The sequence below is a fragment of the Polaromonas sp. Polasp52 genome (genome assembly GCF_059491565.1).
Window position 1 is genome coordinate 1,840,001 of record NZ_CP168513.1, and the last position, 114,003, is coordinate 1,954,003.

Consider the following 114,003-nt stretch of genomic DNA (forward strand, 5'->3'; position numbering starts at 1 on the left):
CAAAGCCGCCGCCCAGCAAAGTCACGGTGATATGGACATCCTCAGGCGCGACGCGCGCCACACGGGCGGCAACGGCCACCGCCATTTGCGGCACCTGGGTGGGGGCCCATAACCAGACCTTGCCGTCCTTGAGCTGCGCGGTGCAGTTCATGGGCTCCAGCGTCGCATGGGCCAGGTAGGGCGCGCTGTACACGGCCTCGACTTTGCGGCTTGCGGCCGCTTCGGCCTTGTCGATTTCGCCCTTTTCATAAAAGGTGGAACCCGCTTCGTGATCCAGCGCGGCCTGCAGCGCCTTGCCGATCTCGCCGCTGTCCAGCCCGCCGGCCGGGCGCTGCTGCCAATCGACCGGCACCGCCAGGGCCGCTTGCTGCGCCTGCCACCAGGTTTTGCCCACCACGGCGAAACCGGCGGTGGAGCCCGCATAGGCAGGCAGGCGCACAAGGCGTTCGACGCCGGGCGCGGCCAGCGCGACCTCTGTATGAATGGCGCCGGCCGAGCCGCCCAGCATGGGGCACAGCCGGATGGCGGCGTACAGCATGCCCGGCAGCCGCACGTCCAGGCCGAAGACCGCTGTGCCGTTGACCTTGGCGGGCAGATCCGGGCGCGGGGCCTTGCGCCCTATTAGATTCCAGTCCCTGCGGCTTTTGAGCATCACTTCGCCCGGCGGCGTCGCCGCGGCAAACTTCGCCAGTTCCCCGTAGTGGGCCGAGGGCCCGGAGGGATGGGAAATGATGCCCTTGCTGACGCTGAGCTCATCCACCGGCAGCTTCCAATCCAACGACGCCGCCCCCAGCAGCGAGGCGCGGGCGGTGGCCGCGGCCGTGCGCAGTACCTCCCAGGCGTCGGCCACGCTGGACGACGCGCCCGTGGCGTTGATGCCGAGTTCGCGCGCCAGCTTGCCCACCATCCATTCGCCGAGCCGGACCTTGGTCGGGCGCACCCGGGGCGCGCCTTGCGCCGCATAGTCGTCCACCTCCAGCGGATGGAAGGGCAGGCTGCCGACCAGCATGGCGACGTTGCCGTAAATCGCGTCGGAGCCGGCCTGCTCCAGGCTGACCCGCGCCAGCGGCACATCCAGCTCCTCGGCCACCAGCATGGCCAGCGCGGTGTGCACGCCCTGCCCCATTTCGCTGCGCGGCATGGCCAGCACCACGCCGCCGTCGGCCCGTATCTTGATCCAGCCGTTGAAGACCACGCCCGTGAGGTCAGGTTCCGCGCCGGCCGGCCAGGGGTGGGCCGCGCTGCCCAGGCGCGAGCGCGCCGGCAGCACGCCCCAGCCGACCAGCAGTGCGCCGGCCGCGCCCGCCGCGCTGAACAGCCAGGCCCGCCGCTTCATGCCTTGGCCTTCTTCGCGGCGCCGCCGGGCGCCATGGCGGCCGCCCGCTTGATGGCCACGCGTATGCGCTGGTAGGTGCCGCAGCGGCAGATATTGGTCATGGCCGCGTCGATGTCGGCTTCCGTCGGCCTGGGGTTGGCCTCGAGCAGCGCGGCGGCGGCCATCAGCATGCCCGACTGGCAGTAGCCGCACTGCGGCACCTGCTCGGCGATCCAGGCCAGTTGCAGGGCGTGGGGTTTGTCCGGCGTGCCCAGCGCTTCAATGGTCTGGATGCGCTTGCCCAGCACGGCGGACACCGGCACCGAGCAGGAGCGCGCGGCCTGGCCGTCGATACGCACGGTGCAGGCCCCGCAGGCCGCCACGCCGCAGCCGAACTTGGTGCCGGTCATGTTCAACACGTCGCGCAGCAGCCATAACAGGGGCATGCCGGGATCGGCGTCGGCCTGGACGAGCCGGCCGTTGATTTGCAGTTCCACGAAATCTCCCTCAGTGATGCGTCGCCCAAGCCGATGACTATATCGGCGAGCCCCGGCAGGCGATAGGGCGGCCGCGCCACACCGGCCAGGCCGCCAATCGTAAAGACTTGTATTCACCAGCCCGGGGGCGCCATGAACGCCGCGTGGACGCCGGCCTGCGCTCGGGGACGGATAATCCCCCTTCTATATGGCACTTATTACCCTTCTGGACGCCCAACTCGCTTTTGGGCACGTCGCACTGCTGGACCACGCAGATTTTTCCCTTGAGAGCAACCAGCGTATAGGCCTGATAGGCCGCAACGGCACCGGCAAGTCGTCCCTGCTCAAAATCCTCGCCGGCCTCGAAAAACCCGATGACGGCACGCTGCAGCTGCAGCAGAACCTGCGCATCGCCTACGTGCCGCAGGAGCCCAGCCTGGATCCGCATGCCACCGTGTTCATCGCGGCCAGCGCGGGCCTGGCGCGCACCCGCCACGTGGTCGAGCAATACCTGGCGGCCGACGAAAACACCGACCTGGACGCCCTGCAGTCGGAAATCGAGGCGCTGGACGGCTGGACCTGGGAGCAGCGTGTAGAAGAAACCCTGCACCGCCTGCACCTGGACAAGGACGCCATCGTCGGCTCGCTCTCGGGCGGCACCAAGAAGCGCGTGGCACTGGCCCAGGCGCTGGTCGCCAAGCCCGACGTGCTGCTGCTCGACGAGCCGACCAACCACCTGGACCTGGACTCCATCGCCTGGCTGGAGGAACTGCTGGTCAATTTCAACGGCAGCATCATCACCATCACCCACGACCGCGCCTTCCTGGACCAGGTCGCCACCGTCATCGTCGAGCTGGACCGCGGCAAACTCAACAGCTACCCCGGCAACTTTGCCCAGTACCTGGTGCAAAAGGAAGAGCAGATGGCCCAGGAGGCCGTCATCAACGCCAAGGCCGACAAGCTGCTGGCGCAGGAAGAAATCTGGATACGCAAAGGCGTGGAAGCGCGCCGCACCCGCAGCGTGGCCCGAATCGGCCGCCTCGAAGCCCTGCGCGCCAACCGCGCGGCCCGGCGCGACGCTGTCGGCCGCGTCAACCTTGATGTCTCCAGCGGCGAGCGCAGCGGCAAGATCGTCGCCGAGCTCAGCAACGTGAGCAAAAGCTTCGGCCACCCGGGCAGCGAAAAGCTCATCGTCAACAAATTCACCGGCACCTTGCTGCGCGGCGACAAGATCGGCCTGCTGGGCCCCAACGGCGCCGGCAAGACCACGCTGCTCAAGCTCATTTTGGGCGAGCTGCAGCCCGACGTAACCACACCGCCCGGCAAGATCCGCCAGGGCGCCAACCTGCAGGTGGCCTACTTCGACCAGATGCGCGACAGCCTGGACCTGGACGCCACACTGGAAGACTTCATCAGCCCCGGCAGCGAATGGGTGGAGATCAACGGCGCCAAAAAGCACGTCAAGAGCTACCTGACCGACTTTCTGTTCTCGCCGGCCCGCGCCAATTCACCGGTGCGCACCCTCTCGGGCGGTGAGCGCAACCGCCTGCTGCTGGCGCGCCTCTTTGCGCGCCCGGCCAACGTGCTGGTGCTCGACGAGCCGACCAACGACCTGGACATCGACACGCTAGAGTTGCTGGAAGACCTGCTGCAAAACTACGAAGGCACGGTGTTCCTGGTCAGCCACGACAGGCGCTTCCTGGACAACGTGGTCACCAGCACCATCGCCTATGAAGGCACGCCCGAGAACCCCGGCTTCTGGCGCGAGTACGAAGGCGGCGTGACCGACTGGATCACCCAGTCCAAGCGTGCCGCGCAGATCACCGGCGGCGCCCGGCCCGGCCCCGGCGCTTCCAGCCCCAAGCCCGCCGGCAAAACCAGCAGCGAGCCCAGGAAGGACGCCGGCGAAGCGCCCACCGCCAAAAAGAAGCTCAGCTACAAGGAACAGCGCGAACTCGACGGCCTGCCGGCGCTGATCCAGCAGCTCGAGTCGCAGCAAAAGGCGATTGAGCAGGAGCTTTACGACGGCACGCTCTACACGACCAATGCCAAACGGGCGGCCGAGCTCAATGCGCGCAACAGCAAGATCGAGGAAGAACTGATGGAAGCACTGCAGCGCTGGGAAACGTTGTCATCGTAAAGCTGCCGTCGTAAGCGCCCACTCTCTTTGGTAGGTCCCTCCGGGCACGGCTTGCGCGGTCAAGCCGGGCTCCTACACAAAGAGTCGGCGCCTGCGCAGGCGGCCCCGCCATCCGGCGCATCTGCTTAGGCTACAGTGGTCCGCACCATGCCGACCACCCCCAGCGCCCGCAGCGCGATTTCCCGCAAGCTTGTCCTCCCGGCGCTCCGGCAGCTGCTGCCGGCGCTGGCGCTGGCCGTCACCGCCTTGTGGCTGGCCGGCTGTGCCTCCCTGCCCAGCGAGGTGGCCAGGCCGGTGTCCACCGCCCTGGCCAAGCCCGAGGAAACCCGGCTGGGCGCGCTGGTGGCGGCCCGCGCCGCCAAGGCCGGCACGCGCAACGATTCCGGCTTTGCGCTGGTGGGCGACGCCGAACTCGCCTTCACCAGCCGCATGACCCTGATCAAGGCCGCGCAGAAAACCCTGGACATCCAGTACTACGCCATCTTTGCCGACGACACCACCGAGCGCATGTTCGAGGCCCTGCGCGAGGCCGCCGGCCGTGGCGTGCGCATACGCATACTGCTGGACGACTTCAACACCTCGGGCAAGAACGCCCAGGTGCTCAAGCTCGCCTTCGAGAAAAACTTCGAGCTGCGGCTGTTCAACCCCCTGCCCGGCGGGCGCGGCTCCATGGTGATGCGCATTCTGAGCAACCTCAAGGACGCCGCGCGCATGCAGCGGCGCATGCACAACAAGATGTTTGTGGCCGACAACGCGGTCGCCATCACGGGCGGCCGCAACCTGGGGGAAACCTACTTCGGCCAGAGCAAGGGCACGAATTTTGTGGACATCGACATCATCGCGGCCGGCCGCATCGCGCGCGACCTGTCCGCCAGCTTCGACCAGTACTGGAACAACCCGCTGGCCTACCCGGTGCAGTCGCTGATGACCGCCAAGGAGATCGAGGCCCTCAAGCCACCGCCCGCCGGCGCCCAGGCCGCCAAGCTCAACCGGGAAGATCCGGCGACGCTGGCCAGCGCCACACAAGCCGCCATCGCCGAATCGAATGCCTCCGCGGCTTCCGCCGCATCGGCCGCCGCGCTGCCCGACTCCACCGATCTGCGCCTGCTGACCTGGACCTGGGCGCCCTCCGTCCTGCTGGTCGACAAACCGTCCAAGATCGCCGCCGATGCCGACACCACCGGCGAATCCCAGGACACCACGGTGGACGGCCTGCTGCAGCTGATGTCGCAGGCCAAGGGCAACCTGCTCATCGTCTCGCCCTACTTCGTGCCAGGCGAACGCATGATGGCGCAGTTCGCCGAACTGCGCCGGCGCGGCGTGCGCGTGCGCGTGCTGACCAATTCGCTGGCCTCCAACGACGCGCCCGCAGCCCATGTCGGCTACGCGCGCTACCGCAAGGCCCTGCTCGACATGGGCATAGAGCTCTATGAAATGCGCGCCGAGCAGCAAGGCTCTTTCTCGAGCTTCGGCTCATCGGCGCTGGGCGGCGGCTCCACGGGCGGCTCCACCAGCGGCTCGCGCGCCAGCCTGCATTCCAAGGTGGTGGTGATGGACGACCGCCTGCTGGTGGTCGGCTCCATGAACCTGGACCTGCGTTCCCAGCTGCAAAACAGCGAAGTCGCCATCGTCATCCGCAACCGCGCCATCTCGGCCGAGGCCACGCGCCTGATCGAACCCACGCTGGCCGCCGGCGCCTACCGCGTGGAACTGGACGAGCAGGGGCAGATGGTCTGGCGCGCACCCCAGGGCTCGCAGCTCAAGGACTCCCGGGTGGAGCCCGACGCAAGCCTGGGCCTGAAGCTGATGCTCAAGCTGATAGGGCCGCTCGCGCCGGACGAGATGCTTTAGCCGGGTCTTGCGCCGGCTACTGATCCACCTTGACCCGGTAAGTGACGATCAGTTGCCCGCCCGAGGCCAGCGAGCCGGTGAAGGTCCACTTCAGCGCCCCCTGCGCATTGACCGCCGGCTGCGTCGTCACCGTGCACGCCGTGATGCCCGTGGGCAGTGTGCCCGGGCAGGCGGCCGACACAAAGCCGGTGAAGGCCGCGGTGGAGTCGCTCACAAACAGCGTGGACAGCGGCTGCGTGCCGTTGTTGGTGGCCGTCAGCGTGTACTGCAGCGTGTCGCCGGGATTGGCGTTCACGCTGGTGGCCGCGGGCAGCGCCTGGGTCACATTGCTCACCAGCTTGGCCAGCGACAGGTCGCCGGCCTGGCCCACCGTGGTGATGTCGGTGGCCAGCAGGGTGCTCACGGCCAGGGCCGGTGCGGAGTTGGTGTAGGTGAAGGCGGCGCTCAGCGTGACGCTGTTCTGCGCACCCTGGCCGGCGCCGGCGGGCACGAACTGCTTGATGACCAGGCAGATGGTCTGCCCGGCGGTGACAGTAATGGTCGCGGCAGGCTGCGTCTCGCTGGCCTCCACCGCAGCGTTGCAGTTGCTGTCTTGGTACAGCACCTGGTTCCAGGCGGGGCTGGCCGGCGTGGCGGTGTTGGCCATCGAGAAGGCCACTGACCCGCCAGTGGCCGCCTTGTAGGTATGGGCGTAGAACACCACGGTGCCGGGCTGGGCGGTCTGCGCGCCGTTGGGGCTTAAGGTGTTGGGCGCCACCATGCCGAAGCTGATGCCGGTGCGGGCCAGGCCCGAGCCGGCGGTGTAGCTCACGCTGGGGCGGGTGTAGCTGCCGCCGGTGGTGCCGGCCGAGCCGCCGGTGGCGGTGTAGCCGGCCGGCAGCACGGGTGTGAGGACCACGGTGCCGCTGGTGGCCCCGGGAATCCACAGGGTAAAGCTGCCGTCGCTGGCCGTGGGCTCGCTGTCCAGCGTGGTCGCGCCCTGCATGGCGTTGACGGTGATGCCGGCCAGGCCGGGCTCGGTGCCGGCCTTCACGCCGTTGTTGGCCGTGCCGCCGCCCGCGCCGTTGTCGGCGAACACAGTGCCGCTCAAGGTGCTGCCGCTGTACAAGCCGAAGTTCTGCGGGGCCGGTGGAGCGCCGCCCACCACCAGCTGGATCACGCCGCTGGGATTCTGCGAGCCCACATAGCCGGTCGGGTAGCTCGCGGTGATGTCGCTCAGCGTGGCATTGCCGTCGAGTATCAGGCAGTAACTGCCTTGGACCACATTGGCCAGGCTGTAGGCCCCCGTCGTCAGGTTGACCGACGCGGCCGCCGTGGCGGGGCCGGTGCACGTACCGCCCGAAAACGGCGCCAGCTTGACCCACAGGGCGGTGGCCCCGCCTATGCCGGCCTCGCCCGCGTCCAGGTTGCTGTTGTGGTTGGGGTCCGCATACACCGTGCCCGCCACAGTCTTGGGCGTGGGCGTCAGTGTCAGCGTGCAGGTGATGCGGTCGCCGGTCTGGGGCGTCAGCGTGAAGCTGGTGCCAGCGCCGCTGGGCAGCACGGTGTTCGTTCCCCCAAAAGCGGAGGCGCCCGGCCCGCTGTTGCTGCAGGCCATGCTGCCGGTGTAGGCGGACAGCACCGAGGCGCTGCCCGCGGCCATGGCCGCGCTCAGCGTGATGTTGTTGGTGCCTATGACCGAGGCCGCGCCGGTGGTGGCCGTGGTGTTGGTGCCGGTGGAGGTGACGCTGGTCACCGCGGCCGCGGGTGTGGTGTAGCCCACCGCGGCGGTGAACTGGTCGGCCGGGTACTGGCGCCCCGCGATGCTGAGGTTGAAGGTGACCGGCGGCAGCGAGATGGCAAACAGGGCCGCCTGCGAACCCGTGAGGGCGGCGGACACCTGGGTCGGGTTTTGCGTGCCCAGCACCACGGAGCCGTTAAAACTGGTGGAGCCCGAGGTGGGCGCCGTCAGGTTGACGACGGTCGACCCGACGCCGGACAACACGACGGGCGCGCCGGTATAGCTGGTATAGCCGATCACGTTGTCGATCAGGCTCCAGTTCGCCGTGCTTGTATAAACAATTTTTTCGGCGGCCTGGTCGGTGTTTTCGCCGTCGGCCGCGAACATCGAGAAGGTGCGGTTGTTGCCCGACGCGTCCTTCATCACCAGCGACGACAGCGTGGCCGTGCCCACGCCCGTCTGGCTGAGCCAGTACATGGAAGGGGCGCCGGTGATGCCGTTATAGGCGCCGTGCCCGAAAGCACCGCCACCCGTCCAGGCAGGCGAGGCGGCGGCGGTCATGGTGGTGGTCCCGCTGCGTTTGACCGCCGTGGTCAGCGTGCCGGCGCCATTGGGCAGGGTAAAGGTAAAAGCCTGGCCGCCGGCCGTGCCCGCGACCGTGTTGTCATAGCCGGTGAAATCAAGCCACCACAGGCTTTGCGCGAAAGTGCCGGTGGTGGCATAAGAGCCTCCAGCGGCCGACGCCATCCCCGCCCAGGCGCCCAACACGGCGGCAGCCAGGGGGCGCAGGATTTTTGCGTAGCGCCGGCGCCGCGGCGGGACCGCTGGAAATGACGGGTTGTGCATCATCGCGGCGGCCTGCTGTGTGACCCGCTACTGGTCGACCTTGACGCGGTAAGTGACGATCAGTTGCCCGCCCGAGGCCAGCGAGCCGGTGAAGGTCCACTTCAGCGCCCCCTGCGCATTGACCGCCGGCTGCGTCGTCACCGTGCACGCCGTGATGCCCGTGGGCAGTGTGCCCGGGCAGGCGGCCGACACAAAGCCGGTGAAGGCCGCGGTGGAGTCGCTCACAAACAGCGTGGACAGCGGCTGCGTGCCGTTGTTGGTGGCCGTCAGCGTGTACTGCAGCGTGTCGCCGGGATTGGCGTTCACGCTGGTGGCCGCGGGCAGCGCCTGGGTCACATTGCTCACCAGCTTGGCCAGCGACAGGTCGCCGGCCTGGCCCACCGTGGTGATGTCGGTGGCCAGCAGGGTGCTCACGGCCAGGGCCGGGGCCGAGTTGGTGTAAGTGAAGGCGGCGCTCAGCGTGATGCTGTTCTGCGCACCCTGGCCGGCACCCGCGGGCACAAACTGCTTGATCACCAGGCACACGGTCTGCCCGGCGGTAACAGTGATGGCGGTCGTGACCTGGGTCTCGCTAGCTTCGAGCGCCGCGTTGCAGTTGCTGTCCTGGTACAGCACCTGGTTCCAGGCCGGGCTGGCCGGCGTGGCGGTGTTGGCCATCGAGAAGGTGACCGAGCCGCCGGTGGCGGCTTTGTAGGTATGGGTGTAGAACACCACCGTGCCGGGCTGGGCGGTCTGCGCGCCGTTGGGGCTTAAGGTGTTGGGCGCCACCATGCCGAAGCTGATGCCGGTGCGGGCCAGGCCCGAGCCGGCGGTGTAGCTCACGCTGGGGCGGGTGTAGCTGCCACCGGTGGTGCCGGCCGAGCCGCCGGTGGCGGTGTAGCCGGCCGGCAGCACGGGTGTGAGGACCACGGTGCCGCTGGTGGCCCCGGGAATCCACAGGGTAAAGCTGCCGTCGCTGGCCGTGGGCTCGCTGTCCAGCGTGGTCGCGCCCTGCATGGCGTTGACGGTGATGCCGGCCAGGCCGGGCTCGGTGCCGGCCTTCACGCCGTTGTTGGCCGTGCCGCCGCCCGCGCCGTTGTCGGCGAACACAGTGCCGCTCAGGGTGCTGCCGCTGTACAAGCCGAAGTTCTGCGGGACGGGCGGTGCGCCCACGATGCTGAACTGGATGATGCCGGTCGGGTTTTGCGTGCCGATAAAGCCGGCCGGATAGGCCGCCGTGATGTCGCTCAGGGTGGCGTTGCCGTCCACGACCAGGCAGTAGTTGCCCTGCTGTATGTTGGTGAAGCTGTAGGCGCCGGTCGTGAGGTTGACCGAGGCCGCCACCGTGGCCGGGCCGTTGCAGGTGCTGCCCGAGCGAGGCACCAGCTTGACCCACAGCGCGCTGGAGCCGCCTATGCCGGCTTCGCCCGCGTCCAGGTTGCCGTTGTGGTTGGGGTCGCTGTACACGTTGCCGCCGAAACCCAGGGCCACCGCGCTGACCACGGGCGCGGCGCAACCGGCGCTGGGTGTGTTGGCGGCCGTGCAAGTGGTCGGGGTCGGCGGGCTGGTGCCGCCGGCCGGGTCCACGGCGGTGTAGTTGGTGACCGTGATGTTGCTGGTGGGCCTGGCCGTGATCTGCAGCACCGAAGTGCCGCCGCTCGCAGCGATGGTGCCGGTGAAATTGCAGGTCACCAGCGTGCCGCCGGCGTTGGCCGCGGTCGAGCAGGTCCAGCCGGTGCCGCTGCTGCTGACGTAGGTCATGTTGACGGGCAGCTGGTCGACCACGCGCGCCACAAAGGCCGGCGTGGTCGTGGTGGTCGCCACCGTGAGGCTGTAGACGCTGTTGATGCCCACTTGCAGCGCCGGGCTGGGCTGCGATTTGGTGACGGTCAACGTGGGGAAAATGGGCGTGATGATCACCGAGCCGTTGCCGCCGGGGTTGCCGCTGGCCGGTGCCGTGCCGGTCACCGAAGCCCCCCCCGCGCCACCCAGGGAGGCAGTGATGCTGAAGGCCGAAATTGCCGCCGTGTCACTGCAGGAGCCGCCGCCCGTGGCCTGCCGGGTGTTGTTGGTGCCGCTGCTGTCCACCAGTTCCGCGCCGCCCGCGCCGGCCGCGCAACCGCCGCCGCCGCCGCCGCCGCCGGAACCATCACCGGTGCGCGTCGTGCCGGCGGTGCCGGCACCACCCGGCATGGTGCCAACCGTGGTCGTCGCCGCCAGGCCCGCCCGGCCCGACACGTCGAGCGCGCCGCCCTGCCCGCCGCCGCCGCCGCCGGCAACAATCAGCCGGGCATTGGCGGCCGTGGCCACCACGCTGGCGGCACCGCCGCCGGCGCCGCCGCCGGACCAGCCGCTGCAGCCGGCCTGGCCGCCCGAGCCACCGGCCCAACCGGGCGCGCCGCCCGCCAGGCCGCCCGCGCCGGCCGCGTTGGCGCAGGTGAAAGCGCCCTGCGAGGTATTGCCGGCGCGCCCGCCCTGGCCGACGGCCACGTTGAGCACGGTGCCTGGAGCGATGTAATACGTGCCGGTGGCCCGCGCGCCCGCGCCGCCGGCGCCGCCCCAGCCGTTGGAGTCATTGCCGCCGCTGCCGCCACCCGCGCCGAAGGCCTGGATGATCACCCCGCCCGCACCCGCGGGCACGGTATAGGTCTGCAAGGCGCCGGTGTAGTTGAGGGTGGTCTGCGCCATCGCCCAGGGTGCGGCCAGCAGCAGCAAGGCGGCGCCCCATGCGGCCCGCGCCAGGCCGCGTGAAAACACCGGCTTGCGCGGCAAACGGAAAACGGGGCGCTGAAAAAGCATCATTGTTGGGGGGCCGCCGTGCGGGAAGGAGAAGCCGCGGCCGCGCCGGAAGGCTCGCCAAACACGTTCTCGTCAAACTTGAAGCGTACACGCAGATAGAGGCCGCGCTGGGTGTAGGCCTCGCCCGCCATGTCCGCGGCCTTGAAACCCTTGACGTTGTAGCCCACGGACACCCACATGTTTTTCCAGGCGAGGTAGCCGACCTCCACACCCACGGCGGTTTCGGCGGCGCCGTTGCCCCACATGCGGTAGGCCTGCAGGCTGAAGTCCCAGCGCTCGGTGAGGTCCCAGGTGGAGCGCCCGCCGATCAGCTGCGTGAAGGAGCGGCTGCTGATGCCGTTGGAGCGGTCGCTGCCCCACTTGGCGGCGTAACGCCCGCTCATGGTCCAGTGGCGGTTGGGCTGCACATTGAGGTGGGTGGACAGGATCAGGCCGGACTCGTCGCGGCTCAGTCCCGGGCCCAGGGTGCTGTCGGAATCTTTTTTGTACTCGATGCGGCCCAGGGCATTCCACTTGTCGGTGTCGACCGGGCGGTAGGCCACGCCGGACTGCGCCGTGATGAGCTCGCGCTTGCCGCCGCCGGCGCCGAGGTTGGACTGCTCGCTGTAGAGGCCGCGGTTGAGCAGCGTCCAGCTGTCGTCCAGCTTGTTGGCCAGCGCGCCGGTGAGCAGCCAGCTGCTCGAGTTGGTCGAGGTCTGCCACTGCAGCTGGCCCGAGGCCTTCCAGGTGGCGGCGGCCGTGTAGTCGGCGCCCAGCGTCACGGCGCTGGAGTCGTCGACCACCACGCCGGAGATCGGCTTGATGCGCTGCACGCTGGCCGTCAGGCCCACGCCGTTGTCCAGGCGCCAGAGCCGGCGCAGGCCCAGGGCGGCTTCGCTGGTGCGGCCGTTGATGCTGTCGCCCATGCGGTATTCGTTGAACAGCTGCGTGCTGTCGGTCAGCTCGGTGTTGATGCCGGCGACGGTGGTGTACTGCGAGGTCGAGGCGTTGAGCGTGTAAATGCTCTTGAGGCTGTTGATGAAGTCGTGGCGTGCATAGAGGCGCGTCGTCGAATTGATGGCGTAGTTGCCGCCCACGCCGACTTCGCGGCCGCCGCTGCCGTCGATGGCGTACTCGGCCAGGCCGTAGACGTCGGCCTGCGGCACGTCGGGCACGGGCACCGTCACTTTGACGCGCGCGGTGGTGGTACCGACTTCTTCGGAGGAGCCCGCCGCCAGCGCCGTGACCGAGGGGACGATCGGCTGGGTGGAGCCAGGCAGGGCCGGGCCGGACAGGGCCGCGGCCGTGTTGGCGGCGCTGTAGCGCACGCCGACTTCCACCTTGACGTTGCCGGCCATGCTGTGTTCCAGCTTGAGCTCTGCGCCGGTCTGCGACGCGCCGGTCACGCTGTTGGCGGTGCGCAGCGCTTCGCCGACCACGCGGTTCCTGTCGTCCACCGCGTAACCGACCTTGGCACCGTATTCGGATTGGCCGGCCGACTGCACGCTGTTGGGGTTGTAGAAACCGGCGCTGGTCTTGGCACCCCAGACGCGCGCCTGCAGCGCCTGGTCTTCGTGGCGGATCTCCACGCGCTGGCCCGAGCCGCTGCCCTGCAGGTCGGTGCTGCTGCGCGCGATTTCGCCGGTGGCCACGGTTTTCTCGCCGAGCTTGGCCGTCACGTTGAGGCCGTCCAGGTTCTGGCGGTTGGCCGGGTCGGTGTCGCGCAGCGTCGAGGCGCCCAGCGTCACGGCCGGCGTGACCTGCACACGGGCCTCGGCGCCGGCGACCGTGTGCTTGGCGCCGCCGGAATCGACCGAGTAGCTCACGCGCACGAAGATGGGGTTGAGGTCGGGATCCACGCTGGGCACCGGCGCCTTGAGCAGCAGCCGGCCGCTCATGGGCTCGATCTCGTAGTCGGTGAACTGCGTGAGCGGCGTGTCGTTGACGATGACCGAGGCCTGGCTGCGGTTGCGCGTGAGGATGTTGACCTGCTGGCTGTTGACCACGCCGTTGATGTTCAGCAAGAAGGGGCCGGAGGTGCCGTTGGCGCGGAATTCCTGCACCAGCTGCGTGGTGGCGGTGCGGCTGGCAAAGCCTTCCACCGTGACCGCGCCGTCCTGGTAGCGGCCCTTCACGCCGTTCAGGGCCCGCGAATACTGCGTGAGCTGGCGCGCCTGGTTGTCGGTCTGGGTCGAGTAGTCGCCCAGCAGCGCGTAGTTGCTGCCGTTTTGCAGCATCACATAAAGCTTGCCGGTGGACTGCGCGTCAAAGCCGCGCGCCGACGAGTCGCCGTAGACCGGGTAGAACTGGCCGGGCTGGATGTCGCGGAACAGCGCCGTGTCCGAAGGCTTGTCCGAGTCGTAGGCCAGCGTCAGCAGCGAGGAGCCCAGGACCTTGCCCTTGAGGAACAGCGCGGTGCGCGCGGCGGCCTCGCCCTTGCCGCCGGAGAAGCTGCGCGAGGCGCTCTGGATCTGGCGCTCGAACACGTCGCCGCTTTGCGCGGGCTGCAGCGCGGAAGGATTGAGGCGGCGCAGGTTGATCGTGCCTTCCACGATGCCGGCGGCGATCATGGGCCGCAGGTTGGGCATGAACTCGATGGGCGAGACGGACTTGACGGTGCCGCTGGTGACGGTGAGCTCGGCCTTGCCGGGCTGGGCCGGCGGCAGCAGCAGGAAGCGGCCTTCGCCGCCTTCGACAAACACCTGGGTGCCGGGCTGGCGCGCATCGAGGTCGGGCGTCTGCCACTGGCCCTGGCTGGCCTGCAGGCTGACCTGGGTGCGCACCGCCACGGGCAGGCCTTGCGCGTCGCGCAGCGAAATTATCACGGGCACGGCGGTCGCGCCGTCGGCGACCAGTTGCGCGGGCGCGGCGACCTCGATCTTGGCCAGTGCGCCGGGCACGCGCACCGTGATCTGCGCCGTGCCGCGGGCATTGCCGAAACCGTCCAGGGCGCGCACGGCCAGGGTGTTTCGGCCGGGCTTGAGGTCCACGCCTATGTATTCCCAGGCCAGGACCTTGTTTTTCTCCAGGCTGCTCTTTTTGCCGACCTGGGTCGCGGGCACGGGCTGGCCGTTGACGGTGAGTTCGAAGCGCGCGCCCAGCGGCCCCTTCACGCGGACCCGGGTCTGCGCGACCGGCAGCAGCTGTTCGTCCACCAGGCCGACAAAACCGGTGGCGGCGTCCAGTTCCGGCAGCAGGTCTTCCAGCGGCTGCGGCACCTGCTCGGCCGCGGGCGCCTCGGCGCCGGCGGGCGCGGCGGGCTGGGCCGGCTCGACGCTGGCCGGCGTGTAGATGGGTTTGGGCAGGCGGGCTTTGGGCGCGGTGGGACCACCCGTGTCGCCGACGGCGCCCAGGGTGCCCGGCAGGGGCGCCGCCGCCATGGCATTGCTGCCGGCGTTGTTTTGCTGCGCGCCCGGCAGTCCCATGGCGCCGCTGGCCGGCAGCGTGCGGCTGTCGGCCGCGGCGGCAGCGCGGTTGGCCTGCAGCAGCGTGCCGGCGGCCTGGGTGATTTCCGACGCGTTGCCCAGCGCCTTGCGGCGCGCCGCGATCTGCTCGCGGATGCCGGGCGTGCATTCGGCAATCGCGAAGTCGGCCTTGTGCAACTCGCCGTTGGTGAGGTCCGCGAAGCGGCTGCCGGCGTCGAAGGCATTGCGGTTGTTCAGCACGGCCAGCGTGGCGCCCGCGGGCAATGTGGTGTTGTCGACCTTGGCCACATGGGTGCGCGGCTCCAGGCCGTAGAAGCTGTACTTGCCCTCTTCGTCGGTCACGGCGTAGGTGCCGTCCTCGAGGTAGATGCGCACGCCCGGAATGCCCGGCTCGCCGGCGTCCTGCACGCCGTCCCTGCTGCAGTCGGCAAACACCTTGCCGATGACATAAGCCTTGTTGGAAAACACGCCGCCCACCACCTGCACGCGCACGCTGGAGCTGTTGGAGCGCACCGCGCCGCTGGCGGCCTGGGCCGTGTTGATGCCGTTGCCGCTCTGGCTGCCCGCGCCCACGCGCACGCGGTAGGTCAGCACGGGCTGCGCGCCGGCGGCCAGCGTGCCCACGGCGAATTGCAGGCTGGGGCCGGCGCCGCCGGCGGGATCGGCCAGCGCCGCGCCATTGAGGCGCGCACTGCCGCGCACATAGGCGAAGCCGGCCGGCAGGCTGTCGCTGACCACGGTGGCCGGCAGCGGCACGGTCGAGACGTTGTTGAGCTTGACCGAATAATCGACAAAGTCGCCGATCTCGGCGGTTTTTTTGTTGGCGGTTTTCTGGATGAACAGGCCGCCGGTGGTGGCGCCGGGGTCCAGGGGCACGTCGAAATGCACCGGCGCCAGCGCCACCAGAAAATTGCCGCCATAAGACCCCGACGTGTCTATCACCCGGCCGGCCGGTTGCAAGGCCACAGGCACCCGCGAAGGAAAGGAAAAGCCGGCCGGCGGGGTAACCACCAGTCGATAGCGACTGTTGAGCACCAGCGGGAATTCAAAAAAACCGTCGGCCGCCGTCACGACGACGCTGGGCGCCGGCGTGATGCCGTCCATCAGGAACACCACGGCCGGGCCGCCGGGGTTGCCGCCGTTGCCCGCGCCGAGGACGTCAATCAGCTGCACCGTGGCGCCGGCGATGGGCTGGTTGGTGGCCGAGTTGTAAACGGTGCCCGAAGGGTCCACCAGCAGCGTGGTGGTGACCGACACCGTTATGCCGCCGCAGGTCGTGATGCTGGCGGTCACGGTGTCGTTGCGCAGCACCTCGAGGATGCCGTCGCCCGAGGCCACGATGTGTGAAGCCGCGTTCGCGGTGGGAACGCTGGGCAGGATGCGGAACACGCCGGTGTTGGGCCCGGTTTCCACGGCGGTGTAGGTTTCCGAATCACCGGTGAGCTGGCTCACGATGGTGATGGGCACCGTGCCTATCGTGCTTGGGTCGGCATTGCAGATGGACGCGTCAGCCTGCACAAACAGGGCGTTGCCGGGAATGCTCTGGGCGGCGTGCGCCGTATAGGTGTTGTTGGTATAGAACTGGAGGCTCGCCGTGTGCGCGGGCAGCGGCAGCACCACGGTGTTGCTGGTGGTGGTCAGTGGCGCGGCGGCGTCGGTCCAGTCGGCATAGGCGGCGCCGCTCACATTGCCGGAGGCGTTGGAGTTCACCATGACGCTGAACTGCCCCAGGAACAGACCGCCCTGCGGCAAGGTGGCGATGGCCCAGGCCACCGCGTCCACCACGCCGCCGGCCGGCACAGCGGTGACATAGCTGCCGGTGGCGGCGCCCTGCAAGTGGTACAGCGTCTGTGCGCCGGGATTGGTGGCGGGCTGGGCCGAGGTGAAGGTGGTGTTCACCGGCACCGGTGCGCGCAGGATGAACAGCGCGGCGGGCGCGCCGTTGACCGTCACGTTGGCGGGGCTGGCCGCCATGTTGCCGTTGTTGATGGCCCTGGCCGTGAAGTTGAGCGCCACGCTTTGGGTAGCGGTGGCCGCCCCGGCCGCGTAGCTGACCTGCACGGCCGCACCGTTGGTCAGGTTGATCGTGTCCGTGTTGGTGGCCGTGGCGCTTTGCAGCTGGCTGATCGCGCGCAAGCTGATCTGCGCGGTCTGGCCGGGCACCGCGCCGGGCGGAATCTGGCCGGTGATCAGCAGGCCCGCGGTGGCGCCGACGGCCACCGGCACCACGCCGCCGGCGGGCACCACGGGCTCACCGGCATCGACCAGGCCGTTGCCGTTGACGTCCAGCACCACCTGCAGGTTCAGCGGCGTGAAGACGCTGCCGGCGGCCACGCTGGCGGTGACCAGGTAGTTGGTGGTGGTGTTGCCGGTGTTGGCGAGGTTGTGGTTGATGGTGAAGGAGGAGCCGACGCCGATCAACAGGTTCTGGCTGGCGTTCAACGTCAGCGCTTCCAGCGCCGCCACCCTGGTGTTCACGGTATTGGAATTGATGCGCACCGGCAGGCCCGTCGCAGCGTCCGTGAAGGTCGCGCTCGCGGTATTGCTGATCACCGTCCCCACCGGGGTCGGCGCTGCCTGTGCGGCTGCCCAGAAGAGCAGCAACATGCAGGAAATCAGCAGTTTGCGCAGCGGGCGAAAGAGCATGTGGGCTGGGTGGGTGGTGGGTTGCGGCAGGGCGTCGCTTTCCAAAGGGCGCGTTGCCGTGCCCTTGGAAAAGCGGGGAAGCTTTCGCTTCCCGCGCTGGAGGTCAGTCCCGGGTTAGGGGTTGATGCGCACACCGAAAGTCACGACAGCCGACTGACCGGGGGTCAGGGTGCCGATCGTTGCGGTGACGGTGCCGGCCGCGCCCGCGGCGGGGCCGGTGACCGTGCCCACCGTGCTGGCGGCGGCGCTGCTCAGCGTGGTGTAGCTCGGCGTCGCGTCGGACACGACGACGGAGGTCGCATTCGCGGATCCCACATTGGTCACCGTGATCTGGTACAGCACGCACTGGTTGGGACGGGCGCTCAGGGTGGCCGCCGCGTAAACCGTGCCGCCGTTGGGACCGGCGCAGGCCGTGTCCAGGGATTGCGCCTTGGCCAGGGTCAGGTTGCCGGCGATGACGGTGGTGCTGTCAATGGCCGTGGCCACCGCGGGAACCGTCGTCACATAGCTGCCGTTGCTGGTCGTGACCGTGATGGTCGTGGCATCCACCGCGCCGGGGGTCGCGCCGCTGGGCGCGATCACCTTGTTGAACACGGTGATCGATGCGCCGGGAGCCAGGCCCGCGGGCAGGACACCCGCGGCATGCAGGGTGCTGCTGATCTGCGGGTCGGTCGCGTCGAGCACGCCGTTGGCGTTGGCGTCGTAGTACAGCGCGGAAGTCCAGCCGGCCTGGTTGTCGGCGCCGGCAAGGGTCACCGTGCTGACCGTGCCGTTGCCTTCCAGCACGTTGCCGGTGTTGGTCAGGGTGTGGCTGTAAACATAGGAGCCGCCGGGGTAGGTCTGGCCGGCGCCGTTGGGCGTCAGGGTGATGGAGCGCACGGCGTTCACGACCACCGCGTCATGCAGCGTATCCGAAGCGTTCGAGGTGGGCGACAGCGTGCGGAAGTACAGCTGCGTGGTGCCTGCCGCGAAGCCGGCCGGCACGCCGACCACCGCGCAGACCACGACGTTGCCGCCGGCGGCCACGGAGCCGGTGTTGGTGATGGTCGCGCCGGTGGTCGAGCAGTTGCCCGCGCCGCCGTCGGCGCGGAAGCTGACCGTCCAGCCGGCCGGCAGCGTCACGCTGGCGAAGGTGTTCACCGTGCTGGCGCCCAGGTTGTAGCTGTCCGGCGAGGGGCCGGTGTTGTTGGCCACGATGGTGAAGACCGTCGAGGCGCCGGGGTTCAGCGTGTTGGTGACCTGCGCCGCGCCTTCACCGTTGGCGAACACGCCCACGCCGGGAACACCCACCGCGGTCGGCAGGTTGTTGGTGGCGTCAACCGCTGCGTTGGCCACGGCGGTCAGTTGGTCGGGGGTGCTGGCCGTCTTGGTCGGGTCGAACACGGAGGTGGCCGTCTTGGTGATGATGAAAGGCGAGCCGGTGTTGGTCGCGTTCGGCGGCAGCGTGGCCTTCAGGATCACGTTGTAGGTGGCGCCGGCGGCCAGGGGGCCGGTGTCGACCGTGCCGTCGCTGTTGGTGTCGACCAGCGGCGTGACGCCGTCGCTCTTGAACAGCTGGAAGGTCGTGCCGGCCGGGAAGTTGCCCGCGCTCAGCGTGATGTTGAAGGTGTCGGAGCCGTTGCCGGTGTTGGTCACCGTGTTGGTGAAGCTCACCGTCGAGCCTGGCGCGGCCGGGCCGGGCACCGTGGTGCCGGTCAGCGTCACGGCGGCGGTCTGCAGCACCGTGAAGGGCACGGTGTTGGAGCCGCCCGTCACCGTGGTGGCGCCGTTGTTGTAGGACGTCGTCGCGGTGTTGTTGAGCACGCCGGGCGCCGTGCCCGGTGCCACGGTCACGCCGAAGCTGATGGTGCCCGACTGGCCGGCCGTCACCTGGTTGAGCGTGACCAGCAGGGTCTTGGTGCCCAGGGTGTAGCCCGAAGTCAGGGTGTTGGGCGCGGAGCCGCTGGAGCCGCCGCTGTCGCTCAGCGCGGTGGCGCCGGTCACGCTCCAGCGAGCGGAGCCCGCGGTGTAGGTCAGGCCTGCCGGCAGGACGTCGGTGATCGCCACGGCGGTGGCCGTGCTGTTACCGGTGTTCGTGTAGGTCAGGGTATAGGTGATGGCCGTGCCGGCCGCGCCGCTGGACACGCTGGCCGACTTGGTCAGCGTCACCACCGCATTCGTCGTGGCCGTGGTCACGTCGGTGTTGGACTGCGTCTTGGTGTTGTCGAACACGCTGGTGCCGGTCACCGTGATGGTGTTGGTCTGCGTCGCCGTGGCCGTGCCCGGGAGCGTGGCAACCACGATGTACTTGAACTGGCCGCCCGCGGCGAGTGCGCCGGTCGAGGTGATCGCGGGGCCCGTGGGGGTGCCGCTGCCGTTGTCGGCAAAGATCTGCACGCTCGCCATCGAGAAGGCACCGGTGTTGCTGGTGGTCAGGTTGAAGGTGTCCGTGCCGTTACCCGTGTTGGTCAGGGTATGCGGGTAGTACACCACGCTGCCCGGCGTCGCGTTCTGCGCGCCGTTGGCGGCCAGCGTCAGGCTGGCGATCTGCTGCACCGTGGTCTGCACCACGTTGGAGGTCACCGTGCGCGTGATGCCCGAGGCATCCGAGTAGGTGGCCGAGGCCTGGTTGCTGATCGACGTGCCGGCGGGCGGCGGTGCGGCGTGCGCAGCCGTTCCGGCCATCACCAGCGCGAAGGCAACGAGCAAGCCCACAATCCAGTGGGTGAAGAAGTGCGGCAGCCCTAGGGGCCGCGGACTCGGGGGGTTGGCATACATGGCGTATTTCTCCTGGCTACAAGACAACGGTGAATCGACAGACAACTAACAACAGAAACTGGGAAGGGCGCTGTGGACGGATCCGGCCGCCATCAGGGCTTGGCCGCCGAGGCGACCGCCGGCGCATCGATGCTCACGCGCAGGCTGACCACCGAGGTGGCGCCCGCTGGCAGGCTGCCGAGTTCCCAGCGCAGGGCGCGGTAGTCGGCCAGGGGCACGGGCTCTTTGCGCGTGCTGCCGTCAGCCTGCTTGACCATGCGGGTCAGCGGCATGGGCGCGAAACTGCTGCCGTCCGTGGAGGCCTGGGCCGGGGCGGGCTGCTCGCTCGCGGCGATGAAGGTGGTACCGGGCGGCACCGGCACGGTGGCCAGCAGCTTGCCCGCGGCGGCCGTGCCGTTGTTGCGGTAGGTGGCGCTGTATTGCAGGACGTCGCCCGGCTTGCCGTCGCCGGCAGGCTTGAGCACCGGCTTGCCGGCCACCATCTCCACGCGCTGCGCCAGCAGCTGGGAGGTCACCGGTGAGGCTTGCGCCAGAACCACCTGGCCCAGGGCCAGGCCGGCGGCAAAAATGCAAAATTTCAGAACAGTTTTCATGGTTCACATCCTTTTCGTTACAAGTCGACGGATAACAGCGCCAGTGGTGGGCGGCATGGCCTGTATGCGCTTACAGACCTTTGGACGTAACTTTATGTTACTGATTGCTGCTTTTTGGCTCGACTAAATCACGATTCGCCAAAAAACAAATAGAAAACCCAGATTTCCGTGAGAAAACACGCAAAACGAGATCGAATTAGGGTCGCATCTGTGACTTATTGTAATTTTTCATCTTGCCGTTTTACAAGTAGTCACAAGTACACAGAGCGGGTTTTCGTGACAAATTCACGTAAACCCTAGGGAGTAGGTTTTGCTTGCGGCGCGGGGGTTGTTACAAAAGGGAGTTGCGGTTCGCCTGCCGCCCGGGGCTCGGTTGTTCCAACGGGGTGCCCTCCTTTGAGACCTGCTGGCCGGGGTTGCCCGGCGGCAACTCACTTTTCGTTTGCTTCGCCAAAAGAAAAGTAAGCAAAAGAAAAGGCGACCCTGGTGTCTGCGTCCCCTGCGCTTCGCTCCGGGGCAACCTGCGGTGCTCGGTTCAGGCGGGGTCTCGCTAAACTCGCTACGCTGCGCTTCGCTCAAACAACGCGATCCCTTATCCGCCTGAACCTCCGCTCCTCGGCGCATACACAAGGGGTGGAGACAAAAATACCAATACCGAAATCAACAAGGACACGCCATGGCGTGTCCTTGTTTGTATTGGTCTTCTTTGTCTTTTGGTATTCGGTTCCCGTTCCCGATTGCCCCGTCCTGGCTGGGCCGAGGAGCGCAGACGTAGGCGGATCAGGGATCGCGCTTGTTTGAGCCGAAGGCGAGTTTGCGCGAGACCCCGCCGTAGTCGAGCACCGCAGGTTGCCCGTAGCGCAGCGAAGGGACCCAGACTGCGGGTCGCCTTTTCTTTGCTTACGTTCTTTTGGCGAAGCAAAAGAAAGTAAGTCGCCCGCCGGGGCGAGACCCGGCCAGCTGAACTAAAAAGAGGAAGGAGGAGGATGAGGAGGCAGGAGCGCGCAAGGCCCGAGCAAGACCCGGCTACTTCACAGCGTCTCGAAGTCTCGCGAACACCTTCCAAAACGCCGCCTCCTGCGTGGTCGCAAAATTGATCCGCATCAGCGTGCTGGGTGCCCGCACCGCGTGGAACAGCGCGCCCGGGGCGATCAAATAGCCCTCGTCGAGCATGCGCTGGGCCAGCGCATCGGTGTCGACGCCGGTATCCACCCAGCCGAACAGGCCGGCGGGCTCGGTTGCGAAGCTGCAGCCGTGGGCGATCGCCAGCTTGACGCTGCGGGCGCGCGCCGCATCGAGCCGCGTGCGTATGCGCTCGGCATGGCGGCGCAGCTGGCCCTGGTCTATGCACCAGGCCAGCGCTTTTTCGAGCAGGGCCGGCGTGGTCAGCGTGGCCAGCAGCTTGGTGTCCAGCAGGCGCTCGACCAGGTCGGGCGGCGCGGCCATGAAGCCGACGCGCCAGCCCGGCGCGAGGATTTTGGCGAAACCGCTGACGTAAATCGTGCGCTGCAGGCCGTCCAGCGAGCACAGCCGGGTCGCGTGTTCGGGCGCCAGGTGGCTATAGGTGTCGTCTTCAACAATGTGGAAGTTGTGCTGCATCGCCAGCTGCAGCACGCGGTGCGCGCTGCCCGGCGTGAGGCAGTAGCCGGTGGGGTTGTGGAACACGCTGACGCTGACAAACAGCTTGGGCTGGTGAATTTCGCAGTACTGCGCCATCACCTCCAGGTCGGGGCCGTCGGCGCGGCGCGGCACCGGCAGTATGCGCATGCCCAAAGCGTCCAGCCGAGCGAACTCCACGGCCCAGCCGGGCTCCTCCACCATCACGCAGTCGCCGGCGCGCAGCAGCGTGCGGCTCACGATGTCCAGCGCATGCGTGGCGCCCACGGTGGTGATGATCTGCTCGGGCACGGCATGCACATTGAGCGCGCTCAGTTTCTGCGACAGCGCGCGGCGCAGGCCGCTGTCGCCCATGGGCTCGCCGTACTGCAGCGAAAAATCCCTCAGCGCGCTGACGCTGGTGACCTTGCGCACGGCAGCGGGCATGAAGGTGGTTTCCAGCCAGTCGGGCGGGAACACGCCCATGCCGGGCTGCGGCTTGTTGCTGACCTTGTGAAACATGCCGCGTATCAGCGCGGTGGCGTCGACCGGCGCCTGGCGCGTGGCGATCCAGCTGGCGGTGCTCCAGGTGCCCAGCGGCGCCAGGTCGGCCGCTTGCACCGGCCCGAGTTTTCCGGGGTTCGCCGCCGGCGCTTTGGCGGCGGGCGCCGAAGCCGCGTTGAGCGAGGCATCGCGCACAAAAAAACCGCGGTTCTTGCGCGCCACCACCAGGCCTTGCGCCAGCAGCTGGTCATACGCGGCCACCACGGTGGAGACGCTCACGCCCTGCTGCTCGGCGCACAGCCGCACCGAAGGCAGGCGCGCGCCCGGCGCCAGCAGGCGGCTGCGTATGCGCTCGGCAAAACGCGCCGAGAGCTGTTCGGTCAGGGACTGTGAAGCGGCTTTCATCAACATGGCGTGGCCTTTTTCCTGTTCACCGCCCTCGGCAGGGCATGGTGTGCTGATTATTTGACCAATACAGTTTTGGAATTTGTACCGCTAACTGTATTGGTGGTGTATTGCTTTCAACTATAAAGTGGGAAACATGAACTGGCAAGAATTTACGGCTTTACTGGTGCTGGCCACGGCGATGAGCTTTTCGCCCGGGCCCAACACCACGCTGTCCACCGCGCTGGGCGCCAACCACGGTTTCCGCCGCGCGCTGCCGTTTGTCTGCGCTGTGCCCGTGGGCTGGGGCGCGCTGCTGCTGGTCTGCGCGCTGGGCCTGGGCGCGCTGGTGCTGGCGGTGCCGCTGCTGAGCTGGGCCGTCAAGATCGGCGGCGTGGCCTACCTGCTGTGGCTGGCCTTCAAGGTTTCCCAATCGCGCCAGCTCAGCCAGGCCGACGCCTCCCGGCTGAGCGTCACCTTCTGGCAGGGCGCGGCGCTGCAATTCGTCAACATCAAGGCCTGGATGCTGGCGCTGGCCATCGTCAGCGGCTGGATCGCCGGCCGCGAGGCGCCCGCCCTGCGCCTGGCCATCGTGCTGCCGGTGATGCTGGCGTATGCCTTTGTGAGCAACATGGTGTATGCGCTGGCCGGTTCATTGCTGCGCGACTGGCTGTCCGGCCCGGCCGGTAGCGGCCTGCGGCTGCGCTGGTTCAACTACGTCATGGCGGCCGTGCTGGTGGCCACCGCGATCTGGATGCTCTTTATATGAGCCCCCACGCGCAAATCAGCAAAGGCCTGTGGCTGGGTCTGCTGGGCACCGTGATCTTTTCCGTCACGCTGCCCATGACGCGGCTGGCCGTGGGCACGCCCGACGCGCCGCAGATGTCGGGCCTCTTCATCGCGCTGGGCCGCGCCGTGGTGGCGGCGGGCCTGTCGGCGGTGTTCCTGCTGGCCACGCGCGCGCCCCTTCCCAAGCGCGGGGACTGGTGGCCGCTGGCCGCCACGGCGGGCGGTGTGGTCTTCGGTTTTCCGCTGTTCACCTCGATTGCCATGCGTTATGTGGAGGCCGTGCATGCCGCCGTGATCATCGGCGCCCTGCCGCTGGCCACCGCCGCCGTGGGCGCCTTGCTGCACCGCCAGCGGCCGTCCGCCGGCTTCTGGCTGTGCGCCGCCCTGGGCAGCGCGCTGGTGGTGGCTTTTGCCCTGTTGCGATCGGGCAGCGGCGGCCTGTCCATCAGCCTTGCGGACTTGCTGCTGCTGGCCGCAGTGCTGTGCGCCGCCGTGGGTTACGGCTACGGCGCCAGGCTGTCGCAGCGCATGCGGGCTGAACATGTGATCTGCTGGGCGCTGCTGCTGTCCCTGCCGCTGACCTTGCCGCTGGCGGCCCTGAACTGGCCCGCAGCGTCCATCAAGGCGTCTGCCTGGTGGGGCTTTGGTTATGTCGCGGTGTTTTCGATGTGGCTGGGCTTTTTTGCCTGGTACCGCGGCCTGGCACTGGGCGGCACGGTGCGCGTGAGCCAGGTGCAGCTGCTGCAGCCGTTTTTGTCCATGCTGTTCGCGGTGCCGCTGCTGGGCGAAAGCCTGGACGCGGTGACCGTGGGCTTCGGCCTGGCGGTGATCGCCACCGTGTTCATCGGCAAAAAAATGCCGGTGCACCAGCCGGCCGCCATGCACCCTTCATTGCTGCACCCGAGGAAGACCTGATGTACTGCGCCTCTTTTATTTTTGAACCCGGCACCTATGACGAGCGCTTCCACGCACTGGACGCGCTGATCGAGGAAGCTGCCCACGCCACCCCGGGCTACCTGGGCGCGGAAACCTGGCGCTCGCCCGATGGCACGCGCAGCAACGCGACCTATTTCTGGGACAACCAGGAGGCGCTGCGCGCCTTCTCGGCCCACCCCAAGCACCTGGAAGCCAAACGCCAGTACACCCAGTGGTACAAAGGCTTTCACATCGTCGTCTCGCAGGTGCTGCGCTCTTACGGCGACGGCAAGATCGAACACATCACCCCCAACCAGCGCGACCGCGGCCAGGGAGTTGCCGCATGAACATCGCCAACATCCCTTTCGGCACGACCGACTGGTCCGCCGTGGACCGCACCGAGCATTCAGCCCTGGAAGGCAAGGCCTTCTGGCGCACGCAGAAATTCGGCGACGTGCGCGTGCGCATGGTCGAGTACACGCCGGGTTATGTGTCCGACCACTGGTGCAAAAAAGGCCACATCCTGCTGTGCCTGCAGGGCCAGTTGCATACCGAACTCGAAGACGGGCGCCGCTTCACGCTGGAGCCCGGCATGAGCTACCAGGTCGCCGACCAGGCCGAAGCGCACCGCTCGACCTCGCCGCTGGGCGCCACGCTGTTTGTGGTGGATTGAGCGGCCGTACCGTATGAACTGTCTCTTGCGCAAAAACGCCAGGCTGCGATCATGCGCCATGGCCCTATGCCATGGGACCCTGAATTTTTCAACCATTGTGTGAGCCGGGCCGCCCGAGGCGGCCCTCAAGGAGGAGAGTGAGATGAGCGACATGACATGGACCCAGGCGCAACGCGCCCACAAGATGAACCCCTCGGTGATCCGCGAGATCCTCAAGGTCACCGAGAAGCCCGGCATCATCAGCTTCGCCGGCGGCCTGCCCTCGCCCAAGACCTTCCCCGTCGCCGCCTTTCGCGAGGCCTGCGACAAGGTGCTGCGCGAGGACGGCCATGCGGCGCTGCAGTACGCGGCCAGCGAAGGCTATGCGCCGCTGCGCGAGATGGTGGCCGCCATGCTGCCCTGGGAGGTCGACCCGGCGCAGGTGCTGATCACCACCGGCTCGCAGCAGGGCCTGGACCTCATCGCCAAGATACTGATAGACGCCGGCAGCCGCGTGCTGGTGGAAACACCCACCTACCTGGGCGCGCTGCAGGCCTTCACGCCCATGGAGCCCGAGGTGGTGGGTGTGGCCAGCGACGAGGAAGGCGTGGACATCGCCGACCTGGCGAGCAAGGCCGCCGGCGCGCGTTTCTTTTATGTGCTGCCCAACTTCCAGAACCCGACCGGCCGCACCATGAGCGAGGCGCGCCGCGCCGCGCTGAGCGCCGAGGCCGCGCGCCTGGGCCTGCCCATCGTCGAGGACAACCCCTACGGCGACCTGTGGTTCGACACGCCGCCGCCGCTGCCGCTGACGGCACGCAACCCCGAGGGCTGCGTCTACATGGGCTCCTTCTCCAAGATCCTGGCACCCGGCCTGCGCCTGGGCTTCATGGTCGCGCCCAAGTCGCTCTACCCCAAGCTGCTGCAGGCCAAGCAGGCCGCCGACCTGCACACGCCGGGCTTTAACCAGCGCATGGTGGTCGAGACCATGAAGAACAACTTCCTGGAGCGCCACGTGCCGACCATACGCGCGCTCTACAAATCGCAGCGCGACGCCATGCTGGCCGCCATGCAGCGCGACATGCCCGAAGGCGTGAGCTGGAACACGCCGGCCGGCGGCATGTTTTTGTGGGTGCGCCTGCCCGAAGGCATGAACGCCATCGACCTGCTGCCCAAGGCCGTGGAGCGCAACGTGGCTTTTGTGCCCGGCTGGGCCTTTTACGCCGACCATGCCGACGCCCGCACGCTGCGCCTGTCCTTTGTGACCTCCAGCGTCGAGCAGATCAACATCGGCATCGCCGCGCTGGCCGCGGCCATCCGCGAGCAACTGCCCACGGGCCTGCCTGAACTGCGCGCGGCCGCATGATGGACACGGGCACGCTGTCGCTGTTCGTGCTGGCGGTGCTGGCACTGTTCATCTCGCCCGGTCCCAACATGGCGTTTGTGCTGTCGCACGGGCTGGCGCACGGCGTGCGCGGCGGTTTCGCGGCGGCCATCGGCATCTCGGCGGCCGACCTGGTGCACACACTCTGCGCCGCGACGGGCGTGACCGCGCTGGTCGCGGCCTGGCCGCCCTCCTTCGATGTGCTGCGATACGCCGGCGCGCTCTACCTGCTGTGGCTGGCCTGCCAGGCCTTGCGGCCGGCCGGCGCGCGCGGCGACAAGGCGCCGGCCCAGCCCGCCGGTTTCGCGCGCATTGTGCGCATGGCCTGGCTCAACAACCTGGTGAACCCGAAAGCGCTGCTGTTCTTCATGGTCTTCCTGCCGCAGTTCGTGAACCCGGCGCGCGGCCACGTGGCCTTGCAGCTGCTGGTGCTGGGCGTGCTGCTGTCGGCGCTGGCGCTGGTTTTCAACACCGTGCTGGGCGCCTTCAGCGGCCAGATAGGCCGTCGCCTGCAGGCGCGGCCCGGCGCCGCGGCATTCCAGCGCGGCCTGCTGGCTTTGACCATGGCCGGGCTCGCGCTCAGGCTGCTGCTCCTCGACCGACCCTCCAAAGGAATCTGACATGCTTCATCTCTGGGGGCGCCTCAGCTCCATCAATGTGCGCAAAGTCGTCTGGGCCGCGCAGGAACTGGGCCTGACCCTGCAGCGCACCGATGCCGGCGGGCAGTTCGGCATCGTCAAGGACGCCGACTACCGCCGCAAGAACCCGAATGCGCTGGTGCCGCTGATGGAAGACGGCGAGGTCCTCGTCTGGGAGTCCAACGTCATCGTGCGCTACCTCTGCGCCAAATATTCATCGGGCAACTTCTATCCCACGGCGCTGCCGCAGCGTTTTGCCGCCGAGCAGTGGATGGACTGGCAGCAGACCACCTTCAACCCGGCCGGCCGCGCGGCGTTTGTGCAGCAGATACGCACACCGGCCGAGCAGCGCAATGCGGGGCTGATCGCGCAATCGGTGGCCGCCACCGAGCCGCTGCTGGCTTTGCTCGATGCACACCTGGCCGAGCATGCCTATATAGGCGGCGAGCAGTTCGGCATGGCCGACATCCCGCTGGGCTGCGAAATGCACCGCTGGTTCGGCCTGCCGCAGCCGCGGCCCGCGCGGCCCCACCTGGACCGCTGGTACCAGAACCTGCTGGCGCGTCCCGCCTCGCGCGGCGTGCTGGACCTTCCCCTGTCATAAATCTTTAAACCCACCCGGAAAACCGAGAGCCCCCATGAAGCAGCGCGCATTCAAGCAAGTCGACGTATTCACCCCCAGCCCTTACTACGGCAATCCCCTGGCCGTGGTACTGGACGGCAGCGGCCTGGACGATGCCGCGATGCAGCGTTTTGCCAAATGGACCAACCTGTCCGAAACCACCTTTTTGCTGCCGCCCACGGACGCCGCGGCCGACTACCGCGTGCGCATCTTCACGCCGGGCGGCGAGCTGCCCTTTGCCGGCCACCCCACGCTGGGCAGCTGCCACAGCTGGCTGGAGGCCGGCGGGCAGCCGCGCTCCAAGGACTTCATCGTGCAGGAATGCAAGGTCGGCCTGGTCAAGATCCGCCGCGAACCCGGCAGCAAGCGCCTGGCCTTTGCCGCGCCGGCGCTCAAGCGCACGGCGCCCAGCCCCACGGTGCTGGCCCAGGTGGCCACGGCGCTGGGGCTCAAGGCCAGCCAGGTGCTGGCCGCGCAATGCCTGGACAACGGCCCGCTCTGGCTGGGCCTGCTGCTGGACAGCCCCGAGACCGTGCTGAGCCTGGCGCCCGACCACAAGGCGCTGGCCAAGCTGGGCACCAAGGTTGGGGTCGTCGCGCGCTATCCGCACGAAGGCGCCGCCCCGCTGATCGCACGCGCCAACCGCGAGGCCAGGGCTTTTGCGCCGTCCCAGCCCTCTTTTGCGCCCGACTTTGAGGTGCGGGCCTTTGCCTCGCCCATCGGCGTCGACGAAGACCCGGTCACCGGCAGCCTCAACGCCAGCCTGGCGCAATGGCTGATCGCCGAAGGCCATGCGCCCGAGCGCTACACCGCCTCGCAAGGCGTGTGCCTGGGCCGTGCGGGCCAGGTGCACCTGGAGCGCGACGCGGCCGGCCAGGTCTGGGTCGGCGGCGAGTCAGTGAGCTGCGTGGACGGAAGCGTCACGCTTTAAGGCCTGCCAACACCATGGAAACCGCCACAGCATCCCCTCCGCTGGCCTCGCAGGTCGACCACCTGGTGGTGGTGGCGGCCAGCCTGGAGCAGGGTGTGCAGTGGTGTGAGCGCGTGCTGGGCATCACGCCCGGGCCGGGCGGCGAGCATGCGCTGATGGGCACGCACAACCGCCTCTTCAGCATCGCGTCGCCGGCCTTTCCCACGGCTTATTTTGAAATCATCGCGATCCAGCCGGGCAAGCCCTGCACGCGCCCGGCCCCGGCCAGGCGCTGGTTTGACCTGGACGACCTGGAGCTGCAACTGCAGCTCAGCAAGGGCGGGCCGCAGCTCGCCCACTTCGCGGCCTCCACCGCCCGGGCGCAGGGCGGCGTGCGCGCGCTGGCGCGCCTGGGGCTGGACCGCGGCGAGCTGCTGGAGGCTTCGCGCATGACGCCGCAAGGCCTGCTGTCCTGGAAGATCACGGTGCGCGAGGACGGGCAGCGCCTGTTCTACGGCGCGCTGCCCACACTGATCCAGTGGGGCGAGGCCCATCCCAGCCAGAGCATGGCGCCCTCGGGCGTCACGCTGCAGTCGCTGCACGCCAGCCATCCGCGGCCCGACGCTTTGCGCGCCGGCTACGAGGCCATAGGCCTGGCCGGCGTGGGCCTGTCACAAGGCCCGCCCAACCTGATCGCCACGCTGCAGACGCCGCGCGGCCTCGTGACACTTCAATCACACGGAGTCTGAGATGCTTTTCAACACCACCGAACTCGCCTGGTTTGCCCTCGCCGCCTTTGTGCTGGTGATCACGCCCGGGCCCAACATGATTTATTGCATCTCGCGCACGCTGTGCCAGGGCCGCGGCGCCGGCCTGGTGTCGCTGAGCGGCGTGGCCCTGGGTTTTGTGGTGCACCTGCTGGCCGCGTCCTTCGGCCTCACGGCGCTGCTGCTGGCGGTGCCGGTGGCCTTTGACGCGATCAAGGTCGCGGGCGCGGCCTATCTGCTGTGGCTGGCGTGGCAAGCCGTCAAGCCCGGCGGCCTCGCACCCTTTGAGACCCGCGAGCTACCGCACGACCCACCGCGCACGCTGTTCCTCATGGGTTTTATGACCAACCTGCTCAATCCCAAGGTCGCGATGTTTTACCTCTCCTTCTTCCCGCAGTTCCTGCATCCCGAGCGCGGCGACCTGCTGCTGCAAAGCCTGACGCTGGGCTTGGTGCAGATCAGCGTCAGCACCAGCGTGAACACGGTACTGATCTGCTTTGCCGCGGCGATTGCCGGCTTCCTGAACCGCAACATCAGCTGGATGCGCGTGCAGCGTTATGTGATGGGCACGGTGCTGGGCCTGCTGGCGCTGCGCCTGCTGGCCGAAAAACGGGCGGCCGCATGAGCCGCCGGGCCGTTCCCAAGGCGAATACCGCAGCTCGCAGAGCGGAGGCTAGCCAATGAGCGCCGTCCTCGACCAGGCGCCGGCGCTGGAGAACAGCCTGCTGCCCTCGCTGCGCGAGATCGAAGACGCGGCCCGCGTGGTCTACCGCGAATTCCAGGCCACGCCGCAATACCGCTGGGGCCTGTCCAGCCAGCGCCTGGGCACCGACTGCTGGATCAAGCACGAGAACCACACGCCGGTCGGCGCCTTCAAGCTGCGCGGCGGGCTCACCTACTTCGAGGCGCTGCAGCGGCGCGGCGAGCTGCCCGCGCAGGTCGTCAGCGCCACGCGCGGCAACCACGGCCAGAGCATAGGCTGGGCGGCGCGCGCGCACGGCGTGGCCTGCACCATCGTGGTTCCGCACGGCAACTCGACCGAGAAAAATGCCGCCATGCGCGCGCTGGGCGTGACGCTGATCGAACACGGCGACGACTTCCAGGCCAGCCGCGAATTCGCCATCGCGCTGGCCGCCGAACGCGGCGCCCACATGGTGCCCAGCTTCCATGCCGACCTGCTGCGCGGCGTCAGCACCTACTGGTGGGAATTCATGCTGGCCGTGCCGCAGCTGGACGTGGTCTATGTGCCTATCGGCCAGGGATCCGGCGCGTGTTCGGCGATTGCCGCCAAGCTGGCGCTGGGCCGCAAGCTGCGCATCGTCGGCGTGGTGAGCACGCATGCCACCACCTATGCCGACTCGCTGGCCGCCGGCCGCGTGGTCGAGGCGCCCGTGACCACCCAGCTGGCCGACGGCATGGCCTGCCGCGTCGCCGATGCCGATGCACTGGCCATCCTGCTGCCGCAGCTGGACCACGTCGTGAAGGTGACGGACGAGGAAGTCGCCCAGGCCATGCGCGAGCTGTACGCCGACACCCACAATGTGGCCGAGGGCGCGGGCGCGGCGAGTTTTGCCGCCGCGATGCAGGAGCGTGATCAACTCAAAGGCCAGGCCGTGGGCATCGCGCTTACCGGCGGCAATGTGGACACCGCCACTGTCGCCAAGGTGCTAAGCCAGACCTGAGTTGGTCGCGCACGGGACTGGGGCGCGTGCCTGCCGCCGCCACAATCCGCCCATGGGAACCCTCTACCTCGTGCGCCACGGCCAGGCCTCGTTTGGCGAAGACGACTACGACGTGCTCAGCCCCATGGGGCGCCAGCAAAGTGTCCGCCTGGGGGAATACTTCAAGTACAAGGGCATAACTTTTGACGCCGCCTTCACCGGCACGCTGCAGCGCCAGGTCAACACCTTTGCCGGCATCTGCGAGGGCATGGGAATAGACATGCAGGCCGAGCAGCGGCCCGGCCTCAACGAATACGACAGCCATGCCGTCATAGGCGCGATACACCCACACAAACTCGAAAAACCGACCACGCCCGAGCAATACCGCGGCCATTTCCGCCTGCTGCGCGACGGCCTGACGCAATGGATGGCCGGCGTCGTCAGCCCCCGGGGCATGCCCAGTTACACGGAATTCGTCGCCGGCGTCACTGACGTGCTGGACCACATCCGCAGCACGCACAGCGGCAATGTGCTGCTGGTCTCCAGCGGCGGGCCGATCTCGACGGCCGTGGGCCACGTGCTGGGCACCAGCCCGGAAACCACCATAGAGCTCAACCTGCGCATACGCAACTGCTCACTCACCGAGTTCGCCTTCACGCCCAAGCGCCACATGCTGGTGACTTACAACACCTTGCCGCACCTGGACGCGCCCGAGCACGCAAGCTGGATCACCTACGCCTGAGAACCTGTTGACGGCCTAAACGCTGACGCAAACCTTGCATCGGTCTCCGTGGTGTTTTTACCATTGCCGGGATCGCGCCAAGCAAAGATACTCTTCGGCACATGAGCGCAGCCCCCACTCCCAGCCTCGCCGTCGCGGGCATACACCTTCACGCCGGCACGGCCGATGCGCTGGCGGCGTCCAGCTACCGCTTCCTGGTGCAGCTCGAGCAACTGGGCCTGCAGGACGCCGTGGAAACCGAGGAACTCCCCGCGCGCGAAGGCGCCGCCATGGGCCGGCGCTTTCGCCTCAGGGCCGGCCTGGCCCAAAAATGGGCGCCGGGCCTGGACACCCTGGGCCTGGCCGAAACACTGCAACTGGATACGACGGGCAACAGCGAGGACCTGGAGCGCGAAATCCTGCTGGCCATGCTGCTGAGCCCGGTTGCCTTCGAGTTTCCCAGCCATGAAGAGCTGGCCTCGGCACTGCGCGTGCGCCGCAACATCGTGGTCGCCGCGCGCAAGACGGCGCTGGAATTCCACACCACCGAAGTCAACCGACCCGAGGACTGCTGGACCTACTCCGAGGACGACGGCTTTACCGTGCGGCCCGGCTGTGCGCTGATTCCCGCCCTGCAAAAAGCCACCCAGCCCGAGGCCTCCGGCAAGCTGTATTCCTTCTCGTGCTACCGCGCGACCGAGTATGTGATCCTGCTGGCCATCGCGCAGGAGCTGGAGGCCTGCAACCCGGCCCTGCTGGCCGGCCTGCAGCAGCGCTGGGAGCGGCGCGCCATCATGTCGGGCAAGTTCCACGACGTGTTCCTGCGCGAATACGGCTCCATGGAGCAGCCGCTGCCGCCCAAATATTACGTGCCCGGCGACCGCCTGTGGTTCCGCAACCCCGACGAGCACTCCTCGGACGTCTCGGGTTACGAAGGCTCCTGGGTGTTTTACATCGGCAACGGCCTGTTCACCAACTTCTGGAAGCGCGAGCAACCCTACTCGCTGACAGCCAAATGCCTGGAGCTGTTCCACTGGCGGCACGCGACCTATACCGACGAAGCCGGTGAGCTGCGCATCAACGAAAGCATTGTTGAAGCCGGCGTCAAGGCCTCCAGCGCCGACCCGGCCGAGACCGCGCGCATCCTGGAGCTGATGCTGCGCATGCGCGAGCCCAAGGGCGTCTACCAGTCGGGCGGCTGCATAGACACTTCGCGCGAGTACCCGCGCTGGATGCGGCCGGGCACTGCCGACATGGTGCTGCCGCCCGCCTGATTGCGCCGCCTTGCCACCCGAACGCCTGGGAACCTGATCCTCAGCCCGGCAGCAGGGGGAGATCGGCTTTTTTCAGCGTGCGCAGCACAAAGCTGGACTTGCTGTGGCGTATGCCCTTGATCTTGTAGAGCCGCTCGCGCAGCAGGCGCTCATAGTCCTTGGTGTCATGCACCGCGATGCGCAGCAAATAGTCGTATTCGCCGGACACCAGGTAAGCCTCGACCACCTCGGGAATCGCGGCCAGGGTTTCACCGAATTTTTCAAGCGTGTTGTCGGAATGGCTGTCCAGCGTGACCTGCACCATGACCGTGTCGCCCAAGCCCAGGGCCTGCGCATTGAGGCGCACGGTGTAGCCCTCGATCACGCCGGCTTCCTCCATCTTCTTGATGCGGCCCCAGCAGGGCGAGGGACTCAGGCCCACGGCCTGGCCAATGTCTTGCAGGCTGGTGCGCGCATCGGCCTGCAACACCTGAAGGATTTTCCGATCCAAAGTATCCATTCAGCTAATTTATCTGATTTTTAGGAATTTGCAGATTTTTTATCTGTATCCGGCAAATCCGGCAGCAAATCAAGCAAATTATTCGGTCCCGTCCCGGCGATACTTTCTTCCATGGCAGCGGGCTTACCGGTCCGGCTGGCAAGACAAGGCCTCCAGCAAGTTACCGCTCGCTGGGGGCTTTTGACTTTATTCCATTGCCAAATCAACGCGATAGGTCGTTGCGCCGCCTTGCCGTGCTGTAGCACTGTCTGCGGCGGCGCGCCTACTCTCGCGCCGATTTGGCAATGGAATCAGGCGCCGGCCGCGCACTGCAGGCGCAATTCGAGGCACACGCCATCATCCAGGTTGCGCGCGCTGATGGTGCTGCCCATCTTGGCCATATAGGTCTTGGCGACAAACAGGCCCTGGCCGCGCTGGCCCGGTGCGCCGGCATCGGTGTCGGGCAGGTCGGACACGCCGTATTCAAAAATCTTGTCCAGCATGCCGGCGTCTATCCGCGGGCCCAGGTTGCTGATGGCGATCAGCGCCTCGGGCGCCGTGGCGCCTTCCCGCGCCTGCAGGGACAGCGTGATGCGGATCAGGCTGCCGGGCCGGCGGTAACGCTCGGCATTGCGCAGCACATGCGAGACCACGTCTTCCAGCGAATATTCGTCGGCGCGCACCGTGACCGGCTGGGCCAGGGGCTCAAAAGCCACGCCGGGAATGCCGGCCGCCGCGGCGTTTCGCGCCACGTGGCGCAGGAATTCGTTGGCGTCCAGGGTCTGCACATTGAGCGCGGTGGACTCAAACGCCTCGCTGGGCGAGGCGCTGCCGTAGAGCACCCGCACCGCCTGCTGCATGCGGCTGATGTAGCGGTGCGCCGGGTCGTCGGCGCTGCCGTGCAGCACCATCAGCGACTGCAGCGGCGACATGATTTCATGGCCGACCGCATGCCAGGTGTCTTTTTCCTGGGCCACGCGTATCTGCTCGCGCCGCACGTCCTCGTTCACGCGCTGCAGCAAATCCTGCAGGCCGCCGGCCAGCACGCCCAGTTCGTCGCCGCCGCGCAGGTCGGCCAAATCCACCGCCGCCAGGCCGTCGCTGGCGCGCACGCCCTTGGAGACGGTGGCGGCGCGACGGGTCAGCTCGGTGATGCGGTGGATGATGCGCAGCTCGATCGCCAGCCAGGTCGCGAAGATGGCCAGCAGCATGCCGCCCACAAACCAGGACACGCGGGTGGCCACGGCCGTGAGGGCCTTGTTGACCGTGCGGATGTCGCCGGTCAGCGTGAGTTCATAGCGGCCCAGCGGCGTACTGATGATGTCCGTGCTGGTGACGGGCGCGTCGTAGCCCTCCACCTGCAGCCGGCGGATCAGCCAGGCGATCAGCGGCGAGGCGCGCTCCGCGGCCTCGGCGCCGGACAGCGCCACGATGTCCTTGCCGGCGCCGCCCGCGCCCAGCTTGCGTATGCGCAGCTTTTCGCCGGGCAGCAGCAAGGGGCTCAGCTCGGCCCAGGAAAAAGGCGCGGTGGCGCCCGCGGCATTGCTGTCGAACAGCGGCTTGCCCTCGCCGGGGGCCAGCATTTCCACCTGCACCTTGATCTGGTCCAGGTCGGCCGGCGGCCAGACGATGCCGGCCGGGCCCTTGGCAAACAGCGCCTCGCGAAACAGCTCCACCGGCAGGCGCACGCTGACAAAGGCGCGCCGCGCGCAATCCGGGTCCGCCGCCGGCGCGCTGTCCACGCAGCGGCCGTCCTGCCAGAGCCAGCCGCGGAAATCGCGCACCGGCCGGCTGGCCGGCGTGATCGGGCCGTCGTCGGCAAAACCCACCAGCCGCCCCCGGGTGTTGGCAAAGGGCGAGGCGTTGCGGCCCTCATCGACGGCCTGCATGGCCTGGAAAGGAGCGATCCAGCGGTAGCGCTGGCCGCGCATGTCGACCGTGATGCGGGCGCGGTGCGCCAGGCTCAGATCCAGCGTGCCCGAGCTGTGCGACACCAGCGGTCCGCTGTTGAAGCTGCCGACGGCGTAGAGGAAACCGCCGGCAAAGGGGTTGTTGCCCACGGCCACGCACATCGAGGCCGCATCGGGGTATTGCACCAGGCAGCCGGCCATCTCCACCGCCTGCTGGGCCTTGTTGCGGTCGTCAAAGTCAAGGGCTGAAAACGGCAGCACCAGCGGGCGCAGCGGCGTGACCTCATGGTCGTAGGCGGTGGGGTTGAGCAGCACCAGCTGGCCCGTGGGATGGCGCAGCTTGGCCGCGATCTGCGCCTGGTTCTTGCGAAAGCCGTCCTGGTAGTTGCGGTAGCTGCGCTCTTTTTCATCCTGCAGCACGGCGACGGCCAGCGCGATGGTGGCCAGCCCCAGCAGCAAAAAAGCGCCGCGAAAGAAAACCCGCAGGCCGAAGGGCACGCGCGCCGGCAGCAGGCGCTCGACGTCCAGCCCCGCCGGCAGCTTCACGCCCGGCCCTTGCCGCGCGGGGCGGTATCGGCCTCGGCCCAGCGAAAGCCGCGCATGGGCACGTTTTCAATGCCCTCGAAGGCCGCGTCGATTTCCTTGAAGGCGTCGCGTATGGTGCTCACGTGCTTGCGGATGTTGTCGCGGTTGCGGCCGCTTTTGACCACCTGGTAGAGGTCTTCATAGCTGACCACCTCGCCCCGGCGCGCATGCAGCGCCGCCAGGATGCGCTGCGCCGTCAGCGGCAGGTTCACGCGCTGGCCACGCCAGATGGCGGTGTTCTGGCGCAGCGGGTCCAGCTGCAGCTCCTGGCCGTCTGTCGCGGGCGCCTTGCCCGCGGGGTTTGCCTTGGCGCTGCGCAGGATGTCCAGGAAGGTTTCGATGAAGTCGGCTTCCTCAAACGTGGTTTTTTGCAGGTAGTCCCAGGCGTCCAGGGCTTTCATGATGCTGCGGTAGATGGCGGCCGGCATGGCCGAGACCACCAGCACCGGCGTGCCCTGCCGCTGCTTGTTGATGGCGTTGATGATGGCCACGCCGGCATGGCGTTCGCGCCCCAGTTCGATGTCCAGCACCACGGCGTCGTAACCCTCGCGGGCGATGGCGGCTTCGGCGTCGTCGCGGCTGAACCACTGGTCGACCTGTATGCCCGGCCGGGCCGATTCAATCCAGCCCCTGAGCTGGTTGCTCATGGGCAAATCGTCTTCGATGACGGCAATTTTGGTCATGGGGCGTGCGAAGTAAAGGGGTGGCCTGATTATGGGCGCGGGCCGGCCTCGGCCGTGTGAGTGTTTCTTCCGTTGGCGGATGAATGCCGCTGCCCAGGCGCGCAAAGACACCGCGCAAGCGCATTGAATGCTCCGGGCCCGCTTCGAACAATGGAGGCCAGAGAGAGCGCAGCCCGCGCCTCTCGCCAAACCAGACCGGAGGAGCCCGTCATGAACCCACGTTTTAGCCGCATCGCCCTGCGCATACGCGCCATCTTTTCCAGGGGGGTGCACGGCACCCGCCGTATCGCCGCCACGGGCGTGCGCCGCGCCGCCGGCGCCCGCAGCCTGATGATCGCCACCGCCGCGGCGGCCGCGGCCGGCTACCTGCTGTGGGTGCACCCGCCGCTGGAATCCGTGGCGCGCGGCGACGTGGCCATACGCACCAACCAGCTGACCGGCGGGGTCGACGAGTTCCGCGAAGGCTCGCTGCTGCTGCTGCCCGGGCTGCACGAGCTGCGCACCTTCTCGCTGCGCGACCAGGTCTACCGCCCCGAGGGCAGCAGCCGCGCCGACGGCCCCTCGCCCTTCCAGTCGGTGGAGGGCATGTCGCTGGGCGTGGACCTCACGGTGCGTTATGCGCTGGACCCGGCCAAGGTCAACGCGCTGTCGAAAAACCTGCCCGACGACATCGCCGGCCAGATCGTGCAGCCCGCCGTGCAGGGCGTGATCTACAAGACCTTCACCCGCTACACGGTACGGGAAATCTTCTCGAGCAAACGCGCCGAGATCCAGCAGCTCATTGAAGCCGAACTCAAGCCCAAGCTCGCGGCCGACGGCATCCTGCTGCGCGGCGTGCAGATGGGCAAGGTGGACCTGCCCGCCGACTACCGCCAGGGCATGGACAAGCTGCTGGCCGAGGAGCTCGCGACCGAAAAAATGCGCTACACCCTGGCCTTGAAGGAAAAGCGCGTCAAGGAAACCGAGCTGGACGCGATGGCCGAAAAAGTGCGCCGCGAGACCAACGCACAGGCCGCCGCCAACGAACAGGTGATCGCGGCCAGGGCGCAAGAGGAAGCCATGAAACATGTGCTGCCCTTCAAGCAAAAGCAGATCGAGCAGCGCCAGCTCGAAGCCGAAGCCGAGAAACAGTCGCGCATACGCACGGCCGAAGGCAGCGCCCAGGCGCGGCGCATCGAGGCCGCGGGCGAGGCCGATTCGCGGCAGAAGCTCGCGGACGCCGAAGCCTACCGGCTGGACCGCGTGGGCAAGATCAACAGCGAGCAGATGGCGCGTGAAGGCGTGCTGGTCACGCGGCACCCGCTGCTGATCCAGAAAACCATGGCCGACAAGCTCAGCGACAAGATCACCGTGATCATCGCCCCGCCCTCCACCAGCGGCGGCTTTGTGGGCGCGGGCCTGCTGGGCGGCGCGCCCAAGGCCGGCCGCAACGTGGCGCAAGCGCCGCGCGATGCCGGCACGCAAGACAACGACAACAAAGAAGAGGCCGAATAATGATCACCACCGCACTCCTGACGCTGGCCATCGTGACGCAGGACCAGGCCAGCCTGCGCGCCGCCCCGCGCGATTCGGCCGCGCAGCAGGCGGCGCTGTGGCAGGGCGACGCGCTCGAGATCCGCGGCCAGCGCATGGACTACCTGCAGGTTTACGACCACAGGCGCGAACGCGCGGGTTTTATCCACGTGAGCCAGGTGCGCACTGTCTCGCTGCAGCCCGAGGAAGCGCCGCAGCTGCTGTCGGTGGTGCGCTTCCTGCGCGAAAGCCCGGGTGCCGAGGCTTTGGGCATTGCCTACACGGCCGCCTACCTCAAGGCCGCGCCCGCCGAAGCCATAGGCGCGGAAACCTTCGACGCGCTGGGCACCATGGCCGAGCGCCTGGCGCGCCGCGCCTCCATGAAACACGGCAAGGCCACCAGCGACGTGATTTCCGCGCACATGGAAGTGGCCAGCTTTTACGGCGTGGGCTTCAAGGGTTATGAGCAGGGCGGCAGCATGCAGCTTTGCTACAACGGCGAGGCCTTTCGCCGTGTGCTGGCCCTGCCCTCGGACGCCGAGCAGCGCGCCCGCGCCGCCCTGGCCCTGACCCGCCCCGACTGCATGAGCCCCGACCTGCACCCGCAGGAGCGCCTGGCACAGGACCAGTGGCGCGCCGAGGTGCTGGACAAGCTCAGCGCCGCGCAGTTTGCAAGCCTGCCCGAAGTCAGCAAAAACCGTTTGCGCCTGCGCCGCGCCGGCGTGTTGGCCAGCCTGGCCTTTGAGCAGGCGCGCCGGGGCGAAGCGCCTGCGGCCGCGGCCCAGCGCGCCCTGGCGGAACTTGCTGCGGTGAACAAGCTGGAACTGAGCGACAACGACCGCCAGGACTACAACGACGCGGCGATCCGTGTGGGCGCATCGCGATGGGCCGCCGAAACCGCCCTGCCCCGTTTTGCGAAATTGACGCTGGCGACCGAGGCCGGCCAGGCCGGCGAAACCTGCGTGGCGCTGTATGAAAACAAGGCCGACGGCAAACCGGGCAAGGAAGCCGTGGCCAAACGCTGCACCTACGGCATCGTGTGGGCCGCTTCCGCGAGCGCCCATCCCGACGGCCAGGCCCTGGCGCTCGCGGTGCAGCCGCTGGATGCCTGGCGCGAGCTGTGGGTGTTTCGCAAAAGCGCAGGCAAGTGGGCGGTTGAAGTGCTGCCGCCCGCCAGCAACGGCCCCGAATTGGGTTATGTGGAATTTGCTGGTTGGGTGCGCGGCGCGCCGCACATGCTGCTGGCCCGCGAAACCCGCATCGCCGGCCGCCTGCGCCGCAATTTTGAGGTCGCGCGCCTGGACACCTTGACGACCGAGAAGCAGGCCGGCGACCCGGGCACACTGGTCGCCTTCCGCTGGCAGGACGCCGCGTGGAAGCGGCAGACGGTGATCCTGCGCTGAAGCTGCTGCTTTAGAAAGCGGTCTTGTCGCTCAAGGTATCAGCCGGCAGCTGGTCGATCTCCACCAGCAGCTGCGCCAGGCTACGGCCCGCCGCGCCCAGCAGGGCGCGGCCTTTTTCGGCGGTGGCGGCGGCCGCATTGCCGACCGCGCCGTTCGGGTTGTAGTCCTGCATCTGCCAGGCCAGCTTGGCGCTGCGGCCGTCACCCAGGAGCTTGAATTTGTGGGCGCGGTCTTGCGAACTCGAATGAAAGTCTTGCGCCTTGGCCATGTCGACCTGCTCCGGCTTGAGCGCCAGCATCATGGAGGTTTCAATCTCGCCGGCATGGATGCCGAAGCGATGCTCCTCGGCGCTGAACAAATCGTTGACCGATTTGCCGTCTTCAGCCAGCAGCGGCAGGTTGAACCAGTTCACGCTGTACACCAGCATGCCCAACCGGGCCCGCAGGTCGCGCGCGACCACATCGAGCAGGCCGACCTGGCCGCCATGCGAATTGAGCAGCACCAGCTTTTTGACACCCGTCTGCGCGACCGACTCGGCCAGCTCGGTCCAGAGCCGTATCACCGTTTCGGCTTTCAGCGTCAGGGTGCCGGCAAAACGTGTGTGCTCGGGGCTGAAACCCACGGCTTGCGTGGGCAAAAACAAAATGGGCTGCGCGGCCGGCAGGTGCGGCAGGGCGGCCTCAATCACGCCCTCGACCAGCGCCGCATCCACGTTCAGCGGCAGGTGCGGGCCGTGCTGCTCGGTTGCCGCCACCGGCAGCACCGCGATGCAGCGGGCCAGGTCCAGTTTGGCGAAATCCGGGGTTTTCAGGGTGGACCAGTGGCGAGGAGGGGTTGGGGTGGGCATAAAGGGTATTTTGAGGTATTTACGCGGGCTCAAGCCGCAGCAGCTGCCTTCTGGATTTCTTCCTTATGACCTGCCTGCTGCCCCAGATGCCGCCCCTGCCGCTCGGCACCGTGCCGGCCGGCCCGTGGCGGCGCCGCCACCCGCACCGAAACCAGGGCGTCGGCCAGGCACTGCGGCCTTCCGCGCGCACCGCCGGCCAGGTAATCTGCGAGCAGCGCAGCGCGCACATCTCCCACAGCCAGGCCGCGCACGGCGGTCAGGTGATCAAACAGCAAATCCACCAGCTTCTCCAGCGCAAACTCATGCGTCTTGCCGGTGGTCAACCACAGCCAGTCGCTGAAACGCAAAAAATTGCCAAACGCCGATCCGGGCGCCAGCAGCAGTTCAAGCCCGCGCGCGAAGCGCCCAGAATTCGCGACCATTTCCCAGTAGCGCGCAAAGCGGTTGATGCGCTGCATGGTGGCGAAGTCGATCGTGGAGTTTTGCAGAATCGTGTACGGCGTCTGCGGGTCGTAGGCCATGGCGAATTCCGCCGTGTGCCTGGTGATCGGTGTGCCGCGCAGGCGCTTGAGGATACCGAACTGGATTTCATGCGGCGCCAGTTCGTACAGGCGGTCAAAGCCGTCGGCAAAACTTTCCAGGGTTTCGCCGGGCAGGCCGAAGATCAGGTCGGCATGCACATGGGCCCGGCTTTCATTCACCAGCCAGCGCAGGTTGTCGGCGGTCTTGCCGTTGTCCTGCTTGCGCGAGATGCGTTGCTGCACCTCTGGGTTAAAACTCTGGATGCCGACCTCAAACTGCAGCGAGCCGGCCGGGAACTGCGCGATCAAGGTCTTCAGGCGCTCGGGCAGGCTGTCAGGCACGACTTCAAAATGCACAAACAAATCCGGCGCCATGTGGTCGAGGAAGAACTGCAGGATGCGCACCGAATTCTCGACCTTGAGGTTGAAGGTGCGGTCGACAAACTTGAAGTTGCGCGCGCCACGGCGATACAGCGCGTCCATCTCGGCCATGAAGACGTCCAGGTCAAAAGCCCAGGCGGTCTTGTCGAGCGAGCTCAGGCAGAACTCGCACTTGAAGGGGCAGCCGCGCGAGGCCTCGACATACAGCAGGCGTTTGGCCAGGTCTTCGGCGCTGTAATCGGTGTAAGGCAGGGCCAGCGCCTCCAGCGGCGGCTGTTCGCCGGCAATCACTTTCATCAGCGGCTGCGGGCCGTCGAGCAGCGCGCGGCACAGCTTGGGAAAACTCACGTCGCCCCAGCCGGTGACCACATGGTCGGCCAGGCGGCAGATTTCCTGCTCGCCGGTCTCATAGCTGACCTCGGGCCCGCCCAGCACGATCTTGATATCCGGCCGCAAGGCCTTGAGCAGGCGCACCACCTGGGTGGTTTCGACCACATTCCATATATAGATACCCAGGCCTATCACTTCGGGCTGCAGCGCCAGCAACTCCTCGACGATCTGCGTGGGCCGCTGCTGGATCACAAATTCGCGCAGCTGCGTGGCTTCGCGCAGGCCCGGCCCGCCATGCCTGTCCATATTCGCCAGCAGGTAGCGCAGGCCCAGCGAAGCGTGGATGTACTTCGCATTCAGGGTGGCGAGGACAATACGGGGCATGACCCTATTATCGGAGTTGGCTCTGAAAACAGCTGTAATCGGGTGGCCGGCGCTGGCCGCCCCTCAGGAACTAATGCCCCCAAGGCCCGCTCACACCCGCACCATGCATTCCAAGCGCCCCCTGCTCGCCGCCCTGGCCGCTACGCTTTTGATAGCTATCGGCGCACTGTCCACGGCGGCCAGTGCCCAGAACACGCCCTTGAACCTGCCGGGCAAAAGCAGCCGCGGCGCGGCCGCCAGCGTGGTCACCACCGAGCAGGTGCGGGCCGAACTGCTGGCCTGGGCACCCGAGGGCGTGGAGCCCGGCAAGCCGGTCTGGGTGGGCCTGGCGCTCACGCACCAGCCCGAGTGGCATACCTACTGGAAGAACTCGGGCGATTCGGGCCTGCCCACGCAGCTCGACTGGCAGTTGCCGGCCGGCATTGACGCGGGTGAGATCGCCTGGCCGACGCCGAAAAAGATTCCCATAGGCACGCTGGCCAACTACGGCTACGAAAAAACCGTGCTGCTGCCGGTGCCGCTGACGGTGGCGCCCAGCTTTGCCGGCAACCAGCTTGAAGTCAAACTCAAGGCGGCCTGGTTGGTCTGCCGCAAGGAATGTATTCCGCAAGAGGGCGAGTTCGCGCTGAGCATCCCGGTGCGCAGCTCGACGGCCGCCAGCAGCCAGTTGTTCCAGGACACCTTTGCCGCCACGCCCAGGCCGCTGGCGGCCGGTGCCAGCCAGGTGGAGGTTGGCGGCGGCAAATCCATCAAAATTTCCCTGGCCGGCCTGCCCGCCGCGCTGCAGGGCAAGACACTTGCGCTGTATCCCGAAACCGGCAGCGTGATCGAACCGGCGGCCGCTTGGCAGCAGGCCTGGCAGGGCGCGGTCTGGACGGCCGAGCTGCCCTTGTCCGGCCAGCGCAGTGAAAGCCCGGCCAGCATGCCGCTGGTGGTGGCCCTGGACAACATCGCCTACCGCATAGACGCGCCGGTCAAGGGCAACTGGCCCGCACCGGCCGCGGCCGCCGTGGTGCCGCCCGCGCTTGAGGCGGCCCTGCGCGCCAATGCCGCGACCGGCGCCGCGCCGATGCAGGCCGGCGGCACGCCACCGGTGGGCCTGTTCGCCGCGCTGCTGGGCGCCTTGCTGGGCGGGCTGGTGCTCAACCTCATGCCCTGCGTGTTCCCGGTGCTGGCCATCAAGGTCGTGGGTTTTGTGCAGGTGAAAGACGCCGCCACGCGGCTGACCACCGGCCTGGCCTATACCGTGGGTGTGGTGCTGTCTTTCCTGGCGCTGGGCGCGCTGCTGTTGGGCCTGCGTGCCGCGGGCGAGCAGCTGGGCTGGGGCTTCCAGTTGCAGAACCCCGCAGTGGTCGCGCTGATGGCGGCGCTGTTCACGCTGCTGGGCCTGAACCTCGCGGGCCTGTTTGAATTCGGCAACATCCTGCCTGGCCGGCTCGCGGGCTGGCAGGCGAAAAATCCCACGGTCAACGCGTTTTTGTCGGGTGTGCTGGCCACGGCGATCGCCTCGCCCTGCACCGCGCCTTTTATGGGCGCCTCGCTCGGTTATGCGGTGGGCTTGCCGGCCTTGCAGGCGCTGTCGGTGTTCGCGGCCATAGGCGTGGGCATGGCCATTCCCTACCTGGCGGCCAGCGCCATCCCGGCCGTCGCGCGCGTGCTGCCGCGCCCCGGCCCCTGGATGCTGACCTTCAAGCAGTTGATGGCCTTCCCCATGTTCGCCACCGTGGCCTGGCTGGTCTGGGTGCTGGGCCAGCAAAGCGGGGTGGACGGCGCGGGCGCGCTGCTGGCCCTGCTGGTGTTGATGGCGCTGGTGATCTGGGCTTTCACGCTGCGAGGCACGGCGCGCACGCTGCTGGCGGCTTTTTCCATCGCGCTGGGCGCGCTGGGCCTCTGGGCCGTAGGCCCGAATATCACGCGGCCTGTGGCCCTCACGTCGGCTAACTCGGCCGCGCCACTTGCCGGCGGCTGGCAGGCCTGGGAACCGGGCCGGGTTGACCAGCTCGCCGCACAAGGGCAAAGTGTGTTCGTCGACTTCACCGCCGCCTGGTGCGTGACCTGCCAGTACAACAAGAAGACCACCCTCTCGAATGCCGCGGTGCTGGCCGACATCCAGGCCAAAAACGTGGCGCTGCTGCGCGCCGACTGGACGCGGCGCGACCCGGCCGTGACGGCGGCACTGGCCCAGCTGGGCCGCAACGGTGTGCCGGTGTATGTGATCTACAAACCCGGCCGCGCGCCCGTCGTGCTGTCGGAGATTTTGTCGGTCGATGATGTGAGGGCCGAGCTGGCCAAGCTGTGATGTGCTTGTCTGTTTCTTCTTTTGTCTTCAAAGGAGTCGAGTCATGAATGATCAAGCATCCCCTGCCCGGCCGCTGAGCCGCCGGCATTTCTCCGGCGCCCTGGCCGCCGCGCCCTGGCTGGCCTCGGCCGCGCTGTTCCCGCTTGCCGCGCAGGCCGCGACGGCCGCCGTGGGCCAGGCGGCGCCCGACTTTTCCGCCGTGGACACCGCCGGCAAGACCCACCGCCTCAGTGACTACAAGGGCAAGCTGGTGGTGCTGGAATGGACCAACCCGGGCTGCCCCTTTGTGCGCAAGCACTACAGCGGCAATATGCAAAGCCTGCAAAAAGAGTTCACCGCCAGGGGTGTGGTCTGGCTGGCCGTCAATTCCACCGAAGCCGGCAGCGGCGACTACCTGGCGCCGGGCAAACTCGCCGGCTGGATGGCCGAAAAACAAGGCCAGCCCAGCGCCACGCTGATGGACGAGTCGGGCCAGGTGGGCCAGCTCTACGGCGCCAAGACCACGCCGCACATGTACATCATCAGCCCGCAGGGCCAGCTGCTGTATGCGGGCGGCATAGACAGCATCCCCTCGGCCCGCGTGGACGACATCAAGACCGCGACCAACTATGTGCGCCAGGGCCTCACGGAAGCGCTGGGCGGCAAGCCGCTGAGCGTGGCGAGCAGCCGCGCCTACGGCTGCTCGGTCAAGTACAAGGACGCGGCGTGAACCGCCGCCGGATATCTTTATGACCACACTCCCCCCCGCCGAGCGCATGCCGCACATCCTCAAGCACTACCGCAACATCGCGGTCGTGGGCCTGTCACCGCAGCCGCACCGCGCGAGTTTTGACGTGGCGCGCTACATGCAGGCCAACGGCTACCGCATCATCCCGGTGAACCCCAATGCCACCGAGGTGCTGGGCGAAAAAGCCTACCCTTCGCTGAGCGAAGCCGCGCGCCATGAAAACATCGAGCTGGTGAACTGCTTTCGCAACAGCGAAGACATTCCGCCCGTGGTCGACGAGGCCATCGCCATAGGCGCCAAGGCCGTCTGGATGCAGCTGGGCATCAGCAACCCGGCCGCGGCAGCCAAGGCCGAGGCCGCCGGCCTGCTGGTGGTGCAGGACCACTGCATCAAGATAGACCACCGGGTGCTGCAGTCGCGCGGCCTGCTGGATACCGCTTCGGCCTGAGCTTGCGTTTGCCCTTGCCGCGGTCCCAGGCCCGGGAAAGCCAGGCTTGCGCGGCCGCGCATGGCCGCTGAAAATGCGCCATGTCCCTGCGCACGGCACCCATCCTCACTCCCGCTTCCGCCGTTCCGCCTTCGCTTTTCCCCTTCTTGCGCCCTTCCCTGCTGCTGGCCGCCGCGGCGCTGGCCGGCTGCGCCAGCGATGCGCCCACCCACAAAGGAGAAGCCCAGGCCGCGCCCATAGCCGCCGCCGAGGTCGGCCAGTCGGACGCGAACCGCATGGCCACGCTGGGCATGCGCGACAACCTGGAAAGCCTGCTGCGCCTGGCCGACAAGCTCTACCGGCGCAACCCGGCCGAATGGCGCAAGACCAGCGCCGTCAGCCGCGATGCGGCTCTGGCCCAGCTGCGCGTGGCCGTGGACACGCGCACGCCCTGGCCGGAGCTGCAGGGCAAGCGCGACATCGCCGCGCTGTCGCTGGCCCTGGGACCGGACTTCAAGGGCGACCGCGTGGCCGCCTTTATTTATGCCAGCGCCGACATGGTGGTCACGGCCCACGGCGGCAAGACGTCCTTCTACCTGACCGACAGCCTGGACGCGCAATACATCTACAACGCCGCGCGCAACATCGAGATCGCCGTCTGGATGCTGTCGAATCGCCGCAATGCCGCGGGCCAGCCCCTGCTGCTGGCCGACGAGATCACCGAGCGTGAACGCAACCTGAGTTTTGAGCGCGAGTTTGGCAAGGTCATAGGCCGGCTGGATTTGCTGTCGTCGGTGCTGACCGAGAAATACCGCCGCGCGGTGATCACTTACGTACAAAACCTGCTTGGAGGCACCTTCCTCCAGTTCTTACCCGTCAGGTAAAGCAAGCACACCCCCTTCTCCGCTCACTTCGTGTAGCGGGATCCCCCCTTGCAGGGGGCGGCCGCTGCGGCCCGGCAAAGCCGGTTCCGCGCGGCCACTGGAGAAGTCGGGAAGCGCCCTGAGCGAAGACAATACGCATTTGCCGTTCAATTCCGGAAATCCCATGCCCGATAACTACCTGCCCGAGGTCAGAAACCAGTACGAAGCCCTGCCTTACCCGCCCTGCAACCCGCAGGACGAGCACAAGCGACTGGTGCTGACCTGGCTGGAAGACCTGCCCATGATCAACCACTACTGCTTTGCCGGAAAGCAGTCCTTCCAGAAGGGCTTCCGGGCGCTGGTGGCCGGCGGCGGCACGGGTGACGCGACCATTTTCCTGGCCGAGCAGCTGCGCCACACCGACGCGCAGATCGTGCACCTGGACATGAGCCAGGCCAGCATCGCGCTGGCCCAGGAGCGCGCGCAGATCCGCGGCCTCAGCAACATCAGCTGGGTGCACGACTCGCTGCTGAACCTGCCGGCCTTGGCCGCCGAACTGGGCAGCTTCGACTACATCAACTGCAGCGGCGTGCTGCACCACCTGGCCGACCCCGACCTGGGATTCAAGGCGCTGCAGAGCGTGCTCAAGCCGGACGGCGCCATCGGGCTCATGGTCTATGCCACCACGGGCCGCATCGGCGTCTACCAGATGCAGGCGCTGATGCGCATGGTCAACGGCAGCGAGACGGACGCGCAGCGCAAGATCGCCAACACCCGCGACATCCTGGCCAGCCTGCCGCCCGGCAACTGGTTCAAGCGCAGCGAAGACCTGCACCATGACCACAAGGCCGGCGACGCCGGCATTTACGACCTGCTGCTGCATTCGCAGGACCGCGCGTACAGCGTGGGCGAGCTCTTCGACTGGCTGGGCGAGGGCACGGCGGACGGGAAAAAAGGCCACGGCCTGCACCTGGCCTTCAGCGACGTGCAGCGCGGCCGCTCGCCCTACCTGCCGCACATGGTGCTGGGCAGCAAGCCGCCGGCCATGGCCGCCGCGCTGCGCAAGCTGCCGCTGCGGCAGCAGTATGAAATGGCCGAGCTGATGGGCGGCAGCATCATCACGCATTCGCTGTACCTGACGCGCGACGCGGCCTGCAGCGCGCCCTACGGCGACACCGACTACGTGCCTTTTTTCTACCACGAGCCGCTGACCGGCGACATCGCGTCCCAGGTCTTCGGCAACAGCCGCGGCCAGCCCTTCATGCTCAGGCACCAGCATTCGGGGGTGTCCATGATGGTCAATCCCGGCAAGTACGGCGCGAAGATTCTCGCGCTGATCGACGGCCGCCGCAGCTTCGGCGAAATCTTCGGGCAGTTCCGCGCGGCCTGGCAGGGCAAGGCCGCGGCGCCCGACAATGCCGCGCTGTTTGCCGACTTCGCCGAGTCCTATGAGACGCTCAACGCACTGGAGCGCCTGCTGCTCAGGCATGTTTCGGTCGGCGCGGCCGCGACATAAACAAAGGCCCTAAGCGGCGGAGCTCCAGAGATCGGCCGTCGGCGAGGGCTGCCCGGCCAGCAAATCCACGACCACCACCAGCTCACCGCCAAAGCGGCCTATGCCCAGGCCGCTCATGAGCTTTTGCTCCTCTTCCTCCGAGGCCATGCGCACAAAACACAGGGCCTGCTGCTTGCCGGCATGGGCGGCCGGCAGGACGTTGACCTGCCTGACCGAACCAAAGCGGGCGCACAAGGTCCTCAAGGCGGTTTCCAGGGTGGCGATGTCGGGGCATTGCTGCAACTGCTCAAGTTCTGGGGGGCTCATGGGTCCTTGCCTGGAATAAAAGATACGGGAACAACGGGAAGATGGCGTCGATAGCGCCGGGAGGTGGTGCAGCATGAAGGGGGATGCGGGCATACCTCGTGGGGAGCGTGCGATCCACAGCGTAGGACAAAACCGTGTGCCGGTAAGTGACGGAACGTTTTGCAACGCTTTATCGCCAACACTTGCAAATCTCGCGCTGAAAACCACCACGCCATGCCTCAGCATGTTCTATTGAATGACTGAAAAGCAGGTGCTTGTCCGTGTCCGTTTCCGTTCCCAACCTGGCGCCCGCCTTCGCGCTCCATGTGCTGCCGCATTCCGGCACCGACCGGCTCGCCCGGCTGGCGGCCCGCGCCTGCGGCGCACCGATTGCCCTCGTCGCCGGCCTTGACAACGGCGAGGCCAGCTTCATCGCGGGCACCGGTTTTTCCGCGCAGGAGCGTGAGGGCCTGCTCGCGCTGTGCGGCGCCAGCCTCGATACACCGCCGCGCCAGCCGCTGCTGCCGGCACGCGGCGCGCCCGAGATCGCCTTTTACCGCGGCCTGCCACTGAGCCGGGAGGACGGCACCCTGCTGGGCGTGCTGGCGGTCATGGACAAGGCGGCACGCACACTCAGCCCCGACCAGGAAGAAGACCTGGAGACCCTGGCCGGCCTGGCCGCCGCCCAGCTCGATGCGCCGCACATCCAGGCACTGCGGCAGACCGGGGAAGACGCCCAGCGCCTGGCCACGCGCCTGGGCATCACGCTGGAGAGCATCACCGAGGGCTTTTACACGCTGGACCCGCAGTGGCGCTTCAGCTACCTCAACCGCGAAGGCGCACGCCTGCTGGGCCGGCCGCCCACGGAGCTGCTGGGCAAAAGCATCTGGAAGGAGTTCCCGGGCGCCATCAACACCCTGTTCTCCGAAAAAGTGCGCGCGGCGGTGGCGGGCAATTACCAGGTGGAGTTCGAGGCCCTGTATGCGCCGCTGGACAAATGGTTCGAGATACGCGCCTACCCCTTTCCCGACGGGCTGGCGATCTACTTTCGCGACGTCAGCGAGCGGCGCAAGGCGCGCGAACAGCTCATGCTGCTGGAGACCAGCATCTCGCGGCTCAACGACATCGTGCTGATCGCCGAGGCGGTTCCCTCGGGCCGGCCCGGGCTGCGCATCATCTTCGCCAACCATGCCTTCGAGCAGCACACGGGTTACAGCCTGGCCGAGGCGCTGGGCCATTCGCCGCGCCTGCTGTGCGGGCCGCTGACGCAGCGCGGCGAGCTCGAGCGCATAAGCAACGCCTTCCAGAAGGGCGAGCCGGTGCAGGCCGAACTCATCACCTACAAAAAAAACGGCCGGCATTTCTGGATGGAAGTCGACATCGTGCCGGTGGCCGACGATGCCGGCGTGTTCTTCACCCACTGGGTGGCTGTGGGCCGCGACATCACGCGGCGCAAGGTGGCGGAAAGCGAGATCAAGCACCTGGCCTTTTACGACCCGCTGACCCAGTTGCCGAACCGCCAGCTGCTGATGGACAGGCTGGACAAGGCGCTGAGCCACAACCTGCGCCATCCGCGCGAAGGCGCGCTGATGTTCATCGACCTGGACAACTTCAAGACGCTCAACGACACCATGGGCCACCAGAAAGGCGACCTGCTGCTGCAGCAGGTCGCCAAGCGCCTGGCGGCCTGCGTGCGCCAGACCGACACGGTGGCGCGACTGGGCGGCGACGAGTTTGTGGTCATGCTGGAAGACCTGGGCCAGGACCCGCGCGAAGCCACCGTGAAAGCCGAGGTCGTGAGCGGGCAGATCCTGGCCGCGCTGTGCGAGCCCTACAGCCTGGCGGGCTACCAGCATTACAGCACCTGCAGCATAGGCGTGACCGCCTTCAACCAGACGCTCAACAACATCGGCGACCTGCTCAAGCAGGCCGACCTGGCCATGTACCAGGCCAAGATGGCCGGGCGCAATACGGTCTGCTTTTTCAACCCGGCCATGCAGGCCGCGGTGACCGCCAGCGCCGCGCTGCAGTCGGACCTGCGGCGCGGCCTGCGCGAAAAGCAGTTCCTGCTGTACTACCAGCCGCAGGTCGGCCGCGACGGCCGCATGACCGGCGTGGAGGCCTTGCTGCGCTGGCACCATGGGGAGCGCGGGCTGGTGCAGCCCGCCGAATTCATCCCGGCGGCCGAGGAGGCCGGGCTGATCCTGCCGCTGGGCCAGTGGGCGCTGGAGACCGCCTGCCGCCAGCTCGCGGCCTGGGCCCAGCGCCCCGAAACCGCGGCGCTCAGCATCGCGGTCAACGTCAGCGTGCGGCAGTTCCGCCACCCGGAGTTTGTCGACCTGGTGATGGCCGCGCTGAAAGAAACCCAGGTCAGCCCGCACAAGCTCAAGCTGGAGCTGACCGAAAGCCTGCTGGCCGAGGACATGGAAATCACCATCACCAAGATGGCCAGACTCAAGAAGATGGGCGTGACCCTGTCGCTGGACGATTTCGGCATGGGCTACTCGTCGCTCTCCTGCCTCAAGCGCCTGCCGCTGGACCAGCTCAAGATCGACAAGTCTTTTGTCGAGGACATACTGCGCGACCCCAACGACGCGGCCATCGCGCGCACCATCATCGGCCTGGCGCAAAGCCTGGGGCTGGGCGTGGTGGCCGAGGGTGTGGAAACCGAGGCGCAGCGCGACTTCCTGTCGCGCCACGGCTGCGACTGCTACCAGGGCTATCTGTTCTGCAAGCCGCTGCCGATTGACGAGCTGGAAGCCTTTATCAAGACACTGCGCATGTGACGGCGGGCGCGGGTGCGGGTGCGGCTTTGTGGTGCTCCAGCCGGAAGATCACTTCCTTGACGATGCCGTACATCAGGGCCCGGTCGCGGCTCGGGTGGTCGGAAAACTGCACATGGGTGGCGCCCAGGGTCGCGCCCTCGGCGTCATAACTCACGCTGATGCCGTAAGTCGTCATCAGCGCCCCGCAGGCGCGCCAGTCGCGTGTCCACTGCGGCAGGGCCTGGGCGCTGTCCCAGAGCGTGCCCGCGCTTTCGTAGCACTCCTCGATGTGGGTGTGGCCCAGCAGCTGCGCCAGGTGCCGTTCCTTGGCGATGCAGCTGCGGAAATACTCCTGGTCGTTCATGCGCATGGAATGCTCCTGGAAAGCCCTTGCGACCATGGTAAATCCGAAGCGGCCGGGAGGCCAGCGGGAGCTGAGACAATCGGTGTATGTTCGCATCCCTTCAAAACGACACCTTTTTACGCGCCTGCCTGCGCCAGGCCACCCCCCACACCCCCGTCTGGCTGATGCGCCAGGCCGGCCGCTATTTGCCCGAATACCGCGCCACGCGGGCCCAGGCCGGCAGCTTCATGGGCCTGGCCACCAACACCGACTACGCCACCGAGGTCACGCTGCAGCCGCTGGAGCGCTACCCGCTGGACGCCGCCATCCTGTTCAGCGACATCCTGACCGTGCCCGACGCCATGGGCCTGGGCCTGTCTTTTGCGCTGGGCGAGGGCCCGCGCTTTGCCACCCCGGTGCGCGACGAAGCCGCCGTGGCCAGGCTGCAGGTGCCCGACCTGGACAAGCTGCGCTATGTTTTTGACGCCGTCACCTCCATCCGCAAGGCCCTGAACGGCCGCGTGCCGCTGATCGGCTTTTCGGGCAGCCCCTGGACCCTGGCCTGCTACATGGTCGAAGGCGCGGGTTCCGACGACTACCGCCTGGTCAAGACCATGCTGTACCAGCGCCCCGACCTGATGCACAAGATGCTGGCCGTCAATGCCGACGCGGTGGCCGCCTACCTGAACGCCCAGATCGAGGCCGGCGCCCAGGCCGTGATGATTTTCGACAGCTGGGGCGGCGTGCTGGCCGACGCGGCCTTCAAGACCTTCAGCCTGGCCTACACAGCCCGGGTGCTGGCCCAGCTCAAGCGCGAGCATGAGGGCGTGAAAATCCCGCGCCTGGTGTTCACCAAGGGCGGCGGCCAGTGGCTGGAGGCCATGGCCCAGCTCGATTGCGAGGTGCTGGGCCTGGACTGGACGGTCAACCTGGCCAGGGCGCGCGCGCTGGTCGGCGAGCATGGGCCGCAGGCCAAGGCGCTGCAGGGCAACCTGGACCCGAATGTGCTGTTCGCCAAGCCGGCCCAGATCGAGGCCGAAGTGGCCGCCGTGCTGGACAGCTTTGGCGCCCCCCATACCGATACCGGCCGGCCCGGACCCACCCATATTTTTAACCTGGGACATGGCATCAGCCAGCACACGCCGCCCGAGAGCGTGGAAGTTCTGGTGAACGCAGTGCACGCTCACTCTCGCAGCATGCGCACCGCGCGTAGCTGAATCCTTTCGCCTGCCCCCTTATTCCTGCCGGCCCGGGGCGTATTTTCACCATGGCTAGCACAAAACCGGGCCCCGCCAGCTGGACTTATGCACAAAAATCTTGTTGCGCCGCCGCAATGCGGGGACCCCAGGCAATGCTGCGCTATCAAAGCAATAGCGCGCGTAAGTTGTTGATTTATATAGAGACTTTAAATTGCTTTTTTTGCGGGCAATTTAAGAAAAGCCTTGATTTACAAGGCTTCGCGACCTTCGCCGACAAGCTGTCAACAAAGTTATCCACAGAAAATCTGGAAATCTGTAAAGTGGCGCCAAATCAACGACTTAGCGCATTGTCTGGATGTATTTCTCAAGAATTAAACACATTTAGTTACTCTGAATGAGCTATTGGCTGCAAGTCGTCGTCGCGGCGCCCGCGCACAGTTCCATCGCCGGGCCGCTGACTTACCAGAGTGAGTCGCCACTCGCCCTGGGCTCGCTGGTGCGCGTGCCGCTGGGCCGGCGCGAGGTCCTGGGCGTGGTCTGGGAGCTGCTGGCCGACAGCGGCGCGCTGCTCGAAATGCAGACGCGCCACGTGGCCGGCGCGCTGGAAGGCCTGCCGCCCCTGTCCGCCACCTGGCGCAAGCTGGTGCAGTTCACCGCGGCTTATTACCAGCGCTCGCTGGGCGAGGTGGCGCTGGCGGCGCTGCCGCCCCAGCTGCGCGACCTCAGCAATGTGCAGCTGGCGCGGCGGCTCAAACGCCCCATGGTCGACACCCGCGGCGAGCAGGCCGGCGGCCGGTCGCTGGTGCTGAGTGCGCAGCAGGCCGCCGTGCTGGCCGAGTTCCATGCCGACAGCCGGCCCGCGCTGCTGTTCGGCGCCACCGGCAGCGGCAAGACCGAGGTCTACCTGCGCGCCGCGGCCCGCGTGCTGGAGCTGGACCCGGCCGCCCAGGTGCTGGTGATGGTGCCCGAAATCAACCTCACGCCGCAGCTGCAGTCGCGCTTTGAAGCGCGTTTTGCCCACCTGGGCAAGGAACGCGTGGTGGCCCTGCACAGCGGCCTGACGCCGGCCCAGCGCCTGAAAAGCTGGCTGGCGGCCCATGCCGGCCATGCACACCTGGTACTGGGCACACGCATGGCGGTGTTCGCCTCCATGCCAAACCTGCGCCTGATCGTGGTCGACGAGGAACACGACCCCAGCTACAAGCAGCAGGAAGGCGCGCGCTATTCGGCGCGCGACCTGGCGATTTACCGCGCCAAGATCGAAACCGAAGACGCCACGCATGACCACGGCCCCTGCCGCGTGCTGCTGGGCTCGGCCACGCCCTCGCTGGAAAGCTGGCAGGCCACGCTGGCCGGACGCTACCAGCGCCTGGTGATGGATGAGCGAATTGGCACAGGGACTGCCCCATCCACCGGTGAAGAGATCGCCCCCTACTCCGCCGGGCCGCAAGCCCAGCCCTACACGCCGCCCAAAACCGGCGAACCCGGCCCTTCGGGCGACGCGGGCAGCTTGCCCACGGTGCGGCGAGTGGACATGAACCACCAGCCCAAGCACTGCATCATCGCGCCGCCGCTGCTGGACGCGATCGCCCAGCGCGTGGCGCGCGGCGAGCAGTCGCTGATCTTTTTGAACCGGCGCGGCTATGCGCCCGTGCTGGCCTGCCATGACTGCGGCTGGAAAAGCGAATGCCCGCATTGCAGCGCGTTTCGTGTCTTCCACAAGATTGACCGCACCCTGCGCTGCCACCACTGCGGTTTCACCGAGCGCGTGCCGCGCGCCTGCCCCAGCTGCGGCAACATCGACATCGCACCCGTGGGCCGCGGCACCGAGCGCCTCGAAGAGCACCTGGCCGAACTGCTGGCCGGCGTGAAGCGGCCCGACGGCGAGCCGGTGCGCATTGCCCGCATAGACGCCGACAGCACGCGGCTCAAAGGTGCGCTCGAATCGCAGCTGGCCAGCGTGCACGCGGGCGAGGTCGACGTGCTGGTCGGCACGCAGATGATCGCCAAGGGCCACGACTTCCGGCACATCACGCTGGTGGCCGCCATCAACCCCGACGGCGCGCTGTTTTCCAGCGACTTCCGCGCGCCCGAGCGCCTGTTCAGCCTGCTGATGCAGGCCGGCGGCCGCGCCGGCCGCGACGCCCGCCACAGCGGCGCCAGCGAAATGTGGGTGCAGACCTTCCACCCCGAGCACCCGCTGTTCGCGGCGCTCAAACAGCACGACTACGCGGGTTTTGCCACGCAGCAACTCGCCGAACGCGAAGCCGCCGGCATGTCGCCCTTTGGCTTCTCAGCCCTGGTGCGCGCCGAGGCGCGAACGCAGGAAGTCGCGCAAGGCTTCCTCAACGCGGCGGCCGCGCAAGCCGAGGTGCTGCAGCTCACCGGCAACGGCCAGGTCACCGCCTACCCTGCCGTGCCCATGACGATCCAGCGCGTGGCCAATATAGAGCGCGCGCAGATGCTGGTCGAAAGCCCCTCGCGCGCGGCGCTGCAGCGCTTTCTGGCGAATTGGCAGCCAGTGTTGTTTGAGACGCGCCAGCAGGCGGAATTTAAGAGCCTGATTCGCTGGGCGATTGATGTGGATCCGATTGCGATTTGACGGAATGGCAAGCCGTGTATTTCACGAAGGGATAGGCTGACGGCTGGAGAGATCAGGCTCGGTTTCTGTCCAGATCATTCGAGCCTGCCCCTTTTTCTCCTGATCCCCTCACGGTTATCTGGCGGCGCCACTTAACATTTTTCGGAGGGTCTTTGCTTCGGCACTCGTAGCCTCAAATATGAAGGCCGGCGCGCAAGGCGCCTGCAACACCGTCATCGATTTTGGCTCTGGAGAAGGCAGGATTGTCGCGCTTGGACCGCGGAGCGGGGGGCTCTTGGCACCCGGCTTGCGCAATCCAACAAGGTAGCGCCCATCTTTCATCTTCTCGGGCTCGCCAAATGTCGAGTTGTCCCACGTGACGGAAATTACATGAGGCGGCTGCCCAACAAGAACTTCGTCCACCAATACCTTAAAGCGCGCGTAGTCGCTCAAGAATTCCTTTTGTTCCGACATCGACTTCCAGTATTCCGTTGATTTGTCGACGGAACGCTCCAGCATTTCCTTCCGTTCTTTCCTGACCACTTGGTCCAGTACGATCTCGTAATCCACGATTCTGCCGATAACGACAACACTTGCATATTTGACGTCGTCAAGTTGAAGGTCGGCCACCATAAAGCAAGCGCTCGCAGGCTTTGCAGTCAATATGACTGCCAGACTCATGGCCATCGCGTACAGGCTAGTTCGCATTGAGCATCTCGCGTGAAAGCTTGATGTTGGAGGACAGGTGCGACCGAAGGGAACGGACAGAAAAGATTGCAACTACTCCTCCTTCCGACCGGGACTGCGTGAGCGTTCGATCAAGGTCGCCAGCGGCATTCTTGAAATGGACCGAGCCCACAGCCCTTGAACAACCAGCACGATACATGCCACCACGATAGCCATAGTGATACCCGCGCCAAAAGTGGCCATCGCCGCCAGGAATCCCAGCCACGCGGCAAGAAAAAACCAGTCACCGGCATTTCGTGGGTTTCCAAATACTTGGGTTGTAGTTGGAGAGAGCTCCGGCGCGACTATCAGGTGGTACACCCAAACGCAAAGAGTAGCCACGACAAATACCAGAATAGAAGCGGCAACAATGGCAACGACTGCGCGACCAGTCCAGCGAAACCAATCATCCAGCGAGTACAAGCGCGGCGTCATTGCAATCTAATGTAATACAGGCCGCAAAAAACGCGGCAAATCGGTACTCAGATCAATGGCGCGTGAGGAAGGCCCAGAAAGTCAGGCACCCGTAGCGCACCCGTCATTCGGGATCCTAAGCGGCTGCGGGCCACTGCCCCTGCCGCGCAGGAAACGCATCCCCTTCCGTCACCTGCCGCCAATCTTCTTGCCCCATCCAGCCGCGCAGCGCCATCACCCCCCTGGGCGTGATCTCCAGCGCGCGCATGCCCTGGCGGCGCATCAGCCAGCCGCTGTCCAGGCAGTGCACGCAGATCAGCGTGCCCAGCTGCCCGGCGACGTGAAAGCGGCGTTCGCTCCAGTCCAGGCAGGGCCGGCAGTAAGGGCGCCTGGTGTTGGCACTGGCCGGCGAAGCTGAGAGCTCAATGCCCAGGCGCGCCAGCACGGCGCCGGCCTTGTCGGTTGCATGGCCGGCTTCACCGTCAAACACAACCGCGCCGTCGGCCAGCAGGTGCTGGGCAATGGCCACGCCCAGCCTGCCGGCGATATGGTCGTAGCAGCTGCGCGCCAAACGCATGGCCGCATCCTTGGGGCCGGGCACCACGGCGCGGCGCACGGCTGGCGTGTTCTGCGCCGCGAGCTGGGTGATGCCTTCGAGCACGCGGGCCACCTCGGGCGAAGCCAGCCGGTGGTAACGGTGGCGGCCGTGCTGCTCCACGCGCAGCAGGCCGCCTTCGACCAGCAGCGCGAGGTGGCGGCTGGCGGTTTGCGGCGAGACATTGCCGGCGCCGGCCAGTTCATGGGCGGTGAGCGAACGGCCGTCCAGCAGTTCCATCAGCATGGCGGTGCGGGCCGGTTCGCCGACCAGCGAGGCGATATGGGCGATCTGGTTGGTGTTCATCGTTGAGGTCCTCTAGTAGCAACCTTAGCAGCATCACGGTGCCCATGCTTCGCTCCACGGCGAAGCATTGCGGGCCCTCTTCACCGCACCATGGAAGCCATGCCCTTCAAGGAGAAACCCATGGAACTGCCCCTCACCCCCACCCTGCAGCCACCAGCGCCGCGCCCCTTTTTTGGCGCGACCGTGGTGCGCGCCGCCTTTGTGCTCGCCATCTTCGGCTGGGGCATAGGTTTTTACAGCCCGGCGATTTTTTTGCATGCGGTGCTGGCGCGCACCGGCTGGGCGCTTCCGCTGGTATCCAGCGCGGTGACCTTTCACTTTTTGTTCGGCGCGGGCGTGGTGGCTTGCCTGCCGCGCATACACAAGCGCCTCGGTGTGGCCGCCACCACGGCCGCGGGCGCCGCCGCGCTGGCGCTGGGCCTGATGGGCTGGGCTTTGGCCGCGCAGCCCTGGCAATTGTTTATAGCCGCGCTGCTGACCGGCGGCGGCTGGGTCACCATGGGCGCGGCCGGCATCAACGCCATCATCTCGCCCTGGTTTGCGCGCGGCCGGCCCCTGGCGCTGGCCAAGGCCTACAACGGTGCCAGCCTGGGTGGCGTGATTTTTTCGCCGCTGTGGGGTGCCTTGATCGCGGCAATGGGTTTTACCGCCGCCACCGTGCTGGTGGGCGCCACCATGCTGGCCGTGGTGCTGGGCCTCAGTTTTTTTGTGGTGGCGAAGACGCCCGAGCGCCTGGGCCAGCGGCCCGACGGCGATGCGCCGGGCGCGCCTTCGCGCAGCGTGACCTCCGCGCATGCCAGGCCGCTGCCGGGCCGGCTGCTGTGGCACGACCGCGGCTTTCGCACGCTGGCCGCCGCCATGGCGCTCAGCTTGTTCGCCCAGGCCGGCCTGATCACGCATCTGTATTCGCTGCTGGTCTTCGCGCTGGGCACCCGGGGCGCGGGCCTGGCGATGGCGCTGGCGACGGCCTGCGCCATAGGCGGGCGCACCGTGGTCGGCAAATGCATGCCGCCGGATGCCGACCGCCGGCTGGTGGTCAGCGTGAGCTACGCGGTGCAGATCGTCGGCTCGCTGTTGCTGGCTTGCGCGGCGGAGCAGCAGACGGCGCTGATCCTGGCAGGCGTGGTGTTGTTCGGCGTCGGCATTGGCAACGCGACATCGCTGCCGCCGCTGGTGGCGCAGGTGGAGTTCGTCAAGGAGGACGTTCCGCGCGTGGTGGCGCTGATCGTCGCCATGTCGCAAGGCCTCTGGGCGCTGGCGCCGGCGACCTTTGCCTTGCTGCTGGTGGCGGCCAACGGAAGCCCGGTCCACCTGGGCGCGGGCACGGGCCTTTATTTCGGCGCGACGGTACTGCTGCAGCTGGCGGCGATTGCCTGCATGCTGGGCGGGCGCAAGCCCGCAGGCTGAGGCGTTTCAGGAAAGGCGCGGTCTGGCGTCGGGCTCGCAGGCCGCGGCGCGCGCCAGCAGCAGTTCGCGTTCACGCAGGTTGCGCGTGAGCGAGGCGGCGCGTTCGAACTCGGCATGGGCTTCGTCAAAACGGCCGAGCTTGAACAAAAAGTCGCCGCGCACGCTGGGCAGCAGGTGGTAGTTTTTCATCAAGGGCTCGGCCAGCAGCGCATCGGCCACTTCCAGCCCGGTGGCCGGGCCAAAGGCCATGGCCAGCGCCACGGCGCGGTTGAGTTCCACCACCGGCGAGGGCGCGAGCTGCGACAGCGCATCGTAGAGCGCGGCGATGCGCTGCCAGTCGGTGTCGGCGCCGGTGGGCGCGCGCGCATGGCAGGCGGCGATGGCGGCCTGCAGCGCATACGGCCCCAGCGCGCCGCCCAGGGCCTCGGCGCGCGCCAATGCGGCCAGGCCGCGGCGTATCAGGATGTGGTCCCAGCGCGCGCGGTTCTGGTCCAGCAACAGAATCGGTTCGCCCGAAGGCCCGGTGCGCGCCTTGGCGCGCGAGGCCTGGATCTCCATGAGGGCGACCAGGCCGTGGACTTCGGGCTCCTGCGTGGCGAGCTCGGCCAGCACGCGCCCCAGCCGCAAGGCCTCGTCGCAGAGCGCGGGCCGCATCCAGTCGCCGCCCGAGGTGGCCGAGTAGCCCTCGTTGAAGATCAGGTAAATGACCTCCAGCACCGAGGCCAGCCGCGCGTTGCGCTCTTCGGGGCCGGGCACCTCAAAAGGCACACGCGCCTCGGCCAGGGTGCGCTTGGCGCGCACGATGCGCTGGGCCACGGTGGGCTCGGGCACCAGGAAGGCGCGCGCGATCTCATCGGTGCTGAGGCCGCCCAGCAGCCGCAGCGTGAGCGCGATGCGCGCCTCGGTGGACAGCACCGGGTGGCAGGCGGTGAAGATCAGGCGCAGCAGATCGTCGCCGTAGTCGTCGGCGCCGTCGTCGCCGGAGCCGGGCTCGTCTACATCGGCAAAAGCCATGTCCTGCTCCATCTCGAGTTCGCGGCCCAGCTCTTCATGCTTGAGCGCGAGCAGCTTGCGCCGCCGCAGGTAATCGATGGCGCGGTGCTTGGCAACGGCCATGAGCCAGGCGCCCGGGTTGTCCGGCACGCCCGTCTGGGGCCAGCGCTCGAGCGCCGTGACCAGCGCGTCCTGCGCGATCTCTTCGGCCAGGCCCACCTCCTGCACCATGCGTGCGACCTTGGCGATGACCTTGGCCGACTCGATGCGCCAGACGGCGTCGATGGCGCGGTGGGTTTCATGGGACGCCATGGGGCCTCAGCCGCCCTTGCCTTTATCTGCGTTCTTCCCGCTCGGGGCCTGCTGCATCTCGGTGAAGCCGGCGGCCGCTTCCTGCACGTCGGCCGGGAAATCGGACATCTCCATCACCTGGCGCAGCTCTATGGTTTCGTTTTCGGCGGCGGGACAGCGCGAGGCCCACGCGATGGCTTCGGCGCGCGAAGCCACATTGATCATCCAGAAGCCGCCCAGCACCTCGCGGGCTTCGGCAAAAGGGCCGTCGACCACGCGCGGCTTGCCGCGGGGAAAGCTCACGCGCGCGCCCATGGCGGGCGGGTGCAGGCCTTCGAGCGAAAGCAGCACGCCGGCTTTTTGCAACTCCTCGTTGTATTTCATCATCGCGGCCACGGCATCGGCGCTGGGCAGGGTGCCGGCGGCGGCGCTTTCATAGCCTTTGGGGATCATCAGCATCATGAATCGCATTTGAAGACTCCTTGGGTAGGGGGTGGGTGGGTCAACCTTGCTTTTCGGCGGCGGCCTTCAGGTCGGCCAGGCCGGCTTCAAAGTCCTTGCCCACCATCTTGTCCATGCTGAAGAACACCTGCATGACCTTGGACAGCAGGGGCGCGGGGCCGGCCATCTCCCAGCTCACGGTGCTGCTGCCGCCGGCCTGCGGCTGGATGCTGAACACCACCTTGTTGTGGGCCTCGAAGGGTTTGCTGAAGTTGAGGTCTATCTTGACGAGGGAGGACGGCTGGGACTCGGTGATCAGCATGTCGCCCACACCAACCTCCTTGCTGTCCCAGGCATAGGCCGCGCCCTTGCCGGCCGCCGGGCCGCTGAAGCTGCGTTTCATGGCCGGATCTTTCTTCTCCCAGGGCGACCAGGCGCCCCAGTTTTTGTAGTCATTGATCAGCGGAAAGATTTTTTCGGGCGGCGCCTGGATGCTGGCCTGGCGCTGGACGCGGAAGGTGTCGGGCTTGCCGGAGGCCAGCACCAGCACGGTCACGACAAAAAGCAGCACCAGGACGGCGGCAATGATGGCAATGGTCTTGAACATGTAAATCCCCTTTTTTGGTGTTCGTTCATTTCATGAATGGCGAGCGCCGGTTTCAAGGGGCCGGTTCGGCCCGCAAAAAACGCCTGCTCACCGTTACGACGAACGGAAAACGCGAAATCGACATGCCGGGCGAAAAAATTTCAGAAAAATTTTTTGGCCGCGGCCCTGAAGCTCAGGCCATGCCGAAGTCGGCGGCTTCATACAGCAGCCGGATCTCGACCTCGACCTCTTCGGTGTCACTGAACGGAAACGGGTAGCCCAGGGCCCAGTCCACCGCGGCCTGCAGCGAGCGCGCCTGGATGATCCAGAAGCCGGCCAGCAATTCCTTGGCTTCGGCAAAGGGCCCGTCCATCACGCTTGGTTTACCCCGGGTGAATTTGAGGCGGGAGGCGCTGGCGCTGGGCTTGAGGCCCTCGCCCATGAGCAGCACACCGGCCTTGACCGCGTCGTCGTTGTGCCGGGCCATGCGCCCCAGCCACTGGCGGTCGGGCACGGCGCCGGTTTCGGCCCTGTCGTTGGCCTTGAGCAAGATCATGAAGCGGCGAAAGCCTTCGGGCAAGGCCGGCGCGCCTTCGCCGCTGACACCGCGCAGGCCGCCGGGGCAGCCGCCCTCGCGAACTTCCAGCGAACTGTTGCCGTCGGCGTCTTCCTGCGGCCAGCGTTTGAGCCACTCGATGACTTCCTCGCGCGAGGCGGCTTCCACCATGGTGAAGCCGGCGATCAGTTCCTTGGACTCGGTGAAAGGGCCGTCGGTCACCGTGGGCTTGCCGCCGGAAAAGCGGATGCGCGCGCCCTTGGCGCTGGGCTGCAGGCCCTCGCCGCCCAGCAGCATGCCGGCCTTGGCCAGTTCCTCGTTGTAGGCGCCCATGGCGGCCAGCAGCGCGGGGCTGGGCAGCTCGCCGGCTTCGGTCGCGGCATCGGCTTTGCGCAGGATCATGAATTGCATGCTTAGGGTCTCCTCGGGGTGGCTGCACCTTGCTGCCGTCCCCCCGGTTTTTACCTCAAACGCAAGACCCGCGCGTTTCAGCGCTGCGCCTCGACCTGGCGGCGCAGGCGTTCCTCGGCCTCGCGCAGCTCGGGCGTGAACTCGGCGCCGAAGTCCTCGGCCGAAAACACCTGGCGGATTTCGATTTCAGCTTCGCTCTCCGGCGGAAAGGGGGCGCGCTTGACCCATTCAATCGCTTCTTCCTTCGACGAAACCTGCAGTATCCAGAAACCGGCCACCAGCTCCTGGGTTTCGGGGAAAGGCCCGTCGACCACGGTGCGCTTGCCGCCGGAAAACTTGACGCGCGAACCTTTGGCGCTGGGATGCAACCCCTCGCCCGCGAGCATGACGCCGGCCTTGACCAGCGATTCGTTGAACTTGCCCATGTCGGCCAGCAGTTGTTCGCTGGGCATTTCGCCGGCTTCGCTGTGTTTGTCGGCTTTGACGAGGACCATGAATTTCATTTCGGACTCCTTTGGGTTGGGAGCGCTTGCCGGGACAGCCCCGGCAAAAATGCCGCTCTACCGGTACGACGAGCGGCCGGCGGGCAAATCGACAATATGGCACCGTCTTTTTTTTGGCTTTTTTGTAACAGCGCCCGGAAACCGGCCCCGGCCTTGTTCTTTGTAATTAGAGCCGTTCACAAAACCCAGCGAAGCGGTCCTGGCTAGGCGCGTCGCCGCAGACAGTGCTACAGCACGGCAAGGCGGCGCAACAACGCCAGGAGGGTTTTTTGAACGGCTCTCAGGTCAGCAGGGCCACGGCCGCCGAGAAGCTGAAGAAGGCCAGCACCGTGGACAGCAGGATGATGCGCGCGATGCGGCCGTTGTCGGCGCCGAAGCGCTCGGCCAGCAGCGCGACATTGCTGGCGCTGGGCAGGGCCGCCACCAGCACGATCACGACGAGGGCGGAGCGCTGCAGCGGCACGCCCAGGGCAATGGCGCCCAGCCCCACCGCGCCCACCAGCAGGGGGTGCAGCACCAGCTTGACCAGGGCCACCGGCACATAGTCCCTGAGCGGCGTGGCCTGCGTGCTGTTCATCTGCGAGCGGGCCAGCACCGCACCTATGGTGAACAGCGCGACCGGCGAGGCCGCGTCGGCCAGCAGGCCCACGGTCTGCATCACCGGCCCGGGCAGGGCCAAGCCCAGTCCGGAGGACAGCGCGCCCAGCACGATGGCCCAGGGCATGGGGTTGAGGGCCACGCCCTTGAGCGCGTTCTGCGCGGCGACCTCGGCGCCGTGGATGTCGGCCGAATCAAGCCGCGACAGCGCGATGCACAGCGAACTCGTGACCAGCAGGTCGACCAGGATGGTGACGATGGCCGGGCCGGCGGCCTGCGCGCCCAGCAGCGCCACCAGCAGCGGCACGCCCATGAAGCCGGTGTTGGGAAAGGCCGCGACCAGCGCGCCGAAGGAGGCGTCGTTCCAGGCGATGCGGCCCTTGCGCGTGAACATCACGGTGAAAGCCACGATCAGCAACGCGCACAGCAGGTAGACGGCCACCAGGCTGGCGTCCAGCAGCTGCGCCACCGGCGTGCCGGCGCCGAAGCGGTAAAGCATGCAGGGCAGCGCGAAATACAGCACAAAGGTGTTGAGGCCGGGAATGGCCAGCTGCGGAAGCAGGCCGCGGCGCGCGGCCAGATAGCCGCACAGCACCAGGGCGAAAAACGGGAAGGTGACAAAAAGAATGCTGAGCACGGCGCTGATTGTCGCCCAGGGCTGTGCCGGATGCGGACAGCGCGACCCGCCCGGCGGCCGAATCGCTCGCGCAGCCTGGAGAAAAAAGGGCGAAAAAATAGCGGCTTGCGCAGGGGGTGCCTGCGCAAGCCGCTATAGATATTGAATCCAGCAAGACGGCTGGCTGGCACACGCCAGCCAGTCAGTCAGCCGCAGGTCGCTTTAAAAGCTATGCGCAATGCCCGCATAAATGGTTCTCTGCGACTGGTTGACGGCCGGATTGCCCGAGACCCCGTCCACCCCGAAGTTGGCGCCATTGGAGTTGCTGACATTGCCGAACGACGCGTACAGCAGCGTGCGCTTGGACATGCTGTAGTCCACCCCCACCATGCCCAGGGTGGCCTTGCCGGCCACACGGTCGGACGTGACGCGGAAGACCGAGCCGATCAGCGTCATCGCGGGCGTCAGGTCGTAGCGAACGCCGACCCAGGCATGCTTGAGCTTGGACGCGGCGGTAAGGGCCGCCTCGGGTGCGGTGATGTAGTCATAGGCCGCATACAGCTTGGCCGCACCAATCTTGTAGGTGCCGCCCACGATGGTTTCCTTGGAGCTGGAGAAAACATCGGTGAAGGTGCCGGCAGCATTATGGCGCTGGGAATAGATGGCGCGCAGCATCAGGTCCTGGTTCGCGTAGGTCAGCGAAATGCCCTCACCACGATTGGCCTTGCTGTTGCCCGCCTGCTCGCCCAGCGAGATCTGCGCGGTGGCGTTGAAGCCGCCCATGTTCGGCGTTGAATACTCGACCACATTGTTCGCGCCGGGCCAGTTGCGGCCCCTGACCAGGGTGGCGCTGCCCACCCACTGCTGGCCGGTCGGGTCCAGGTCCCAGACATCATTGCTGATGAACAGGTTCTTGCCGAAGCGGAAGCTGCCCCAGCTGTCGTTGGACAAACCGACATAAGCGCGGCGATTGAACAGCGCCCCGCCGGTCGAGCCGTTTTTCAGTTCAAAACCGCTTTCGACCAGGAAGTTGGCCGCCAGGCCGCCCCCCAGGTCTTCCTTGCCCTTCATGCCCCACATGCTGGTGCCCCACTGGTTGCTGGCCACCATGCTTTTGGAGAAGCTGGCATTGGCCACCGGGTCAAACACATGGTCGATATAGGCCAGGCCCGATACGACCCGCCCATACAAGGTGACGGTGGACTGGGCAGAGGCTATTTGGGGCGCCAGCACTGCCGCGCAGGCAACACCCAGGGAGATAGTACGTAAAGCAGCTTTCATGGTTTGTCTCTTTTCTATGGTTGGATTGAGTCAGTTGAAGAAGTCCGGATATGCCCATTCGCCGGCATGGCTGCCCAGAGCGAACCCGGTTCGGGCGGGGAAACTTGGGTCACGGCGGTCAGCGCGCGGGCAAAGCGCGGTCCAGGTGCACATAACCGCCATCGGGATGAATCCACTGGCCGGTGGTGTGTGAAGCGCGGCCGGACAGCAGGAACACCACCGTGTCGGCAATTTCGCGGTCGGTCGTCATGCGCTGGCCCAGGGGAATGCGGGCCGTGATGTCGGCAAGCGCCGCCGCCGGGTCGGCAAAGGTCTTGAGCCAGCTTTCATAAAGCGGCGTCATGACTTCGGCCGGCAGTACCGCGTTGACGCGCACGCCGTGCGGCGCCAGCGCGGCGGCCCATTCGCGTGTCAAGCCCAGCTGCGCCGCCTTGGCCGCGACGTAGCCGCTGGTGTTGCCCTGGCCGGTGAGCGCCGTCTTGGAGGAAATATTGACGATGGCGCCGCGCCTGGCCTTGAGCTGGTCCAGGCACAGGTGGGCCATCAGGTAGCAGTGCGTCAGGTTGGACTCCAGCGACTTCACAAAGGCTTCACGGCCCGCCTCCAGGCCGACGCTGTCGTTGACGCCGGCGTTGTTGACCAGCGCGTCAATGCCGCCGAATTCGGCCACGGTGGCCTGCACCGCGGCCCGGCAGGCGGCTTCGTCTTCAAGGTTCAGCTGGAAAAATCCGTGGCGGCCGCCGATCTCGCGCAAGGCCGCGGAAAACGCCGGCAGCAGGGGGCTACGGCCGAGGATCACCGGCACGGCGCCCTCTCGCGCCAGTTGCAGGCTGATGGCCCCGCCGATTCCGGCGCCCCCGCCGGTGACAATGACAATCTTGTTTTGAAGGTGCAAATCCATCAACGGGCTCCGGTCCTGGGTGTTGCTTGGGGGTTGGTCAATTGATAAAGGGGCCGGCGGGCATCAGCCCCTGAAGGTGTAGCGGGCCAGCGATTCGGGCTTCATCTCGATCGAATAACCCGGCCGCTGCGGCGGCATGTAGGCCGCGTTGCGAATCACGCAGGGGTCCACAAAATGCTCGTGCAGGTGGTCCACGTATTCGATGACCCGGCCTTCCTTGCTGCCGGCGATGCAGAGGTAGTCGATCATCGACAGGTGCTGCACGTATTCACACAGGCCGACGCCGCCGGCATGCGGGCACACCTTGAGCCCGTGTTTGGCGGCCATCAGCATCACGGCCAGCACCTCGTTGACCCCGCCCAGCCGGCAGGCGTCGATCTGCACCACGTCAATCGCGCCGCGCATGATGAGCTGCTTGAACATGACGCGGTTCTGGCACATCTCGCCGGTGGCGACCTGCATGTCGCCTTTGACCGCCTCGCGGATGCGGCGGTGGCCCTCGATGTCGTCGGGGCTGGTCGGCTCCTCGATGAACCAGGGCTTGGCAAAGCCCAGCTGGCCCAGCCACTCAATCGCCTGGTCCACGTCCCAGACCTGGTTCGCATCGATCATCAGCGCGCGGTCGGGGCCCAGCACCTCGCGGGCAACGCGCAGCCGCCGGATGTCGTCCTGCAGGTCGCGGCCCACCTTGAGCTTGATATGCGAGAAGCCCGCATCCACCGCCTCCTGGGCCAGGCGCCTCAACTTTTCGTCGTCATAGCCCAGCCAGCCGGCGGAGGTGGTGTAGCAGGCGTAGCCTTCGCGCTCCAGGGTCCGCAGCCGCTCGTCCTTGCCGGCGGCTTGCCGTGTCAGGAGCGCCAGCGCCTCGTCCGGCGTGATGCAGTCGGTGATGTAGCGAAAGTCGATCAGCCTGACGATCTCTTCAGGGCTCATGCGGGCCACCAGCTTCCACACAGGCAGGCCTTCCTGTTTGGCCCACAGGTCCCACACGGCGTTGACCACGGCGGCCGTCGCCAGGTGGATGGCGCCCTTGTCCGGGCCTATCCAGCGCAGCTGGCTGTCGGAGGTGATGTGGCGCCAGAAGCGGCCCATGTCCTCGGTCACCCAGTCCATGTCCAGCCCGACCACCAGGTGGCGCATGGCTTCGATGGCGGCGCAGCAGATTTCATTGCCGCGGCCTATGGTGAAGGTCAGGCCATGGCCTGCTAGCCCCGGCTGCCCGGTCTCGAGCACCACATAGGCGGCCGAATAATCCGGGTCCGGATTCATCGCATCCGAGCCGTCGAGATGCCGCGACGTGGGAAAACGCACGTCGATGACACGCATGGATTGGATAACGCTCATAGGAAGATTGCCTGTTGAAGGAAGTGCGGCCCGGGAAAAGTGCGGCCCGCCCTGGGGCCGCGCCCACCATCAGTCGTACAGGACCGCCGCGATCTTGGGATCGTTGATGGTCGACTTGTCGTAGTAGTAAAAGCCGGTGTCTATGACCTTGGGCAGCTTCTCGCCCTTGAGGGCCTTGACCGCCGCTTCCACGGTCTTGTAGCCGATGCCGACCGGGTTCTGGGTGATGGCGCCGGCCATGGAGCCGTCCAGGATGGCGGCTTTTTGCTGCTTGCCGGAGTCGTAGCCGATGATCACCACCTTGCGCTTCATCTCCCTGGCGCCGTTCAGCGCGCCTATGGCCGAGCCTTCGTTGGCGCCGAAAATCCCCTTGAGGTTGGGGTTGGCCTGCAGGATGGACTTGGTGATCTCGGTGGACTTGAGCTGGTCGCCGCCACCGTATTGCACGCTGACGATCTTGATGTTCGGGTAGGTCGACTTGATGCGGTTGACAAAACCTTCGGTGCGGTCGATGCCGGTGCGGCTGGTCTGGTCGTGCACCACCAGGGCCACGTCGCCGCTCTTGCCGATCAGCTCGGCCATCTTGTCGGCGGCCAGTGCGGCGGCGGCCACGTTGTTGGTGGTGGTTGTGGTCACCGGAATGTCGCTGTCCACGCCCGAGTCAAAGGCGATGACCGGGATCTTGGCGGCCTGGGCTTTTTTCAGCAGCGGGATGGACGCCTTGCTGTCCAGCGCGGCAAAGCCGATGGCCGATGGCTTCTTGGCCAGCGCCGCGGCGAACATGTCGATCTGCTTGTCCACCATGCTCTCGCTCTCGGGGCCTTCGAAGGTCACCTTGACCTTGTAGTCCTTGCCGGCCTGCTCCGCGCCGGCTTTGACGGCCTGCCAGAACTGGTGCTGAAAACCCTTGGAGACCATGGGGATGTAGATCTCGTCGGCGGCCAGCGCCGTCGTGCTCAGGGTGGAGGCCAGGCCGAGGCCCAGCGCGAGGCTCAGGAATGTGCGTTTCAGAATCATGTTTGTCTCCGTATCTTTATGGGGTGTTGCAATGAATATCAAAATCAAACGTGGGCAGGGGCGGGGGTTTGGGGTTCTCCTTGCTAGGACTTGCGCTTTCGCAGGATGTCGGCGTACACCGCCGCGATGATGATCAGGCCGGTCACCACGGTCTGCCACTCCTGGGCCACCGACATGATGCGCAGCCCGTTGGTCAGCACACTCATGATGAAAGCGCCGATGATGGTGCCCAGGATGGTGCCGGCCCCACCGCTGAGCGAGGTGCCGCCGATCACGACGGCGGCAATCGCATCGAGTTCATAGCCCTGGCCCAGCGCCGGCTGCGCGGAATTGAGGCGCGAGGCGATAAGCAGGCCGGCAATGCCGCAGATCGCGCCGCTCAGGGTGTAGACGATGATCTTCCAGCGGTCCACGTTCACGCCCGACAGGCGCACCGCCTCTTCGTTGCTGCCCAGCGCGAAGGTGTAGGTGCCCAGCACCGTCTTGTTCAGGATCAGGCTGGACACCACCGCCACCACGAAGAGGATCAGCACCGCGTTGGGAATGGGCAGCTCGGGCAGGAAGTAGCCGATCAGCGAGTCCTGGGCAATCAGCGGGAACTCGGGCGTGTCGTTGAAGTAGATCGGCTTGGAATGGGTGATGACCAGCGACAGGCCCTTGAGCATGAGCATCATGCCCAGGGTGGCGATAAAAGGCGGAATCTTCAGCTTGGCGATCAGCACGCCCGAGATGAAGCCCGAGAGCGCGCCGAAAAAGATCGCCGCCGCCACTCCCAGGTAGAAGGGCAGGCCCCAATAGGTCAGCACCACGCCGGCCATGACCGCGCAGAAAGTCATCAGGGTGCCGACCGACAGGTCTATGCCCGAGGTGATGATGACAAAGGTGCAGGCGATGGCCAGGACACCGTTGACCGCGGTGGCCTGCAAGATGCCCACCATGTTGTCGGTCTGCATGAAACTCGGCGAGGCCATGCTGAAGAAAATGAGCAACCCCAGCAAGCTGGCAAACGCCAGCAGCTTTTGGCGGGTGTTGCTACTGAAAGCCGCAGTCTTGATACCCTGCAGCAACTTGGAGACGGTCATGTGGGGTCGTTTCGGTGTGGTTTTTAGAAAGCGGCGGCAACCGCACCGGAAGCGGCCGCCGGGGCTTCTCGCCGGGTGGCCAACTGCATGATTTTTTCCTGGGTGGCATCGCGGGCCGACAGCTCGCCGGTGACGCGGCCCTCGCACATCACCACGATGCGGTGGCTCAGGCGCAGCACCTCGGGCAGTTCCGAGGAGATCATCACGATCGCGCGGCCCTGCGCCGCCAGCGCGTTGAGCAGCTTGTAGATTTCGCTCTTGGCGCCCACGTCGATGCCGCGCGTGGGCTCGTCGAAAAACAGGATGTCGCAGTCGCGCACCAGCCATTTGGCGATCACGATTTTTTGCTGGTTGCCGCCCGACAGCAGCGCCACTTTCTGAAGCGCGCTCGGTGTCCTGATGCCCAGTTGCGCGATCAGCTTCGCCGCCGCGCCCTGTATGGCCGCGGGCTTGAGAAGGAATCCGAAGCTCAGAAAGCGCCGCAGGCTGGTCATCACGATGTTGGTCTGCACGTCCATGCCGGTGGCCAGGCCGAAGTGCTTGCGGTCTTCCGACAGGTAGCCGATGCCGTGCTTGACCGCATCGGCCGGGCTGCCCACGTCAACCCGGCGGCCCTTGACCCATATCTCGCCCGAATCCTTTTTGTCGGCACCGAACACGGCGCGCGCCACTTCGGTCCGGCCGGCGCCCATCAGGCCGGCGAACCCCAGGATCTCGCCCCTGTGCACGCTGAAGCTGACGTTCTTGATGCTGCGGCCGCGGTTGAGGCCGCGCACCTCCAGCAGGGTCTCCCCGCCCTGGCTGGTTTGCGGCGGCTTCTCGTCTTCGAGCAGGGCGCGCCCCACCATCATGCCGATGATGGTGTCCATGCTGGTGCTGGCCGTCGGCACGGTGCCGATGTACTGGCCGTCGCGCATCACCGTCACGCGGTCCGAGATGCGCTTGAGCTCGTCCATCTTGTGCGAGATGTACACGATGCCGACACCATGGTGCTTGAGCTGGCCGATGATGCGGAACAGGTCGTCGATCTCGGCGTTGTTCAGCGCGGCGGTGGGCTCATCCATGATCAGCACGCGCGAATCGAAGGACAGCGCCTTGGCGATCTCGACCATCTGCTGGCGCGCCACCGTCAGGTCGCAGACCAGCGTGTGCGGCTCCAGGTCCAGGTGCAGCCGCTCGAAGATCGCCGCCGTGTCGCGGGCCATTTTTTCGGAGTCTATGAACAGGCCCAGACGCCCGCGCGGCTCGCGTCCGATGAAGATGTTCTGCGCCACGCTCAGGTGGCTCATCAGGTTGAGCTCCTGGTGGATGATGCCTATGCCCAGCGCCTGGGCGGCGCGCGGGCTGGCGATCTCGACCGGCTGGCCGTCGATGCGGATCTCGCCCGAATCTTTCTGGTAGACCCCGGCCAATATCTTCATGAGGGTCGATTTGCCGGCGCCGTTCTCGCCCATCAGGGCATGCACTTCGCCGGCAACAATTTCAAGCCGGGCATTGTGCAGCGCCCGCACGCCCGGGAAGGATTTGCACAGGTCGTTGATGGCCACAAGAGCTGTCATGGGCATTTGCAGGTGCTTGGGCGTCGCTCAGGAGGTCCGGCCGGCGGCCGGATGAACGTCAGCCGGGATCACCCGGGCGCCCTGCCCGGCGCAAACCCGTGCGCTGGCCGGGCCCATGCCTTGGGCGGCGGCGCTAAGCGGCACTGTTTTTTCCTCCGGCTTTTGTGGACGCATGGCAAAGACCTTTTTGAGCTGACAGACCATTCAATGAAGCGAGTTGCTGGAATCAAGAAACTTGTTGTTACAAATCATTCATTGATGAACAAACTATTCACTTATGGACTTGATCATAGAAATCGGCGGTCTTTTCGAGCCTCGGACTTTCCCTAGGTCAGAAATTTATTTATTGATGAACATTAGATGCAAAAGTGAATAAATTCAGACCAAGGAAGACGAAAATACTCAGAAGTGCGCCCTGCCATATCAGGAGCGCTGCGTTACATATCAAAATTGCAATAGCTTCGGCTTCACTCACCCTGCCGCCATGAAACCAAAATACTCATTTCCCGCTATCGACCAGAACCCGGACGACGCTGACGCCACCGCGGCCCCGCCGCCTGCGGAAGACCGCTACCGCGCACCGGCGCTTGACAAAGGCCTGGACATCCTGGAGTTGCTGGCGCGCCAGCCGCAGGGCCTGACGCGCGCGGAAATCGTCAAGGAAATGGACCGCAACGCCAGCGAGATCTACCGCATGCTGGAGCGTTTGGTCGCGCGGCAATATGTGCTGCGCTCGCTCTCGGGCGACCGCTATTCGCTGAGCCTGAAGCTCTTCACGCTGGCGCACATGCACCCGCCGCTGAACCGGCTGGTGACCCAGGCCATTCCCATCATGGAAGCGTTCGCACAAAAGGCGGAGCAGGCCTGCCACATGGGCGTTTACGACCAGGGCAATGTGCTGATCACCGCGCAGGTCAACGGCCCCGGCACCTGGAGCATGACGATACGCGTGGGTGTGCATGTCGGGCTGGTCGATACCGCCTCGGGCCGGGTGTTGCTGGCTTTCTCGGATGCCAGCCGGGCCCAGCAAATGCTGGCCCAGCACACCGCGCTCGAAGGCGAGGTGCCCATCGAGTCCGATGCCTTGGCCGCCGCCCTCGGCGTCATCCGGCAGCAAGGCTATTTCGAGCGTGACAGCCTGCAATCTTTCGGCGTGGCCGATATTTCCTGCCCCATCTTCGGGCCCGACCACAGCGCGCTGGCCGCACTGACCTGCCCTTATGTGCGGCGCATAGACCGCCACGTCGGGCCGGACCAGAAAACCGTGCGCCTGCTACTGCAGCAGGCGGCGCAGGCGCTGTCCCTGACGCAGGGCGGCTTCGCTCCGGCAAGCCGGCACACCTAAAGCCGCTCGGGGCACGCTGCTATTGATTGAATAGCAGATCTGTTGAGGCCAACATTGCGCCGCGGGCATTGATGGCCCGACCCGGCGCTTCACGGCTTGTGCCCGGCATGCTTTGGGCTCACCCGGCCAGGCCGCGCCGCGGACCCTGCGGGGCAGCCGCTATGATTTGCCGTCCGCCGGCAGCCCTTCAATGCGCCGGCCCCGCGCATTTTTTCCCTTGGAATCGATTCTTTTTCATGACCCATGGCCTGAACCCCGCCCAGCAAGAAGCCGTCAACTACCTGCATGGCCCTTGCCTGGTGCTGGCGGGAGCCGGCTCGGGCAAGACACGGGTGATCACGCACAAGATAGGCCAGCTGATCCAGTCGGGGCTCAAGCCCGAGCAGGTCGCGGCGATCACCTTCACCAACAAGGCCGCCGCCGAGATGCGCGAGCGGGCCAAGGCGCTGATCGGCAAAAGCGCCAAGGGCGTGCTGATCTGCACCTTCCATGCGTTGGGCGTGCGCATGCTGCGCCAGGACGGCGGGGCGCTGGGCCTGAAGCCCCAGTTCTCCATCCTCGACAGCGACGACGTGACCAGCATCCTGAAGGATGCCGGCGGCAGCACCGACGCGGCCACCGCGCGGCAATGGCAGTGGACCATCAGCCTGTGGAAGAACATGGGCCTCAACGCGGCCGAGGCCATGGCGCAGGCCAACGGCGACGAGGAGCGCGCCATCGCGCGCGTGATGGCGCACTATGAGGAGCGGCTGACCGCCTACCAAAGCGTGGACTTCGACGACCTGGTGGGCCTGCCGCTCAAGCTGCTGCGCGAACACGAAAGCGTGCGCAGCAAATGGCAGGAATCCCTGGGCCATGTGCTGGTCGACGAATACCAGGACACCAATGCCACGCAGTACGAGATGCTCAAGCTATTGGTGGGCGCACGCGGCCGCTTCACGGCCGTGGGCGACGACGACCAGTCGATCTACGGCTGGCGCGGCGCCACGCTGGACAACCTGCGCAAGCTGCCGCAGGACTACCCCAACCTCAGGGTGGTCAAGCTCGAGCAGAACTACCGCTCGACCAGCGCCATCCTGCGCGCGGCCAACAACGTGATCGGCCCCAACCCCAAGCTTTTCCCGAAGACGCTGTTCAGCGAACTCGGCGAGGGCGAGCCGGTGCGTGTGGTCGATTGCGACAGCGAGGAGCACGAGGCCGAGCGCGTGGTGGCGCGCATCCAGAGCCTGCGCGCCGAAGGCAGCCTGCAGGCCGAGGGCGGGCAGTACAAGGAGTGGAAGGATTTTTGCGTGCTCTACCGCGCCAACCACCTGGCCAAGCCTTTTGAAAAAGCCTTTCGCCGCGCCAACATTCCCTATAAGGTCTCGGGCGGGCAAAGCTTTTTCGACCGCGCGGAAATCAAGGACCTGTGCTGCTGGATGCGGCTTCTGGTCAACAACAACGACGACCCGGCATTCATGCGCGCGGTGACCACGCCCAAGCGCGGCATAGGCCACACCACGCTGGGCGCGCTGGGCACGTTCGCGAGCCAGACCAAACAAAGCCTGTTCGAGGCGCTGTTCAGCAACTCGCTGGGCTCGGTGCTGCCGGCCAAGGCGGTGGGCTCGCTGCATGAGTTCGGCCGTTACCTCAACGACCTCGAGTACCGCGCCAAACGCACCGTGGGCGCCGAGGACGCACGCGCCTTCCTGAACGACTGGCTCAAGGAAATCGACTACGAAAAGCACCTCTACGACGGCGAGGACAGCGAAAAGCTCGCGGCCGCGCGCTGGACCAATGTGATGGATTTCTGCGACTGGGTGGCCCAGCGCTGCGGCGGGCAGATCGAGGACGCCTCGGGCGCGGTGGTGGCCGCCGAGACCAAGACCATGCTGGAGGTGGTGCAGACGATTGCGCTGCTGTCCACCATCAGCGAGCGCGAGGGCGACCAGAACGTGGTGACCCTGTCCACCCTGCATGCCGCCAAGGGCCTGGAGTGGCCGCATGTGGTGCTGGCCGGCGTGAACGAGGGACTGCTGCCCTTCAAGCTCGAAGACGATGATGGCAGCAACACCGACGACATCGCCCTGCGCCTGCAGGAAGAGCGCCGCCTGATGTATGTGGGCATCACGCGCGCGCAGCGCACGCTGGCCGTGAACTGGCTGCGCAAGCGCAAGAAAGGCCGCGACATGATTCCCGGCGCGCCCAGCCGCTTTATCGCCGAGATGGCGCTGGACAAGGCCACCGTGAAGGAAGACCCGCGCGAAAAGCTCAAGGCCTTGCGCGCGGAGTTCGCGAAAAAGTCCGCCGAGGGGATTGCAGCCGCGGCGGCTTCAGAGGCTCGCTAGCGCGGGCTTATAGCCCCAGCCATTTGCCCAGGTCGATCAGCTTCGCCTGGTCATACTCGGCAAACCCTTGCACGGTGAGCGCGTCCAACCGCTTCTTGCCGTCGGCGGATTGATCCAGGCCCACAAAGTAAGCGGTCAGCTGGGCACGTTCCGCGTCAGTCAGCTTGCCGCTGGCGATCAGGTGCTTGATGGGCACGGGCTTGCTGGTGGCCAGTACTTTGCCGCCTTTGGCCTGCCAGTCTTTGACCACAGCGCGCGATGCGGTGACGCCCGAGGCCACCATCTTGTTTTCCACCATGAAGGGCACCGCATCCTGCAGTTTCACGTAAACGGTTTCCAGCGGTTGTGACCCGAACGCGTCACGCAAGGAGGCGCGCATGATCACCGAGGTGATGGAGTCTTCACCGGGCGCGCCTATCTTGAGGCCCTTCAGGTCGCTGATGGACTTGAGCGGGGAATCGCCGCGCACCATGAAAGAGGCGCTGTATTCGGTGAAGCCCTTGGTCACCGCGACGAGGCGGTAGCCGTTCTTGGACATCGCCCGGATGGAATGGTGGGCCGGGTGCACATAGGCGATGTCGTAACGCTGCTCGGCCAGGCCGGCCGCGAGCTCCTTGTAGTCTGTTACTGGCTGTATCTTGACGGGCCGCTTGAGCAGCTTGCCCAGGTCGTCGGACAGCTCGCGAAAACGGTCGACGGTAGCGCCTGGGTTGACCCCGTAAGTCACGCCCTCGTTCACGGCGAACACCAGTGGGGCGCCCTGGGCCCAGGCTTGGCCGGTCAGCAGGACCAGCACTAACATACTCACATATTGACGAATTTTCATGGTGGACACCTCTTGGATAATGGGAAAGCAATACCAGTGTCTCAGTTACAAATGGTTTCAACTCACGGGTTAACCTGTGTTGCGCGTCATAGAAGATGTATTCGTGAGATAGTTCGCAGGCCCCAGGGCAGGTGCGTTGCTTAAACCCCGCAACTTGCCGCCCGGGTTTTCCCTCCCACCGCTGCGCCGCGGCCCCGGCCGCCCGGCCTGGGCCTGTGCAGCGTTTTCCTGTAGCCCGTTCTGAGCGCCCGAGCCGGCGCTCACCTGTCCATGATTTCGAACACTTTTCGGTTTGCTCTTTTCTTGATAGCGTCTTGCGCAATATTTACCGGGGTTAGCGCCCAAACCAAGACTGACACCGGATGCCCCGCGGCGGCGGACATGAAGGCCGCGCAGCTGTACGGCCTGTGGGCCGTGCGCTTTACCAATCCGCCCGCCGGCCTGCCGGCCCGCGCCACCATGCTGCTGGAGCGCCACGCGGAATTCGCCGAAAGCCTGGCCGGCATCGTGAGCCGCGACCTGGGCGCGGCCGCCGGCACCAAGGCCATTGCCGGCCATGCCGCCAAGGCCGCGCTGGCCGGCGACCTTGAGGGCGGCATGCTGCTGCTTGACGAGTCCTCCGACAACATCAGCATCACCGGTACCTGGAACGGCGAGATGGTCGAGGGCTCCTGCGGCAAGGCCTTCAAGGGCAGCTGGAAAGACACCAGCAGCAGCGCGCCCGACAACGCGCCCGAGGTGCCCTTCACGCTGACCCGGCTGCCTTGAGCCCGGCTCGCCCAAGAATCCTCTAGAACACCACCGGACCCACAGCCACCCATGCGACTGAACCCCTCCGCATTCGCCGCGCCCCTGCAATGGGCCTGCCTCCTGGCGCTCGCGAGCACCAGCAGCGCGCAAGCGCAAACACCCTCCGCCGCGCGGTCACCCCTGGGCTGGCAGGCCTGCCAGGCTCTCAAAGCCGACCCTGCCGCGCAACTGGCCTGCTTCCAGCAGTGGGCCGACGCGCAGACACCGGCCAACATGCCCGCGCCCAGCCTCACCACGGCACCGGCCAATCCGGCGACCGGCCAGCCGGCCACGCCGGTGCTGCTGCTGCCTTCGCTGAACACCGAGGCGCCCGACGGCAAACCCATAGGCTGCAAGAACACCAAGTACTCCGAACTCTCGCGCTTCTGGGAGCTGCAGCGCGGCACCGACTGCGATACCTTCGCACTGCGCGGCTACCGGCCGATCACGCTGGCGGTGTCGACCTCCGACAGCGTGAACATGCAGCCCTCGTCGCCTTCGCTGGGCCATACCGCGCTGACCGCGCAGCCCTATATGCGGACCGAGAACAAGATCCAGCTCTCGGTGCGCACCAAGATCGCCAAGGGCTTGTTCAAGAACGGCCCCGAGGACGACGACGACCACGACTCGCTGTGGTTCGGCTACACACAGCAAAGTTACTGGCAGCTGTTCAACGGCAGCATTTCGCGGCCTTTCCGTACCACCGACCATGAGCCCGAGGTCCTTTACATCTACCCGCACCAGATTCCGCTGGCCGGCGGCTGGACCTACCGGCTCTCGGGCCTGGGGCTGGTGCACCAGTCCAACGGCCAGTCGCTGCCGCTGTCGCGCAGCTGGAACCGCGTCTACCTGATGGGCGCGGCCGAAAAGACGCTGGGCCAGGACTCGGGCCTGACCCTGCAGGGGCGCATCTGGGACCGGCTCAAAGAGTCATCCGGCAACGACGACAACCCCGGCATCGAGAACTACATAGGCCGCGCCGAAGTCACCGGCAGCTGGCAGGTCAACAAGGCCAACACCCTGGGCATCACGCTGCGGCATTCGCTGCGCAAGGAAGCCCGGGGCTCGGCGCGCCTTGACTGGATGATGGCGCCCGCCTCCTCGCCCAACTACACCGGCCTGCGCTATCACGTGCAGCTGTTCAGCGGCTACGGCGACAGCCTGGTCGACTACAACCGCAAGCGCACGGTGCTGAGCGTGGGCCTGAGCTTGGTCGACTGGTAGCCGCGGCGCTCTTTTTCGGCGCCCTTCGGCATTTTTGCCAGCACGCGGACGGCGTGCCGGCTGATACATAAAAGCACGGGCCGGCCCCAAGCTGGGCCCATGACCGAGCCCACCACCTTCACCCTGGCCTGTATCGTGGCCGGCGCGCTGCTGATCGCGATGACGCTGGGCGGCTCCTTCATCGCGCGCCTGCCGCTGAGCGCCGCCATGCTTTACCTCGGCGTGGGCGTGGCCGTCAGCCCGGTGGGGCTGGGGCTGCTCAAGCTCGACGCGATGAAGAACACCGTGCTGCTGGAGCGCCTCACGGAAGTGGCCGTGCTGGTCTCGCTGTTCACCTGCGGCATGAAGCTCGAGTTCCGCTTCAAGGACCGCCGCTGGCGCGTGCCGGTGCAGCTGGCGACGGTCTCCATGCTGCTCACGGTGGCGGCCATCGCCGCGCTGGGCGTCTATGCCCTGGGCCTGCCGCTGGGCGCGGCCGTGTTGCTGGGCGCCATCCTCGCGCCCACGGACCCGGTGCTGGCTTCCGACGTGCAGGTCGCCAACCCCGGCGACCGCGACCGCCTGCGCTTCGGCCTGACGGGCGAAGGCGGGCTCAACGACGGCACGGCCTTTCCCTTCGTCATGCTCGGACTGGGCCTGCTGGGCCTGCACGAGCTCGGCGAAGGCGGCTGGCGCTGGTGGGCCGTCGACGTGCTGTGGGCGGTGGCCGGCGGCCTGGCGCTGGGCTGGCTGCTTGGCACGCTGGTGGGCCGCCTGATTCTCTACCTGCGCATGCGGCACCGCGAGGCGCTGGGTTCGGACGAGTTCATCGCGCTGGGACTGATAGGGCTGACCTACGGACTGGCGCTGCTGAGCCACACCTACGGATTCCTCGCGGTGTTCGCGGCCGGGCTGGCGCTGCGCCGCATCGACGAGCCCCATGTGCGCCCGCAGGTGCAGGCGGCCGATCCCGGCGAGGCCCTGAGCCCCGCGGAGCAGGAGGCCTCGGGCGCCGAGGCGCCGGCCCACATGATGCGCGCGGTGGAGCGCTTCAACAGCCAGCTGGAAAGCTTTGCCGAAGTCGCCATCGTGCTGGCGGTGGGCGTGCTGGTGGCGACAACGCGCTTTCGCGCCGAGGTGCTGTGGTTTATCCCGCTGCTGTTCCTGGTGGTGCGGCCCGTGGCCGTTTATGTCGGCCTGCTGGGCACGCCGGTCAAGGGCACGCAGCGCCGGCTCATGGGCTGGTTCGGCATACGCGGCATAGGCTCGCTGTACTACCTGCTCTACGCCATCAATCACCACATCGAACGCGCACTGGCCCAGCAGCTGCTGTCCATCACGCTGGCCGTCATCGTGGCCTCGGTGGTCGCGCACGGCGTTTCGGTCACGCCGCTGATGAAGCGCTACGAAGCGCGCAAGGCCAGCCGGCGGCGCTGAGCGCCGCCCACACGCTTGACTGCGCCGAGCCGTGAAAGAAAGACCCGGCATTCCGTGTGCCGATGATATTGATAACCATTCTCATTTGTATAATCCTGGCTTTGCCCTTCACAAATCCCAGGAGCCGCCATGACACCCGTGCTGAAACCCGTTGTTCTTGCCACCCTGCTCGCCCTGCTGGCGGCGCCCGCCATGGCCCAGCCCGCAGCCGCCGCGAACGGCACCGTGGCGGCGGCGCCGGCCGCGACGGCTCCCGCCGTGGCCAAGCACTATGCCCAGCTGGTGCTGGCCAGCTATGAAGACACCCTGGCCGGTGCCCTCACGCTGCAAAAAGCCGTGCAGTCCTTCACCGCCGCGCCTTCCGACGAAGGGCTCAAGGCCGCGCGCAAGGCCTGGCTGGACGCGCGCGAGTTTTACGGCCAGACCGAGGCTTTCCGTTTTTACGGCGGCCCGATCGACGATAAAAACGGCCCCGAAGGCCGCATCAACGCCTGGCCCATGGACGAATCCTATGTCGACTACGTCAAGGACGCGCCCAATGCCGGCATCATCAACAACCGCAAGGCCGCCATCAGCAAAAAGCAGCTGGCCAGCCTTAACGAGCGCAACGGCGAAGAGAACATCGCCACCGGCTGGCATGCCATCGAGTTTTTGCTGTGGGGCCAGGACCTGAGCACCACCGGCCCGGGCAACCGTTCGTTTGAAGACTTTGTGGACGGCAAAAAGCCCAATGCCGACCGCCGCCGCCAGTACCTGCAGGTGGTGACCGAATTGCTGGTCGACGACTTGCGCAGCCTCACCAAGGCCTGGTCGCCCACGGCGACGTCCTACCGCGCGAAGTTCGAGCGCGGCGGCATGGAGTCGGTGCGCAAGATGTTTGTCGGCCTGGGCTCGCTCTCGCGCGGTGAACTCGCGGGCGAGCGCCTGGAGGTCGCGCTGGCCAGCCAGGACCAGGAAGACGAGCACTCGTGCTTTTCCGACAACACGCACCGCGACGTGGTGGCCAACGCCAAGGGCATACAAAACGTGTGGCTGGGCCAGTACAAACGTGCCGACGGCAGCACAATCAGCGGCGCTTCGCTGCGCGAGCTGGTGGCCGCCAAAAACCCGGCGCTGGCGGACCGCACCACGCAGCAGATCGCCGCCTCGGTCACCGCGGCCGAAGGCATACAGGCGCCGTTTGACCGCGAGATCGTCGGCGCCAAGGACGCGCCCGGCCGCTTGCGCGTGCAAAAGACCATAGACAGCCTGGTGCAGCAAAGCAAGGACCTGGTCGAGGCGGCCAACGCGGCCGGCATCACCAAGCTGACTTTGGTCAAACCTTAAGTGTTGCGCGGCGCTTCCCCCCAACCGGCCACGCGCCGCCTGCGCGCGGGTCTTGCCTGGCTGGCCGTGGCGGGCCTCGCGGGCCTGGCCCTCTGGACCCACGCGGGGGTCGCGCAGGACAGCGCCACGCCCGATGACGAAAAAACCGGCGGCGACAGCACCGTGTTCGCCACCGGCCAGAACGCGTTTTCCTTCCCGCTGGCCAACCTGCCCGACGAGGAGCGCACGCGTTTTGTCATCGGCAATTCTTTTTTCAGGCGCAACTGGGTGCAGGCGCCGTCCTCGACCACCGCGCGCGACGGCCTGGGCCCGCATTTCATCGCGCGCTCCTGCGGCGGCTGCCATGTGCAGGACGGCCGCGGCGCGCCGCCCGATTTCACGCGCGGGCTGTCCGAGCAGCCGGTAGGCCTGTTGCTGCGCCTCTCGATTCCGGGCAAGGACGCGCACGGCGGCCCCCTGCCCGACCCGGTGTACGGCGACCAGTTTTCCAACTTCGCGGTCCAGGGCGTGATGCCCGAAGGGCAGATCTCGCTGCGCTACGAGACCGTGCGCGGCAAGTTCGCCGACGGCACGCCTTACCAGCTGCAAAAGCCGCGTTACGGTTTCAGCAAACTCCATTACGGCCCCATGGCCAAAGACCTGATGCTGAGCCCGCGCATCGCGCCGCAGATGGCCGGCGTGGGCCTGCTCGAGGCGATCCCCGAGGCGGAAATTGTGCGCAACGCGCGCGAGCAGGCGGCCCTGGGCGGTGCCGTGCGCGGCGTCGCCAACCAGGTGTGGGACGCACCCACACAGCAAATGCGCGTGGGGCGTTTCGGCTGGAAGGCCAATGTCGCCACGCTCGCGCACCAGACCGGCGGCGCTTTCCTGGGCGACATGGGCATCACCTCGCCGCTGTTCCCCAAGGAAAGCTGCACCAGCGCGCAAAAGGATTGCCTGGCCGCGCCGCGCGGCGCGCAGGGCAAGGCATCCGAGATCGACGAGAAGACTTTTAACGACGTGGTGTTCTACGAAAGCACGCTGGCGCCTGCCGCGCGGCGCAACCCGAAGGACGCCCAGGTCGTGCAAGGCCAGAAGCTGTTTGCCCAGGCGCAATGCGCGGCCTGCCACCGGCCCAGCTATGTGACCGGCGAGATTCCCTTCCCGCGCCTGGGCAGCAAGGCCGCGCAGGGCCAGACCATCTGGCCCTACACCGACCTGCTGCTGCACGACATGGGCGAAGGCCTGGCCGACGGCCGTCCCGACTTCCTGGCCAACGGCCGCCAGTGGCGCACGCCGCCGCTGTGGGGCCTGGGCCTGGTGCCCGACGTCAACGGCCACAACCGGCTGCTGCACGACGGCCGCGCGCGCGGCGCGCTGGAGGCCGTGCTTTGGCATGACGGCGAAGCCAAGGCCAGCAAGGACAAGGTTTTGCAGATGACGGCGCAGGAGCGCGCCGCGTTGGTCAAATTCCTGGAATCACTGTGAGCGCCATGAAAACTTCGCGCGCTCCCTGGAAGGCCTTCGCCGGCATCGCCTTGCTGGCATGCGGCGCCGCATGCGCGCAAAGCGTCGCACCGAATGTCGCCGTGCCTTTTTACACGGCCGGCGATTTCATGCGCGGCGTCTACCGCTTCTGGTATGCGCCGCAAGCCGCCGCGTTTGCCGAGCAGGCCGGCGGCCTTCCCACGGCCGTCTCCGCGGTCTGCGACGCGGACGCCGGCGCGGCCACGATAAAACTGGAGCAGGCGCGCGAACGCTGGAAAGCCAGCGCGCTTGCCTGGGACCGTTTAAGCGGCGTGCAGATAGGCCCGCTGGTGCAGCGACGTTCGGCACGCCAGATCGACTTCACGCCCACGCGGCCCGAGCTCATCAAGCGCGCGATACAAACCGCGCCGCAGGACGCGACCGCCATGGAAAGCATAGGCACGCCGGCCAAGGGCCTGCCCGCACTCGAGTGGCTGCTGTGGAGCCAGCCCATCGCGCCGGCCACGCCGGCCTGCCGCTATGCGCTGCAGGTGGCGGCCGATATCCAGCGCGAAGCCGACACGCTGGCCAAAGCCTTCAACGAACTGGCTGAGCGCAAACCCGGCGAGGCGGAAGAGAGCAATGGGCCGGCAATGAGCGAACTCATCAACCAGTGGACGGGCGCGCTGGAGCGATTGCGCTGGGCCGAAATGGAAAAGCCCCGCCTAGCCGGCAGCGCGCAAGGCGGCCGCAATGCCGCGGCCTACGCACGCAGCGCCAGCGGCCAGACGGCCGCGCGCTGGGCCGCGCAATGGCAGGCGCTGCGCACGCTGGGCGCCTCGCAAGCCACCGAAGCGCCGCGTCCCGGCGCCGGCCTGGCGCCGATTGAAACCTATTTGCGCGGCCTGGGCCGCAACGAGCCGGCCGAGCTGCTGGCGCAAAGCGTGGGCAGGACCGACAAGGCACTGCAAAACATTTCGCCCGCGAACAAGGCCGGCATGACGGCCGCCGGTCGCTCACTGGCCGAGCTGAAAAAACTCACCGAGGCCGAGATCGCGCCCGCGCTGCAGGTGAGCATTGGATTTTCAGACGCCGACGGCGACTAGGAACCCGCCATGAGGAAGCTTGATGCCCTGACGAAGCTGCAGCGCCGGCAATGGCTGGCGCTGGCAGCGGCCGGCGCAAGTACCTGGCTCAAACCCGCGCTGGCGGCAGCTACCGCGACGGCCCCGCCGCAACAGCTGGCCGCCGCCTGGGAGGCAGCGCAGGGCTACCAGGTCGGCGTGCTGGCGTATCACGGCACCGCGCTCCAGGTCAGCGCGGCCCTCGACGTGCCGACGCGAGCCCACGGGGTGTGGGCCGAGCGCGGCGGCTCGCTGCTGGCGGTGGCACGCCGCCCGGGGGACTGGCTGCTGCGCTGGCGGCCCGTCAGCGAGGGCGAAAGCCAGGGCAAGGCCATCGCCTGGGCCTGGGCCGAACCGGACCGCGCCTTCAACGGCCACGTGATCGCGAGCGCCGACGGCAAAACGCTCTACACCACCGAAACGAACCTCGAAACCGGTGAAGGCCTGGTGGGCGTGCGCGATGCCGCCACGCTGGAAAAATCCGGCGAATGGCCAAGCCACGGCATGGACCCGCACGAGCTCTTGCTCGACGACGATGGCAGCCTGGTCGTGGCGAACGGCGGCATTCCCGCCTTGCCTGAAACCGGCCGCCTGAAGATTCACATGGAGCGCATGGATGCCTCGCTGGTGCGGCTGGACACGCGCAGCGGCGCGCTGCTGGGCCAATGGCGCCTGGCCGACAAGCGCCTGAGCCTGCGGCACATGGCCTGGGGCCGCGCACCGGCGGCGGGCGGCCCGCGTGTATTGGGCATCGCGCTGCAGGCCGAGCATGAGGACAGCGCAGCCAAAACCGGCGCGCCCGTGCTGGCGCTTTTTGACGGCCGGACGCTGCGGGCCTGCGACGCCGGGGCCGGGCATGTGCTGGCCGGCTACGGCGGCGACATCGCCTGGGCGGCGGGCGCTTTTGCCGTGGGCTGTCCGCGCGCCAATGGCGTCGCCGTGTGGCAGGCCGATGGGCGCTGGACAGGTTTTTTCCCGCTGCAGGAGGCCTGTGCCGTCACCTCGGCCCCGGCAGCCGGCCGGGCCGACACCACACTCTGGGCCGGCGGGCGGTTCGCCGCGCTGGTGCGCGATGGTGCAGGCCGCACGGCTTCGCCGACGCTTGCAAATGTGCGGCTGGACAACCACTGGGCCCCGCTGGCGGGCTAGAGGGTGGCCGGTGATTGACCGGATCACGGCCCATTTATCGCAAGCAAGGCACCGTGAATTCAAACGTGCCTTGCCCGGTGAACTTCACAGCTTCTTCCATCGCTCGCCATCGGTGGAGCGGTAGGTGCCGCCGGTGGCGCAACAGCCTCCCGCACCAAAAGCCATACGCCCGAGTGTGACGGTGACCGCGCCGTTTTCCGCACGCAGCGTCTGCCGATCGCACGAGGAGAAAAAGGGATAGGGTTCGGGTTCGAGCACCATCTGCCAGCCGCCATCGCCAGGCAGGGCGCGGTAGACCTTGCAGTCAGACACCGCCAGGTGCACGGGCTTTCCACCGAGCGAGCCCTTGAATACCCGCTCCGGCGGTACCTCCGCCATGGGGTCCGGCTTGGCGGGCGGCACGGCCGGCTCCGGCTTGCCGCAGCCCGCCAGCAGGGCAGCCAGCATCAACACCAGAACCAGAAGGCTGCCCCGGGGGATCGAGGGGATGGACATATTGCCTCTCGCAACAAAAAGGAACATAAGGCAGCAGGCGTGAGTTCGCCGTCGCCGGTGATCTTAATAAGAACACAGCAACAGCGATCACCAGGCACTTAGGGGCAGGCACCAATGCAATCGCCCCGGCAACCCTTTCGGACTACCGGGGCGATTGCGTCAGAACCGGCAAAGGCCGGCTTGTGCAAGCTTACTGGGCGCTGGTCTTCACGAGCTCTGCAGCCGCCTGGGGGGCTGCGCCGGCTTTTTCAGCGCGGGGAGCGGCCAGGTTTTGCTGGGCGGTCACGCCATTGAAGCTGGAAGTGGCGTCGGTCTTCTGGGCCTGCAGCACTTCGCTTTTGACTTCAGCGCGAGTCTTGGTGGCGGGTGCCTGCATCTGGTCCAGCAGGAAGGCGTTCAGGGGCTGGGCGGAAGCAGCGACGGAAGTCAGGGCGGCAACAGCAACAACAGCGGCGGCAACAAAGTTCGATTTCATGATGAATATCCTCTCAAAAGTTAAGTGACGTTCCGGGCATGGCGGGCTCATCTCCCCGTCTGTCCAGCCTCGGTGAGTCGCCTTGTAAGTGGCTTCGGCTCATCGATGTATGAACTGTATTCCTGTTAAATCAAACAAAAAATACCAATTCCAACAATACATTGCTGTTAAATTAGCAACAATAAAGGTGCTATATAAGGGTTAACCCATGGACAGGCTTCAATCAATGCGGGTGTTCCAGCAAGTCGTGGATGACGGCAGTTTTGCCGCTGCGGCGCGCAAATTTGATATTTCGTCCGCCGTCGTGACCCGCCTGGTCGGCGACCTGGAAGACCATCTGGGCGTGCGCCTGCTGCAGCGCACCACGCGCCGCCTGGCGCTGACCGATGCCGGCGAAACCTATTTGGCCCGCGTGCGGCACATCCTGAGCGACATCGACGAAGCCCATGCCGCCGCCCAGGCCCATGCGCAGGAGATGTCCGGCACCATACGCATCATGACGCCGCCGGTGTTCGCCGTGCATGTGCTGGCGCCGCTGGTGGCCGAGTTCGGCCGGCGCTACCCCAAGGTGGTGCTCGACATCCATGTGGACTCGCCGCTGGTGCCGCCGGTCGAGGACTACGACCTCACGCTGCTGGGCGCCGGCGACGCCTTTGACGCCAACATCATCGCGCGGCCCATCGCCTCATCGGACGGTGTGCTCTGCGCCTCGCCCGACTACCTGCGCCGCAACGGCACGCCGGCGCGGCCCGAAGACCTGCCGCAGTACCACAACCTGCGCGTCAAGCAGGCCGCCAATCGCCACCGCATCTGGCGCCTGACCAACCCCGACGAAGGCAAACGCGTCATCGAAGTGCAGATAGAACCCAGCATGCTGGTCAACCACAGCGACACGCTGATACGCGCCTGCGTGGACGGCGCCGGCATCATGAGCCAGTCCATAGACCTGGTGGCCAACCACCTCAACAGCGGCGCGCTGCGGCGCATCCTCGCGCCCTGGATCACCGGCACCAACACCTTGTACGCGGCGCTGCCCAGCCGCAAATTCATTCCGGTGCGCACCAGCGTGTTCCTCGAATTCATGACCGAATACACGCGCAGGGTGATCAAAAGAATGGACACGCGGCAGGAGTGAGTGCCGCGCGTTCAACGCGCGGCATCGACGCCATTTGATTTCGCCATGCGCAACAACGGGCGCATGCGCTTCTTGACGCAAAGCTTTCAAAAAACTTTCGCCCCAAAAGTTCCGTGAATTCGCGCCTTCATTGTTCCGATTTCGGCAATGGAATGTTCTGCAAACACGCACTTGTCTATGGCCCTTGCGGAACAAGCTGGGATGCATCGGTGAGCCACATTCATAACGCGACTCAGCGAGGAAGGCCCCTCGGGCACGCAGCCCGTCCGACCGGATATTTCAAAAACTGTTCTAAAGGAAATTCATCATGAAATCGAATCTCGTCTCCGCCTCCGTTCTTGCCGTCTCCGCACTGGCCTTCTTCGGCTCGGCCAGCAGCTTCGCCGAAGGCCGCGACCCCTTCCCGCAAGACCAGGTGAAGTCGGTCAGCACCAAGACCCGCGCCGAAGTCAAAGCCGAGCTGGCACAAGCCCAGCGCGAAGGCTATTCCGCGAACATCGGCCGGACTTACCAGGACGTCTACACGGCACCCGCCAGCAACAAGACCCGCGCTGAAGTCAAAGCCGAGATCGGCACCACCGTGTCGGCTTCCGCCTTTGACCGCGACTTCCCTGTCGTTCAATAAGCGCATTCCGCGCTGTTGAGCGCCGATGACGGCTGCGACAACAGCCGCCACCGGTAGCTTTCAGTCCCAACACAAGGCATCCTGCTGCGCATGAGCGCAACGGGATGCCTTGCCGTGCGCACGCCATCAAAGGCCTTGCGCGCCGTATAGCGGTGCGACACCGGCGTACAGCGCGGCAAAACGCGCCCCGCGCTCCTTCCATCGCTCTCGTTCGACGGGCCGGGGCGTGCAGCTGTCCAGCGCCGCGGGCGCCTTCAGCACATCCTGCGCGTGCGCCCTGTCCACACACAGCCAGGCAAGCCTGGCGGCACCCAGTGCAGGCCCCACGGCGGAGTCCTCGCGCCGGACCACCTCCAGCCCCGTGGCGTCGGCCAGCATCTGGGCCCAGTAAGCGCTGCGCGAGCCGCCGCCTATCAGGCTGACCTGCGTTAGCCCGGCCCCGGTGGCCTGCAAGGCGGCGATGCCCTGGGCCAGCCCATGGCACACGCCTTCCAGCGTGGCGTTGACCAGGTCGGCGCGTGCGGTGCCCGCATTCAGGCCAAAAAAAACAGCCTCGGCCTGGGGGTTGTTGTGCGGCGTGCGCTCCCCGTTCAAGTAAGGCAGGAACAGCGGCGTGGACGGCCGCAGGCCGCGCGCCTCGGCCTCGGCCAGTAGCCGCCCGATGTCGGGCTCGCCGAGCAGCGAGGCGGTGAAATCCAGGCAGGAAGCCGCCGACAGCATGACCGACATCAGGTGCCAGGTGCGCGGCAAGGCATGGCAAAAGCTGTGCACCGCCTGCCCGGGATTGGAGACGAATTCGCGCGTGGCGACGAAGACCACGCCCGAAGTGCCCAGCGACAGCATCGCGTCGCCCGGTCGGTAAACGCCGGCGCCCAGCGCGCCGGCGGCGTTGTCGCTCGCGCCGGCTGCCACCGGGATGCTGCGCAAGCCCCAGTGCCGCGCGAGGTCCGCGCGCAGCATGCCCGTAGGCTCCGGCCCCTCGTGCAGGGCCGGCATGTGCGCGCGCGACAAGTTGCAGGCGGCCAGCAGCTCGTCGCTCCAGCCGCGCCCGGCCACGTCCAGCCACAGCGTGCCCGCGGCGTCCGACATGTCGGTGGCGAACTCGCCGGTCATGCGCCAGCGCAGCCAGTCCTTGGGCAGCAGCACCTGCCGCACACGCTCAAACACTTGCGGCTCATGGCGCGCCACCCACAGGAGCTTGGGGGCCGTGAAACCGGGCATCATCATGTTGCCGGTGATCTCGCGCGAGCGCGGCACCTGGCGCTCGAGCAGGGCGCATTCCTCGGCGCTGCGGCCGTCGTTCCACAGGATGGCGGGCCGCAGGGTTTGGCCTTGCGCATCGAGCAAGGTCGCACCGTGCATCTGGCCGGTCAGGCCGATGCCCGCCACGTCGCCTGGGCTGCGGCCCGCCGCCGCCAGCCCGGCCAGCGCCTGGCGCACGGCCTCATCGCAGGCACGCCACCAGTCCCGCGGGTCCTGCTCGCGCCACAGGGAGTGCGGCTGCTCGACCGCCAGCGGCGCGCTGCCGCTGGCCAGGACCTGGTGCCCGCGGTCCAGGACCACGGCTTTGACGCCGGAGGTGCCGAGATCGATGCCGAGGAACATGCGTCAGCGCATCGGCGTCCACTTGGCCTGGCTACCGGCGGACTCCACCACCTTCTCGATGAAGCGCACGCCGCGCGCGCCGTCGGCCAGGCGCGGGTAGTCGGCCTCCAGCGGATCGGGCGCCCGTCCCGCCTGCACCGCCCGGATGTGCGCGGCGACGCCGAGGTACACATTGGCGAAGGCCTCGAGAAAGGCTTCGGGATGGCCCGTGGGCAGCCGCGTGGCGCGGCGCGCGGCCTCGCCCAGCCAGGGCGAGCCGCGGGTCAGCACGCGCGCAGGGCCGTCGATGGGCTGGTGCACCAGGCGATTCGGCTCCTCCTGGTGCCACACCAGCGTGCCCTGGCTGCCGAACACCCGCAGGCGCAGGTCGTTCTCGCAGCCGACCTCGATCTGCGACGCGATGAGCACACCCCTGGCCCCATTGGTAAAGCGCAGCAGCACATTGCCGTCGTCGTCCAGGCGGCGGCCCGGCACAAAGGTGGTCAGGTCCGCGCAGATGCTGTCCAGCTCCAGGCCGGTCACCGTGGCCACCAGGTTTTCGGCGTGCGAGCCGATGTCGCCCATGGCGCCGGCCAGGCCGCTGCGCGCGGGATCGGTGCGCCAGCCGGCCTGCTTCTGGCCAGTGGCCTCCAGATTGGTGGCGAGCCAGCCCTGGTTGTATTCGACGATGACCTTGCGCAGCTCACCGATCAGGCCCTTGGCCACCAGCTCGCGGGCTTCGCGCACCATGGGGTAGCCCGTGTAGTTGTAGGTCACCCCGAACACGCAGCCGCTGCGCTGCGCGGCCCGCTCCAGCGCCTGGGCCTCTTCGCTGCTGTGCACCAGCGGCTTGTCGCAGACCACGTGGATGCCCGCCTCGGCGAAGGCCTGGGCCACCGGGAAGTGCACATGGTTGGGCGTGACGATGGACACAAAATCTATGCGCTCGTGCACCGGCCGCTTGAGCTCATCGGCCAGCAGGTCCTGCCAGCGCCCGTGGTTGCGCGCGTCGGCCAGCCCCAGCTCGGCGCCGGAAGCGCGCGCGCGCTGCGGGTCGGACGACAGCGCGCCGGCCACCAGCTCCGTCTGGCCGTCCAGCGCCATCGCCTTGCGGTGCACGGCACCTATGAAGGCGCCCTGCCCGCCGCCCACCATGGCGTAACGCAGCTTGCCCGTCATGACCCGGCCATCCCGCCCTGTTTGGCCTTGTCGAAGACGGCGTCGAAAGCGCCCGCCGCCGGCTTGAAGTCCAGCCGCTTGCAATAGGCCGCGCTCTCGGTGGCGCCGTGCACGCGGTCCATGCGGCTGTCCTCCCACTCCACGCTGAGCGGCCCGGCGTACGCGATGTCGTTGAGCGCGACGATGATGGACTCGAAGTCGATCATGCCGCGGCCCACGCTGCGGAAGTCCCAGTAGCGGCGCGCGTCGCCGAAGCTGGTGTGGCCGCCGAACACGCCGGCCGTCCCGTCGCCCTTGCCCCACCAGACGTCCTTCATGTGCACGTTGTAGATGCGGTCGCTGAAGGTGCGCAGGAACTTCACGTAGTCCACACCCTGGTAGCCCAGGTGGCTGGGGTCGAAATTAAAGCCGAAGCGCCTGTGCCCCGCCACCGCCTCGACGGCGCGCTGCGCCGACGCCGTGTCGAAAGCGATCTCGGTGGGGTGCACCTCCAGGGCGAAGTTCACGCCGCAGGATTCGAAGACGTCCAGGATGGGTTTCCAGCGCTGCGCGAAATCCGCGAAGCCCTTGTCCCAGTACGCCTGCGGCGTCGGCGGGAAGGCGTACAGCGAATGCCAGATCGAGGAACCCGTGAAGCCGGTGACCGCCTTCACGCCCAGCTTGGCGGCGGCGCGCGCCGTGTCCTGCATCTCGCGCGCGGCGCGCTGGCGCACGCCCTCGGGATCGCCGTCGCCCCACACATGCGCGGGCAGGATGGACTGGTGGCGCTCGTCGATCAGGTCGCACACGGCCTGGCCCACGAGGTGGCTGCCGATCGCGAAGCAACGCAGGCCGTGCTTTTCCAGCAGGTTGCGCTTGTCCTGCAGGTAGCGGTCGCTGCCCAGCGCTTCCTGCACGTTGAAATGGTCGCCCCAGCAGGCAAGCTCGAGCCCGTCGTAGCCCATGCCACGCGCCAGGGGTGCGAGTTCGACCAGCGGCAGGTCGGCCCACTGTCCGGTAAAAAGTGTGACGGGTCTGGCCATGATTGCCTCAGAACGGGGAGTCGGGGAAATAGTACTGTTTGGCATTGTCCTTGGTCACCAGCACCGAGGGGATGATGGTGGAGGCCGGCAGCTTCTCGCCCTTGACGCGCGCGGCCGCGGTGAGTTTCATCGCGTCGGCGATCATGGCGGGCGAGTAGGTCACGTCGGCCGTAACCATCTTGTCGCCGTCCATCACCTTCTTGATGTAGTCCTTGGAGCCGGCGCCGCCCAGCACCATCTTGATGTCGCCGCGCTTGGCCTGGTCTATCGCCTTCTGCACGCCCACCGCCATGTCGTCGTCCGAGGCCCACACGGCGTCGATCTGCTTGAAGCGCGTGAGGTAGTCCTGCATCACCTTGAAGGCGTCGTCGCGGTTCCAGTTGCCGTGTTTGGCATCCAGCACCTTGATGTCGGGGTGGCTCTTCATCACCGCCATGAAGGCGTCGACGCGCTGGTTGTCGATGACCGTGGGGATGCCGCGCAGCACGACGACGTTGCCCTTGCCGCCCATGGCCTTGGCCATGTACTCGCCCGACACCTTGCCGAAGCCGGGGTTGTCGCCCGCCACGTAGGCGTCCTGCGCGCCGGCGTCGGTCAGGCCCCGGTCCACCACGGTGACGTACACGCCCTTGCCCTTGACCTGCGCGACGGGCTGCGTGAGCGGCGCGGATTCGAAGGGAAGGATCACCAGCGTGTCGATCTTGTTGGCCGTCTGCAGGTCCTGCACCTGGTTGGCCTGTTCGGCGGCCGAGCCGGCCGTCTTGACGGTGACCTTCAGGCCGGGGTACTGCTTTTCCAGTTCCGTCTTGGTGCGGTTGGCCCAGTACACCACCCCGCCCGTCCAGCCGTGGGTGGCGGCGGGGATGGACACGCCGATGTGCGGCTTGTTCTGCGCCAGCGCCGCCGGCGCGGCGCCGAGCAAGGCCAGGACGGCGGCGCCTGCCGCCAGCAATTGGGTGATCGGTTTCATGGTTTGTCTCCTCTTTGGGTTGGCTGAAAGATTGGCTGAAAAAACGGCAACTCCGCCGGTGAACTCCATCATTTACGCCCGCGCTGGAAGAACGCCACCGCGATGATCACAAAGCCCTGCACCGCGGCGTTCAGGTACACGCTGATGATGCTGGTGAGGTTCAGGATGTTGCTGATCACCGAAAGCAGCACCGCGCCAATGACGGTGCCGGTGATGCTGCCGGCGCCGCCCTTGAGCGCCGTGCCGCCGACGATCACGGCCGCGATCGCCTCGAGCTCCCAGAGCAGGCCGGTGGACGGCGAGGCCGAGCCCAGGCGCGGCACGTAGAGCACGGTGGCGATGCCCACACAAACGCCCAGCAGCACATAGGTCAGCACCTTGACGCGGTCGACCTCCACGGCCGCATAGCGGGCCACCTGCTCGTTGGAGCCTATGGCCTGCACGTAGCGGCCGTAGGCCGTGCGGTTCAGGATCAGGCCGCCCAGCAGCGCAACCACGACAAAGACCCACACCGGCACCGGCACACCCAGCCAGCTGCCGTAGTACACCGGGCCGTAGGCGGTTGCCAGTGAGCCGTCCAGCGTGATCGCGCCGCCGTTGGAGAAGTAGGTGAGGTAGGCGCGGAAAATGCCCAGCGTCCCCAGGGTCACGATAAAAGGTTCTATGCGACCCTTGCTGATCAGCAGGCCGTGGGCCAGGCCGAAGAGCGCGCCCAGGCCGACGGCGCAGGCCATGCCGGCCAGGATGGCGGCCAGCGGCGGCCAGCCGGCGCCCGCGGCGGCGTTCATCAGCAGGATCATGGCGCCCGCGATCAGCGCCGCCATGGACCCCACCGACAGGTCTATGCCGCCGGAGATGATCACAAAACACATGCCCACGGCAATGATGCCGATGAACGCCGTTCGGGTCAGCACGTTCATGGCGTTGTCCAGGCTGGCGAAGTTCTCGTTCAGCATGGCGCCCAGCAGGCACACCAGCACCAGGCCCGCCAGCGGGCCGCCGCCGCGCAGGCCGTCCCAGCGGCGCGCCATCATGGGCGCTGGCGATACACCAGCCATGGGTTTAGTGGGTTCCAGTTGCATGGGCGATCAGCAGTTCTTCGGTGAGCTGGTCCTGCGGCAGCTCGGCGGCCATCCGGCCCTGGCGCATGACGATGACGCGGTGGCACAGGCCTATGAGCTCGAGCAGCTCGGACGAGACGATGACGACGGCGCGGCCCTCGTCGGCCAGGCGCCGGATCAGGAAATAAATGTCGCGCTTGGCCCCCACGTCCACGCCGCGCGTGGGCTCGTCGAGCACCACGACTTGCGGCTGCGGCTGCAGCACGCGGGCCAGCGCCAGCTTCTGCTGGTTGCCGCCGGACAGCGCCGATGCCGGCACGCCGGCCGCCGCGCGTATGCCGAAGGCTTCGCTCGCCTGCTTCAGGGCCGCGCGCTCCGCCGCGGGATCCAGCCAGGGCTGGGCGTAGCGCTCCAGGGCCATCAGCGTGAGGTTCTCCGGCACGCCCATGCGCAGGTGCAGGCCGCGGCCCTTGCGGTCCTCGCTGAGATAGGTCAGCCCCAGGCGCGCGGCCGAGCGCGGGCTGCGCCGCGTCCAAGGCCGGCCCGCGACGTCCACCGCCGCGCAGCTCGCGGGGCGCAAGCCCAGCAGGCCTTCAAACAATTCAGTCCGCCCGGCGCCGACCAGCCCGGCAAAACCCAGGATCTCGCCGGCGCGTACCTGGAAACTCACGTCCCGCGCCCAGCCGGGCACCTGCAGGTTCTGGACCTTGAGCAGCGCCTGCGCGCCGTCCGGCACGGGCTGCCGCGGCGGAAACAGGTCGCTGAGCTCGCGGCCCACCATGAGGCTGGCCATCTGCTGGCGGGTCACGCTGCCCGTGGGCCGGTGCGCCACCAGCCGGCCGTCGCGCATGACCAGCACTTCGTCGGTGATGCGCTCGACCTCGTCCAGCTTGTGCGAAATGTAGAGCACCGTGGCACCCTGGCTACGCAATTGCGCGATCAGGGCGAACAGCCGCTCGGTTTCCGACGGTGTCAGCGTGGCGGTGGGTTCGTCCATCACCAGCACGCGGGCATTGCGGCTCAGGGCCTTGGCGATCTCCACCAGCTGCTTCTCGGCCACGATCAGGTCGCGCACGCGCCGGCCGGGGTCGCAGGCCAGGCCCACCGAGCGCATGGCCGCCTCGGCGCGGCGCGCCATCGCCCGCTCGTCCAGCAAGCCGTGGCGCGTCAGTTCGTGCCCGAGGAAAATGTTCTGCGCGATGCTCAGGTCGTCGGCGAGGTTGAACTCCTGGTGGATCATCACGATGCCTTCGGCCTCGGCGTCGCGCGGCCCCCTGAAGCTCACGGCCTGCCCGCCTATCTCCACCGAGCCCTCGCTGGCCGGCTCATAGCCGGCCAGTATCTTCATGAGCGTGGACTTGCCGGCGCCGTTCTCGCCCAGCACGCCGTACACGCGACCGGGCGCGAAAGCGAAGCTCACGCCATGCAGCACCTGCACGGGCCCGAAGCGCTTTGTCACCTGCTGGAAGCCGACGTCCGGGTTCATGGTGCACTCAGGCGACGGGGTCGAAGATCGCCGCGTTCACGCGGTTTTCCAGCCACTCCTGCCGCCCGCTCACCGGCCGGGGCCGCAGGTCCTGCACAAAGGCGTATTCCGCCACCTCGCTGAGCTTCATGTCCCCGCCCAGGATGCCGCGGCCCAGGTCACCGTCCCAGCGGGCGTAGCGCTCGGTGCGAAAGCGCTCGAGCTCACCGGCCTCCACGAGCCGCGCGGCGCTCTTGAGTGCCAGGGCCAGCGCGTCGATGGCGCCGGCGTGCCCGTGCAGGATGTCCACGGGGTCCATGCTCTGGCGGCGCACCTTGGCGTCGAAGTTGAAGCCGCCGCTGCCGACCCCGCCCGCGCGCAGGATCTCGTACATCGCCAGCGTGAGGTCTTCCACGCTGTTGGGGAACTGGTCGGTGTCCCAGCCGTTTTGCGGGTCGCCCCGGTTGGCGTCTATGCTGCCGAAGATGCCCAGCGCGGCGGCCGTGGCGATCTCGTGCTGGAAGCTGTGCCCCGCCAGCGTGGCGTGGTTGGCCTCGATGTTCAGCTTGATCTCGCGCTCCAGGCCGAAGTCCTTGAGGAAACCATAGACCGTGGCACTGTCGTAGTCGTACTGGTGCTTGGTGGGCTCCAGCGGCTTGGGCTCTATCAGCAGCTGGCCGGCGAAGCCTATCTTGTGCTTGTGCTCCACCACCATCTGCATGAAGCGGCCGAGCTGGCGCCGCTCGCGGCGCAAGTCGGTGTTGAGCAGCGTGTCGTAGCCTTCGCGTCCGCCCCACATCACGTAGTTCGCGCCGCCCAGGCGATGCGTCGCATTGAGCGCGCTGAAGACCTGCGTCGCGGCGTAGGCGAAGACTTCGGGGTCGGGGTTGCTCGCGGCGCCGGCAGCGTAGCGCGGATGGCTGAACAGGTTGGCCGTGCCCCACAGCAGCGCGATCCCCGTTTCCTGCTGCTTTTGCGCTAGCACGTCCACCATGGCCGAAAGGTTGCTGCGGTAGTCCGCCAGGCTTGCGCCCTCGGGCGCCACGTCGGTGTCGTGAAAGGTGTAAAAGGGCACGCCCAGCCGCGAGATCAGGCCGAAGGCGGCGTCGGCCTTGCGGCGCGCCAGCGTCAGCTCGTCACCCGGAACATGCCAGGGCCGCGCGAAGGTCGGCTGCCCGAACACATCGTTGCCGGGCCACACAAAGGTATGCCAGTAACAAACGGCCAGCCGCAGGTGCTGCTCCAGCGTCTTGCCCAGCACGCGCTCCTTGGCGTCGTAATGACGGTAGGCCAGCGGATTCGTCGACTGCGGGCCCTCGTAACGGACCTGGGGAAGGGATTCAAAGGAAGTCATGTCTGCGCCGGAACAATCAAAATGGCGATGCTAGTCCTGGTGCCGCCGCGCAAGTTTGCGAATTTGGCGAGCGCTGCTTGTGAAATTTCTTTCTGCATTGCAGCAATTGACGGGATATGCATGATCACCGCCGGCATGGCCATCCCCTCAGCCGGCTCGCGGCGCGGAAACGCTCGCACCGGAGGTCGCCAGGTAGCAGGCATACAGCGAAGTCGTCGCCGTGATGAACAGCCGGTTGCCGCGCGGGCCACCGAACTCGAGGTTGGCCACCGGCTCCGGGATGAGGATCTTGCCCAGCAGCTCGCCCTGCGGCGTGAAGCAATGGACGCCGTCGCCGGCGCTGGTCCAGACATTGCCGAGAACGTCCACGCGCAACCCGTCCGGGATGCCGGTGTCCACCGTCGCGAACACCTCGCCACCCCGCAGCCTGCCCTCATCCACCTCGAACGAACGGATGTGGCGCGGTCCCTGGGGGTCGTGCGAGGCGCCCGAATCCGCGATGTAGAGCCGCCGCCCATCGGGCGAAAAGGCCAGCCCGTTCGGCTGGACGAAGTCGGTCACGGCCGCCTCCACGCGGCCGCTGGCGGGATCGACGCGGAACACGTAGCGGCCGCCGTACTCAGGCTCCGCCGCATAACCCTCGTAATCCGAGAGGATGCCGTAGGACGGGTCGGAGAACCACAAGGCCCCATCGGGCCCCAGCACCAGGTCGTTGGGTGAGTTGAGTTTTTTTCCCTGGAACGAGGAGGCGAGCACCGTGCGGCGCCCGTCGTGCCCGGTGCGGCTCACGCAGCGCGTGCCGTGCTCGCAGCTGAGCAGGCGGCCCTGGCCGTCACGCGTGTTGCCGTTGGCGAAATCGGAGGGCTTGCGGAATTCCAGCACGCATCCGGGCCCGGCACCGTCGGGCACCCAGCGCAGGATGCGGTTGTTGGGGATGTCGCTGAACAGCAGGAAATCGCCCGCGGGGAAATACACCGGCCCTTCGGCCCAGCGTGCGCCGCTATAGAGCTTCTCCACAAACGCGTTGGGAGGCACCAGGCCGCGAAAGCGGACGTCATGCAGGCGGAAATCACTGCGGATGCCATAGTGTTCACCCATGCTCACCTCCCTTCATCTCACTTTGGCCGATCTTCCGTACAGCAGCAGCATGGCCAGTATCAGCGCCCCGTAGATGATCTGGCGGCCCGCCTCGGGCATCTGCAAAACCGCCAGCATGCTTTGCAACAGCACGATGAACACGACGCCGGCGACCGTGCCCAGGTAGCTGCCGCGCCCGCCCAGGATGTTGGTGCCGCCCAGCACCACGGCCGCAATCGCCGGCAGCAGGTAGGGGTCGCCCATGGCCTGGTAGGCGTTGCCGGAATACCCGGCCAGCATCACCCCGGCGAACGCCGCCAGCATGCCGCAAGCGACAAAACAGGCGACCGTCATCGTGGCGGTGCGCACGCCGCTGAGGTAGGCGGCGCGCTCACTGTTGCCGATCACGTAGACATAACGGCCGGCTACGGTGCGCGTGAGCAGCAGGTACACCAGCAGCGAAACGGCCGCCCAGGCCAGCACCGCGTTGGGCAGGCCCAGGGTCCTGCCCACGGCCAGCTCGCGCATCAGCGCGGTGGCGGCGTCCTGGGGCGCATGGCCGCCGGTGTACAGCACCATCAGCCCCTGGAGCACGGCGTTGGCGCCCAGCGTGAAGATCATCGAGGGGATGCGCAGCAGCGCGACGCCCAGGCCGTTGGCCAGCCCCACCAGCGCGCCGCAAAGCAGGCCGGCCGGAATGGCCCAGCCGGCCCCATAGGCCGCGCCCGCGGCGGCGGCCATCATGGCGCCGGTGGTGATGGTCCAGGGCACCGACAGGTCGATGTGGCCCAGCAGGATGACGGCCATCAGCCCCGCCGCGGCCAGCCCGAGGAAAGCGGCGATCTGCAGCTGCTGCAGCAGGTAGGCGGGCATCAGGAAGTTGCGGTTCACGGCGCTGCCGGCCAGCAGCAGCAACAGACAGCACAGCCCCACCACGGCGGGCGGGTTCAGCAGCAGGCGCTGCACGGGGCTCTTCGTCTTCGCGGCTGCGGACGAAGGCTGCGCGGCGACCAGTTCGGTGGCACCCATCAGAACAGCTCCAGGCGGTTTCGCACGCGCAGCACGCGCGCCGCGCCCATGCACACGGCGGCCAGCAGGATCAGGCCCTCAAAAAGGGGCTGCCAGAGCGCCGGCGCGTTGAAGACGAACAGCAGGTCGCCTATGGTGCGCAACACAAAGGCACCCAGGATGGAGCCGACCATCCCGCCGGTACCGCCGTACAGCGATGTGCCGCCTATCACGACCGCCGCGATCGAATTGAGGGTGTACAGGCCGGCCTGCGGGCCGCTGGCTTCGCCCGACAGCGCGATCAGGGACAGCAGCAACCCGGCCACACCCGAAAGCAGGCCGGCGACGGTATAGGCCAGGAACTTGGCGCGCTCCGACGGCACGCCGGAGAGGTAGGCCGCCTGCTCCGAGGACCCGACCGCATAACAGGCGCGGCCCGTCACCGTGCGCTTCAAAGGCATCCATCCCAGCACGACGAGCGCGGCCAGCAGCACCATGGTGGTGGGGATCACGCCGAACAGCCGGCCGGTCAGCGCGTCCGACAGCCCCTCGCTGACCTCGCCGCCCGGCGCGGGCCGCAGCAGCAGGGCAAAGCCGAAATACACCGCGCCGGTGGCGAGCGTGACAATGATGGGCTGCAGGCGCCCGAACACCACGATGGCGCCGTTGAGGGCGCCCGCCGCCGCGCCACAGGCCAGCACCAGCACAATGCCCAGCGCCACCTGCCAGGGCGCCCCGTTCACGACCGTGGAGGCCAGGCAGCCGGTCAGCACCATGACCATGCCGACGGAGAGATCCAGCCCCCGGGTGATGACGGGCAGCGTCTGCGCCATGGCCACGATGGCCAGCAGCACCGCCTTGTTGGACGCGGTGGTCACAATGGCCGCGGAAATCGAGCGCGGGTGCTCCATCAGGAACAGCGTGAACATCACGACGAACACCGCCAGCGCGGCCAGCGGCCCGCCGTTGCGCCGCAATGCCATGCGCCATTCGCCGCGCCGGTTCATACGGTGGCGGCCTCCCGGCCGCCGGAAGAAACGTTGAGCGAGGACGCCACGATGGCGTGTTCGCTGATATCGCCGCCGGCCAGCGTGCGGGCGATCCGGCCCTCGTACATGATGAGCACGCGGTCGGCCAGGCCTATGAGCTCCTCATAGTCGGTGGAATACAGCAGCACGGCCACGCCCTGAGCGGCCAGCTCGCGCAGCAGCGCATACAGCTCCTGTTTGGTGGCCACGTCGATGCCGCGGGTCGGGTCGTTGAGCAGCAGCACGCGCGGCTGGGTCATCAGCCATTTGGCGATCACCACCTTTTGCTGGTTGCCGCCCGACAAGGTCTGCACCGGGTCTTGCGCATCGCCTATCTTGATGCGCAACTGCTCTACCATGCGCGCCACGGCGGAGGACTCCGCCGCCGCACTGAGGATGCCCAGATGCGCCAGCGCCGGCAGATTGGCCAGGCTCATGTTCTCGCGGATGCTCATGGGCAGGATCAGCCCCTCGGTCTTGCGGTCCTCGGGGATCAGCGCGATGCCCAGTTCCGGGTCCTTGCACACATGCGGCGCCAGGTCGCGGCGCAGCTGGCCGAATACCTGCACCTGGCCCTGCACGCCCTTGAGCACGCCGAACAGCGCCAGCAGCAACTCCCGCTGCCCCTGCCCGTCCAGCCCTCCCAGCCCGACGATCTCTCCGGCCTTGATCTCCAGCGAGATGTCGTGCAGCGCGGGGGGCCAGCCCAGACCCTGCACGCTGATGGCGGGCTGGGCCCAGGGCGCGGGACCGGCTTTCGGCGGGTAGGTCTTGGCGACGTCGCGGCCTATCATCAGCTGCACCACCTGCGCATCGGAGCGGCTGCCGCCGGCGAAGCTGTCCACGCGCCTGCCGCTGCGAAACACCGAGCAGGTGTCGGCCAGCGCCTTGACCTCGTGCATGCGGTGCGAGATGAACAGGATGCCCACGCCGCGCGCGCGCAGCTGGAACAGCAGCGTGTAAAGCCGTTCCACGTCCTCGCTGCTCAGGGCGGAGGTCGCCTCGTCCAGGATCAGCAGGCGCGGCTGCAGGCTCAGCGCCTTGGCGATCTCGATCAGCTGGCGGCGTGAAAGCGGCAGGTCCCGCACGCGCTCCCCGGGATGGATGTCGCCGCATCCCAGCATGGCCAGCAGGGTGGCGGCCTGCGCCCGCTGCGCCTTCGCGTCGATCAGCCCGCGCCGGCGCGGCGGCCGCGACAGGAAGATGTTCTCGGCCACCGAGAGGTCCGGCACCAGGGACAGCTCCTGGAACACGCAGGCGATCCCATGGTCGCGGGCGACGTTGGGCGAAGCCAGGCGCAGCTCCACGCCTTCCATCAGGATGCGGCCGGCGTCGGGCTGCACCACCCCTGCGATGACCTTGATCAGGGTGGATTTGCCCGCGCCGTTTTCCCCCAGCACGGCGTGGATCTCGCCGGCATGGCAGGTGAGGTCCGCGCCGTCCAGCGCGCGCACGCCCGCGTAGCGCTTGGAGATGTCCTGGAGCTGCAGCAAGGTCTGGGGCACGGTGCCTTCCTTCAGGTCCTTCAGGTGTTCCCCTCGCTCTGCTTCATGATGTCCGGCGCCGTGATGTTGATGTTGCACGGCGGGAACTCATTGGCCACGTAAAACGTGTCCGGCAAATCGGGATAGAAGTTCTTGCCCGGCGCCATCTGCGCGTATTCCACATAAGGGATGGGCACCGAGATGTACTGGGGCAGCTTCTGCCCTTGCAGCGCGGCGATGGCCGCCTTCAGCGCCACGGCGACCAGGCCGGGGGACTGCGCGGCCGAAGCACCCTTGAGCCCGTCCTTGTGGTGCGCATAGACCATCTTGCGAAAACCGTTCTCTCCCTCGGCGCCTATCGGCACAAAGGGATGCTTGGCCTCGATGAGCGCGCGGACCGTGCCGTTGGAGCCGGCCTGGGTGTAAATGCCGTTGAACCGGCCGTGCACGGCGATGGCGTCCGCCGCCACCTTCTGGGAGGTGCCGTCGTCCCAGTTGCCGACCACCTCGACGATCTGCACGCCCTTGTGCTTTTCCATGATCTCGCGAAAGCCCAGGTGCCGGTCGCGGTCGACCGAGTTGCCCGGCAGCCCGCGGATTTCCAGCACCTTGCCGCTGGTGACGCCGTTCTTCTCCAGCCAGCGCCCCATGAGGCGGCCCATCTCGAACTGGTCTTCGTTGACCTGGATGACCTCGTCGGTGTCCAGCACGTTGTCGAAGGGGATCAGGACCACACCCGCATCCTTGGCGCGCTTGATCACCGGCTTGAAGGAGGTGGGCGACACCGCGATGGTGAGGATGGCGTCAAAGCCCGCATTGATGAAGTTGTCGATGGCGCCCAGCTGCGCGGCGACATCGGTGCCGGTGGAGACCACCTTCAGCTCCTTGATGTGGGGCTTGATGTCGGGCGTCGCCGCGTAGGCCTTGAGCGACTTGATCATCTGGATGCGCCAGCTGTTTCCCGCATAGCCGTTGGCCAGGGCGATGCGGTAGGGGCCTTTCTTGGCCGGGTACTGGATGGTCTTGGTGCTGGCGGAAAAGGGCTTGAAGCAGCCCGGCTCATAGGTCTGCGCCGCCGCGCGCCCCGCAATACCAGCCAGTGCTGCGCCGGCGCTTGCGGCAAGGAGGTCTCGTCTTGTATGCATTGCTGTCTCCTGATCTTTTTTTGCCGGCCTGGCGGCATGCGCGCGATCGCGAAACCGCGCGGGTTGCTCGTAATGGGCCGCGACTTCCAGGCCAGTCGCTTTCCTGTCACCCCACGAATGCAAAACCGTTTCGCTAGTATTTGCGGTTGGGGAATTCCTTGGCCGCAACTTCGGCTGGAAATACACCTTCGATCGTCTTGATCCAGCGCGGCAGGGGCTGGCCGGCGGCGGCCTTGGCCGCGGCCTCCATCAGTTGCGGGCCCAGCAGCGGGTTGCACTCCACGCTCACATTCATCTTGCCGGCGATCATGGCTTCGAAGGCCCCCTTGACGGCGTCGACGCCGATGACAAGGATGTCCTTGCCGGGCTTGAGGCCCGCCTCCTCGATCGCCTGGATCGCGCCTATGGCCATGTCATCGTTGTGCGCGTAGAGCACATGGATTTTTTTGCCCTCGGCCTTGAGGAAGGCTTCCATCACCTCCTTGCCCTTGGCGCGCGTGAAATCGCCGGTCTGGGAGCGGATGACCTTGTAGCGCGCATTCCCCTTGAGGACTTCGTCAAATCCCTTTTTGCGGTCTATGGCCGGGTCCGAGCCGACCGTTCCCTGCAGCTCGACGATGTTCACCGTCCCCGTGCCGTTCTTGGTGTTATCCAGAAGCCACTGCGCCGCGCGGCGGCCTTCCTCGACGAAATCGGAGCCTATGAAGGTGGTCCAGGTGGACGGATCCTTCACCACCACGTTGCGGCTTTCCAGGATCACGGGAATCTTCGCGGCCTTGGCTTCCTTGAGCACCGTGTCCCAGCCTGTGGTGACCAGCGGCGCGAGGATGATGACGTCCACCTTCTGGCTGATGAAGGAGCGGATCGCCTTGATCTGGTTCTCCTGCTTTTGCTGCGCGTCGGAAAACTTCAGTTCATGGCCGGCCGCTTTGGCCGCGGCCTTGACCGACTCGGTGTTGGCGGTCCGCCATTCGCTTTCGGCACCCGTCTGGGCAAACCCGATCACCAGCTTCTTGCCGGCGGCTTGGGCATGGGCAAACGGGCTCCATGCCGCCGCCAGGCCGGCGCCGGCCAGAATTGCCGTGAAAGTACGTCGCTGAAGCTGTCTCATGTCCTGTCTCCTCAAGTTGGTTTTTTGAATCGCGCCGCCACTCCTTGCTTTCAGCTTCTCCCGGTGCGGCGGCGGGAGCAGCGGTGTTGCTATCCGGGATACCAGACAACGCGGGGCTCATCGGCGAGGCGCCGGTAGGCCCACGCGGCCTCCACGAGCCGCGCCATGTCGTAGCGGGGCCGCCAGTCCAGAAGAAATTTCGCCTTGCTGTTGTCCAGCCATGTCGAGTGGTAAGGCGTGCGCAGGGGAACCAGCGGCACACCGCGCGTGCGCGCCAGGTAGTCGCCCAGCTCGCCGTAATCGACAGGTTCGTCCATGCAGACGTTCATGCGCTGGTGCCTGGCCCGCGGCGCATCGAGGGCCAGCAAAAGCGCCTCCACCAGGTCGTCCACATGCACGAAGTTGCGCTTGACCGGCTTGCCTTGCGGATCCAGCATGACCGGAACAGCCCCTGACGCGCTGTATTCGCGCGCCTTGTCCGCCCCCACCAGTTCATGCCAGCGCGGACCGCCGAAGACGTCCTCGCCAAAAGACAGGGCGTAACGGAAGTCGTCTTTTTCCATGATCCAGGGCGCGCGCAGGCAGCAGCTGTCAAGCCCGTACTGGATCTGGTATTGCTCCAGCATCACTTCCTCGAGCACCTTGGACAGGGCATAACACCCCGGGTAGGCGCTGTGCGGCTGGCTCTCGACGACGGGAACACCGTGCGGATAGTAAAAATGGCCTACCGCGGCATCACCTCCCACAAGCAGGAACTGCCGGAATGATTTGCTCACGCGGCATTCCTCGAGCAGCCAGAACATCCCCTTGACCGCCACGTCCATCACCTCGTCCGGTGTCTCCTTGCTGGTGGCAAGGTGCAGCACGTGCGTGGCGCCTTCCAGCGCGCGGCGGACGTCGGCGCGATGCTGGATGGAGCCTTGCACCGATTCGACGCGAGGATGCGGCGGCAAAGTCCGGTTGTGGCACAGCGCGCGAATTGCGAACCTGTCGTAGCGCGCATCGCCCTGCAGGCGGTCCATGAACGCGCGCCCGACCTTGCCGGTCGCGCCCGTCACCAGGATGAGATCGCGCGCCGCCGTAGCGTTCATGTCCAGCCACCGTCGACGACCAGGTCATGCGCGGTGATCATGCTGCTGTCATCCGACGCGAGGAAGAGCACGGCGCGCGCGAGGTCCGCGGGCGCAAGTTCGCCGGGCAGGCATTGCGCCTTAGCCAGTTCGACCTTGGCTTGCGGTGTCACCCACAGCCGGATCTGCTTTTCAGTCATGACCCATCCCGGCACAACCGTGTTGACGCGGATGCGATGGGCGCCGAAGTCGCGCGCCAGGCTTCTGGTGAGCCCCTGGACCGCGGACTTGCAGGTGGTGTACACGGGCATGCCGCCTGTCTTGACCATCCAGCTCACGGAACCGAAATTGATGATCGAGCCTCCGCCCAGGGCTTTCATGTCCTTGAAGACTTCCTGCGCGGCAAAAAAATAGTGCTTGAGGTTGACCGCCACGCCGCGGTCCCAGGACTCCGGCGTGGTCTCTTCAATGAGATGGCGCTGGTCATTCGCCGCGTTGTTCACCAGCACCTGGATGGCGCCTATGCGCTGGCGCAGCGTGCCGATGGCGCTGCGCAGGCGGGGGGTGTCGGTGACGTCGCATTCCTCGAAATGAACGCCGCGCAGGCCTTCACGCGCCAGCCGGGCCTGCAAAGCCAGGGCGCCCTCGGTATCGATGTCCACAAACCCCACCTTGGCGCCTTGCGCGGCGAAATGCTCCACCAGGGACGCACCTATCCCCGTCGCGCCACCGGAGATGAACACGCTCTTGCCCTTGAGACTCGGATAGCGGGTTTGCTCAGTCATCGAGTTCCTCGTTGATTGCCCGGAGACCGTTGGCAATTCGCGCACACGAAAAAGCGGCGTCTTCGTGCGTCGACGCCCGCGGATCCGGCTCGCGATGCCACGCGACGGGGCCCGGACGGTACCCGCATCACGATCAGCAGAGTGGCGATGCTAGCGGGCGCGCCTGCGCGGCAGCTTGCGAAATTGCCGAGCGCGGCTTATGAAATTTCTTTCTGCATCGCAGCAATCGGCGCAATATGCCAAGATCGGCCTTCCATGACCAAAAGCCCGACCACGCGCCGGCCCGACCGGACCAGCGGCCCCGCAGTCCTGCGCGTGGCCCTGCTGTTCCACGCCAGCAAGGTCTATGACCGCGAGATCCTCATCGGCATCGGCGACTATGTGAAGCAGACGCGCGTGGCCTGGGACCTGTTCCTCGAGGAGGACTTCCGTTTTCGCCTCGACGGCATTCACGAGTGGGAGGGCGACGGCATCATCGCGGACTACGACGACCCCGCCGTCGCGCGGGCGCTCGCGGGCGCCCATGTACCGGTCATCGCCATCGGCGGCTCGTACGAAGATCCCGCCTGCTACCCGGGGCAGGTCCCCTACGTGGCCACCGACAACCAGCTGCTGGTCGCGCGTGCGCTGGAGCACCTGGTGGAAGCCGGTGTGACGCGCTTCGCCTGCTACAGCCTTCCGGAATCGCCGCTCAACCGCTGGGCGCAGGAACGCGAGAGAGCGTTCTCGGCATGGCTGCTGCGCAACGGCGCTTCGGGCGAGATCCACCGCGGCCTGGCCACCAGCGCCCCCACCTGGGGCAGCGCCACCAAAAAACTGATCGACTGGCTGGACAGCCTGCCCAAGCCGACAGGCATCGTCGCCGTCACCGACGCGCGCGCGCGCCAGCTGCTGCAGGCCTGCATCGTCGCCAACATCGCGGTGCCCGACGAAGTCGCGATCATCGGCATCGACAACGACACGCTGGGACAGCACCTCACCCGCATCGAGCTCAGTTCCGTGAGCCAGGGCACGGCCGAGATGGGCCGCCGCGCGGCGCAGCTGCTGCACCAGGCGCTGAGCGGCTCGCCGGTGCGCGGCGCGCGCGTGGTGGTGCCGCCGGCCGAGGTGCACAGCCGAGCATCGACCGCGCGCAACGTCCAGCACAGCCCGCCGGTGATGCGGGCGCTCTATTACATACGCCAGTACGCCTGCCAGGGCATCAAGACCGAACAGGTGGCCGAGATGATGGGCATGTCGCGTTCATCGCTGGAGATGTACTTCCGCCGGGACCTCAAGCGCTCCGTGCACGACCTGATCCTGCAGTGCAAGCTGGAGCACTGCTTTGAACTGTTGGCCCACACCGACACCGGCATCGCGGAGATTGCGCTGGCCTCGGGCTTTCGCTCGGTGCAATACCTGAACGCGGTGTTCCGGCGCGAGGTGGGCTCAACACCCGCGGTGTGGCGAGAGGCCAGGCAGGCTGTTGTTGAAGCTCGTTGACCTGTCAATGCGGCGGGCCAATAGAAGACTGCGCTTGAACAGCACGGCGGAACAGAGCCTTGCGAGATTCAACGATAGCGCCTGAGTCGCCTTTTGGCGTAGTGAGCGTCTGCCTCACGCTGTCGGGGGCGAGTTGGCAGGACGCGGCAGAGCGAACCATCCAGGCTTCGCATCACATTGTTGGCAGTAATACCGTTTACATCACGGAATTCCCCCATTAATCTTGTTGAACTAGCAGCGGAACCGGTAGTACATCGCGCAACGCACGGAGGGATCATGAAAGTCAAGGTCTATCACAATGGAGACGACACCTTCATTGCTTGGAAGCCAGAGGGCGAAGCCTTTGTCCCCGAATGCCGCGGCTTCGCTCTTTTTCGCAGACGCAATGGCGATGATGAGGTCGTGAGCACATGGGTCGGCTTCGAAGGGCAGAAGCACGACAAAGGCGAGCGACGATCCTCTACGAACTGGCCGATTCAAAAATACCAATGGACTGACTACATGGCGGTTGCCGGCGACGTTGTGCAGTACCGCGTGGTTCCAATGATCGGCCCAGACAAGAACAATCTGCGGCCCGACTACTCCAGGGCGAGCGACTGGACGCCCGAACTAACGTTGTCCTCCGAGTTTGGACCGGGGATCGAAGCCTATTTCAATCGAGGCATCGTGGCCTCCCAATGGGTCTCCCGTCGGCTGGGTATCACAGCGACAGATTTGAAAACGCGCGAGCTAAAAGAAGTCATCGCGACAACAGACGACCCCTTTCGGAACTATCTCTTTGGCCCACTAGGAGAACGGTTGTTCGAACTTCTCGAGTCGGCGCGGAAGGCAAAGGCGCATGTATACGCAGCGCTCTATGAATTAGACGACGACCAGCTCGAAACGGCGCTCGAGAGGATGAGGAAGCGCGCCCATGTCGTTCTGGCCAATGGAAGCGTGAAGAAGAAGGGCGAAGACCAGAACAGTGAGGCGCGTAAGCGGTTGGCTGGAAAGATCGACCTCTTCGACCGCATGGTGTCCCCGCGCGCTCTGGGTCACAACAAGTTCCTTGTGGTTTGCGAAGGCGAGTCACCCCGGTGGATATGGACCGGAAGCCAGAACTGGACCAAGACGGGCCTGTGCACTCAGGCAAACAATTCAATCCTGATCGATGATCCCAGGCTGGCAGCTCAATACGTGAAGCAGTGGGAATTGCTGCGCGACAGCGGGGCCGACAGCCCAACCGACCTGAAACAAAGCAACTCCACACCCCGGAATCGCGCGTATACGCAAAAGGCCTCGTTGCAGCTGTGGTTCACGCCGACCATCGACCAAGTCGACCTGAAGGAAGCACGCAAGATCATCGCGGGGGCCAAGCAGGCCCTCCTTTTCCTGATGTTCAATCCGGGCCCTAGCGACACACTTCTGAACGCCATCATCACCCAGGCGCGCGCGAGCAACGCCGGCAAGCGCCTGTACATCAAGGGTGCGATCAACCAGGATCCCAGCACGACCAAAACCCCGGTTGAGCTTTTCGATCAAGCCAACTCCACTAAGGCGGACTACAGCGTAGTGTTACCAGCCGCTATTGACGAGGCTACGAAGTGGTTCGATCGGGAAATGAAGAAGCTACCTGGGACCTTCGCAATGGTGCACAGCAAGGTCGTGGTGGTAGATCCCTTCGGTGCCAATCCTGTAGTGTTGACCGGCTCTCACAACTTAGGCCCGAAGGCAAGCGGCACGAACGACGAGAACCTCCTGATCCTGCGCAACACGCCTGACCTGGCAGCAGCCTACGCGACCAATATCATGTCGATTTATAACCAGTACCGCTGGCGATTCAGGACGCAAGGCCAAACGAAGTCCAAGAGATGGAACGGCCTGGTGGACCGGGACGACTGGCAAACCGGCTACCTCAAGCCTGGAAGCCGGGCGCGACGCGAGATCGACTTTTGGCTGGGATGAGGCGATTGGTGTTGAGTTCCGTCGAAATCTGACCCCAGACAGCGACGGGCGATTTTGCCACCCGTGCGGCGAGATATCGAAGTTATCACAGCGTACCTACTTGGCCTACCAAACCAAGGGACTAGCGAGGCTCCAGAATTGGAAAAGCCCCTGAATCCGTTAGGAATCAAGGGCTTGCGCATCTGGTGGCCTGGGGCGGAATCGAACCACCGACACAAGGATTTTCAATCCTCTGCTCTACCGACTGAGCTACCGGGCCTGAGCCTTAGATTATATATCACCCGCGAGGGGGGGCCCGGCAGGCAGGCCGCAAAAGCTCAGATACCGCGTTTGCCGCGCGTGAGATCGACGCCCAGCTGCTTGAGTTTGCGGTACAGGTGGGTGCGTTCCAGGCCGGTTTTTTCGGCGACGCGGGTCATGGAGCCGCCTTCCTTGGCGAGGTGGAATTCGAAGTACGCCTTCTCAAACTCGTCGCGCGCGTCGCGCAGCGGCTTTTCCAGCAGAAAGCTCTGCGTGGCCTGGGGACCCAGGTCGACGGGCGCCGGCAAGGTGCCGCCGGTCATCACGGCCTCCACCGTGAGGTCGGCCAGGGGCATCGCGGAATTGCTGTTCAGGGCGGCGGGTTTGCGCGGGGAGGCCTTGCTCAGGCCCTGCTCGACGGCCTTGAGCAGCTTTTGCAGCGTGATGGGTTTTTCCAGAAAGGCCATGGCGCCAATCTTGGTGGCCTCGACGGCGGTGTCTATGGTGGCATGGCCGCTCATCATGATGACGGGCATGCTGAGCAGTCCGCTGGAGGACCATTCCTTGAGCAACGTCACGCCGTCGGTGTCGGGCATCCAGATATCCAGCAGCACCAGGTCGGGCCTGGAGCGCCCGCGTGCGGCACGGGCCTGCGCCGCGTTTTCTGCGAGCTCGACCTGATGCCCTTCGTCATTGAGAATTTCTGAGAGAAGGTCGCGTATGCCCAGCTCGTCGTCGACCACCAGAATATTTGCCATGATTGAATTGCTGCCTGCCTGTTGTTGCGATGCCGTGCGGATCTAGAAATCGAAGTGTTACTGAATGTGTTGTTAAGCCACAACTGCAAATGATAACGACACTTGCGCCCCCTGCACCGCGCCGTCCACCACGCGGTTGGAAATATCGACGCGCGCGCCGTGCTCGTCGGCGATTTTTTTGACCACCGCCAGCCCCAGCCCCGTGCCCTTGACCTTGGTGGTGACATAGGGTTCGAAGGCGCGCTTGAGGATGTGCTCGGGGAAACCGGTGCCTTTGTCGCGCACGCTCAGACGCACGCGCTTGGAGGCCTCGGAGTATTCGGTCTTGAGGGTGACGAGCGCGCCCTCCTTGCCTTCCTGGGCGTCCTGCGCATTTTGCAGCAGGTTGTGGATGACCTGGCGCAGTTGCTGGGCGTCACCCTGGATCAGCGGAGCCTTGGGGTCGAGTTCGGTGACGACGGGCACGGCGGCCGCGGCATCGCTGCGCCGCCCGCCATGGCCGTCGCTGTGGTTGTCGTGCAGGTAGAGCTGCATGACGTCGGCGACCAGGGCATTGAGGTCCACGGGTTTGAGCTCGGCGGCGGGCAGCCGGGCGTAATCGCGGAACTCGTTGACCAGCCGCTTCATGGCGTCGACCTGGTCCACGATGGTCTTGACGGATTTGGTGAGCAGCTGCTGCTCGGCCTCGCCGACCTTGCCGGTGAGCTTCATTTCCAGGCGCTCGGCCGACAGCTGTATGGGAGTGAGCGGGTTCTTGATCTCGTGGGCCAGCCTGCGCGCCACCTCGCCCCAGGCCTGGGCGCGCTGGGCCGAAACCATTTCGGAGATGTCGTCGAACACCAGCAGGAATTCCTCGGTGCCGGGCATCTTGGCGCCGCGCGCGATCAGCGTGATGGCGTTGTCGGGCGCGCCGGGCATGGCGGCGTTGAGCTCGAACGACTGCTGCCAGTGCTCCAGCCCGTGCGGCGCGGCGTCGCTAAGGTAGTCGGCGAACTGGGCCAGCACATCCTTGGCGAACACGCCCAGCCCCGGCACCTCGCCGAGCGACTGGCCGTGGTAGGCCGCCAGCGGCGCGCGCAGGATGCGTGTGGCCCCCGGATTGCTGGACTGGATGCGGCCGCGCACGTCCAGCACGATGACGCCGGCCGTGAGGTTGTCCAGGATGGTCTGCAGGTTGGCGCGCGCCGCGTCGACCTGGCTCATGCTGTGCTGCACCGCCGTGCGGGCATCGGACAGCTGCTGCGTCATGTCGGCAAAGGAGCGCGTGAGCCCTCCGAGCTCGTCCTTGCCTTGCAGCGCCGCCTTGGGCGTGAGGTCGCCCTGGGCCACCTGGCGCACGCCTTCGGCCAGCACCAGCAGCGGTTTGGCCAGCTGGTTGCCCAGCAGCACCGCCAGCAGCACCGCGCCGAACACGGCCAGGAACAGGCTGAGCGTGAGCGTGCCTATGTACATCTTGCGCAGGCCGCCGCGCGCCAGCGCGCGCTCCTGGTATTCGCGGTTGGCTTCCTGGACGGCGACGGCATTGGCCACCAGGCCTTCCGGCAGCAGCTGGGTCACCTGCAAAAAGCGCGCATCGCCCAGCACATTCACATTGGGGCTGTTGACCACCGCGACGGCCTTGACACGCGGCGCGTTGCCGGCATTGGCCGGCGGGCCGCTGGCGCCCGCCGTCAGCTCTCCGTTGCCGGCGGACACCACCTCGTCCAGGCCCTCGATCTGCGTGACGACGCGCTGCGTGCGCGCGCTGCGCAGCTGTTGCACCGAAGGCCGCTCGGGCTTGAGCAGGAAGCGCGAGTCGCCGGCGCTGGCGATCACCTGGCCCGAGGGGCTCCATAGCACCACATCGCTGGCCTGCAGCTGGTCGCGCAGGCGCTCCAGCGCCAGGCCCGCCATGGCGTCAGGCGTTTCGGCGATCTGCGTGGCGGCCTGCCGCGTCTTGTTGCCGAGGTCGGCGGCCAGGGTGTCCAGCGTGGCGCGGCCCAGGTTCAGGCCGGCGGCCAGGGCGCCCTCGACTTCGACGTCGAACCAGCTTTCGATGGAGCGCGAGACGAACTGGTAGGACACCACGTAAATCATCAGGCCCGGCGCCAGGCCGACCAGCGCGAAGATGGCCGCAAGCTTGACCAGCAGGCGGCTGCCGAAGCGGCCGCGGCGCAGCCGCAGCAACAGGCGTACGATGATCCAGCCGATCACCAGCAGCAGCAGGCCGGCAACGGCGATGTTGAGCGCCAGAAGCAGCGCGTAGTTGCGTTCGTAGAGTTCGCGGTTGCCGGTGGCTTGCGTCAGCAAAAACATCAGCACCAGGCCCAGCGCCACGATGGTGCCTATGCCGACGCCGACCGTCCAGCGAAACGCCTTGCTGCTCTTGAGGGAGCCGCCGCTGACCTGCAGGTTCACTTGGTGGCCTCGGTTCCTGGGGCCGCCGGGGCGGCTTGGGGTGCGGCGGGCTCCAGCCTGAGCTTATCCTTGACCTGCGCGGAAATATTCCAGTCCCGCTGGCCGGCCACGCCGATCTGGAAGGGCCGCGGCAGCTGGGATAAATCCAGCCTGAAGTTGAAGTCCAGCTTGTAGGAGGCGTCCGGGTCCACGTCACCGGCTTCGGCAATCTTCCAGCGGGCCACGCGTTGTATGGCCGAGAGCGCGTCGGACAGGGTTTCGTAATTCTGGTTCAGGGTGGCGCGCAGGCCGGAGGAGCTGGTGATCAGCCCGGACGCGATGTTGACGCGCCAGCGGCGGGTCAGCGGCTGGTAGGCCAGGCGTATGGTGCGGGCGGTGCTGGCCACGCGCGGGTCGGTCCAGTACCAGCGATCCCGGTAGATATCGGCCTCGGCCACAAAAAACAGCGGGATGCCCTTGAGCAGGGCGTCCTCGACCACCGGCGGAAGGTCAAAGCGGACCAGGGCGGACAGGTGCACCCCGTCTTCGCCGCGCTCCACGCGCAGCTGCGTGATTTCGGTGGCCGAGGCCGGCGCGCTCGCCCAGGCCAGCAGCACGCACAGGCAGGCCCCCAGCAGCCAGCGCGCGACGGCATGCCCCGGCCGCCAACAGTCAGTGGCCGCTTTTTTCAAGGAGTGCGTAATAAAAACCGTCGTGCTCACGCATCAAATTGTCCGGGAAGACCGTCGCTTCCACGCCACTTTGCGGGAGCAAATGCCCCGGCGAGGGCCTTAATAGGGCGTCGGTGTGGTGCGTAAGAAACGTTTGTATCTGCTTGTCGCCTTCCGCGCGAAAAACCGAGCAAGTGCAGTACAGCAGGCGCCCGCCGGGTTTGAGCAGGGGCCAGAGCGTCTGGAGCAGCTTGGCCTGGATGGCGGCCAGCTGGGCGACGTCGGTGGGCCGGCGCAGCCAGCGCACGTCGGGGTGGCGCCGCACGATGCCGGAGGCGGTGCAGGGTGCGTCCAGCAGGATGCCGTCGTAGGGCCGGCCATCCCACCAATCGCCCGGCTGGCCGGCGTCGCCCACGCGAACCTCGGCCTGCAGGCCCAGGCGCAACAGGTTTTGCCCCACGCGCTCGCAGCGGCGGGGGTCAATGTCCAGCGCGGTCACCTCGCAATCGGCCAGTTCCAGCAGGTGGGCGGTTTTGCCGCCCGGGGCGGCGCAGGCGTCGAGGATATGGAGCCGGGCAGCGCCCTCTCCCGGTTGAGCCAGTTCCTGCAGCAGCAAGGGCGCCGCCAGCTGGGCGGCGGCATCCTGCACCGAAAAATGCCCCTCGGCAAAGCCGGGCAGGCTGGGCACGGGGCGCGCTGCGGCCAGGACCACGCCGTGCCGGCCCACCGGCGAGGCGTCTATCCCGGCTGTCGCCAACGCCTGCAGGTAGCCGGCCTGCGTCGTTTTGCGCTCATTGACGCGCAGGATCAGCGGCGCGCGGCTGTTGTTGGCCTGCAGCACGGCCTGCCACTGCCCGGGATGGTCCTTGCGCACACGGTCTATCCACCACTGCGGGTGGTTCCAGACCGCTTGCGGGCTTTTTTCGGTGCGCGCCACCAGTTCGTCGCGCTCGCGCAGGAAGCGGCGCAGGCAGCCATTGATAAAGCTGGCCTGGTGCCGGGTGGCGTCGCCGTGCTTGGCGGCCTCGACGGCCTGGTCGACCAGGGTATGAGAGGTGTAAGGCGCGCCCTCCTCCGTCCAGATCAGGGCCAGGGCCACGCACAGCAGGGCGTCGGCTTCGGGTGGCGGCGGGCGGCGGGCCAGCTGCTGGCGCAAGGCCTCGGCGCGGCCCAGCCAGCGCAGCGTGTGAAAGCCCAGCGACTGCACGCCAGGCCGCAGCGCCGCGTCAATGTCTTCCAGCGCGGCGGTCATGGACTGGCCGTCGCGCACGGCCATCAGCAGGGAAGCGGCTCCTTGCAGCTGGCGCCACAGGGGGACTTGGGTGGGGGAGTCTTGCATCTATCTCACGTCTACCGTCCGGAATGGACGGCCAACCCGTATTAGACCAGCCGGAAGATCACCGTCCTTCGAGGAATCGCTGATATGCAAGCCTGAGCCGCGGAACTGGCTTTGCCAGGCCGCAGGCGGGCGGCCCCCGAGGGGCTGGAGCCCGCGGCTCCAAGCCTGCCTGCGCAGGCTTGGACGGGCGACAGAGGCGAAGCGTCTCGCGAGCCGCGGCCTGCAAGGCCTCGGGAGCCACACGCAGTGAGCGGCCGTGGGGGTCTTTATCTCAGGCCAGGGTGTCGGCCCAAATGTTGCTGGCCCAGTTCAGCGCATAGATGCCTTCAAGCTCGGTCGGTCCGGTGCTGACGCCACCCGAGCCGGCAACGGCCTTGAAGGTTTTTTCGGCGGCCACGTATTCATGGACGCTGGCCACGTGGATCACGTTCTTGTTGTCGACAAAGCTGTAGCAGGTGTTGGTTAGCATGGGCGCCGGGTTGACGTCCCAGCCGGAGAGCTGCGCCACGATGGCGGCGGCGGCCACCTTGCCGTGGTTGTTGGCCATGTGCCCGCTCTTGGGCATGGCCGGTGCCACCTGGATGGAGTCGCCGAGCACATGCACGTCCTTGGCGGCGGTGGACTCGAACGTCAGGTAGTTAACGCCGCACCAGCGGTTGTTGGCCTGGTTGTTCAGGCCCGCCTGCACGGCGATGGTGCCGGCGCGCATCGCGGGCAGCACATTGAGCACATGGGCCTTGACGTCGTCCTGCACGTCGAACCTGATGATGCCGGCCTTGGTGTCGACCGCCGTGGCCTTGTGCTGGCCACGGTATTCAACAATGCCCTTGTACTGCTCGGCCCACACTTTTTTGAACAGCGGGCCTTTGGAGGTGACGTCGGGATTCGCGTCCAGGATCAGCACCTTGCTGCGCGGCTTGGCGGCCTTGAAGTAGCCAGCGATGACCGAGGCACGTTCGTAAGGGCCGGGCGGGCAGCGATAAGGCGCCTCGGGAATCGTGATGGCGTAGACGCCGCCGTCGGGCATGGCTTCGAGCTGGCGGCGCAGTGCCACGGTTTCGGCGCCGGCCTTCCAGGCCTGCAGCACCTGGCCGGCGGCGTTGGCCTCCTTGAGGCCTTCTATGCTGCCGAACATCAATT

At 66.7% G+C, this 114,003-nt stretch carries 94 protein-coding genes, 1 tRNA gene and 1 pseudogene (2 of these 96 only partly in view); 40 read left to right on the forward strand and 56 right to left on the reverse strand.

All coding sequences use genetic code 11. From position 1 onward, the window contains the following. Window positions 1–1,336, reverse strand: the 5' portion of a protein-coding gene (locus ACEN9P_RS08570) for a xanthine dehydrogenase family protein molybdopterin-binding subunit (protein ID WP_495621704.1). 977 nt of this gene lie to the left of the window's left edge; 1,336 of the gene's 2,313 nt are visible here — the first part of the coding sequence; the start codon lies at window positions 1,334–1,336; its stop codon lies off the left edge, out of view. Beyond that, entirely contained in the window at window positions 1,333–1,812 is a 480-nt protein-coding gene (locus ACEN9P_RS08575; RefSeq protein ID WP_495621705.1) for a (2Fe-2S)-binding protein, read from the reverse strand. The genes ACEN9P_RS08570 and ACEN9P_RS08575 overlap by 4 nt, the downstream gene beginning before the upstream one ends. Window positions 1,813–1,999: 187 nt before the next feature. On the opposite strand from ACEN9P_RS08575, the gene ACEN9P_RS08580 reads away from it, so the two are divergent. Continuing rightward, window positions 2,000–3,931, forward strand: a complete 1,932-nt coding sequence (locus ACEN9P_RS08580) for an ATP-binding cassette domain-containing protein (protein ID WP_495621706.1) — start codon at window positions 2,000–2,002, stop codon at window positions 3,929–3,931. Between the two features lie 147 nt (window positions 3,932–4,078). After that, a complete protein-coding gene (locus ACEN9P_RS08585; protein ID WP_495621707.1) occupies window positions 4,079–5,782 on the forward strand; it encodes a phospholipase D family protein in 1,704 nt (567 codons plus the stop codon). A gap of 16 nt (window positions 5,783–5,798) precedes the next feature. Here the strand turns inward: ACEN9P_RS08585 and ACEN9P_RS08590 are convergent, their stop codons facing one another. From ACEN9P_RS08590 to ACEN9P_RS08615, 6 genes are all read right to left on the reverse strand, one after another. Further along, a complete protein-coding gene (locus ACEN9P_RS08590; protein WP_495621708.1) occupies window positions 5,799–8,351 on the reverse strand; it encodes a hypothetical protein in 2,553 nt (850 codons plus the stop codon). Window positions 8,352–8,375: 24 nt separating this feature from the next. Beyond that, a complete protein-coding gene (locus tag ACEN9P_RS08595) occupies window positions 8,376–11,129 on the reverse strand; it encodes an SdrD B-like domain-containing protein (protein ID WP_495621709.1) in 2,754 nt (917 codons plus the stop codon). Then, a complete protein-coding gene (locus tag ACEN9P_RS08600; RefSeq protein WP_495621710.1) occupies window positions 11,126–17,176 on the reverse strand; it encodes an SdrD B-like domain-containing protein in 6,051 nt (2,016 codons plus the stop codon). Before ACEN9P_RS08600 ends, ACEN9P_RS08595 begins: the two co-directional genes overlap by 4 nt. Window positions 17,177–17,290: 114 nt before the next feature. Beyond that, a complete protein-coding gene (locus ACEN9P_RS08605) occupies window positions 17,291–19,933 on the reverse strand; it encodes a beta strand repeat-containing protein (protein WP_477664799.1) in 2,643 nt (880 codons plus the stop codon). Between the two features lie 92 nt (window positions 19,934–20,025). Then, window positions 20,026–20,526 (reverse strand): hypothetical protein, encoded by a 501-nt coding sequence (locus ACEN9P_RS08610; RefSeq protein ID WP_477664800.1) that lies wholly within the window; start codon window positions 20,524–20,526, stop codon window positions 20,026–20,028. 1,026 nt (window positions 20,527–21,552) lie between these two features. Beyond that, window positions 21,553–23,037 carry an aminotransferase-like domain-containing protein gene (locus ACEN9P_RS08615; RefSeq protein ID WP_477663422.1) on the reverse strand — a complete coding sequence of 495 codons (1,485 nt, stop codon included), beginning with the start codon at window positions 23,035–23,037 and terminating at the stop codon, window positions 21,553–21,555. A gap of 130 nt (window positions 23,038–23,167) precedes the next feature. On the opposite strand from ACEN9P_RS08615, the gene ACEN9P_RS08620 reads away from it, so the two are divergent. The 13 genes from ACEN9P_RS08620 (at window position 23,168) to ACEN9P_RS08680 (ending at window position 33,343) form a co-directional block, all read left to right on the forward strand. Then, entirely contained in the window at window positions 23,168–23,779 is a 612-nt protein-coding gene (locus tag ACEN9P_RS08620) for a LysE family translocator (protein WP_477663423.1), read from the forward strand. Beyond that, window positions 23,776–24,714, forward strand: coding sequence for a DMT family transporter (locus ACEN9P_RS08625; RefSeq protein WP_495621711.1), 939 nt, complete (start codon window positions 23,776–23,778; stop codon window positions 24,712–24,714). Before ACEN9P_RS08620 ends, ACEN9P_RS08625 begins: the two co-directional genes overlap by 4 nt. Next, window positions 24,714–25,061, forward strand: coding sequence for an antibiotic biosynthesis monooxygenase family protein (locus ACEN9P_RS08630; RefSeq protein ID WP_477663425.1), 348 nt, complete (start codon window positions 24,714–24,716; stop codon window positions 25,059–25,061). Before ACEN9P_RS08625 ends, ACEN9P_RS08630 begins: the two co-directional genes overlap by 1 nt. Beyond that, a complete protein-coding gene (locus ACEN9P_RS08635) occupies window positions 25,058–25,387 on the forward strand; it encodes a DHCW motif cupin fold protein (RefSeq protein ID WP_477663426.1) in 330 nt (109 codons plus the stop codon). Before ACEN9P_RS08630 ends, ACEN9P_RS08635 begins: the two co-directional genes overlap by 4 nt. Window positions 25,388–25,538: 151 nt before the next feature. Next, entirely contained in the window at window positions 25,539–26,732 is a 1,194-nt protein-coding gene (locus ACEN9P_RS08640; RefSeq protein ID WP_477701256.1) for an aminotransferase-like domain-containing protein, read from the forward strand. Next, window positions 26,729–27,370 (forward strand): LysE family translocator, encoded by a 642-nt coding sequence (locus ACEN9P_RS08645; RefSeq protein ID WP_495621712.1) that lies wholly within the window; start codon window positions 26,729–26,731, stop codon window positions 27,368–27,370. Before ACEN9P_RS08640 ends, ACEN9P_RS08645 begins: the two co-directional genes overlap by 4 nt. 1 nt (window position 27,371) lies before the next feature. Then, window positions 27,372–27,992 (forward strand): glutathione S-transferase, encoded by a 621-nt coding sequence (locus ACEN9P_RS08650; protein ID WP_495621713.1) that lies wholly within the window; start codon window positions 27,372–27,374, stop codon window positions 27,990–27,992. A gap of 34 nt (window positions 27,993–28,026) precedes the next feature. After that, a complete protein-coding gene (locus ACEN9P_RS08655; RefSeq protein ID WP_495621714.1) occupies window positions 28,027–28,941 on the forward strand; it encodes a PhzF family phenazine biosynthesis protein in 915 nt (304 codons plus the stop codon). A 14-nt stretch (window positions 28,942–28,955) separates the two neighbouring features. Further along, the gene (locus tag ACEN9P_RS08660) at window positions 28,956–29,669 is read left to right on the forward strand and encodes a VOC family protein (protein ID WP_495621715.1); all 714 of its coding nucleotides are present in this window, start codon (window positions 28,956–28,958) and stop codon (window positions 29,667–29,669) included. A 1-nt stretch (window position 29,670) separates the two neighbouring features. After that, a complete protein-coding gene (locus ACEN9P_RS08665; RefSeq protein WP_495621716.1) occupies window positions 29,671–30,312 on the forward strand; it encodes a LysE family translocator in 642 nt (213 codons plus the stop codon). Window positions 30,313–30,367: 55 nt separating this feature from the next. Further along, window positions 30,368–31,369 carry a threonine dehydratase gene (locus ACEN9P_RS08670; RefSeq protein ID WP_495621717.1) on the forward strand — a complete coding sequence of 334 codons (1,002 nt, stop codon included), beginning with the start codon at window positions 30,368–30,370 and terminating at the stop codon, window positions 31,367–31,369. Between the two features lie 52 nt (window positions 31,370–31,421). Then, a complete protein-coding gene (locus ACEN9P_RS08675; protein WP_495621718.1) occupies window positions 31,422–32,090 on the forward strand; it encodes a histidine phosphatase family protein in 669 nt (222 codons plus the stop codon). A gap of 101 nt (window positions 32,091–32,191) precedes the next feature. After that, window positions 32,192–33,343 (forward strand): TGL-type protein-glutamine gamma-glutamyltransferase, encoded by a 1,152-nt coding sequence (locus ACEN9P_RS08680; protein ID WP_477663434.1) that lies wholly within the window; start codon window positions 32,192–32,194, stop codon window positions 33,341–33,343. A gap of 40 nt (window positions 33,344–33,383) precedes the next feature. On the opposite strand, the gene ACEN9P_RS08685 is transcribed toward ACEN9P_RS08680, so the two are convergent. The 3 genes from ACEN9P_RS08685 to ACEN9P_RS08695 all read right to left on the reverse strand — a co-directional run bounded on the left by ACEN9P_RS08685 (window position 33,384) and on the right by ACEN9P_RS08695 (window position 36,999). Beyond that, the gene (locus tag ACEN9P_RS08685; protein ID WP_477663435.1) at window positions 33,384–33,842 is read right to left on the reverse strand and encodes an Lrp/AsnC family transcriptional regulator; all 459 of its coding nucleotides are present in this window, start codon (window positions 33,840–33,842) and stop codon (window positions 33,384–33,386) included. A gap of 290 nt (window positions 33,843–34,132) precedes the next feature. Continuing rightward, entirely contained in the window at window positions 34,133–36,277 is a 2,145-nt protein-coding gene (locus ACEN9P_RS08690; RefSeq protein ID WP_495621719.1) for a sensor histidine kinase, read from the reverse strand. Next, on the reverse strand, window positions 36,274–36,999 hold the full coding sequence (locus ACEN9P_RS08695) for a response regulator transcription factor (protein ID WP_477663437.1): 726 nt from the start codon (window positions 36,997–36,999) through the stop codon (window positions 36,274–36,276). Before ACEN9P_RS08695 ends, ACEN9P_RS08690 begins: the two co-directional genes overlap by 4 nt. Window positions 37,000–37,209: 210 nt before the next feature. On the opposite strand from ACEN9P_RS08695, the gene ACEN9P_RS08700 reads away from it, so the two are divergent. Further along, window positions 37,210–38,493: an SPFH domain-containing protein gene (locus tag ACEN9P_RS08700; RefSeq protein WP_495621720.1), complete on the forward strand. Its 1,284-nt coding sequence runs from the start codon at window positions 37,210–37,212 to the stop codon at window positions 38,491–38,493. Then, window positions 38,493–39,914 carry a hypothetical protein gene (locus tag ACEN9P_RS08705; protein ID WP_495621721.1) on the forward strand — a complete coding sequence of 474 codons (1,422 nt, stop codon included), beginning with the start codon at window positions 38,493–38,495 and terminating at the stop codon, window positions 39,912–39,914. Before ACEN9P_RS08700 ends, ACEN9P_RS08705 begins: the two co-directional genes overlap by 1 nt. Window positions 39,915–39,924: 10 nt before the next feature. Here the strand turns inward: ACEN9P_RS08705 and ACEN9P_RS08710 are convergent, their stop codons facing one another. Then, complete coding sequence (locus tag ACEN9P_RS08710; protein ID WP_495621722.1) at window positions 39,925–40,761, reverse strand: creatininase family protein; 837 nt, start codon at window positions 40,759–40,761, stop codon at window positions 39,925–39,927. Window positions 40,762–40,790: 29 nt separating this feature from the next. After that, window positions 40,791–42,377: a B12-binding domain-containing radical SAM protein gene (locus tag ACEN9P_RS08715; protein WP_495621723.1), complete on the reverse strand. Its 1,587-nt coding sequence runs from the start codon at window positions 42,375–42,377 to the stop codon at window positions 40,791–40,793. Between the two features lie 103 nt (window positions 42,378–42,480). On the opposite strand from ACEN9P_RS08715, the gene ACEN9P_RS08720 reads away from it, so the two are divergent. The 5 genes from ACEN9P_RS08720 (at window position 42,481) to ACEN9P_RS08740 (ending at window position 48,209) form a co-directional block, all read left to right on the forward strand. Further along, on the forward strand, window positions 42,481–44,676 hold the full coding sequence (locus ACEN9P_RS08720; RefSeq protein ID WP_495621724.1) for a protein-disulfide reductase DsbD family protein: 2,196 nt from the start codon (window positions 42,481–42,483) through the stop codon (window positions 44,674–44,676). A gap of 43 nt (window positions 44,677–44,719) precedes the next feature. Further along, entirely contained in the window at window positions 44,720–45,385 is a 666-nt protein-coding gene (locus ACEN9P_RS08725; RefSeq protein ID WP_495621725.1) for a thioredoxin family protein, read from the forward strand. A 19-nt stretch (window positions 45,386–45,404) separates the two neighbouring features. After that, complete coding sequence (locus ACEN9P_RS08730; protein WP_477663444.1) at window positions 45,405–45,851, forward strand: CoA-binding protein; 447 nt, start codon at window positions 45,405–45,407, stop codon at window positions 45,849–45,851. A gap of 80 nt (window positions 45,852–45,931) precedes the next feature. After that, window positions 45,932–46,714 carry a hypothetical protein gene (locus tag ACEN9P_RS08735; RefSeq protein ID WP_477701252.1) on the forward strand — a complete coding sequence of 261 codons (783 nt, stop codon included), beginning with the start codon at window positions 45,932–45,934 and terminating at the stop codon, window positions 46,712–46,714. Between the two features lie 163 nt (window positions 46,715–46,877). Beyond that, window positions 46,878–48,209, forward strand: a complete 1,332-nt coding sequence (locus ACEN9P_RS08740; protein WP_495621726.1) for a class I SAM-dependent methyltransferase — start codon at window positions 46,878–46,880, stop codon at window positions 48,207–48,209. Window positions 48,210–48,218: 9 nt separating this feature from the next. Here the strand turns inward: ACEN9P_RS08740 and ACEN9P_RS08745 are convergent, their stop codons facing one another. Further along, the gene (locus tag ACEN9P_RS08745; RefSeq protein ID WP_495621727.1) at window positions 48,219–48,515 is read right to left on the reverse strand and encodes an RNA recognition motif domain-containing protein; all 297 of its coding nucleotides are present in this window, start codon (window positions 48,513–48,515) and stop codon (window positions 48,219–48,221) included. Window positions 48,516–48,775: 260 nt separating this feature from the next. On the opposite strand from ACEN9P_RS08745, the gene ACEN9P_RS08750 reads away from it, so the two are divergent. Further along, window positions 48,776–51,280, forward strand: coding sequence for an EAL domain-containing protein (locus tag ACEN9P_RS08750; protein ID WP_495621728.1), 2,505 nt, complete (start codon window positions 48,776–48,778; stop codon window positions 51,278–51,280). Here the strand turns inward: ACEN9P_RS08750 and ACEN9P_RS08755 are convergent. After that, window positions 51,261–51,629: an aminoacyl-tRNA synthetase gene (locus ACEN9P_RS08755; RefSeq protein ID WP_495621729.1), complete on the reverse strand. Its 369-nt coding sequence runs from the start codon at window positions 51,627–51,629 to the stop codon at window positions 51,261–51,263. The genes ACEN9P_RS08750 and ACEN9P_RS08755 overlap by 20 nt on opposite strands. A gap of 80 nt (window positions 51,630–51,709) precedes the next feature. Here ACEN9P_RS08755 and hemE point away from each other — a divergent pair, with 80 nt between their 5' ends. The 3 genes from hemE to priA are packed head-to-tail and all read left to right on the forward strand — an operon-like array spanning window position 51,710 to window position 55,403. After that, the gene (hemE, locus tag ACEN9P_RS08760; RefSeq protein ID WP_495621730.1) at window positions 51,710–52,819 is read left to right on the forward strand and encodes a uroporphyrinogen decarboxylase; all 1,110 of its coding nucleotides are present in this window, start codon (window positions 51,710–51,712) and stop codon (window positions 52,817–52,819) included. A 50-nt stretch (window positions 52,820–52,869) separates the two neighbouring features. Beyond that, entirely contained in the window at window positions 52,870–53,199 is a 330-nt protein-coding gene (locus ACEN9P_RS08765; RefSeq protein WP_495621731.1) for a hypothetical protein, read from the forward strand. Further along, window positions 53,196–55,403, forward strand: a complete 2,208-nt coding sequence (gene priA, locus ACEN9P_RS08770) for a replication restart helicase PriA (RefSeq protein ID WP_495621732.1) — start codon at window positions 53,196–53,198, stop codon at window positions 55,401–55,403. Before ACEN9P_RS08765 ends, priA begins: the two co-directional genes overlap by 4 nt. Window positions 55,404–55,517: 114 nt before the next feature. Here priA and ACEN9P_RS08775 read toward each other — a convergent pair whose 3' ends face one another. The 3 genes from ACEN9P_RS08775 to ACEN9P_RS08785 form a co-directional block, all read right to left on the reverse strand. After that, window positions 55,518–56,063: a hypothetical protein gene (locus ACEN9P_RS08775; protein ID WP_495621733.1), complete on the reverse strand. Its 546-nt coding sequence runs from the start codon at window positions 56,061–56,063 to the stop codon at window positions 55,518–55,520. A gap of 99 nt (window positions 56,064–56,162) precedes the next feature. Then, window positions 56,163–56,531, reverse strand: a complete 369-nt coding sequence (locus ACEN9P_RS08780) for a hypothetical protein (protein WP_495621734.1) — start codon at window positions 56,529–56,531, stop codon at window positions 56,163–56,165. A 127-nt stretch (window positions 56,532–56,658) separates the two neighbouring features. Next, window positions 56,659–57,423 (reverse strand): ArsR/SmtB family transcription factor, encoded by a 765-nt coding sequence (locus ACEN9P_RS08785; RefSeq protein WP_495621735.1) that lies wholly within the window; start codon window positions 57,421–57,423, stop codon window positions 56,659–56,661. Between the two features lie 120 nt (window positions 57,424–57,543). Between ACEN9P_RS08785 and ACEN9P_RS08790 the strand changes: the two genes are divergently transcribed. After that, entirely contained in the window at window positions 57,544–58,830 is a 1,287-nt protein-coding gene (locus ACEN9P_RS08790) for an MFS transporter (RefSeq protein ID WP_495621736.1), read from the forward strand. A 6-nt stretch (window positions 58,831–58,836) separates the two neighbouring features. Here ACEN9P_RS08790 and ACEN9P_RS08795 read toward each other — a convergent pair whose 3' ends face one another. The 13 genes and pseudogenes from ACEN9P_RS08795 to ACEN9P_RS08855 all read right to left on the reverse strand — a co-directional run bounded on the left by ACEN9P_RS08795 (window position 58,837) and on the right by ACEN9P_RS08855 (window position 71,008). Next, window positions 58,837–60,135 carry an RNA polymerase sigma factor gene (locus tag ACEN9P_RS08795; RefSeq protein ID WP_477663459.1) on the reverse strand — a complete coding sequence of 433 codons (1,299 nt, stop codon included), beginning with the start codon at window positions 60,133–60,135 and terminating at the stop codon, window positions 58,837–58,839. A gap of 6 nt (window positions 60,136–60,141) precedes the next feature. Further along, entirely contained in the window at window positions 60,142–60,585 is a 444-nt protein-coding gene (locus ACEN9P_RS08800) for a YciI family protein (RefSeq protein ID WP_495621737.1), read from the reverse strand. Between the two features lie 31 nt (window positions 60,586–60,616). After that, complete coding sequence (locus ACEN9P_RS08805; RefSeq protein WP_477663461.1) at window positions 60,617–61,162, reverse strand: SRPBCC family protein; 546 nt, start codon at window positions 61,160–61,162, stop codon at window positions 60,617–60,619. A gap of 172 nt (window positions 61,163–61,334) precedes the next feature. After that, window positions 61,335–61,697 carry a YciI family protein gene (locus tag ACEN9P_RS08810; protein WP_495622153.1) on the reverse strand — a complete coding sequence of 121 codons (363 nt, stop codon included), beginning with the start codon at window positions 61,695–61,697 and terminating at the stop codon, window positions 61,335–61,337. A gap of 75 nt (window positions 61,698–61,772) precedes the next feature. Further along, window positions 61,773–62,108, reverse strand: a pseudogene (locus tag ACEN9P_RS08815) (YciI family protein); the annotation flags it as partial. A gap of 77 nt (window positions 62,109–62,185) precedes the next feature. After that, window positions 62,186–62,611, reverse strand: a complete 426-nt coding sequence (locus tag ACEN9P_RS08820) for a YciI family protein (RefSeq protein WP_495621738.1) — start codon at window positions 62,609–62,611, stop codon at window positions 62,186–62,188. Window positions 62,612–62,891: 280 nt separating this feature from the next. Further along, window positions 62,892–63,845 (reverse strand): AEC family transporter, encoded by a 954-nt coding sequence (locus ACEN9P_RS08825; protein WP_495621739.1) that lies wholly within the window; start codon window positions 63,843–63,845, stop codon window positions 62,892–62,894. Window positions 63,846–64,046: 201 nt separating this feature from the next. Beyond that, the gene (locus ACEN9P_RS08830; RefSeq protein WP_495621740.1) at window positions 64,047–65,105 is read right to left on the reverse strand and encodes a porin; all 1,059 of its coding nucleotides are present in this window, start codon (window positions 65,103–65,105) and stop codon (window positions 64,047–64,049) included. A gap of 118 nt (window positions 65,106–65,223) precedes the next feature. Then, window positions 65,224–66,006, reverse strand: coding sequence for an L-fucose dehydrogenase (locus ACEN9P_RS08835; protein ID WP_495621741.1), 783 nt, complete (start codon window positions 66,004–66,006; stop codon window positions 65,224–65,226). A gap of 63 nt (window positions 66,007–66,069) precedes the next feature. Beyond that, window positions 66,070–67,350, reverse strand: a complete 1,281-nt coding sequence (locus ACEN9P_RS08840) for an L-fuconate dehydratase (RefSeq protein ID WP_495621742.1) — start codon at window positions 67,348–67,350, stop codon at window positions 66,070–66,072. Window positions 67,351–67,419: 69 nt separating this feature from the next. Continuing rightward, window positions 67,420–68,367, reverse strand: coding sequence for an ABC transporter substrate-binding protein (locus ACEN9P_RS08845; RefSeq protein ID WP_413329795.1), 948 nt, complete (start codon window positions 68,365–68,367; stop codon window positions 67,420–67,422). A gap of 83 nt (window positions 68,368–68,450) precedes the next feature. Further along, a complete protein-coding gene (locus ACEN9P_RS08850) occupies window positions 68,451–69,449 on the reverse strand; it encodes an ABC transporter permease (RefSeq protein ID WP_477663467.1) in 999 nt (332 codons plus the stop codon). Between the two features lie 23 nt (window positions 69,450–69,472). Continuing rightward, a complete protein-coding gene (locus ACEN9P_RS08855; RefSeq protein WP_477663468.1) occupies window positions 69,473–71,008 on the reverse strand; it encodes a sugar ABC transporter ATP-binding protein in 1,536 nt (511 codons plus the stop codon). 484 nt (window positions 71,009–71,492) lie between these two features. On the opposite strand from ACEN9P_RS08855, the gene ACEN9P_RS08860 reads away from it, so the two are divergent. Together ACEN9P_RS08860 and ACEN9P_RS08865 are read left to right on the forward strand one after the other, a co-directional pair. Continuing rightward, on the forward strand, window positions 71,493–72,353 hold the full coding sequence (locus tag ACEN9P_RS08860; protein ID WP_477663469.1) for an IclR family transcriptional regulator: 861 nt from the start codon (window positions 71,493–71,495) through the stop codon (window positions 72,351–72,353). Between the two features lie 236 nt (window positions 72,354–72,589). Beyond that, the gene (locus ACEN9P_RS08865) at window positions 72,590–74,680 is read left to right on the forward strand and encodes an ATP-dependent helicase (RefSeq protein ID WP_477663470.1); all 2,091 of its coding nucleotides are present in this window, start codon (window positions 72,590–72,592) and stop codon (window positions 74,678–74,680) included. Window positions 74,681–74,687: 7 nt separating this feature from the next. Here ACEN9P_RS08865 and ACEN9P_RS08870 read toward each other — a convergent pair whose 3' ends face one another. Continuing rightward, a complete protein-coding gene (locus ACEN9P_RS08870; RefSeq protein ID WP_495621743.1) occupies window positions 74,688–75,482 on the reverse strand; it encodes a phosphate/phosphite/phosphonate ABC transporter substrate-binding protein in 795 nt (264 codons plus the stop codon). Window positions 75,483–75,887: 405 nt separating this feature from the next. Between ACEN9P_RS08870 and ACEN9P_RS08875 the strand changes: the two genes are divergently transcribed. The 7 genes from ACEN9P_RS08875 to ACEN9P_RS08905 all read left to right on the forward strand — a co-directional run bounded on the left by ACEN9P_RS08875 (window position 75,888) and on the right by ACEN9P_RS08905 (window position 83,980). Continuing rightward, complete coding sequence (locus ACEN9P_RS08875; protein WP_477663472.1) at window positions 75,888–76,274, forward strand: hypothetical protein; 387 nt, start codon at window positions 75,888–75,890, stop codon at window positions 76,272–76,274. Between the two features lie 51 nt (window positions 76,275–76,325). After that, window positions 76,326–77,519 carry a phospholipase A gene (locus ACEN9P_RS08880; RefSeq protein ID WP_495621744.1) on the forward strand — a complete coding sequence of 398 codons (1,194 nt, stop codon included), beginning with the start codon at window positions 76,326–76,328 and terminating at the stop codon, window positions 77,517–77,519. Between the two features lie 99 nt (window positions 77,520–77,618). Then, entirely contained in the window at window positions 77,619–78,935 is a 1,317-nt protein-coding gene (locus ACEN9P_RS08885) for a cation:proton antiporter (protein WP_495621745.1), read from the forward strand. A gap of 129 nt (window positions 78,936–79,064) precedes the next feature. Continuing rightward, window positions 79,065–80,261, forward strand: coding sequence for an imelysin family protein (locus ACEN9P_RS08890; protein WP_495621746.1), 1,197 nt, complete (start codon window positions 79,065–79,067; stop codon window positions 80,259–80,261). Beyond that, complete coding sequence (locus tag ACEN9P_RS08895; RefSeq protein ID WP_495621747.1) at window positions 80,262–81,728, forward strand: di-heme oxidoreductase family protein; 1,467 nt, start codon at window positions 80,262–80,264, stop codon at window positions 81,726–81,728. 5 nt (window positions 81,729–81,733) lie between these two features. Then, a complete protein-coding gene (locus ACEN9P_RS08900) occupies window positions 81,734–82,813 on the forward strand; it encodes an imelysin family protein (RefSeq protein ID WP_495622154.1) in 1,080 nt (359 codons plus the stop codon). A gap of 9 nt (window positions 82,814–82,822) precedes the next feature. Next, window positions 82,823–83,980, forward strand: coding sequence for a DUF1513 domain-containing protein (locus ACEN9P_RS08905; protein WP_495621748.1), 1,158 nt, complete (start codon window positions 82,823–82,825; stop codon window positions 83,978–83,980). A gap of 84 nt (window positions 83,981–84,064) precedes the next feature. Here ACEN9P_RS08905 and ACEN9P_RS08910 read toward each other — a convergent pair whose 3' ends face one another. Then, window positions 84,065–84,475 carry a hypothetical protein gene (locus tag ACEN9P_RS08910; RefSeq protein ID WP_495621749.1) on the reverse strand — a complete coding sequence of 137 codons (411 nt, stop codon included), beginning with the start codon at window positions 84,473–84,475 and terminating at the stop codon, window positions 84,065–84,067. 190 nt (window positions 84,476–84,665) lie between these two features. Beyond that, window positions 84,666–84,950, reverse strand: a complete 285-nt coding sequence (locus tag ACEN9P_RS08915) for a DUF4148 domain-containing protein (protein WP_477701254.1) — start codon at window positions 84,948–84,950, stop codon at window positions 84,666–84,668. A 208-nt stretch (window positions 84,951–85,158) separates the two neighbouring features. Between ACEN9P_RS08915 and ACEN9P_RS08920 the strand changes: the two genes are divergently transcribed. Both ACEN9P_RS08920 and ACEN9P_RS08925 read left to right on the forward strand, forming a co-directional pair. Further along, window positions 85,159–86,085, forward strand: a complete 927-nt coding sequence (locus tag ACEN9P_RS08920; RefSeq protein WP_477664127.1) for a LysR family transcriptional regulator — start codon at window positions 85,159–85,161, stop codon at window positions 86,083–86,085. Between the two features lie 307 nt (window positions 86,086–86,392). Next, window positions 86,393–86,710 (forward strand): DUF4148 domain-containing protein, encoded by a 318-nt coding sequence (locus tag ACEN9P_RS08925; protein ID WP_477664128.1) that lies wholly within the window; start codon window positions 86,393–86,395, stop codon window positions 86,708–86,710. A 126-nt stretch (window positions 86,711–86,836) separates the two neighbouring features. Here ACEN9P_RS08925 and xylB read toward each other — a convergent pair whose 3' ends face one another. The 16 genes from xylB to ACEN9P_RS09005 form a co-directional block, all read right to left on the reverse strand. Beyond that, the gene (xylB, locus tag ACEN9P_RS08930; protein ID WP_495621750.1) at window positions 86,837–88,315 is read right to left on the reverse strand and encodes a xylulokinase; all 1,479 of its coding nucleotides are present in this window, start codon (window positions 88,313–88,315) and stop codon (window positions 86,837–86,839) included. A 3-nt stretch (window positions 88,316–88,318) separates the two neighbouring features. Beyond that, window positions 88,319–89,473 carry a Gfo/Idh/MocA family protein gene (locus ACEN9P_RS08935; RefSeq protein ID WP_495621751.1) on the reverse strand — a complete coding sequence of 385 codons (1,155 nt, stop codon included), beginning with the start codon at window positions 89,471–89,473 and terminating at the stop codon, window positions 88,319–88,321. Next, complete coding sequence (locus tag ACEN9P_RS08940) at window positions 89,470–90,495, reverse strand: sugar phosphate isomerase/epimerase family protein (RefSeq protein WP_495621752.1); 1,026 nt, start codon at window positions 90,493–90,495, stop codon at window positions 89,470–89,472. The genes ACEN9P_RS08935 and ACEN9P_RS08940 overlap by 4 nt, the downstream gene beginning before the upstream one ends. Before the next feature lie 7 nt (window positions 90,496–90,502). Beyond that, a complete protein-coding gene (locus ACEN9P_RS08945) occupies window positions 90,503–91,465 on the reverse strand; it encodes an ABC transporter substrate-binding protein (protein ID WP_074580043.1) in 963 nt (320 codons plus the stop codon). Window positions 91,466–91,533: 68 nt separating this feature from the next. Beyond that, complete coding sequence (locus tag ACEN9P_RS08950) at window positions 91,534–92,523, reverse strand: ABC transporter permease (RefSeq protein ID WP_495622155.1); 990 nt, start codon at window positions 92,521–92,523, stop codon at window positions 91,534–91,536. Window positions 92,524–92,527: 4 nt separating this feature from the next. Beyond that, window positions 92,528–94,012 (reverse strand): sugar ABC transporter ATP-binding protein, encoded by a 1,485-nt coding sequence (locus ACEN9P_RS08955; RefSeq protein ID WP_495621753.1) that lies wholly within the window; start codon window positions 94,010–94,012, stop codon window positions 92,528–92,530. A 7-nt stretch (window positions 94,013–94,019) separates the two neighbouring features. Continuing rightward, the gene (gene xylA / locus ACEN9P_RS08960) at window positions 94,020–95,345 is read right to left on the reverse strand and encodes a xylose isomerase (RefSeq protein WP_477664135.1); all 1,326 of its coding nucleotides are present in this window, start codon (window positions 95,343–95,345) and stop codon (window positions 94,020–94,022) included. Continuing rightward, a complete protein-coding gene (locus ACEN9P_RS08965; protein WP_495621754.1) occupies window positions 95,342–95,482 on the reverse strand; it encodes a hypothetical protein in 141 nt (46 codons plus the stop codon). Before ACEN9P_RS08965 ends, xylA begins: the two co-directional genes overlap by 4 nt. Before the next feature lie 10 nt (window positions 95,483–95,492). Then, the gene (locus ACEN9P_RS08970) at window positions 95,493–96,443 is read right to left on the reverse strand and encodes an SMP-30/gluconolactonase/LRE family protein (protein ID WP_495621755.1); all 951 of its coding nucleotides are present in this window, start codon (window positions 96,441–96,443) and stop codon (window positions 95,493–95,495) included. Between the two features lie 12 nt (window positions 96,444–96,455). Next, complete coding sequence (locus ACEN9P_RS08975; RefSeq protein ID WP_495621756.1) at window positions 96,456–97,451, reverse strand: ABC transporter permease; 996 nt, start codon at window positions 97,449–97,451, stop codon at window positions 96,456–96,458. Continuing rightward, window positions 97,451–98,437 carry an ABC transporter permease gene (locus ACEN9P_RS08980; protein WP_477664139.1) on the reverse strand — a complete coding sequence of 329 codons (987 nt, stop codon included), beginning with the start codon at window positions 98,435–98,437 and terminating at the stop codon, window positions 97,451–97,453. Before ACEN9P_RS08980 ends, ACEN9P_RS08975 begins: the two co-directional genes overlap by 1 nt. Further along, window positions 98,434–99,963, reverse strand: coding sequence for a sugar ABC transporter ATP-binding protein (locus ACEN9P_RS08985; RefSeq protein ID WP_495621757.1), 1,530 nt, complete (start codon window positions 99,961–99,963; stop codon window positions 98,434–98,436). The genes ACEN9P_RS08980 and ACEN9P_RS08985 overlap by 4 nt, the downstream gene beginning before the upstream one ends. Before the next feature lie 20 nt (window positions 99,964–99,983). Continuing rightward, window positions 99,984–101,087 carry a sugar ABC transporter substrate-binding protein gene (locus ACEN9P_RS08990; RefSeq protein ID WP_477664141.1) on the reverse strand — a complete coding sequence of 368 codons (1,104 nt, stop codon included), beginning with the start codon at window positions 101,085–101,087 and terminating at the stop codon, window positions 99,984–99,986. A 133-nt stretch (window positions 101,088–101,220) separates the two neighbouring features. After that, the gene (locus ACEN9P_RS08995; RefSeq protein ID WP_495621758.1) at window positions 101,221–102,198 is read right to left on the reverse strand and encodes an ABC transporter substrate-binding protein; all 978 of its coding nucleotides are present in this window, start codon (window positions 102,196–102,198) and stop codon (window positions 101,221–101,223) included. Window positions 102,199–102,287: 89 nt separating this feature from the next. Continuing rightward, window positions 102,288–103,289, reverse strand: coding sequence for an NAD-dependent epimerase/dehydratase family protein (locus ACEN9P_RS09000; protein WP_495621759.1), 1,002 nt, complete (start codon window positions 103,287–103,289; stop codon window positions 102,288–102,290). Next, complete coding sequence (locus ACEN9P_RS09005; RefSeq protein WP_495621760.1) at window positions 103,286–104,053, reverse strand: SDR family NAD(P)-dependent oxidoreductase; 768 nt, start codon at window positions 104,051–104,053, stop codon at window positions 103,286–103,288. Before ACEN9P_RS09005 ends, ACEN9P_RS09000 begins: the two co-directional genes overlap by 4 nt. A gap of 255 nt (window positions 104,054–104,308) precedes the next feature. Between ACEN9P_RS09005 and ACEN9P_RS09010 the strand changes: the two genes are divergently transcribed. Together ACEN9P_RS09010 and ACEN9P_RS09015 are read left to right on the forward strand one after the other, a co-directional pair. Then, entirely contained in the window at window positions 104,309–105,535 is a 1,227-nt protein-coding gene (locus ACEN9P_RS09010; protein WP_495621761.1) for a XylR family transcriptional regulator, read from the forward strand. 276 nt (window positions 105,536–105,811) lie between these two features. Continuing rightward, window positions 105,812–107,479: a phospholipase D-like domain-containing protein gene (locus tag ACEN9P_RS09015; RefSeq protein ID WP_495621762.1), complete on the forward strand. Its 1,668-nt coding sequence runs from the start codon at window positions 105,812–105,814 to the stop codon at window positions 107,477–107,479. Between the two features lie 183 nt (window positions 107,480–107,662). Here the strand turns inward: ACEN9P_RS09015 and ACEN9P_RS09020 are convergent. From ACEN9P_RS09020 to ACEN9P_RS09045, 6 genes are all read right to left on the reverse strand, one after another. After that, a tRNA-Phe gene (locus tag ACEN9P_RS09020) sits at window positions 107,663–107,738 on the reverse strand. 58 nt (window positions 107,739–107,796) lie between these two features. Then, window positions 107,797–108,477: a response regulator gene (locus ACEN9P_RS09025; RefSeq protein WP_477664148.1), complete on the reverse strand. Its 681-nt coding sequence runs from the start codon at window positions 108,475–108,477 to the stop codon at window positions 107,797–107,799. 72 nt (window positions 108,478–108,549) lie between these two features. Beyond that, on the reverse strand, window positions 108,550–110,874 hold the full coding sequence (locus ACEN9P_RS09030) for a sensor histidine kinase (protein ID WP_477664149.1): 2,325 nt from the start codon (window positions 110,872–110,874) through the stop codon (window positions 108,550–108,552). Then, entirely contained in the window at window positions 110,871–111,545 is a 675-nt protein-coding gene (locus ACEN9P_RS09035; RefSeq protein ID WP_495621763.1) for a DUF4390 domain-containing protein, read from the reverse strand. The genes ACEN9P_RS09030 and ACEN9P_RS09035 overlap by 4 nt, the downstream gene beginning before the upstream one ends. After that, a complete protein-coding gene (rsmB, locus tag ACEN9P_RS09040) occupies window positions 111,526–112,863 on the reverse strand; it encodes a 16S rRNA (cytosine(967)-C(5))-methyltransferase RsmB (protein ID WP_495621764.1) in 1,338 nt (445 codons plus the stop codon). Before rsmB ends, ACEN9P_RS09035 begins: the two co-directional genes overlap by 20 nt. Before the next feature lie 271 nt (window positions 112,864–113,134). Continuing rightward, window positions 113,135–114,003 carry the 3' portion of an FCSD flavin-binding domain-containing protein gene (locus tag ACEN9P_RS09045; RefSeq protein WP_495621765.1) on the reverse strand. The gene runs 448 nt beyond the window's last position, so only the last 869 of its 1,317 coding nucleotides appear in the window; its start codon lies beyond the right edge, outside the window; the stop codon is at window positions 113,135–113,137.

What these genes read in the sequence shown, in the direction of transcription:
- ACEN9P_RS08580 (WP_495621706.1), top strand. Translation starts at nt 2,000, where the DNA reads ATGGCACTTATTACCCTTCTGGACGCCCAACTCGCTTTTGGGCACGTC.
- ACEN9P_RS08585 (WP_495621707.1), top strand. Translation starts at nt 4,079, where the DNA reads ATGCCGACCACCCCCAGCGCCCGCAGCGCGATTTCCCGCAAGCTTGTC.
- ACEN9P_RS08590 (WP_495621708.1), bottom strand. Translation starts at nt 8,351, where the DNA reads ATGATGCACAACCCGTCATTTCCAGCGGTCCCGCCGCGGCGCCGGCGC.
- ACEN9P_RS08595 (WP_495621709.1), bottom strand. Translation starts at nt 11,129, where the DNA reads ATGATGCTTTTTCAGCGCCCCGTTTTCCGTTTGCCGCGCAAGCCGGTG.
- ACEN9P_RS08600 (WP_495621710.1), bottom strand. Translation starts at nt 17,176, where the DNA reads ATGCTCTTTCGCCCGCTGCGCAAACTGCTGATTTCCTGCATGTTGCTG.
- ACEN9P_RS08605 (WP_477664799.1), bottom strand. Translation starts at nt 19,933, where the DNA reads ATGTATGCCAACCCCCCGAGTCCGCGGCCCCTAGGGCTGCCGCACTTC.
- ACEN9P_RS08610 (WP_477664800.1), bottom strand. Translation starts at nt 20,526, where the DNA reads ATGAAAACTGTTCTGAAATTTTGCATTTTTGCCGCCGGCCTGGCCCTG.
- ACEN9P_RS08615 (WP_477663422.1), bottom strand. Translation starts at nt 23,037, where the DNA reads ATGTTGATGAAAGCCGCTTCACAGTCCCTGACCGAACAGCTCTCGGCG.
- ACEN9P_RS08620 (WP_477663423.1), top strand. Translation starts at nt 23,168, where the DNA reads ATGAACTGGCAAGAATTTACGGCTTTACTGGTGCTGGCCACGGCGATG.
- ACEN9P_RS08625 (WP_495621711.1), top strand. Translation starts at nt 23,776, where the DNA reads ATGAGCCCCCACGCGCAAATCAGCAAAGGCCTGTGGCTGGGTCTGCTG.
- ACEN9P_RS08630 (WP_477663425.1), top strand. Translation starts at nt 24,714, where the DNA reads ATGTACTGCGCCTCTTTTATTTTTGAACCCGGCACCTATGACGAGCGC.
- ACEN9P_RS08635 (WP_477663426.1), top strand. Translation starts at nt 25,058, where the DNA reads ATGAACATCGCCAACATCCCTTTCGGCACGACCGACTGGTCCGCCGTG.
- ACEN9P_RS08640 (WP_477701256.1), top strand. Translation starts at nt 25,539, where the DNA reads ATGACATGGACCCAGGCGCAACGCGCCCACAAGATGAACCCCTCGGTG.
- ACEN9P_RS08645 (WP_495621712.1), top strand. Translation starts at nt 26,729, where the DNA reads ATGATGGACACGGGCACGCTGTCGCTGTTCGTGCTGGCGGTGCTGGCA.
- ACEN9P_RS08650 (WP_495621713.1), top strand. Translation starts at nt 27,372, where the DNA reads ATGCTTCATCTCTGGGGGCGCCTCAGCTCCATCAATGTGCGCAAAGTC.
- ACEN9P_RS08655 (WP_495621714.1), top strand. Translation starts at nt 28,027, where the DNA reads ATGAAGCAGCGCGCATTCAAGCAAGTCGACGTATTCACCCCCAGCCCT.
- ACEN9P_RS08660 (WP_495621715.1), top strand. Translation starts at nt 28,956, where the DNA reads ATGGAAACCGCCACAGCATCCCCTCCGCTGGCCTCGCAGGTCGACCAC.
- ACEN9P_RS08665 (WP_495621716.1), top strand. Translation starts at nt 29,671, where the DNA reads ATGCTTTTCAACACCACCGAACTCGCCTGGTTTGCCCTCGCCGCCTTT.
- ACEN9P_RS08670 (WP_495621717.1), top strand. Translation starts at nt 30,368, where the DNA reads ATGAGCGCCGTCCTCGACCAGGCGCCGGCGCTGGAGAACAGCCTGCTG.
- ACEN9P_RS08675 (WP_495621718.1), top strand. Translation starts at nt 31,422, where the DNA reads ATGGGAACCCTCTACCTCGTGCGCCACGGCCAGGCCTCGTTTGGCGAA.
- ACEN9P_RS08680 (WP_477663434.1), top strand. Translation starts at nt 32,192, where the DNA reads ATGAGCGCAGCCCCCACTCCCAGCCTCGCCGTCGCGGGCATACACCTT.
- ACEN9P_RS08685 (WP_477663435.1), bottom strand. Translation starts at nt 33,842, where the DNA reads ATGGATACTTTGGATCGGAAAATCCTTCAGGTGTTGCAGGCCGATGCG.
- ACEN9P_RS08695 (WP_477663437.1), bottom strand. Translation starts at nt 36,999, where the DNA reads ATGACCAAAATTGCCGTCATCGAAGACGATTTGCCCATGAGCAACCAG.
- ACEN9P_RS08700 (WP_495621720.1), top strand. Translation starts at nt 37,210, where the DNA reads ATGAACCCACGTTTTAGCCGCATCGCCCTGCGCATACGCGCCATCTTT.
- ACEN9P_RS08705 (WP_495621721.1), top strand. Translation starts at nt 38,493, where the DNA reads ATGATCACCACCGCACTCCTGACGCTGGCCATCGTGACGCAGGACCAG.
- ACEN9P_RS08710 (WP_495621722.1), bottom strand. Translation starts at nt 40,761, where the DNA reads ATGCCCACCCCAACCCCTCCTCGCCACTGGTCCACCCTGAAAACCCCG.
- ACEN9P_RS08715 (WP_495621723.1), bottom strand. Translation starts at nt 42,377, where the DNA reads ATGCCCCGTATTGTCCTCGCCACCCTGAATGCGAAGTACATCCACGCT.
- ACEN9P_RS08720 (WP_495621724.1), top strand. Translation starts at nt 42,481, where the DNA reads ATGCATTCCAAGCGCCCCCTGCTCGCCGCCCTGGCCGCTACGCTTTTG.
- ACEN9P_RS08725 (WP_495621725.1), top strand. Translation starts at nt 44,720, where the DNA reads ATGAATGATCAAGCATCCCCTGCCCGGCCGCTGAGCCGCCGGCATTTC.
- ACEN9P_RS08730 (WP_477663444.1), top strand. Translation starts at nt 45,405, where the DNA reads ATGACCACACTCCCCCCCGCCGAGCGCATGCCGCACATCCTCAAGCAC.
- ACEN9P_RS08735 (WP_477701252.1), top strand. Translation starts at nt 45,932, where the DNA reads ATGTCCCTGCGCACGGCACCCATCCTCACTCCCGCTTCCGCCGTTCCG.
- ACEN9P_RS08740 (WP_495621726.1), top strand. Translation starts at nt 46,878, where the DNA reads ATGCCCGATAACTACCTGCCCGAGGTCAGAAACCAGTACGAAGCCCTG.
- ACEN9P_RS08745 (WP_495621727.1), bottom strand. Translation starts at nt 48,515, where the DNA reads ATGAGCCCCCCAGAACTTGAGCAGTTGCAGCAATGCCCCGACATCGCC.
- ACEN9P_RS08755 (WP_495621729.1), bottom strand. Translation starts at nt 51,629, where the DNA reads ATGCGCATGAACGACCAGGAGTATTTCCGCAGCTGCATCGCCAAGGAA.
- hemE (WP_495621730.1), top strand. Translation starts at nt 51,710, where the DNA reads ATGTTCGCATCCCTTCAAAACGACACCTTTTTACGCGCCTGCCTGCGC.
- ACEN9P_RS08765 (WP_495621731.1), top strand. Translation starts at nt 52,870, where the DNA reads ATGGCTAGCACAAAACCGGGCCCCGCCAGCTGGACTTATGCACAAAAA.
- priA (WP_495621732.1), top strand. Translation starts at nt 53,196, where the DNA reads ATGAGCTATTGGCTGCAAGTCGTCGTCGCGGCGCCCGCGCACAGTTCC.
- ACEN9P_RS08775 (WP_495621733.1), bottom strand. Translation starts at nt 56,063, where the DNA reads ATGAGTCTGGCAGTCATATTGACTGCAAAGCCTGCGAGCGCTTGCTTT.
- ACEN9P_RS08785 (WP_495621735.1), bottom strand. Translation starts at nt 57,423, where the DNA reads ATGAACACCAACCAGATCGCCCATATCGCCTCGCTGGTCGGCGAACCG.
- ACEN9P_RS08790 (WP_495621736.1), top strand. Translation starts at nt 57,544, where the DNA reads ATGGAACTGCCCCTCACCCCCACCCTGCAGCCACCAGCGCCGCGCCCC.
- ACEN9P_RS08795 (WP_477663459.1), bottom strand. Translation starts at nt 60,135, where the DNA reads ATGGCGTCCCATGAAACCCACCGCGCCATCGACGCCGTCTGGCGCATC.
- ACEN9P_RS08800 (WP_495621737.1), bottom strand. Translation starts at nt 60,585, where the DNA reads ATGCGATTCATGATGCTGATGATCCCCAAAGGCTATGAAAGCGCCGCC.
- ACEN9P_RS08805 (WP_477663461.1), bottom strand. Translation starts at nt 61,162, where the DNA reads ATGTTCAAGACCATTGCCATCATTGCCGCCGTCCTGGTGCTGCTTTTT.
- ACEN9P_RS08810 (WP_495622153.1), bottom strand. Translation starts at nt 61,697, where the DNA reads ATGATCTTGCTCAAGGCCAACGACAGGGCCGAAACCGGCGCCGTGCCC.
- ACEN9P_RS08820 (WP_495621738.1), bottom strand. Translation starts at nt 62,611, where the DNA reads ATGAAATTCATGGTCCTCGTCAAAGCCGACAAACACAGCGAAGCCGGC.
- ACEN9P_RS08830 (WP_495621740.1), bottom strand. Translation starts at nt 65,105, where the DNA reads ATGAAAGCTGCTTTACGTACTATCTCCCTGGGTGTTGCCTGCGCGGCA.
- ACEN9P_RS08835 (WP_495621741.1), bottom strand. Translation starts at nt 66,006, where the DNA reads ATGGATTTGCACCTTCAAAACAAGATTGTCATTGTCACCGGCGGGGGC.
- ACEN9P_RS08840 (WP_495621742.1), bottom strand. Translation starts at nt 67,350, where the DNA reads ATGAGCGTTATCCAATCCATGCGTGTCATCGACGTGCGTTTTCCCACG.
- ACEN9P_RS08845 (WP_413329795.1), bottom strand. Translation starts at nt 68,367, where the DNA reads ATGATTCTGAAACGCACATTCCTGAGCCTCGCGCTGGGCCTCGGCCTG.
- ACEN9P_RS08850 (WP_477663467.1), bottom strand. Translation starts at nt 69,449, where the DNA reads ATGACCGTCTCCAAGTTGCTGCAGGGTATCAAGACTGCGGCTTTCAGT.
- ACEN9P_RS08855 (WP_477663468.1), bottom strand. Translation starts at nt 71,008, where the DNA reads ATGACAGCTCTTGTGGCCATCAACGACCTGTGCAAATCCTTCCCGGGC.
- ACEN9P_RS08860 (WP_477663469.1), top strand. Translation starts at nt 71,493, where the DNA reads ATGAAACCAAAATACTCATTTCCCGCTATCGACCAGAACCCGGACGAC.
- ACEN9P_RS08865 (WP_477663470.1), top strand. Translation starts at nt 72,590, where the DNA reads ATGACCCATGGCCTGAACCCCGCCCAGCAAGAAGCCGTCAACTACCTG.
- ACEN9P_RS08870 (WP_495621743.1), bottom strand. Translation starts at nt 75,482, where the DNA reads ATGTTAGTGCTGGTCCTGCTGACCGGCCAAGCCTGGGCCCAGGGCGCC.
- ACEN9P_RS08875 (WP_477663472.1), top strand. Translation starts at nt 75,888, where the DNA reads ATGAAGGCCGCGCAGCTGTACGGCCTGTGGGCCGTGCGCTTTACCAAT.
- ACEN9P_RS08880 (WP_495621744.1), top strand. Translation starts at nt 76,326, where the DNA reads ATGCGACTGAACCCCTCCGCATTCGCCGCGCCCCTGCAATGGGCCTGC.
- ACEN9P_RS08885 (WP_495621745.1), top strand. Translation starts at nt 77,619, where the DNA reads ATGACCGAGCCCACCACCTTCACCCTGGCCTGTATCGTGGCCGGCGCG.
- ACEN9P_RS08890 (WP_495621746.1), top strand. Translation starts at nt 79,065, where the DNA reads ATGACACCCGTGCTGAAACCCGTTGTTCTTGCCACCCTGCTCGCCCTG.
- ACEN9P_RS08900 (WP_495622154.1), top strand. Translation starts at nt 81,734, where the DNA reads ATGAAAACTTCGCGCGCTCCCTGGAAGGCCTTCGCCGGCATCGCCTTG.
- ACEN9P_RS08905 (WP_495621748.1), top strand. Translation starts at nt 82,823, where the DNA reads ATGAGGAAGCTTGATGCCCTGACGAAGCTGCAGCGCCGGCAATGGCTG.
- ACEN9P_RS08910 (WP_495621749.1), bottom strand. Translation starts at nt 84,475, where the DNA reads ATGTCCATCCCCTCGATCCCCCGGGGCAGCCTTCTGGTTCTGGTGTTG.
- ACEN9P_RS08915 (WP_477701254.1), bottom strand. Translation starts at nt 84,950, where the DNA reads ATGAAATCGAACTTTGTTGCCGCCGCTGTTGTTGCTGTTGCCGCCCTG.
- ACEN9P_RS08920 (WP_477664127.1), top strand. Translation starts at nt 85,159, where the DNA reads ATGGACAGGCTTCAATCAATGCGGGTGTTCCAGCAAGTCGTGGATGAC.
- ACEN9P_RS08925 (WP_477664128.1), top strand. Translation starts at nt 86,393, where the DNA reads ATGAAATCGAATCTCGTCTCCGCCTCCGTTCTTGCCGTCTCCGCACTG.
- xylB (WP_495621750.1), bottom strand. Translation starts at nt 88,315, where the DNA reads ATGTTCCTCGGCATCGATCTCGGCACCTCCGGCGTCAAAGCCGTGGTC.
- ACEN9P_RS08935 (WP_495621751.1), bottom strand. Translation starts at nt 89,473, where the DNA reads ATGACGGGCAAGCTGCGTTACGCCATGGTGGGCGGCGGGCAGGGCGCC.
- ACEN9P_RS08940 (WP_495621752.1), bottom strand. Translation starts at nt 90,495, where the DNA reads ATGGCCAGACCCGTCACACTTTTTACCGGACAGTGGGCCGACCTGCCG.
- ACEN9P_RS08945 (WP_074580043.1), bottom strand. Translation starts at nt 91,465, where the DNA reads ATGAAACCGATCACCCAATTGCTGGCGGCAGGCGCCGCCGTCCTGGCC.
- ACEN9P_RS08950 (WP_495622155.1), bottom strand. Translation starts at nt 92,523, where the DNA reads ATGGCTGGTGTATCGCCAGCGCCCATGATGGCGCGCCGCTGGGACGGC.
- ACEN9P_RS08955 (WP_495621753.1), bottom strand. Translation starts at nt 94,012, where the DNA reads ATGAACCCGGACGTCGGCTTCCAGCAGGTGACAAAGCGCTTCGGGCCC.
- xylA (WP_477664135.1), bottom strand. Translation starts at nt 95,345, where the DNA reads ATGACTTCCTTTGAATCCCTTCCCCAGGTCCGTTACGAGGGCCCGCAG.
- ACEN9P_RS08965 (WP_495621754.1), bottom strand. Translation starts at nt 95,482, where the DNA reads ATGCCGGCGGTGATCATGCATATCCCGTCAATTGCTGCAATGCAGAAA.
- ACEN9P_RS08970 (WP_495621755.1), bottom strand. Translation starts at nt 96,443, where the DNA reads ATGGGTGAACACTATGGCATCCGCAGTGATTTCCGCCTGCATGACGTC.
- ACEN9P_RS08975 (WP_495621756.1), bottom strand. Translation starts at nt 97,451, where the DNA reads ATGGGTGCCACCGAACTGGTCGCCGCGCAGCCTTCGTCCGCAGCCGCG.
- ACEN9P_RS08980 (WP_477664139.1), bottom strand. Translation starts at nt 98,437, where the DNA reads ATGAACCGGCGCGGCGAATGGCGCATGGCATTGCGGCGCAACGGCGGG.
- ACEN9P_RS08990 (WP_477664141.1), bottom strand. Translation starts at nt 101,087, where the DNA reads ATGCATACAAGACGAGACCTCCTTGCCGCAAGCGCCGGCGCAGCACTG.
- ACEN9P_RS08995 (WP_495621758.1), bottom strand. Translation starts at nt 102,198, where the DNA reads ATGAGACAGCTTCAGCGACGTACTTTCACGGCAATTCTGGCCGGCGCC.
- ACEN9P_RS09000 (WP_495621759.1), bottom strand. Translation starts at nt 103,289, where the DNA reads ATGAACGCTACGGCGGCGCGCGATCTCATCCTGGTGACGGGCGCGACC.
- ACEN9P_RS09005 (WP_495621760.1), bottom strand. Translation starts at nt 104,053, where the DNA reads ATGACTGAGCAAACCCGCTATCCGAGTCTCAAGGGCAAGAGCGTGTTC.
- ACEN9P_RS09010 (WP_495621761.1), top strand. Translation starts at nt 104,309, where the DNA reads ATGACCAAAAGCCCGACCACGCGCCGGCCCGACCGGACCAGCGGCCCC.
- ACEN9P_RS09015 (WP_495621762.1), top strand. Translation starts at nt 105,812, where the DNA reads ATGAAAGTCAAGGTCTATCACAATGGAGACGACACCTTCATTGCTTGG.
- ACEN9P_RS09025 (WP_477664148.1), bottom strand. Translation starts at nt 108,477, where the DNA reads ATGGCAAATATTCTGGTGGTCGACGACGAGCTGGGCATACGCGACCTT.
- rsmB (WP_495621764.1), bottom strand. Translation starts at nt 112,863, where the DNA reads ATGCAAGACTCCCCCACCCAAGTCCCCCTGTGGCGCCAGCTGCAAGGA.